We start from the raw sequence: 113276 nt of genomic DNA, 5'->3' as shown, positions 1-113276 counted from the left end.
CCGCACGGCCCAGGCAGGCCCGGTCGACGGCGCCGCCGGCGAACTGGCCACCACCCTGGGCGCGTTCCCGGACATGGCCAGCCTGGAGTTCCGACAGGGCATCCTCGCCGACATGGGGGCGCTCCTGGGGCTGGGCCGGCCCTTCCTGGCCGCAGAGCGGGCCGTGGCCCGCGACCACCAGCGGGAGATCGCCCGCCGCGTCCGCGCCTACCGCGACCCGGACGCGGCCCTCCAGGCGCTCTACGCGGCACTGGCCGACGCCCGCCCGGACGACGCGGCCCTGGAGCGGCTCCGCCGCCTGCTGGGATGAGCGGCCGTGGCGGGCGAGGTGTTCACCCGACGGGCCGAGCGCTGGTGCAGGGTACGGGAGGACTGCGACCCCGCCGAGGACCTGTTCCCGCTGGACGGCGACGGATTCCTCGGCAGCGACTGGCGCCGTCTGCGGTGGACCGAGGTGGGCGACCGGGCCGGCGACGGCCCCGAGCGGACGCGCGGCGCCCTGATCGCCCCGCGGGTCGCCGCCGCGCGGGGCGCGATGGTGCTGCTGGGAGAGCCGGGCGCGGGGAAGACGACCGTCCTGCGCGGCCTGGTGGCGGGGCTGCGCCCGCTGGAGGACGGCGAGGAGTTCGGGGCCGGCGGCGAGTCCGCCGAGGCGGGCCAGGCCGGCGGAGCGGTGCCGGCGACCGGTGCGGGCCCGGCGGCCGGGGCGGGCCTGGCGACCGGTGTGGGCCTGGCAGCCGGGGCCGGGGCGTACGTCTGGGTCGAGGGGCCCGAGCTCACCGAGGCCACGTACGAGGAACTCCTGGGCCGCCACCTCGTGGCGCGCCCCGCCGGGCTCACCGTGGTGATCGACCAGGCCGACGAGAGCGAGATGCTGCGGCTGCTGCCGGGGCGGCTGAAGCGCTCCCTCGGGCGCGGGGGCCCCGGCGGTCGGCCGCGGCTGCTGCTGGCCTGCCGCACGGGCGACTACCCACAGGCGCTGACCGAGGTGCTCCGCGACCGCTTCACGGGCGGATGCGCACTGGTCGACCTGGCACCGCTCTCCCGCGCGGACGCCGTCGCGCTGGCGGACAGCGCCGGTGTCCCCGGCGAGGAGCTGATCGCCAAGGCGGTGGAGGTGCGGGCGGGCGCGCTGGCGAGCGTGCCGCTCACCCTGGAACTCCTCGTCCGCAGCTACCGCGACAGCGGCGACCTGACGGGCGGCGCCGAGCGGCTCTTCGCGGACGGCATCCGGCTGTCGCTCAACGAGCACGACCCGAACCGCATGGACGTGACCGCGCGGGTCACCGGTTGGCAGCAGCGGCTGGTGGCGGCCGGGCGTATCGCCGCCCGTATGGTCCTCTCCGGCCGCCGCACCCTGTGGCGCGGCAACCACCGCACCGGCGCCCCGCACCGCTTCGACCTCGACACGGACGACCTGGTGGGCGGCGCGGAGGAGACGGTGCCCACGCAGTCCTTCGAGATCACCCCGCGGGTCGTCGACGAAGTGCTGGCCACCGCCGTCTTCACCGCCCACGACGGTGACCGGCTCTCCTTCCGCCACTCCTCCTTCGCGGCCTACCTCGCCGCCCGCCACCTCCTCCACCACCGCGTGGGCGCGGCGGCCCTCACCCGCCTCTTCCTCGTGCGCGCTCCCGACCAGGACACCGCCTCCATCCCCGCCCCGCTGCGCGAGACGGCGGCCTGGCTGGTCGCCCTCGACCCCGAGCACACCGACTGGCTGGCCGCCGCCGATCCCGAGAGCCTGGTCGCGCACAGCGCCCTCGTCCGCTCGGACGCCGTCAAGGAGCTGGTGGTGCGGAAGATGCTGGACCGCGCGGCGGAGCTGGAGCTGAGCGACCGCCGCTTCTTCAGGACGCGCTGGGCGCTCGACCACCCGGGGCTGGCCCGTCAGGTGACCGAGGCGCTCATCCCCGACCCGACGCTCCTGGCGGACGACTGGCCCGCGCGGGCGCGTGCCCGCCTGGCGCTGCGCCTGGCCCGCGACTTCCCCTCGGCGGAGCTCGCGGCGCCGGTGCTCGCGGTGGTGGCCGACGACCGCTGGCCCACCGCGGAACGTCGTCTCGCCGTCCGCGCGGCCTTCGGCTGCGACCCGGGCGCCGCCGCCCCCGTGCTGCGCCGCATGCTGGACGGCCTCGCCGACCCCGCCGCCGCCGCGCGGCTCGACCCGGACGACGACCTGCGGGGCGTGGCCCTGAGCATGCTGTGGCCGCACCACCTCGACGTGGAGGCGATGCTGGGCGCGCTGCGGCCTTCCCCGGTCCAGATGCGGTTCGGTTGGTGCGAGCGGTTTCTGTCGACCATGCCGCGCGACTGTCCCGACGCGTGGCTCGGCCGGGTACTGGAGTGGCTGCGCGCGGAGGCCGGGCGCACGTTCACGGCCGAGCAGCTCAGATCCCTGGTCGACGCCGTTGTCGATCGGGCGCTGGACGGTCGGGACGCCGCCGCCCGTCTGCCGGCGCTCGCCGCCGTCGTGGTCGGTCGCTTCAGCGCGTACCAGAAGGTGCGGTTTCCCGCCGCGCTGGACCGGCTCGACCCGACGGGGAGGGAGCCGGAACGCTCCCGGACGCTGCGGCTCGCCTTCGCCGACGCGCTGGTACGCGAAGCGGTCCGCGCCACGGCGGACCCCCGCTACCCGCTGATGATGTCCCTCCAGGCATGGCGGCGCGATCTGCCCGCGATGGCGGGGATGGCCGAGGACACCGACCGCCGCGCGGGCCGCTACAGCCTGCTGGACCACGCCGACCGCGCCTGGGCCGAGGAGCGGGGCGAACGGGCCGCGCGGGAGGGCGAGTCCGACGTCGCCGCCGCGTACGCGTGGCTCGCGGACGCCCTTCCCGCCGACGACGCCGACGCTGGCCGCAGCGCGGTCAGGGACGGGTACGGGGACGGATACGGGGACGGTCTGGGCGAGCCTCACGAGATCGAGCGGGACGAGGCGGAGCCGTGGGCCGAGGCGGCGGCGTTCGCGGCCGAGCAGCGGGACCGGCTGCGCCGAGCACGGGCGGGAAGCGCGGACGACTTCTGGCAGCTGGTCTGGTGGCTGCAGGTGGACCCGACGACCGGAGAGGGGGGTTCGCGCTGCTCGGACGACATCGCCCGCTGGCCCGGAACGTCGGTGCTCGGCCCGGGTGCCGCCGCGGAGTTGGGCGCGGCCGCCCTCGCGTACGTCACCGGGCACCACGACCACCGTGAGGAGTGGCTGGGGAGGTCGCTGGAGAACCGGCGCGCCCTGGCCGGCTATCTCGCGCTCGCCCTGCTGTACCGACAGGGCCGGATCGAGGAGGTGCCGGCCGCCGCGTGGGCCGCGTGGGACGCGGCGATCCTGGAGGTGGGCGCCTCCTTCGCGGGCGGTCCGGGAAGCGGCGTGGGATCGGCCCTGCTGGCGGCCGCCGCCCGGCGCGCGCCCGAGGATTTCGCCCGTACGGTGGACCGCGTGGCGCGCGCGGACCTCGCCGCCGGGTCGTTCACCTGGGGCCTGAGGCAGGTCGACGCGGGCTGGTCGGACGTCCTCAGGGAGGCGTTGGAACGGCTGGCCCGCGCGCTGGCCGTGGCGCTCGCTCCGACGGCTGACGAGCCTCCCAGCACCGGCGAGACCGCCGAGACCGCCAGCACCCGCGAGACCGCAGAAACCGGCGAGACAGCGGAGACCCCCGGGACTGACGACGCCGCTGGGCTCTGCTGCGATCCGCCGGTGCTCCCGGAGCCCGCCGTCGTCCCCGACGCGCGCCATGAGGCGCTCCGTCTCTTGGGCGAGCTCCTGGCGCGGCTGCTGGCGGCGGACAGCGAGGCGGCCCGGTCGCTGGCGTGGCGCACGGTGGAGCGCCGCGCGGCGTCCGGTGACCCGGAGGCGCGTGTGCTGGCCGTACGGGCGGCCGAGGCGCTGTTGGTGGCGGACGCGCCGACGGCCTGGGCGCGGATGGCGCCGCTCGTCGAGGTCGCCCCGGTGTTCAGCCGCGAACTCGCCGAGTGGTGTGCCCGCGCCGAGGGCACCCGGTCGGGCATCGAGGGGCTCATGGACGAGGCGGGCCTCGCCCGGCTCTACGACTGGCTGAACGCCCTCCGGCCCGAGGACGACATCGTCCGCCCGATCGGCGCCCATGTCGTGGGCCCCGCGGAGCGGGTGGGCGAGTGGCGCGAGTCCCTGCCCAGGGTGCTCGGCCAGCGCGGCACCCCCGAGGCGGTACGGCGCCTCAAAGAGCTCGTCGCCCGCCACCCGCGCCGGCTTCAGCTGCAGGCCGCGCTCGTCGCCGCCCGGGCGCAGTGCGCGGAGGCGACCTGGACGCCGGTCGAGCTTCCCGAGGTCGTCGCCCTGCTGGCCGGCGTCGAGGCGGGGGCGGACGTCCCGCCGCTGCCGGGCATGCCCGCCACCGAGGTGCTCGCGGCGGCGCTGGAGGCGTTCCCCGACATGGCGCGGCTGGAGTTCCGGCAGGGCGTCCTCGCGGACCTGGGGCAGGCACTGGGGCTGGGGCCCGGGCGCTCGTATCCGGTGGGGGAGCGGGACGTCGCGGGGGACCATCTGAGGGAGGTCGCGCGACGGATCAACGCCGACCGCGACCCGGTCGCCGCCCTCCGCGCGCTCTACGCGGCGCTGGCCGACGCGCGCCCGGACGACGCCGCGCTGGCGGCGCTGCGCGAGCTCGTGCCGGACCGGCCAGGAGGGTGAGCGTGCGGCGGGCGCGGCCCCGCGCGGGCGGTGCCCGAGTCGGGCTTCGCCGGTCGTGGAGGGGTGTGCCGTGGGCGCGGCCCCATGTGAGCGGGTGCCCGAGTCGGGCCTTGCGAGGTCGTGGAGGGGCCCGCCGGGCGCCGCGGGCCCGTGTGAGCGGTCTCCCGGCCAGGTCTCGCCGGTCATGGTGAGCGTGCCGTGGGCGCGGCCCCGCGCGGGTGGGTGTCCGAGTCGGCTTCGCCGGGCGTGGAGGTGCGCCGGGCGCTGATCTGCGTCTCGATGCCCGCCTTCGCGATCTCCGACGAGTACGGCGCCACCGCGCGGTGCGTGTGCGCGGCTCCGCGCGAGCGGGTGCATGGGCCAGGTCTCGCCGGTCATGGGTGAGCGTGCCGTGTGCGGGCCCCGCGCGGGCGGGTGTCCGCGTCGGGCCTCGCCGGGCGTGGAGGGGCGCGGCATGGGCGCGGACCCGCGCGGGCCGTGTGCGAGCCGGCCACGCCGACAACGGCTCAGCACGCCGCGAGCGCGGACCCGCGCGGCCGTGTCGTGCGCCGGCCACGCACACCGTCAGAGATCGAACTCCGCGGGGTCGATGCCGACGGCGAAGCACACCTCGCGGACGAGGGCCTGTTCGGTCTTGTCGAAGTCGCCGTCGGCGCCGCCGATGACGATGCCGATCTGGATCACGGCCCGGGCCTCGGTGGGCTTCTTGTGCACCTTGCCGATCGCCTGCATGAGGCTGACCTTGCCGAAGGAGAAATCGGTGGTCAGCTTCGACAGGTAGTCGTTGAAGCGCCGCTGGAGATCATCGGAGTCGAAGTTCCGCAGCACGTCGTTGGTGGCGATCAGCGAGGCCACCCGCTGCCGCTCGGACGGGTCGATCTGGCCGTCGGCGGCCGCGACCAGGGCGCACATCGCCATGCTGGCGTCCCGGAAGGCACCGCTCTTCAGCTCGTTCTTCTTCGCCTGCAGCTGGGTCTGCATCGTCTGGGCCGAATCCCTCAGCCGGTCCCACAGCGCCATGTGCTGCCTCCTCTTGAGTCAGGGTGCACACAGACAACTGTTTCCACGGTGGGGGAAGTTCCCCAAGCGGCCGCTGGGATGCGCGACGGGGCTTCGACGAGCGGTGGGTGAATGCCGGTCAGGTGGCCAAAGGCCCCAGGTCGAACGGCTGCACGTTTCCGTCCAGCATCGCGCCCAAACCCATCACGGCACAGACGTCGGGCTGCTCGGCGACCTGCACCGGCATCCCCGTCGCTCGTCGCAGTATCGAGTCGAGCCCCGGCAGCAGGGCGCTGCCGCCCGCCAGCATGATGCCGCGGTCGGCGAGGTCGGCCACCAGGTCGGGCGGGCAGCGGCGCAGCACGGCGCCGATGGAGTCGGTGATCGCGGTCAGCGGGGTGTGCATGGCGGCGCGCACGCCGTCGGGGTTGACGCGCACCGAGCGGGCGAGGCCGGTGGCCACGTCCCGGCCGTGCACCTCGGGGGCTTCGGCCGTCCCCGCGCCGCCGCTCATGACCAGGTGCAGCGGGCGCACCGCCTGGCTGGCGAGCATCAGCTCGTGCTCGTTGCGCAGATGCTGGACGACGGCGTGGTCGACGGTGTCGCCGCCCACCGGTACCTTCTCGGCGGCCACGATCGCGCCCAGCGACAACACCGCGACCTGGGTGGTGGTGGCCCCGCACACCATGATCATCGTCGCCTCGGGGCGCTCCACCGGCAGCCCGCAGCCGACCGCGGCGGCCACCAGTGTGTCCACCAGCTCCACCCGCTTGGCGCCCAGCCCGGTCAGCGTCTCGACGGCGGCGCGCTGCGCCAGCGGGTTGGCGTCGTGCGGGGTGCACACGGCCGCGCGGAGCAGCGGTTTGCGCCGCCAGGCCCGGCGCACCTTGTCGCCCACGAACTGCCGCAGCATCCGCTGCGCCATGGCGATGTCGACCACGGCGCCGCCGGAGACCGGTCGAACGACCATGATGTGGCCGGGCGTACGGCCGGTCATCCGCTCCGCGAACGAGCCGACCGCGATCAGCCCGCCGGTTCGGGTGTTCACGGCGGCGACCGTCGGTTCGTCGACGATGAGCCCCACGCGCTTGAGGTAGATGCGGGTGCGTGCCGCGCCGAGGTCCACGGCGACGGCGCATCGGCGTAGCTGCTCAAGGCTGAGGGTCATGGTCCGTGCTCCCCTTTGTCTCCTCCTGCGGTTCTTGCTCCGTAGTGGCCATCGTGCGGGCCCGGTCGGCCGGCTGCGCGTGCTGGTGCGCTGCCTGGGTGAGGGGCCGTCAGTCGATGCGCCATCAGAGGGGGGAGGCGGGCGCGGTCCGGATGTGGTCAGGGCGCCGCGGGCTCCTGGAGCTCCACGGTCGCGAACGCGCGGTCTCCGGAGAGCGACCACGCGTGCTCGATCCCGCCGTCAGCCCTTCGCGTCCGCGTAGCTCTCCACCGCCGCGATCGTGAACGGGAAGCGCACCGGTGTCGCGCCGAAGGCGATGCTCCCCGCGCGGTCGCCGGCCGCCCGGATCGCCTCCTCGACCCGCGGCACCTCCTCGGCCGGGCAGTGCACGATCACCTCGTCGTGCTGGAAGAAGACGAGCTCCGCGCGGAGCTCGGCGGCGGTGAGCGACTGGCGGAGGGCGGCCAGCATCAGCAGTGCCCAGTCCGCGGCGCTGCCCTGGACGACGAAGTTCCGGGTGAACCGTCCACGGGCCCGCGCCCCCGCGCCGCGGCGGGCCCCGCCGTACCCGCTGAAGCCCCCGTCCTCCGGCGACTCCGACACGTCCTCGCTCGGCGGCAGCCCGGCCTCCTCGGGCGGGGCGTCGTCGGAGGTCGCGGCGGCGGGCGGGCAGGTGCGGCCCAGCCAGGTGCGCACCAGCCGGCCCTCCTCGCCCGCCCGCGCCGCGTCGTCCACATAGGCGACCGCGGCCGGGAAGCGGCGCCGCAGCGCGGCCAGGTGCTTGAGCCCGTCGCCCGAGGTCTGCCCGTAGATGGCGCCCAGCAGCGCCAGCTTCGCCTGGTCGCGGTCGCCGGAGAAGGCGGACTCGGACAGCCGCGCGTACAGATCGCGCTCGCTGCCGGCGACGTTCATCAGGCCCGGGTCGCGTGAGATCGCGGCCAGCACCCGGGGCTCCAACTGGTCGGCGTCGGCGACCACCAGCCGCCAGCCGGGGTCCGCGACCACCGCCCGCCGCACCACCCGGGGGATCTGCAGCGCCCCGCCGCCGTGGGTGGTCCAGCGACCGGAGACGGTGCCGCCCGGCAGATAGGTGGGCCGGAAGCGGCCCTCGCGCACCCAGGACTGGAGCCAGGACCAGCCGTGCGCCGTGTGCAGCCGGTACAGCTTCTTGTACGCCAGGAGCGGCTCGACCGCCGGGTGGTCGATCTCCTGGAGCTCCCAGGCGCGGGTGGAGGACAGCGCGATGCCGTCCCGCGCGAACGCCCTGATCACCTCGGCCGGCAGATCGGGGCGGACCCGCACTCCGTCGCCGAAGGCGCGCGACACCTCCTCCGCCAGCTCGGCCAGCCGCTGCGGCTCCAGGCCGCCCGGATAGCGCTCGCCGAGCAGCTCGTCCAGCAGCGCCCGGTGCACATCGGCCCGCCAGGGCACCCCCGCCCGGCCCAGCTCGGCCGCGATCAGCGTGCCGGCCGACTCGGCGGCGATCAGCAGCCGCATCCGCTCGGGGTGGGCCGCCGCCTCCACGCGGGTCAGCTGGTCCGCGTACACCTCCAGCAGCGTCTCCAACGGGTCGGCGCCCGGCGGCAGCGGCGCCGGGCCCGGCTCGAAGAGCGACGGCTGGGTGTCCGCCGCGCGCACCGGCGGGTCCTCGGGGACCGGCAGCCCGCGCAGCCGGGCCCAGGCGGCGGCCAGCGAACGCGGGCGCCCCGACCGTCCCTCGTGGCCCAGCAGCAACGTTTCGGCCGTCTCGACGTCGTAGCAGCGATCCACCCGGATCCCCGCGGCCAGCAGCCGGGGATACACGGCGGCCGTCGACCGCCACACCCAACGGTCGACCTCGGGCCGGGAGCGGACGGCCCGCACGATGCCGTCGGTCGTCGCGACCACCGGCCCCGCAGGCCGCCCGGCCCCGTCGAGCGGGCAGAGACGAACACCCCCGTCGTCCGTCTCCACCACCGCCCACCTCATGGAACACAGTCTGGCAGGGGGGTCTGACAACGGCTCATAAGGCGAGTAGAAATGGGAACCATTTTCATATAGCGTGCCTCCCGTCCCCCAAGACACCTCGTCCTCACGGCGGCACGTCCCCCAGGACACCCGTCCTCCGGGACGACCCAGCGCCCGCCCCGACCGGAGAGGCCACCTCATGGCAGTCCCCAAGCGCAAGATGTCGCGCAGCAACACCCGCCACCGCCGCGCCCAGTGGAAGGCCGCCCCGCCCGCCCTGGTGACCATCACCGTCGACGGCCGCGCGGTCCGGGTCCCGCAGCACCTCGTGCGCGCCTACGAGCGCGGCCTGCTCCGCCCCGAGGACTGACGCACCCCATGGACCAGCTCCTGGACCAGCACTCGGCGCAGCACCCGGACCGGCACCCCGAGCAGCTCCCGTGCGAGCCCCGCGGCGGTGCCGCGCGCCGCCTCCCGGTCACCGTGCTCTCCGGGTTCCTCGGCGCCGGTAAGACCACGCTCCTCAACCACGTCCTCGGCAACCGCGACGGGCTGCGGGTGGCGGTGATCGTCAACGACATGAGCGAGGTCAACATCGACGCCGCGCTCGTCCGCGGCGGCTCCGCGGCCCTCTCCCGCACCGAGGAGCGGCTGGTGGAGCTGACCAACGGGTGCATCTGCTGCACCCTCCGCGACGACCTGCTGGAGGAGGTCGACCGGCTGGCCCGCGCGGGCCGCTTCGACTACCTCCTCATCGAGTCCAGCGGCATCTCCGAGCCGATGCCCGTCGCCGCGACCTTCGCCTTCCCACGCGACGACGGAGCGACCCTGGGCGACGTGGCCCGGCTGGACACCATGGTCACCGTCGTGGACGCGGCCGGCTTCGGGCGCGAACTGGCCGGTGGCGACGAGCTGGTCGAGCGCGGCCTGGACCAGTACGAGGACGACCAGCGCACCGTCAGCGACCTGCTCATGGACCAGGTCGAGTTCGCCGACGTCATCGTCCTCAACAAGCTCGACCTGGTCGACGCGGCCGAGGGCGAGCGACTCCAGGCGGTGCTGAGCCGGCTCAACCCCGCGGCCCGGATCGTGCCCGCGCGGCACGGGCGGATCGCCCCGTCCGACATCCTCGGCACCGGCCTGTTCGACCTGGAACGCGCCCAGGAGGCACCGGGCTGGGTCCGGGAGCTCAACGGCGACCAGGTCCCGGAGACCGAGGAGTACGGAGTCTCCTCCACCGTCTACCGCGCGGAGCGCCCGTTCCACCCGGTGCGCCTGTGGGACTTCGTCACCAACGGCCTGGACAGCGGCCGGTACGGCCGCATCCTGCGCTCCAAGGGCTTCTTCTGGCTCGCCTCGCGCCCGCGCGTGACCGGCCTGTGGTCGCAGGCGGGTGCCGTCGCCCGCTTCGAGCCCTCCGGGGTCCGCGCCTCCGGGGACGCCCGTGGCCAGGAGCTGGTCTTCATCGGCACCGAGCTGCGCCCCGAGGCCCTGCACGCGGCGCTCGACGCCTGCCTGCTGACCCACGGCGGCGACGCCCCGGGGCCCGACCCCTTCCCGGCCTGGGACGCATACGGGGTGGACGACGCCTGCGACCACGAGCACGGCCATGAGCACGGCCACCAGGACGGCCACCAGTACGGCCACGAGGACGTGAACGTGATGCTCGGCGCGTGACGTGGTGCCCGCCGTCCGACGACATGCCGCTTCGTGCGGGAACGTGCCGCTCAGCGCGTGAGGAACTGCGGAGCGGTACGGCCCCGCCCGCCGGCCCGCGCCGTTGACCAGCGTGACCTGCACCCGGTCGGGCCGGCTGCCGTGCAGCAGCGACTGGGCGCGGGCCAGCGTGCAGACCAGCTGCCCGGTGGCCAGGTCGGGCTGGGGCACCACCTGGTCGGACAGCCGCATGGTCACCCGGTTCCCGGGCGTCGCGGTCGCGTCGAACGTCCCCAGGGGCTCGACGAGCGTGGTCAGCCCGGCGGCGCGCTCGTCAGCGGTGGGCCCGGCGGCCAGCAGCTTGAGCGCGCCGTTCAGCGAGTCGACGCGCCGCTCCGGGCGGGAGACGCTCCGAAGCCCGTCGTCGGAGCCGAAGTACAGCCGCAGCCCGCCGAGCGCCGGCGTGGCAGCCGCAGCGTGAACAGCGCGCCCCCGCCCGGCCGGTCGGCGACCTCGATGGTGCCGCCGTGAAGCCGCGCGTTCTCCAGCGCGATCGCCATGCCGAGGCCGCTGCCCTCCGAGCGGGCACGGGCGGTGTCGGCCTTGTAGAAGCGGTCGAAGACGCGCCGAGCGGTCTCCGGCGCCAGCCCCGGCCCCCGGTCTGACACCGCGATCCGCAGCTCCTCCGAGCTCGCCTCCAGACCGACCGTCACCGGTGGGGCTCCGTGCCGCAGCGCGTTGCCGACCAGGTTGGCGACGACGACGTCCAACCGGCGCCGGTCGACCCGGGCCCGTGCGCCCTCCGGCAGCACGGCGTGCACCCGGCCGGACCAGCCGCGCGCGGCGAGCGTGCCCCGCACCACGTCGGCCACATCGGTCTCATGGAGGGTGAGGGCGGCCGCCCGGCGTCGAAGCGGGAGATGTCCCCGGACGCCTCATGGAGGGGGTGCGCGAGGTGCTCGCCCGCACGGTCAACCCGGGCGCTGAGGAGACGGTCGAGGTCAGCCGGCCCTCGGACGCCCTCGCGGCCAAGGGCGGCCACCGACAAGGGGCTGACCACCCTCACGCTGGGCGCTGGGCGCTGGGCGCTGGGCGCTGGGCGCGGTGGCGCTGCTGGTCGGCGGCGTCGGAGTCGCCAACACCATGGTCATCTCCGTGTTGGAGCGCCGCCAGGAGATGGGCTGCGCCGGGCGCTCGGCGCCACCAGGGGTGCCGTCCGTCGGCAGTTGCTCGCCGAGTCGCTGCTGCTCTCCGCCCTGGGCGGCCTCGTCGGCGCGGCCCTCGGCTCCCTGGCCACCGTCGGCTTCGCCGCGGCCCAGGGCTGGCCGTGGTGCCCGTCTGGGCGCTCGCGGGCGGCCTCGGCGCGACGCTCCTCATCGGCGTGATCGCCGGCCTCTACCCGGCGATCCGGGCCTCTCGACTCCACCCGACGGTGGCCCTGACGGCGACGTGAGGCGTCCGCGCGGGCGGGGATGGCGCGTGTGTCGACGTGGCCGCGCGAGGTCCGCTACGTCGAGGCGTCCGCGCGGGCGGGGCGGCGCGTGACCGCCCCCGGGCCCGTCCGCACCGCGCGGTGGACCGCGGTGCGGACGCCGCGCCCCGGGCCACGCCGCCGCGAGGCCCGGGGCGCGGCGTCCGGCGTTCGGTACCGCCCGCGCGGCTCACCCGGTCACCGGATCACCGCACGCTCACCAGCTGGACTTGCGCACTCCCGGCAGGTACCCGGCATGCGCCTGGGTGCGGAGGTTGACGCGGGAGAGGCCGAAGGCGCGGAGGTAGCCGCGCGGGCGGCCGTCGACGCTGTCGCGGTTGCGGACGCGGGTGGCGCTGGCATCGCGCGGCTGGCGGCTCAACTCGCGCCGCGCGGCGTCGCGTTCGGCGTCCGGTGTGCGCGGGTCGCGGATGACGGCCTTGAGGACCGCGCGGCGCGCGGCGTAGCGGGCGACGACGAGCCGCCGCTGCTCGTTCTTTGCGATCTTGCTCTTCTTCGCCATCAGACACGCTCCCCACGGGCCCGGATCCGGGCCACGGCGGCCTCGATGCCGATGGTGTCGACGGTCTTGATGCCCTTGGCGCTGAGGGTGAGCCGCACGTGTCGACCCTCGCTCGGCAGCCAGTAGCGCTTGCGCTGGATGTTGGGGTCGAAGCGGCGCGAGGTGCGCCGGTGGGAGTGCGAGATGGAGTTGCCGAAGCCGGGCTTGCGTCCGGTGAGCTGGCAGTGGGCGGACATGGGTCAGTGCCTCCCGGGGTGCCGCGAGGGCTTAATGAAAATGGAAACCATTTCTGTATAGTAGCTCGTATGGCCCGCAACGAACTACGCCCCGTGATCAAACTCCGGTCCACCGCCGGCACCGGCTACACGTACGTCACCCGCAAGAACCGCCGGAACGACCCGGACCGGATGGAGCTGCGCAAGTACGACCCGGTGGCCGGCCGCCACGTGACCTTCCGAGAGGAGCGCTGAGCAGCCCGATGAAGCCCGGCATCCACCCTCCGTACGGGCCCGTCGTCTTCCGTGACCGGGCCGCCGACTTCGCCTTCCTCACCCGCTCGACCGCCACCAGCGACAAGACGATCGAATGGGAGGACGGCAACACCTACCCGGTCATCGATGTCGAGATCTCCTCGGCGAGCCACCCCTTCTACACCGGCACCGCCCGGGTGCTGGACACCGCCGGCCGCGTCGAGCGGTTCGAGCGCCGGTACGGGAGGCGCGGGAGCCGCGGGGCCGCCCGATGAGCGGCCCGCGGCGGCTGCCCGACGCCCTGCCCGTGGTGCTGGTGGCCGGGCTGCACACCGACGCCCGACAGGCGGTCGTCGACCGACTGCTGGGCGCCGTGCCCGGCGCCGTCGCGCTCCACCACGACCTGGCCTCGGCGGCGGACGGCACGGTGCGTCGGACCGTCCGGGACCGCCGGGGCACGCTGGACGAGGGCGAGGTCCCGCTGGTCAACGACTGCGCCTGCTGCGCGCTGCGCGAGGACCTGATGCCCGAGCTGGAGCGGCTCGCCGAGGGCGGGTCGAGCGGGCTGGCCGTGGTCGAGCTGTGGGACTCGGTGGAGCCGCAGGCGATGGCCGAGGTGGTGGCAGCCTGCGCCGGTGAGCGGCTGCGGCTGAGCGGCGTGCTCACCGCGGTGGACCCGGCGCTGCTGCTGCCGTTCCTCGGCTGCGGGGACGACCTGGCCGAGGTGGGGCTGGCGGCCGCGGCCACCGATCAGCGTACGGTCGCCGACACCTTCGCCCGCCAGTTGGAGTACCCGTCGGCGCTGGCCGTCGTCGACGGCGACGAGGCCGCGGACGCCGCGGACCGCGCGCTCCTCGCGCAGCTGCACCCCACGGCCCGTCAGGTGGCCCTGGACTCCCCGGACCTCGCCCGGGAGGCGCTCGCCGGATTCGACGTGGAGGCGGCCGCGGCCCGGCAGCACCCGGCCTGCGCGCTGCTGCCGCAGGCCGCCGACGCCGACGGGGTCACCACCTTCGTCTGGCACCGCGTCCGCCCCTTCCACCCCGGTCGGCTGTACGCGGCGCTGGAGGACCTCAGCTGCGCGGCGGCGCGCAGCCGGGGCCGCTTCTGGCTCGCCGACCGCCCGGACACGCTGCTCTCCTGGGACGCGGCGGGCGGCGCGCTGTGTGTGGAGAGCGTGGGGCCGTGGCTGGCCGCGCTGCCGGAGGCGGCGTGGGAGATGGTGCCGCCGACCCGTCGGGTGGCCGCGGCCCTGGACTGGGACGCCGAGCACGGCGATCGTGCCCAGCACCTCACCTTCACCTCCCCCGGCCTGGACGCCGAGGCGCTGGCGTCGCTGCTGGAGTCCTGTCTGCTGACGGACGAGGAGTACGCGACGGGCCCCGAGGCGTGGCGCGACCTCTCCGCCGCCTTCGACCAGCTCCTCGACCCGGTCTCCTGAGGCGCTCTCCTGAATGCCCCGAGGGGCCGCGAATTCCCGGGCGGCCCCCTTATGTCCCGTAAAAACTGAGAGAAAGGACTCGCACATGCCAAGAAACGGTGCGCAGCGCGGAGCGAATCGCAAAAATCTGAAGCCGCGGCCGAACCCGTTGGACGCCGCCGGCGTCACCTATATCGACTACAAGGACACGGATCTGCTGCGGAAGTTCATATCCGACCGGGGGAAGATCCGCAGTCGGCGGGTCACACGCGTGACCGCGCGGCAGCAGCGGCAGATCGCTCGGGCCATCAAGAACGCCCGGGAGATGGCTTTGCTGCCCTACGGCTCGCGGTGATCATTCCGCCACTGCGCGTGCACGTGCATCCGCTCGCGCGTCGGCACGTGAACGAGGCTATGATCCGGGGCAGTTGGTAGCTGCACCGATACATCCGGAGAGCCCTGTGCGCGACGACCACCCCTTCAACGGCATGGCGGCGGCGGATCTCCATGGGGTCGTCTGGCAGAAGAGCCGGCACAGCAACTCCCAGGGTTCCTGCGTCGAATTCGCCAAACTCCCCGGTGGGGAGGTCGCCATGCGCAATTCCCGCTTCCCCGACGGCCCGGCCCTGATCTACACCCCGGCGGAGATCGCGGCGCTGCTGCTCGGCGCCAAGGACGGGGAGTTCGACCACCTGGTGGGGGACTGAGGGCGGACGGCGGTACGAGGCGTCGTACGGTGTTCCCCACGGCTGCCGTACGACGGCTCCCGTGACTGCTGTACCGGTGTTCCCGGCGGACCGCCGTACGGCCGCCGTGCGGCCGCGGTACGGCGATGCGGCGGGAGCGGTGCGGATGTGGCGGTGGGTGACGCGGACGCGGCGTGGCGGGTGGCGCCGACGCGGCGGAGTCAGCCGCGTCCGGTCTGGCGCGGCAGCAGGAAGAGGGCCCACACGATCTTGCCGTGCAGGGAGCCCGCCAGCGGGTGCCAGCCCCAGCCGTCGCTGTAGGACTCCACGAGGTGGAGCCCCCGCCCGGACTCCTCACCGGAGTCCGCCTCCCCGGCGGTGGGGCTCTCCTCGCTGGGGTCTCGCACCGCGCAGACCAGGCGGGAGGCCCAGCGCATCAGGTGGAGACGGACATGCGCCTCATGGCTGTCGGCGGGACCGAGGGGGCCGTCGCCGGTGGCGCGCTCGGGCCGGCCGACGGGGAGCGCGTGGCGCAGGGCGTTGGTGACGAGCTCGGAGACCACCAGCGCCACGTCGTCGAAGAGCTCCGGCAACTCCCAGCGCTCCAGCGTCGCCCCGGCGAAGTGGCGGGCGCCCCTGACCGCCTCGAAGCGGGCCGGGAGCGCGCAGGAGGCGGAGTCGGAGAGATCGGGCAGCGCCGTGGAGGGGTCGACGGGAGGCAGTCCTCGCCACAAGGGCTCCAGCGTGGCCGAGCCGTTGGTCCCCATGCGAGCACTCCTGCACCTTCGTGGCCGTGATGATCCTGGCTGGACCCCATACGAGCTTGCATGTGCGCGATCCCCATCGTTCCGAATGCGTAAGGCAGATGCAAGGGCAGATGCACGTGCACGCGCACGCTTTGGGGAAACCTGCGGGGGTTTGCTCGCGATTCTTCCTACGCTGTCCTGCGTACGTATCGCGGCTGAGTAACGACATGTGCACAGCGCGAAGCCCTAAGGTGGCAGACTTCGCCGCCGGGGGTGCCGGGGGTCGCCCCCGGAAGGGTGTGTTCCGTAGAGGGAGGGTCACGGGAATGACCGCAAGCGAGTCGAGTGGATCGGTGGTACGCCGCATTCTTCTGGGCTCCCAGCTCAGGCGGCTGCGCGAGGCACGCGGCATCACGCGTGAGGCGGCCGGCTATTCGATCCGTGCTTCCGAATCAAAGATCAGCCGCATGGAGTTGGGGCGGGTGAGCTTCAAGGCGCGGGACATCGAGGACCTGTTGACGCTCTACGGCGTCAGCGACGACGGGGAGCGGGCGGCGCTGCTCGGGCTGGCCCGCGAGGCCAATGTGGCCGGGTGGTGGCACAGTTACGGCGATGTGCTGCCGGGGTGGTTTCAGACATATGTGGGGCTGGAGGGAGCCGCCTCGCACATCGCCTGCTACGAGGTGCAGTTCGTGCACGGGCTGCTGCAGACCGAGAGCTACGCCCAGGCGGTCGTCACCAGCGGTCAGCCCACGGCCTCCGAGTCCGAGGTGGAGCGCCGCGTGGCGCTTCGGCTGGAGCGCCAGAAGCTGCTGGTCGCCGAGCAGCCGCCGGAGTTCCACGTGGTGTTGGACGAGGCGGCGTTGCACCGCCCCTACGGCGGCTCGCGAGTGATGCGGGGGCAGCTGGAGCACCTCATCGACGTCTCAGAGCAGCCGAACGTGACGCTCCAGGTGATGCCGTTCGCCTTCGGCGGGCACGCCGGGGAGAGCGGCGCGTTCACCCGGTTGCGCTTCCCCGAATCGGACCTGCCGGACGTGGTCTATCTGGAGCAACTCACCAGCGCGCTCTATCTCGACAAGCGCGAGGAAGTCGCCCATTACGAAAGGGTTCTGGGGCGTCTGGCCGCCGACAGCCTGTCACCCGAGAACAGCCGGGAATTGCTCGAACGGTTGCTTCAACTCGCGTAAGACGTATGTAGCATGACGTGCCATCAGGAGCCCCACAGACGCTTGGGTGTCAAGGGCACCCAGCCCTCCAGATAGGGACGGTCATGTCCTACTTCTCCGAGTTGGCGTACCAGTACATCGACGGCGAATGGCGACCCGGGAGCGGCTCCTGGGACATCGTCGACTTCAACCCGTACAACGGGGAGAAGCTCGCCTCGATCACCGTGGCCACGGTGGAGGAGGTGGACCTCGCCTATCGGGCCGCCGAGCGGGCGCAGCGGGAGTGGGGGAGCACCAATCCCTACACCCGACGGCTGGTCTTCGAGCGGGCGCTGCGCATCGTCGAGGACCGCGAGAAGGAGCTGAGCGAGGCGATCATCGCCGAGGTCGGCGGCACCCACTTCAAGGCCGCCTTCGAGCTGGGCCTGGCGAGAGAGTTCCTGCGCGAGTGCGTCCAGCTGGCGCTGCGCCCCGAGGGGCGGATCATCCCGTCGCCGATCGACGGCAAGGAGAACCGGCTGTACCGGCTGCCGGTCGGCGTGGTCGGGGTGGTCAGCCCCTTCAACTTCCCGTTCCTGCTCTCGCTGAAGTCGGTCGGTCCCGCGCTGGCGCTCGGCAACGGCGTGGTGCTCAAGCCGCACCAGAACACCCCGATCTGCGGCGGCAGCCTGCTGGGTAAGGTCTTCGAGGAGGCCGGACTGCCGCCCGGGCTGCTCAACGTGGTGATCACCGACATCGCGGAGATCGGCGACGCGCTCATCGAGCATCCGGTGCCCAAGGTGTTCTCCTTCACCGGCTCGGACAAGGTGGGCCGCCATGTGGCCACCGTCGCCGCCTCGCACTTCAAGCGCACGGTCCTGGAGCTCGGCGGCAACAGCGCGCTGATCGTGCTGGACGACGCCGACATCGACTACGCGGTGGACGCGGCGATCCTCAGCCGCTTCGCCCACCAGGGCCAGATCTGCATGGCGGCCAACCGGATCCTGGTGGACCGCGCGGTGGAGCGGGAGTTCACCGAGAAGTTCGTGGCGCGGGTGCGCGGTCTGAAGGTGGGCGACCCGAACGACCCCACCACGCAGATCGGCCCGCTCATCAACGAGACCCAGGCCGAGAACCTCACCTCGCTGGTCGGCCAGACCATCGCCGACGGTGCCACGGCCCTGGTGCGGGGGGAGACCCACGGCACCCTGGTCGGCCCGACCGTGCTCACCGACGTCCCCGAGGGCTCGGCCGTGCTCCACCAGGAGATGTTCGGTCCGGTGGTCGTGCTCATCCCCTTCGACGGAGACGAGGAGGCCGTCGAGATCGCCAACGCGACCGACTACGGCCTCAGCGGCGCGGTCCACACCGGCGACATCGAGCGCGGTGTCCGGCTCGCCCGACGGGTGGAGACGGGCATGATCCACATCAATGACAGCTCGGTGCACGACGAGCCGATCGTGCCGTTCGGCGGCGAGAGGCACTCGGGGCTGGGACGGCTCAACGGCGACGCGTACATCGAGGCGTTCACCACGACCAAGTGGATCTCGATCCAGCACGGGCGCACCCACTTCCCCCTCTGACCCGCGCTCTTCCGGCGCGCCCCCGCGCGGGCGCGTCGAACGCGGCGACCGCGGGTGGACTTGAGGACAGAACCTGACCGCATGGGGTCCTACTGTCGCAGATGTCGAGGACGAGCCGACGGAAGGCGGACCCCATGCCCACCCACGTGATCGAGACCAACCCGGCCGACGAGCGCGGCACCCTGCTGGCCTTTCTGGAGGCCCAGCGGGGCGGTGTGCGCCGCGCGCTGCTCGGACTCGGCGACGAGCAGGCGCGGCAGCAGCCGAGCGCCAGTCGACTCTCCCTGGCCGGCCTGCTCAAGCACGTCGCCGAGACCGAGCTGAACTGGGTGGAGACGGCCCGGCGGGTGCCGCACTCCATCCGGCGCGACGAGACCACCTGGCACCTGGGCTTCCAGTTGGAGGGCGGCGAATCGGTCGCCTCCGTGCTGGACTTCTGGGACGCGGTGGCCCGACAGACGGAGGAGTACGTCCGCTCGGTCCCCAGCCTCCAGGACACCTTCCCGCTCCCCGACGCGCCGTGGTTCCCCCAGGGCGGCCGGGTCTCGGTCCGCTGGCTGCTCCTCCACCTGATCGAGGAGGTCGGTCGCCACGCGGGACACGCGGACATCATCCGAGAGTCCCTGGACGGCAAGACCGCCTTCGAGCTGGTCGACGAGGCGGCACGGGCGGGGGCGGGGGTGTAGGGACGGCGCCGGGCGTCGGCCCGCTCGGCCCCGGGCGTCGGTCGCTCGGGCCCGGCCCCGGCCCCGGGCGCCGGTCGCTCGGACAGGGCCGGGCCCCGGGTGTCGGCCGAGGCCCGAGGCCCAAGGCCGGAGGCCCGAACGCCGCTTCTCAGTCGGGTGGTTCTAGTTCCACGGGTCGGTGAACGACCGGCCCGGGACCGGCTTGGCGATCAGGGCCAGCGGGATGAAGAAGCCGACCTGTCCGATCGCGATGGCCAGGGTGGCCAGCGCCTTGGGCTCGTAGTGCTCGGCCGCCTGGGCGTAGAGCTCGTCGGTGACCCGCTCGCCGCGCGGGGACGGCTGGAAGACCGCCTCCACGAGCGCCAGCGCGGCGCGCTCGGCGGGGGTGAAGTACGGCGCGTCCTGCCAGGAGGACACCGCGGTGATCCGCTCCTCGGACTCCCCGGCCTTGCGCAGGAATCCCGTGTGCAGGACGGTCAGGTAGGTGTTCTCCACGATCTGGCCGGCGCGCAGCTGGAGCAGGCTGATCGTGGTCCGCGGGACCGAGTGGTTGCCGGTGGCCTTGAACAGCGCCGCGGAGACCTCCGCCAGTTCGGGGACGAGCTCCTGGGGGTCCTGGGACATCCGCGGCCCCATCGGCACCTCCGCGGTGATCGCACGCGCTTCCATCTCCGTCTCCTTTCGGGCTTTCACGTTGCTGTCACCCCACTGACGGATCGCCGCGCGGAAGTGTGACCGCCGGCGGCCCCCGACTTCTGGAAGCCGGGGGCCGGGCGCTCAGGAGGACGGGTGCTCGCGCAGGTCGTCGGCCCGGCGGAGGATGTCCTGAAGGGCCAGGCGCTGCTCGGGGGTGAGGGGGACGGCGGCGGCGCGCGCCAGGCAGTCGCGGGCGTGGTCCGCGTCGCCCAGTCGGGCGGCCATCTCGGCACGCAGCACGAGCAGGGGCGCCAGTCGCGACGGCGGCGGCGCCCCCTCGGCGGAGAGCGCGCGGTCCAGGACGCGGGCGGCGGCCGCGGGGTCGCCCTTGGACTCGCCGAGCAGCGTGGCCTGGTGGAGGGCGCGGGCATAGCGCTCCGTCGGCGCCGGACGGTGCTCGAAGGTGTCCGCGACGGGCCGGCCGACGCGGAGCGTGTTGCCGCCGGGGTCGGTCAGCAGGAACTGGCGCATCCCGTACGTGGTGTCCTTCAGCGCTCCGAGGCGGGGGAGCCCCCGGGTCGGGATTCTGCCCAGCGACGCCTTCAGCCCCGACCGGAACGCCTCGTAGAGCGCGTCGACGTCGTCGGTCCGCACGTAGCAGGTGCTGTAGGAGGACGCCGGGTCGTACGACTTCATGCCGAAGAAGTGCAGTGCGAGCTCGCCGCGCGCGAGTGCGACATAGGGGTTGGGGCTGCGCTGCTGGAAGGTCACTTCGAAGCCCAGGGCGGGGTAGAAGGCGGTGATGTCGTCGATGGACCGGCAGGGAAGCATCGGAATCACGGTCTCGGCCATGGAGCGAGCCTGGCATCGGTTCCCCTGCTAGTCAAACTTGATTAGACGCGCCCACTAGTCTGGGAGCGGGGCAGGTCCGACGGAATGAGGAGACGATGTCGGCGATCCGGCTGCTGGTGCTCGGCGCGGTCCGCCAGCATGGGCGGGCACACGGGTACCAGGTCCGCAACGACCTGGAGTTCTGGGGCGCGCACGAGTGGTCCAACGCCAAGCCCGGATCGATTTACCACGCGCTGAAACAGATGGCGAAACAGGGACTGATGATCGCCCACGATGTGGCGCCGAGCACGGCGGGCGGCCCGCCCCGCACGGAGTACGAGCTCACCGAGGCGGGCCAGGTGGAGTACTTCAAGCTGCTGCGCGAGGCCCTGGTGCGCCACGACCAGAAGATCGACGAGCTGACGGCCGGGGTCGGGTTCATCGTCGACCTCCCCCGGGCGGAGGCCATCGCCCTGCTCAAGGAGCGGGTGGCGGCCCTGGAGCAGTGGCGGGCCGAGGTGACCCGGCACTGGATGCCGCCGGACGGCGGTTCCGACGAGTGGGGCCACATCGGCGAGATCATGAAGCTCTGGGTGGACTCCTCCGACAGCGGAGCCGAGTGGACCCGTGGACTCATCAAACGCCTCGAGGGCGGCGCCTACGTCATGGCGGGCGAGGGGAAGCGCTCCGTGGACGTGCTGCCCGAGGGGGCGAAGAACCCGTACGCCGCCTCGGAGTGAGGCCCGGGTGACGGACTCCGCGCGGCGCGCGGCGAGCGCGCGGCGCGTGCCGCGCGGTCGCCGCGGGAAAGTCGCCCCCCACGGTCGCCCCGCCCGCCTCGTCCACGGCCGTCCACGGCCGCCGCGGGAAACCCGACACCTCACGGCCGCAGCCGTCACCAGTCGGGCGCCAACCCCGATCGGCGCGACGGCTTTCGGGTCCGTGTGGAGCCCAACCAGGCGCCGGCGGCCGGCCCCTCGCCCTCCCCGTGGGCCGGTTCCCGTACTCCGTGGGCCGGTTGCGGCGGGGCTCGCGGAGCTCGACCGCCGCGCCCGAGTGCGACGAGCCGACCGTACGACTGGTGCTCAGGCCACAGCGCCACGGCCCGGTACCGGCTACGGTGCTGCCATGGCGATCAACCGCGCGGGAACGGCAGGCGAGCCCGGCTACGCCCTGCTCATCGCCGCCGGCCCCCGTGGCAAGAACGGCCGGCAGCGCATCATGGACGCCGGGGCGGTCCTGCCTCAACTCGCCGCCGTGGCACCGACCGTGTTGGTGGGCACCCCGGCCGGCGCCAGCGTCGTCCAGCTGGTGGACCCCGACGATCCGCAGACCGTGCTGACCCACCTGCGGACCGCGGCCGCCCACCCCGGCCCCGTGCTGGTCTATCTGGCCGGGCAGCTCACCCTCGACGCCAAGCAGCGGCTCCCGCACCTGGCGCTCGCCCGCACCACCCCCAGGACCGCCCGCTACACCGCTCTGCCCTGGCACTGGCTGGCGGCGGAGCTGGCCAAGCGGCCGCCGGGCAGCGAGACCACCGTCGTCGCCGATCTGGTGGCGGACGGGACGGTGTGGCCCCAGGGGAGCGGGGACCGGGCGGGCGGCAAGGGCGCCGGCGCGTCCCGGCTCGGGATCGACCCACGCCAACTCGCCGCCGGGCTCACCCTCTACGGGGCCCTCGCCCCCGCCCCGCCCAAGCGTGAGGTCTTCACACCGGTCTACAGCCGGGCCCTCGCCGCCGCGCTCCGCGGCGCCGCCGATCGCCCTCCCCTCGCACGCCTCCACGAACACGCCGCGGTCGAGGCCGGACTCTCCGACGGCTCCGCCCTACCGCTCCAGCCGGCGAACCACGGCGCTCCCGCCTTCCCCGCGGAGGGGCCCGCGACTCCGGAGGCTCTGGCGACCTCAACGGCGACCCCGACGGGTTCGGCGACCTCGGCGGGTCTGACGGCTCCGCAGGGCCGGCCGACTCTGGCGGGCCCGGACACCCTGGGGAGCCCGGCCGCTCTGGAGGGCCCGGTCGCGCCCCCTGTGGAGCCCGGGCCGGCGGCAGACGTGAGTTCCGCCAGTTCCGCCTCCTTTGGAGACGCCGTGTCCGCCCCAGGAGGGACTCTCGCCCCGGGAGCCGGGGTCGCGGCCGGGGTCGCGGCCGGGCCCGGGCCCGCCGCAGAGGCCGGCTTCGTGCCGGAGCCCGGCTCCGCCGCGGAGGCGATATCCGTGTCCCGCGCGGAGGCCGGTGCCACGGAGGAGCCGGCCGCCGGTCCCCGCGCGGACGCCGGTTTCGCCGAGGAGCCGGTCACCCGTCCCCGCGCGGACGGCGACGGCGGCTGGTCCGACTCCGAGGCCCTTCCACCCCCCGTCGGCCCGCCCATCCTGATCGTGCCGCCGCCCGCGGTTCCCGTGCCGCCCCTGCCGGCCGCGTTCCCGGCCGCACCCCCGGCGCCCGCCGCGCCGCCCACCGCTCCGCCCGTGCCCGTCGTGCCGCCGCGCGGGGCGAGGCCTTCCGAGCCGTATCACTCCGACCCGCACGCGGCGATCCTGGAGGCGGCCCGCGCGGGGCGGCACAGCGAGGCGGCGTCCATGGCGGCCGCCTGGGAGCAGGAGGCCATGCGGGCCTCCGGGCCCAGCTCGCCGGAGGCGGTCCACTGGCTGGAGGTCCGGGCCGACCTGGCCCGGCTCGCCGACGACCCGGCCCGCGCCTGCGAGTTGTGGATATCCGCCGCCGGCCTGCGGCTGGCCAACGAGCAGCCGCCCGGCCACCCCGATGTGGAGGGCGCCGCCGACCGGGCGCACCACCAGTGGCAGCAGATCGAGGACCCGGCCCGGGCCGGGGCGCTGGCGCCCGCCCTCATCGAGCTCCGCGGCCGGGTGCCGGGGCGCCGCCCGGGCGCGCTGGAGGCGGTGCGCCGCCGAGCCACCGTCCTGGGGGCCGGCGGGCCGGGCTGACCCGCGGGCCCCGCGCGGCCGACGGGCCCCGCGCGGCCGACGGCCGGCGGAGCGGGCGGGGCGGGGACGGCCCCGCGGCGCCTCAGTGGTGGAAAGCGGTCACCGCGGTCCCGCGCTCCAGCGACGGCTTGGACTGCCGCCGTAGTTCGGGCAGCAGCATCCGCAGGTCGTCCAGGAGCAGGTCCGCCAGATCGGCGGTGAAGCCGTTGCGGCACACCATCCGCAGCACCGACAGGTCCTCGCGGTTCGGCGGGAAGCTGTACGCGGGCACCAGCCAACCCCGTTCCCGCATCCGCCGCGAGACGTCGAAGACGTCGTAGTTCCTCACGTCGTCCGCGATGGTGAAGGCGAAGACCGGCAGCTCGTCGCCGCGGGTCAGCAACCGGAAGTCGCCCAGCTCCTCGATCCGGTCGGCGAGCCGGCAGGCCACGTCGCGGGAGTACCCCTGCACCGCGCGGAACCCGTCGATCCCCAGCCGGAGGAAGGTGTAGTACTGCGCCACCACCTGGGCGCCCGGCCGGGAGAAGTTCAGCGCGAAGGTCGGCATGTCGCCGCCCAGGTAGTTGACGCGGAAGACCAGCTCCTCGGGGAGCGCCGCCGCGTCCCGCCACAGCGCCCACCCCACCCCCGGGTAGACCAGCCCGTACTTGTGCCCCGAGGTGTTGACCGAGGCGACGCGGGGGAGGCGGAAGTCCCACACCAGCTCGGGGTCGAGGAAGGGCGCGACCATCGCCCCGGAGGCGCCGTCCACATGGACCGGCACGTCCAGCCCGGTGCGCTCCTGGAGCGCGTCGAGCGCCGCGCACACCTCGGCGACCGGCTCGTAGGACCCGTCGAAGGTGGAGCCGAGCACGGCGACGACCCCGATGGTGTTCTCGTCGCACAGCGCGGCCGCGGCCTCCGGGTCCAGATGGAAGCGCTCGCCCTCCATCGGCACCTGGCGCGCCTCCACCTCCCAGAAGGTGCAGAACTTCTCCCAGCAGACCTGGACGTTGGCGCCCATCACCAGGTTGGGCCGGGCGGTGCTCGGGTAGCGGTCCGCGTTCCGCCGCGCCCAGCGCCGCTTGAGCGCCATCCCGGCGAGCATGCACGCCTCGCTGGACCCGGTCGTGGAGCAGCCCACCGTGGTCTCCGGGTCCGGGGCGTGCCACAGGTGGGCGAGCATCGCCACGCACCGCCGCTCCAACTCGGCGGTGCGCGGGTACTCGTCCTTGTCGATCATGTTCTTGTCGCGGCACTCGGCCATCAGCCGGCCGGCCTCGGGCTCCATCCAGGTGGTGACGAAGGTGGCGAGGTTCAGTCGGGAGTTGCCGTCCAGCATCAGCTCGTCATGGACGAACTGGTACGCCGCCGAGGGCGTCATCGGGCTGCCGGGCAGCCGGTGCCGGGGCGGCTCCGACTCCAGGCCGCGCAGCGGGTCGGCCGCGAGGAAGAAGGGGTTGACGGAGAAGCCCCGCTCCTCGTCGCTGCCGCTGGTGCCCTTGTGGAGTGACATCGGATGCGCGCCCCTCAGCTCGGTCCGGCCCGGACGGCCGGGGCCGGCGCGGGTGCGGTCCGACCGGTCCGGGCCGTGGTGATCGCGACCTTACGGGCATGACTCCCGTAAGGGGCGTACCACCACGCCCCGCGGCACCTCCTTACCCCGCGCCGCTCAGCGACAGCTTCGCCGCGAAGCCCAGGAAGGCGGTGCCCGCGGCCGCGGAGAGCCCGGCGGTCAGCCGCTTGCGACGGCGGAAGGTCGCGGCCAGGAACGAGCCGCTGAAGATCAGGATGGTCAGATAGGTGAAGCTGAACAGCTGCGCCCAGGCGCCCAGCGCCACGAACGAGAGCGCCGGGTGGGCGTACTCGGGATCGACGAACTGCACGAAGAACGAGATGAAGAACAAGATGGCCTTGGGGTTCAGCAAGCTGATCACCACCGCCCGGCGGAACGGTCGCTCGACCGCCTCCCTCTCCTTCGCGGAGGCGTCCGAAGGGCCCGCCACCGAAGCCGTCCCGGAAGCCCTGGAAGCTCCGGAAGCCCTGGAAACCCCCGAAGCCCCGGGGGCCTTCGTGGCGTCGGCCCGCGCGCCCCGCTCCCGCCACAGCGTCCAGGCCCCGCGCAGCATGCCCACCGCGAGCCAGGACAGATAGCCGGCGCCCGCGAACTTCACCACCGCGAACAGCACCGGGCTCGCCTGGAGCAGCGAGGCCACCCCGCCGGCCGACAGCGCCATCAGCACGGTGTCGCCGACGAGTACCCCGCCCGCCGCCCGGTAGCCGGTGCGCGGCCCGCGCCGGGCCGCCACGGAGACCACATAGAGGGAGTTCGGCCCCGGCAGCAGGATGATCAGGGCGAGCCCCGCCAGATACGTCGAAAGATCGGTTATCCCCAGCATGGACGGCAGGATCGCACCGGCCCGCACTCCCGCCCCGGGGATTTCCGCGATGTGGACTTGCACCTCACGCGGCGTGAGGGCGGAACGTGGAGCGCGAACCGACCGAGGGAGCGGAAAGCGATGAGCTACTCCGTGGGACAGGTGGCGGGCTACGCCGGCGTCACGGTGCGCACCCTGCACCACTACGACGAGATCGGGCTGCTCAGGCCGAGCGGCCGCAGCCGCGCGGGGCACCGGCGTTACGACGACGCCGACCTCGACCGGCTGCAGCGGATCCTGTTCTACCGGGAGCTGGGCTTCCCGCTCGACGAGGTCGCGGCCCTCCTGGACGACCCGGACGCGGACCCGCGGGAGCACCTGCGGCGCCAGCACGAGCTGCTGACCGCCCGGATCGCCCGACTGCAGGAGATGGCCGCGGCCGTGGAGCACGCCATGGAGGCACGCGCGATGGGCATCAACCTCACGCCCGAGGAGAAGTTCGAGGTCTTCGGGGACCACGACCCGGACCAGTACGCCGAGGAGGTCGAGCAGCGCTGGGGCGACACCGACGCCTACCGCGAGTCGCAGCGCCGGGCCGCCGCGTACACCAAGGAGGACTGGCTGCGGATCAAGCGGGAGGGGGAGGAGCTCGTCGAACGGCTGGCGGCCCTGATGGCCTCCGGCGCCGCGCCGGACTCGCCGGCCGCGACGGACCTCGCCGAGGAGCACCGCTCCCAGATCACCCGCTACCACTACGAGTGCTCGTACGAGATGCACGGCTGCCTCGCCGAGATGTACGTCGCCGACGAGCGCTTCACCGCCTTCTACGACGCGACCGCGCCGGGGCTGGCCGCCTTCCTGCGGGAGGCGATCCTGGCCAACGTCCGCCACCGCGCGGAGGGCGCGTAGCGCCGGCGGGCTCCACGGTGTCCCGGGGCGCCCCGCGCCGCCGCGCGCGTCCGCGCGGGGCGTCACGGGGCGTCACGGTGGGGCGCCGACGGTGAGCCGACGGTGCGCCGACGGGGCGTGACGAGCGCCGGGCGGAGCGCGGCGGGAGACGGTGGGGCCACTGGAACCGGAGTCCGGGGTCTGGCGTTGATATTTTGGGCGGCACCATCCATGCACCGCGTCCGCCGTCTGCCCCACTCACCTGCGGCCGGGCCTCGCACGAGCCTGCACCACTCGACCCAGGAGCCTGTCACCCGTGACCACACTCGCGCTCGGACCCAGTTGGCTGGACGCAAACCATCTGATCGACACCTTCGGCCCGTGGGGTGTCATGGCGATCGTCTTCGCCGAGTCGGGCCTGCTCATCGGCTTCTTCCTGCCCGGTGACTCGCTGCTGTTCACCACCGGCCTGCTGATCACCACCGACCAGCTCTCCACGGAGCTGTGGCTGATGTGCCTGGGCATCGTGGCCGCCGCGATCCTCGGTGACCAGGTGGGCTATCTCTTCGGCAGAAAAGTCGGGCCCTCGCTGTTCCGGCGCCCGGACTCCAAGTTCTTCAAGCAGGAGAACGTGGAGAAGGCCCACGAGTTCTTCGAGAAGCACGGTCCCAAGTCGCTGGTCCTGGCCCGCTTCGTGCCCGTCGTCCGCACCTTCACGCCGATCATCGCCGGCGTGAGCCGGATGAACTACCGCTCCTTCCTGATCTTCAACATCATCGGCGGAGTGCTGTGGGGCGCGGGCGTCACCGTGCTGGGCGCGCTGCTGGGCAAGACCGCCGTCGTGCGCGACAACATCGAGGCGATGCTGGTCGGCATCGTGCTCATCTCGGTGATCCCGATCGTGATCGAGTACCTCAAGGCCCGCCGCCAGGGCAAGAAGGCGGCCGCCGCCGCGCCCCCCATGGGGGCCACCGGCCCGCAGCCCCCGCAGCCCCCGGTGCAGCGCGGGCGCCACGCCAAGCGCTGACCCCGTCGCGCTGACTCCGTCGCGCCGACCCGGCCGCCCCGGACCGCCCGCGGGAGCCCCGCGCCCGGCGGCCGTGGCCGGAGAAGCACCCCCAGCGGGCCCCTGGACACCTGTCCAGGGGCCCGCCGGCCGTGTGGGGGCCGGCGAAACCGGTTACCCGAGTCCGTCGCCGCGCGCTCCTAGACGCTTGTTCGGGGGCCCGCTGGGCAGGCGCACCAGCGATCGTGCATGGTTGCTGTGACAGCGGCCGGGAGGCGTATGAGGGCACGAGGAGCGAGCGGTGGCGGAACCAGACCACACCCCCGAGCGGGGCGGCGCACGGGAGTCGGGGGTGCCGGCGAGCCGGGCGGCCCAGCCACCGGTGCCGCCCGTGCCACCGGTGCCGCCCGTGCCACCCGGTCCCGAGGACCGCAAGCCCACCTCTGACGAGGCGCACAGCGCCTTCACCCCGCCGCTGGGCGTGCCGCTGCCGCCGCCGCCCGAGGACGAGCACCCCACCTCGGAGTTCGCCGTCCCCGAGGGGCTGACCACCGAGCCGCACGGCGAGCCGGAGGGCTCGGCCTTCACCCCGCCACCCGGCGTGACGACCAGCTCCTCCACCACCGGCAGCATCCCGGTGCTGACCCCGCCGCACGGCGTCCCGGTGATCCGGCTGACCAAGGACGCCCCCTGGCAGGACCGGATGCGCACCATGCTGCGCACCCCGATCGGGGAGCGCCCGACGCCCGAGCGGCCCGAGAAGCACGACGAGACCGGGCCCGCCGTGCCGCGTGTGCTCGACCTCACACTCCGCATCGGCGAACTGCTGCTGGCCGGCGGCGAGAACGCCGAGGACGTCGAGGCCGCGATGCTCGGCGTGGCGCACGCCTACAAGCTGGACCGCTGCGAACCCACCGTCACCTTCACCCTGCTCTCGGTCTCCTACCAGCCCTCGCTGGTCGACGACCCGGTGACCGCGAGCCGGACGGTGCGCCGCCGGGGCACCGACTACACCCGGCTGGCGGCCGTCTTCCGGCTCGTCCACGACATCACCGCCGAGACGGTCACCCTGGAGGAGGCGTACCGCCGGCTCGCCGAGATCCGCCGTAACCGCCACCCCTACCCCGGCTGGGCGCTCACCCTGGCCAGCGGCGTGCTCGCCGGCGCGGGCAGCGTGCTGGTCGGCGGCGGCGCCGAGGTCTTCCTCGCCGCGGCGATCGGCGCGATGCTCGGCGACCGGCTGGCCTGGCTGGCCTCCGGACGCGGGTTGCCGGAGTTCTACCAGTTCGTCGCGGCCGCCATGCCGCCCGCCGCGATGGGGGTCGCGCTGAGCCTGGCGCACGCCGGACTCCAGGCGTCCGCGGTGATCACCGGTGGGCTGTTCGCCCTGATCCCGGGGCGAGCGCTGGTCGCCGGCGTCCAGGACGGGCTGACCGGCTACTACATCACGGCCTCCGCCCGGCTGCTGGAGGTCGGCTATCTGATCGTCGGCATCGTCTGCGGCGTGCTGACCGTGCTCTACGGCGGCGTCCAGCTGAACGCCAAGCTCAACCCCGAGGCGGCGCTCAAACACGTGGAGCGGCCGGTGACGCAGACGCTCGCCGCCATGCTGCTGGTCTTCGCCTTCTGCGTGCTGCTCCAGCAGGAGCGTCACACCCTGCTGTTCGCCACCCTCAACGGGGGCGTCGCCTGGGTGATCTACGCCGCGCTGCACGACACGGCCGGCGTCCCGGCCGTCGCCGCCACCACGGTCGCCGCCGGCCTGGTCGGCCTCTTCGGCCAGTTGCTGTCCCGCTACCGCTACGCCTCCGCGCTGCCGTACGTCACCGCGGCCATCGGCCCGCTGCTGCCCGGTAGCGCCACCTACTTCGGACTGCTCTCGCTCGCCCAGGGCGAGCTGGACCCGGGCATCGCCCACCTCACCCGCGCGGCCGCGCTCGCGCTGGCCATCGCCATCGGGGTGAATCTCGGTAACGAGGTGGCGCGGCTCTTCATCCGCCCGCCGCGGCTGGAACCGCACCGCGTGGAGGCCCGCCGGGCGGCCAAGCGCACCCGCGGCTTCTGAGCCCTCCCGCCCTCGCGACGGGTTAAGCCGCCGGCCGCGACGCCCTCATGGCCGGGCTTGGGGTCTCCGTCCGGGTTCGGGGAATCCATCCCGCCGCGACGGCGCGCGACCCCGGTGGTGGAGACCGGCGGTGCGAACCGGCCGCGTCCCGCCGAGCGGCGACGGAGCCGAGGCGCGCCGCCGGTCCCCGCCGTACGGGTCCCCGCCGCGGCCGGCCTGATGGCCGTCCCTCGGTTTCCGGCCCGGCACGCCCGGGCCTCCGCGCGGCGGCACCGGGCATGAGAAGGGGCGGGCCGGGGGATCTGGTCCCCCGGCCCGCCCCTGAGCGCCGGTGCGCGCTATCGCGCGACAGCGCTATGGCTCAGTGCGCGCCGCCGGCGGCCTCAAGGCGCTTGACGGACGCCTCGACCTCGGCCTCGGCCTCGGCGCGGCCGACCCAGCTGGCGCCCTCGACGGACTTGCCCGGCTCCAGGTCCTTGTAGACCTCGAAGAAGTGCTGGATCTCCAGGCGGTCGAACTCCGAGACGTGGTGGATGTCCCGCAGGTGCTCGACGCGCGGGTCGGACGCCGGCACGCACAGCAGCTTGTCGTCGCCGCCGGCCTCGTCGGTCATCCGGAACATGCCGATGGCGCGGCACTTGATGAGGCAACCCGGGAAGGTCGGCTCGTCCAGAATGACCAGGGCGTCCAGCGGGTCGCCGTCCTCGCCCAGGGTGCCCTCGACGAACCCGTAGTCAGCCGGGTAGCTGGTCGACGTGAAGAGTCGGCGGTCCAGGCGGATCCGACCGGTCTCGTGGTCCACCTCGTACTTGTTCCGCGAACCCTTCGGGATCTCGATGGTGACGTCGAACTCCACGGGTGGCTCCTCCATGATCAACACATACGTCTGGTGATTAAGTGTCCCCCACGCAGGTGTGTGGTGGCGAAAGGGGCTGGTCCGACGTGCCTGAGGCCAGATCGTGGCAGGTCAGATGTCTTGACGGGTGGCGAGGTGCCACCCGGGCGCAGCGTGAGACCTGGCGGCTGACCGCGCTGTCGGCCGTCGTCGGACTGGCGGTCGCCACCGGAACGGTGGTGGTGGCCGGGCCCTGGGACTCGGGCCAGCGTACGGCCGAGCGCGCCCGCGCCGCCGAAGACCGCCGTACGGGTGGCGAGCGTCACGTCCGCCCCGCCTCCCCGCCCGGCGCCGCGCCGGTGCTCGCCCCGCTGGGCGCGCTCACCGGCCCCCGCGACCGGGGCGGCGAGGCCGGCGGCCAGGACGCGCTGCCGCCGCCCACCTGGCCCGGGCTCGCCGACGCTCTCGAACCGCTGCTGAAGGACCCGGCACTGGGACCGGTGCGCACCGCGTCCGTCCTCGACGCCGCCACCGGCCAGCAGGTCTACGGCGCCGAGGCGGACTCCGGCACCACCCCCGCCTCGGCCATCAAGGTGGCCACCGGCGCCGCCGCGCTCTCCGCGCTGGGCCCCGGGCACCGCCTCACCACCCGGGTCGTGGCCGACCCCGACCACCCGGATCGGGTGGTGCTCGTCGGCGGCGGCGACCCCACCCTGACCGCCCGTCGTGTCGACGGCCCCGACGCCCCCGCCAGCCTGCGCGAGCTGGCCGACGCCACCGCGCGGACGCTGAAGCGGCGGGGGATCGACGGGATCCGGCTGGACTACGACACCTCGCTCTACTCCGGCCCCGTGCTGCACCCCATCGGCCCCAACGAGAACATCTCGCCCGTCACCCCCCTCATGGTCGACGAGGGCCGGCTCGACGACAGCGCCTACGGGCCGGCCCCACGCGCCGGGGACCCGGCGGCCGACGCGGCCGGGATCTTCGCCGAGATGCTCGCCGACCGCGGCGTGGAGGTCCGCGAGGAACCGGCCCGCCACACCGCGCCGAAGAACGCCGACGAGCTGGCCGCGGTGCGCTCACAGCCGCTCTCGGCGCTCGTCGAGCGGATGCTCACCACCAGCGACAACGACATCGCCGAGGCGCTGGCCCGGCACACCGCCCACGCCTCCGGCGAGCCCGCCAGCTTCCACGGCGCCTCCCGGGCCGTCAGCGCCCGGCTCAAGCGGCTGGGAGTGCCGGTGGCGGGTGCCCGGTTCGCCGACGGCAGCGGCCTGGACCGGGCGGACCGGGTCTCCGCGCGGCTGCTCGCCCAGGTCCTGGTCCGGGCCGCCGGCCGGGAACACCCCGAGCTGCGCCCGGTCGTGACGGGGCTGCCGGTGGCGGGCTTCACCGGCACCCTCCGCGGCCGTTGGGCCGAGGACGCGGCCGGCCGGGGCGTGGTGCGTGCCAAGTCCGGCACCCTGACCGGCGTCAACACCCTCACCGGCACCGTCGTGGACGCCGACGGGCGGCTGCTGGTCTTCGCCTTCATGACCACCGGCACCACCGATCCCCAGGCCGCCCAGCGCGCCCTGGACCGCCTGGCCTCGGCGGTGGCCTCCTGCGGCTGCCGTTGACGACCACGGGTGTGAGCGCCGGCCGCCCCGTCGTGGCCGGGACGAAGCCGGCGACTCCTCCCACACGCCCCGCGTCCCACGTACCGTGAAGCCATGACGAGCCTCGGTGATGCGGAGATGGTCGACTGGAACCTCGCGGTGGCGACCGCGACCCGGCTGGTGCGGCCGGGGCCCGAGGTGAGCCGGGACGAGGCGCGGGCCGTCGTCGCCGAGCTGCGCCGGCACGCCAAGGCGTCGGAGGAGCACGTACGCGCCTTCACGCGGATGTTCCCCGACGGCGCGGGCGGCGGAGAACCGGGCGGCGGGCGGGCCGGCGCCCCGAGCGCGGCGGACACCCCCGTCCTGGTGGTCGACCGGGCGGGCTGGATCCGGGCCAACGTGGCCGGCTTCCGCGAGGTGCTGCGCCCGCTGCTGGGCAAGATGCAGGAGCGCCGCGGCGGGGTGCCGGGCGGGGCCGTGCTCGGCACGGTGGGCGGCAAGGTGACCGGCGTGGAGCTGGGCATGCTGCTGTCGTTCCTCGCCTCCCGGGTGCTCGGCCAGTACGAGACCTTCGCGCCGCCCAGCCGCGAGCTGCCCGCGGCCTCCCCCGCCGGCGGCCGGCTGCTGCTCGTCGCGCCCAACATCGTGCACGTGGAGCGCGAGCTCGACGTGGAACCGCACGACTTCCGGCTGTGGGTGTGCCTGCACGAGGAGACGCACCGCACCCAGTTCACCGCCGTGCCCTGGCTGCGCGACCACCTCGAGTCCGAGATCCAGGCGTTCCTCGGCGAGACCGAGGTGGACCCGGCCACGCTGCTGGAGCGGTTCCGGGAGGCCGTGCAGTCGCTGGGCGGCGGTCAGGACGGCGACGGGCAGCGCGGCGGGCGGTCCATCGTGGAGCTGGTGCAGACCCCGGCGCAGCGGGAGATCCTGGCCCGGCTCACCGCCGTGATGTCGCTGCTGGAGGGCCACGCGGACTACGTGATGGACGGGGTCGGCCCGGGCGTCGTCCCGTCCGTGGCGGAGATCCGCGAGAAGTTCCAGAAGCGGCGGGCGTCGGGCGCCGGCCGGCTCGACCAGGCGCTGCGCAGACTGCTGGGACTCGACGCCAAGCTGCGGCAGTACCGTGACGGTGAGCGCTTCGTGCGGGCGGTGGTGGACCAGGTCGGCATGGACGGCTTCAACCGGGTCTGGACCTCGCCGAACACGCTCCCGACCAAGACGGAGATCAGCAAACCCGCCGACTGGGTCGCGCGGGTGCACCGTACGGGAGAGCCCTAGCTCCGGCACCCCCTACGGCAGGTGAACGCTCCCGCTATCACTCGTCCGAGGGACCGTGAGTCACGGGTAGGCGTGCGATGCTCGGGGAACAGCTCGCTTCTGTCACCATCAACGTACTCAGCGTGACGAAAGCCCCGAAGTGACCCGCCCCGAGGCCCGCGAACCCCCTGAAGGGCCCCGGCCGGCGGGCACCGCGGCGGCTGGTGTGCAACCGCGCTGACACCGGCTCGTGAAACAGCTCGTGACGAAAAGCTCGTACGACCCCCGAGGCACCCCCTCGATTGACAGATGGGAAACGGACATGGGTCCCCATCCTGCGGTCGCCGCGATACGCCTGGCGGTCCGCCGCGTCCTGCATGACGTCCTCCTCGACTACCCCCCGCCGCCCCCGGCTACCCGCACGACGCACCCGGCGCGTCCGGTTCCCCCCGCCGCGCGCCCCGCGACCCCCGCCCCGCAGCGCGCCGCCCCCCGCCCCCACCAGGCCCCGCCGGCCGTACCGACCGCGCCCGCCGCTCGCTCCCCGCTCTCGGCCGCCGCCTCGGCGCCGCCCGCGGCCCGCGCCTCCGTCCCCGCCCCCGGCCGCCCGGACCCCGGACAGCGTCCGCTGGTGCTCGTCGCCTGCTCCGGCGGCGCCGACTCCATGGCGCTGGCCTCCGCTCTCGCCTTCGAGGCCCCCAAGATCGGCGTCCGCGCCGGGGCCGTCACCGTCGACCACGGGCTGCAGCCCGGCTCCGACCTGCGCGCCGCCGAGGTGGCCGAGCGGCTGCGGCTGCTGGGCCTGGACCCGGTCGAGTCCATCGCGGTGACCGTCGGCCGGGACGGCGGCCCGGAGGCCGCCGCCCGCGACGCCCGCTACGCCGCCCTCGACTCCGCCGCCGAGCGCCACGGCGCCGCCGCCGTGCTGCTCGGCCACACCCGCGACGACCAGGCGGAGACGGTCCTGCTCGGTCTCGCCCGCGGCTCCGGCACCCGCTCGCTGTCCGGCATGGCCCAGGTCTCCGGCGTCGACGGCCGCTACCGCCGCCCCTTCCTCCAGCTCGACCGGCAGACCGCGCGCCGCGCCTGTCTGGCCCAGTCCCTGCCGGTCTGGGATGACCCGCACAACGTGGATCCGGCGTACACCCGCTCCCGGGTCCGCCACGAGGCGCTGCCGGTGCTGGAGAAGGCGCTCGGCAAGGGCGTGGTCGAGGCGCTCGCCCGCACCGCCCAGCTCTCCCGCGACGACGCGGACGCCCTGGACGACTGGGCCGCCCGCGCGGAGGCCGACGTCCGGGCCGTCGCCAGCGACGAGGGTGTGGAACTCGACACCGTCCGGCTGCACGCGCTGCCCCCGGCCGTGCGGCGCCGGGTGCTGCGACGCGCGGCCATCACCGCGGGCTCCCCGGCCGGTTCGCTCTTCGCCCGGCACATCGAGGAGGTCGACCGGCTGATCACCGGATGGCGCGGTCAGCGGGCCATCAACCTGCCCGGCCGGGTCGAGGTCCGCCGGCAGGGTGGCAGACTGGTCATCCGGCAGGGCTGAGCCGCCCGTGCCGCACGGAGTCCTGCAACGAACGAGAGTGGCACGGGTGGACGACAAGGACATGGGCACCGACCTCCAGGCTGTCCTGATCACCAAGGAAGAGATCGACGCGAAGCTGGCCGAGCTGGCCGCGAAGATCGACGCGGACTACGCGGGCAAGGACCTGCTCATCGTCGGCGTCCTCAAGGGCGCCGTGATGGTCATGGCGGACCTGGCGCGGGCGCTGTCCACCCCGGTCACCATGGACTGGATGGCCGTGTCGTCCTACGGCGCGGGCACCCAGTCCTCGGGCGTGGTCCGGATCCTCAAGGACCTCGACACCGACATCAAGGGCAAGCACGTCCTGATCGTCGAGGACATCATCGACTCCGGGCTGACGCTGTCCTGGCTGCTGTCGAACCTGGGGTCGCGCGAGCCCGCCTCGCTGAACGTCTGCACCCTGCTGCGCAAGCCGGAGGCGGCCAAGGTCGCCATCGACGTGAAGTGGGTCGGGTTCGACATCCCCAACGAGTTCGTGGTCGGCTACGGCCTGGACTACGCCGAGAAGTACCGGAACCTCCCCTTCGTGGGGACGCTCGCGCCGCACGTCTACGGCGGCTGAGGCACCCTGGAGACACGGCGGGAACCTGACAGGCGTTTCCGCCGTTGGAGCATGGGAGGACGGTTTGTTAACCGTCCACAGCGGCGTCGGGTGACAATGCTGGGGTACCGTCCGAAGGTCAGTCTTTTTCAGGCCGAGTAAGACACCGCACGCACAGGCAGCCGTCGGACCGGATCAAAGAGTTCGCAGAGGCTGCCGTGCCTCACTGTGGCAGGAGGGACGGGGCGGCACCGCCCCGTATGGATGGACGTGAAGCGCTACTTCCGTGGGCCGGTCATGTGGATCGTGCTGGCCGTCCTCGCCGTGGTCGTGTTGATGCAGGTCGTCGGCTCGTCCGGCGGCTACAAGTCGGTGGACACCAGCCAGGTCGTCGAAGCGATCGACAAGAACCGGGTCAAGTCGGCCGAACTGACCACCGGCGATGACCACAAGATCAAGATCAAGCTGAAGGACAACGCCCCCAAGATCGAGGGGAGCGACAAGCTCCAGGCCACCTACATCGGCGACCAGGGGCTGGAGGTCGCCAAGACCCTCCAGGCCAACGCCGAGAAGGGCCAGATCGAGGACGGCTACAACGTCACGACGTCGAAGCAGAACCCGTTCGTCGGGATCCTGCTCTCGCTGCTGCCCTTCGTGCTCATCGTCGTCGTCTTCCTGTTCCTGATGAACCAGATGCAGGGCGGCGGCTCCCGGGTCATGAACTTCGGGAAGTCCAAGGCGAAGCTGATCACCAAGGACACCCCGAAGACGACCTTCGCCGACGTCGCGGGCGCCGACGAGGCCGTCGAGGAGCTCCAGGAGATCAAGGAGTTCCTCCAGGAGCCGGCGAAGTTCCAGGCCGTCGGCGCCAAGATCCCCAAGGGTGTGCTGCTGTACGGCCCGCCCGGCACCGGTAAGACGCTGCTGGCGCGCGCCGTGGCCGGCGAGGCCGGCGTGCCGTTCTACTCGATCTCGGGCTCCGACTTCGTCGAGATGTTCGTGGGTGTCGGTGCCTCCCGGGTCCGCGACCTGTTCGAGCAGGCCAAGGCGAACGCCCCGGCGATCGTCTTCGTCGACGAGATCGACGCCGTCGGTCGCCACCGCGGCGCCGGCATGGGCGGCGGTCACGACGAGCGCGAGCAGACCCTGAACCAGCTGCTCGTCGAGATGGACGGCTTCGACGTCAAGGGTGGCGTGATCCTGATCGCCGCCACCAACCGCCCGGACATCCTGGACCCGGCGCTGCTGCGTCCCGGCCGCTTCGACCGGCAGATCGCCGTCGACCGCCCGGACATGCAGGGTCGTCTGGAGATCCTCAAGGTTCACCAGAAGGGCAAGCCGGTCGCCCCGGACGTCGACCTGTCGGCCGTCGCGCGGCGCACCCCCGGCTTCACCGGTGCCGATCTCTCCAACGTGCTGAACGAGGCCGCCCTGCTGACGGCCCGCAGCGACAAGAAGCTGATCGACAACCACTTCCTGGACGAGGCGATCGACCGCGTCGTGGCCGGCCCGCAGAAGCGGACCCGGATCATGAGCGACAAGGAGAAGAAGATCACCGCGTACCACGAGGGCGGTCACGCCCTGGTCGCGGCGGCCTCTCCCAACAGCGATCCGGTGCACAAGGTCACGATCCTCTCCCGCGGCCGCGCCCTGGGTTACACCATGGTCCTGCCGGACGAGGACAAGTACTCGACCACCCGCAACGAGATGCTCGACCAGCTCGCCTACATGATGGGCGGCCGCGCGGCCGAGGAGCTCGTCTTCCACGACCCGACCACGGGCGCCTCCAACGACATCGAGAAGGCGACCGCGACGGCCCGCGCGATGGTCACGCAGTACGGCATGACCGAGCGGCTCGGCGCGATCAAGTTCGGCTCCGACCACTCCGAGCCCTTCCTGGGCCGTGAGATGGCGCACCAGCGCGACTACTCCGAAGAGGTCGCCGCGCTGGTCGACGAGGAGGTCAAGAAGCTCATCGAGACGGCGCACAACGAGGCCTGGGAGATCCTGGTCGAGAACCGCGACGTGCTCGACAACCTGGTGCTGGCGCTCCTGGAGAAGGAGACCCTGAACAAGGAGGAGATCGCCGAGATCTTCGCCCCGGTGGTCAAGCGTCCGGCCCGCCCGGCGTGGACCGGCTCCTCGCGGCGCACCCCGTCGACGCGGCCGCCGGTCTCCTCGCCGAAGGAGCTGGCACTCACCAACGGCGTTCAGCCGGCCTCGGCGGCCCTGGCCAAGAGCACCGCGTCGGAAGAGGGCGTGGGCGCGGGTCCGGACCGTCCCGAGGAGCCGGGCACCGAGGTCTGATCGCCACGCGATCGGCAGGCCCACGGGCCGAGAACAGACCGGGACGGATGGGGTCTACAGGCCCCATCCGCCCCGGAATGAATGCCGTGTCACCCAGGTTCTAGCCTGGTGGTGACGCGGCATTCCGCATGTGTGACGCACGAGGAACGAGGCACCCCCATGACCGACCCGGTGACGCTGGATGGCGCGGACCCCATCGGTGTGTTCGACGAGAAGCGCGCGGAGAACGCGATTCGCGAGCTGCTGATGGCGGTCGGGGAGGACCCGGACCGAGAGGGGCTGCGGGAGACCCCGGCCCGCGTGGCGCGCGCCTACAAGGAGATCTTCGCCGGTCTGTGGCAGGAGCCCGAGGACGTCCTCACCACCACCTTCGACCTGGGCCATGACGAGATGGTGCTGGTCAAGGACATCGAGGTGTACAGCACCTGCGAGCACCACCTGGTGCCGTTCCACGGCGTGGCGCACGTCGGCTACATCCCGTCCCACGACGGCAAGATCACCGGCCTGTCCAAGCTGGCCCGCCTGGTCGACGTCTACGCCCGCCGTCCCCAGGTCCAGGAGCGGCTCACCACCCAGATCGCCGAGTCGCTGGTGCGGATCCTGGAGCCGCGCGGCGTGATCGTCGTCGTGGAGTGCGAGCACATGTGCATGTCGATGCGCGGCATCCGCAAGCCCGGTGCCAAGACCATCACCTCGGCGGTCCGCGGCCAGCTGCGCGACCCCGCCTCCCGGTCCGAGGCGATGAGCCTGATCATAGGGCGCTGAGCGGGGCGCCGCCGGCGCCGGGCCGGCGGCGGCCGTGAGCCGTGTGGGCCGTGTGCCGGGCTCCACGACCACGACATACGACATGCGAGCGGGCGGTCCGGAGATCTCTCCGACCGCCCGCTCGCATGTCCTGCCAGCCGTCCCGCCCCCGCGGAAACGCTGTACGCGGAAACGTTTTACTTCGGTGTCTCGACCCGGCCGGACAGCCACTCCAGACAGCCTGCGATCTCGCGGTTCCAGGTGTTGAAGTTGTGGCCGCCGCTGTCCAGGATCATCGAGGAGATGCGGGTCGGCTCGCCCCGGGCGTTGAGCGCCTTGGCCTTGTTGATGAACCTCATCGTGGCCTTGTAGTTCTTCTCACCCTTCTTGCTGCTGGTGACCAGCAGCGACACCGGCGGGGCGGGGCGGTGGTCCAGCAGCCAGTGCAGGTTGTTCTCCTTCTCCAGCCGCTCGTCGCCGCCGAAGAGGTCGCCGGTGGTGGCGTCCTTCGGAGCCTTGTAGTGGGGCGAGAGCCCGGCGGCCGCGGAGAAGGCGTCCGGGTGGCGCATGGCCATCTTCAGGGCGCAGTAGCCGCCGGAGGAGTTGCCGATGACCCCCCAGTTACGGGCCTCGGCGCCCACCCGGTAGTAGCCGCTGATGGCGCTGGGCACGTCCTCGGTGAAGAAGGTCTCGGTCTGCGGGCCCTCGGGCACGTCCATGCACTCGGTGTCGCGCGGCGGGGCGACCGTCGGCCGCATCATCACCAGCACCATCGGCTGCATCTTGTCCTGTCTGGCCAGCCTGTGCGCGGTCTGCGGGTACTTCAGGCCGTTGATCAGCGCCTCGGTGGTGCCCGGGTAGCCGGTCAGCACCAGCGCGGCGGGGAAACGCTTCTTCGCGTACTCGGGCTGGAAGTACTCCGGCGGCAGGTAGACGTACCCCGGGCTGGCGATGTCGGCCTTGGGGCCCTGCAGGGTGATCTTCTCGATCCGGCCCGCGACCCTCGGGTTGTTGGCGTTGGCCACGCTCATCCGCTTGGTGCCCACCACCTGCACCCGCTTGCTGGCGGGGGAGTCGTGGTCCACCACCACGCCCGGGGTGGTCTCGGTGCCGAAGAGGTCGGCCCAGGAGCCGTAGAAACCGAAGGACTGGTTGGCGTAGAGTCCGATCGCCGCGAAGATCGACAGCTGACATATCAGCAGGGTTCCTATGCGGCCGAGTACAGCGCGTATGCTGCCGCCCGCTAGTCGCGGCCAAAGCCACACGGTGGCGGCGAACAGCAGCACCGCCACGAGGACGGAAAGCATCACGACCTTGGTGGCGGTGAGACCCATCACAATCTTTCTGGTCGGGCGGCTCGGACGTCCCCTCTGCCGCGCGATGGAACCCTAGCTGCCCCGGCGCCGTCTTGCAGGGCGCACATTGCCTAGGTACCGCGCCAAGGGGCGCGGATCCTCTCGACGGAGGCGGCGGGAAAGTACATGTCTGAGAAGCAAGATGGCGAAAAGTCCGATGTGGTTCCGGGGCGGGCGCGGCGCCTGCTACGTGGACCACGTCCGGAGGCCATCCCCACGGTCATCGGCACCGCGTGCACGCTCATCGGACTGCTGAACCTTGCCTCCGGCGTCTTTCCCGGCTTCCGACACAGCCGGTTCCGCGCCCTGGCGGAGGTTCTGCCGGGGGCGGTCAACCCGCTGGCCGCCGCCGGATCGATCGTTGTCGGACTGTTGCTGTTGATGCTGGCGCACGGCCTCAAGCGGCGGAAGCGGCGGGCCTGGGTGGCCGCGGTGGCACTGCTGCCGGTCGGCGTGGCCGGGCAGCTGCTGTACCGGCACTCGGTCTGCGGCGCGGTCCTCTCGCTGGCCCTGCTGGCGCTGATGGTCTGGCACCGCAAGGAGTTCGCCGCGCTGCCGGATCCGCGCAGCCGCTGGCGGGCGCTGGCCAACTTCGTGCTGCTCGGCGGGGCCGGCCTGGGGCTGGGCTTCCTGATCGTCGACGCCCACCCGAGCAAGATCGTCGGCGACCCGTCCTTCCGCGACCAGCTTGAGCACGTGCTCTGGGGCCTGTTCGGCTTCGAGGGCCCGATCCGCTACACCGACGGGGCCGACTACACCGTCGGCTACTCCCTCGGCGCGCTCGGCCTGCTGACCGTCGCCACCACCGCGTACCTGGCCTTCCGGCCCGAGCACCCGGCCGCCCGGCTCACCCCGCAGGACGAGGAGCGGCTGCGCGCCCTGCTCGCCCAGCACGGCGGACGCGACTCCCTCGGCTACTTCGCGCTCCGCCACGACAAGGGCGTGGTCTTCTCGCCCAGCGGCAAGGCCGCCGTCTGCTACCGCGTGGTGTCCGGTGTGATGCTCGCCAGCGGCGACCCGATCGGCGACGTGGAGGCGTGGCCCGGCGCCATCGAGCGCTTCATGGAGGAGGCCCGCGCCCACTCCTGGACCCCGGCCGTGGTCGGCTGCAGCGAGACCGGCGGCCATGTGTGGACCCGCGAGACCGGCCTGGACGCGCTGGAGCTGGGCGACGAGGCCATCGTCGACGTGCCGGACTTCACCCTCTCCGGGCGCTCCATGCGCAACGTGCGGCAGATGGTCAAGCGCATCGAGCGCAACGGCTACGAGACCCGGGTGCGCCGGGTGCGCGACCTGGAGCCGGAGGAGCTGGAGCGCGTCCAGCGGGCCGCGGACGCCTGGCGCGACACCGAGACCGAGCGCGGCTTCTCCATGGCGCTGGGCCGGATCGACGCCGAGCGCGACGGCGACGCCGTCATCGCCACCGCGCACAAGGCCCCGGAGGAGGGCGAGGAGCCCACCCCGTACGGCGACCTGAAGGCGATGCAGCACTTCGTGCCCTGGGGCGACGACGGCATCTCGCTGGAGCTCATGCGCCGCGACCGCTCCGCCGACCCGGGCATGAACGAGCTGCTCATCGTCGCCACCCTGCAAGCCGGCAACGGGCTCGGGATCAAGCAGGTCTCGCTCAACTTCGCGATGTTCCGCTCCGCCCTGGCACGCGGCGAGAAGCTGGGCGCCGGCCCGGTGCTGCGCGGCTGGCGCGGTCTGCTGATCTTCCTCTCCCGCTGGTTCCAGATCGAGTCGCTGTACAAGTTCAACGCCAAGTTCCAGCCACGCTGGGAGCCGCGCTTCGTGGTCTTCCGCAAGAGCCGCGACCTGCCCCGCATCGGCTTCGCCATGATGCAGGCCGAGGGCTTCGTCTCGCTCGCCCTGCCCCGCCCGCTGCGCCGCGGCGAGGCCGCCGAGCCCAAGCCGTGCGCGCACCTCGACGCGGGGCGGGTACGGCAGCACGAGGTGGAGCGCGTGGCCTGACCGCCTCCCGGCGAGGGGCCGTCGACTCGGGGGTGGCCCACCGCGGGGGCCTGGCGGGGCCGTCAACCCCACGGGTCTCCGCCGGTTCGGCACCGCCGGGCCGCGGCGTTCGTTGCGGTTGCTCGCCGTGGCGGCGGGATGGGGGTCGGGCTGATCGTGCCGCGGCCGGGGGCTCGTGGGCCCGGAGGCACCTCCTGTGACAGCTCTCCGCGCAGGCCGCGACGCCGGGGTCACACGGGGTAGGCCACCCCGTCACCACGACCCCCCGCCGGGAGGCGCCTAGGCTGGGGGCATGAGTACGTTGCGTGGTCGGACCGGACCGGCGGGGCTGCCCCAGTGGGATCGGTGCGCGGTGATGGGCGTCGTCAATGTGACCCCCGATTCGTTCTCCGACGGCGGCCAGTGGTTCGACACCGAGCTCGCCGTCAAGCACGGCCTGGAGCTCATGCGGGCCGGGGCCGACCTGGTGGACGTGGGCGGTGAGTCGACCCGGCCGGGCGCCCCGCGCGTGGACGAGGCCGAGGAGCTGCGCCGCGTCATCCCCGTGGTGCGGGAGCTGGCGGCGGCCGGGGCCGTGGTCAGCGTCGACACCATGCGCGCCGCGGTCGCCGAGCGGGCCGTGGAGGCCGGCGCCGCGCTGGTCAACGACGTCAGCGGGGGCCGCGCCGACCCGGCGATGGTGCCGCTGGTGGCGGCCGCACGGGTGCCGTTCGTGGTCATGCACTGGCGCGGCCAGTCCATCGACATGAACAACCGTGCCGTCTACGCGGACGTGGTCGCCGAGGTCCTCGCGGAGCTGCGCACCAGCCTGGACGCGGCGGTCGCCGGCGGTATCGAGCCGGACCGGATCATCGTCGACCCGGGCCTGGGCTTCGCCAAGAACGCCGAGCACGACCTGGCGCTGGTCGCGCACCTGGCCCGGCTGCGTGCTCTGGGGCACCCGCTGCTGGTCGCGGCCTCCCGCAAGCGGTTCCTGGGGCGGGTGCTGGCCGACGGCGAGAACGCCCTGCCGCCCGCGCGGGAGCGGGACGCGGCCACCGCCGCCGTCTCCGCCATAGCCGCCCGGGAGGGCGCCTGGGCGGTGCGGGTGCACGAGGTGCGGGCGAGTGCGGACGCGGTGCGGGTGGCCCGTGCCGTCGAGGGAGCGGTGTGACTTCCGTAACCGACAGCGAGCGGGTGGAGCAGGCGAACACCGCGCTCTACGAGGCGATGGAGCGCGGCGACCACGCCGCGATGGAGCGGCTCTGGCTGCACGGGGACGTCTCCTGCGTACACCCGGGGTGGCCGGTGCTGCGCGGCCGTGGCGAGGTGCTCCGTTCCTACGCGCTGATCATGGCGAACACGGAGTACATCCAGTTCTTCCTCACCGACGTCGAGGTGTCGGTCTCCGCCGACACCGCCCTGGTCACCTGCACCGAGAACATCCTCAGCGGCGCCCCGGCGGAGGAGGAGGGCGAGCTGGGGCCGCTGGTGGGTCAGCTGGTGGTGGCCACGAATGTGTTCCAACGCACACCGGAGGGGTGGAAGCTGTGGTCGCACCACGGCTCGCCGGTGCTGACGGAGAACGAGGAGGAGTGAGCCGGGGCGGTGGCGAGGGACCGTCAGCGGGGTGACGACGTCCACTCGTTCGAGTCGGTTGGCGCCGGGGTAGGGAGTGGTTCACAAGGGCGTGGGCAAGCGCGGCGAGGATGCTCCCACCCACCCGCCGGGGCGGCTCCGCGCGCCCCCGTGCGTGAGGTTTGTCGGCGCTCGCAGGTAGATTCGATTGGTGGGTGGTGCGTCGGCGCCGTTCGGTGCGCGCCCGCAACCGACGATCAGCAGGGACGACCGGCAGGAGTGATTCGGGTGGATCGTGTCGCGCTGCGCGGCCTCAGGGCCCGCGGTCACCACGGTGTCTTCGCGCAGGAGCGCGAGCAGGGCCAGACCTTCGTCGTGGACCTGGTGCTGGGCCTGGACACCCGCCCCGCCGCCGCCGGTGACGACCTCACCAAGACCGTGCACTACGGGATCGTCGCGGAGGAGGTCGTGGGCCTGGTGCGCGGGGAGCCGGTCGACCTCATCGAGACGCTCGCCGAGCGGATCGCCGCCCTGTGTCTCAAGTACGACGTGGTACGGGAAGTGGAGGTGACCGTGCACAAGCCGGACGCACCGATCACCGTGCCCTTCGACGACGTGTCCATCACCATCACCCGGAGCCGAGTATGAGCAGCAGCGACCCGACCGTGCAGCCCGTCCCCTCCTCCGTGGTGGAACAGGTGGACGCGGCGGATGTGACCCTGAGCAACCCCAAGCGGGCCGTGATCTCCATCGGCAGCAACCTCGGCAACCGGCTGGAGACCCTCCAGGGCGCCGTGGACGCGCTGGAGGACACCCCCGGCCTGCGGGTCAAAGCGGTCTCCCCGGTGTACGAGACGGAGCCGTGGGGCGTGGAGCCCGGCGCGCAGCCGTCGTACTTCAACGCCGTGGTCCTGATCAAGACGACGCTGCCGCCGTCCTCGCTGCTGGAGCGCGGCCACGCGATCGAGGAGGCGTTCGAGCGGGTGCGGGACGAGCGCTGGGGGCCGCGCACCCTGGATGTCGACATCGTCGCCTACCAGGACGTCGTCCTCGAGGACCCCGAGCTCACCCTGCCGCACCCGCGCGCCCACGAGCGCGCCTTCGTGCTGGTGCCGTGGCACGACGTCGACCCGGAGGCCGAGGTGCCGGGCCGCGGCGCGGTCACCGAGCTGCTGGCGTCCGTCGGCAGCGAGGGCGTGGTGGCACGGGCCGACCTGGAGCTCCGGCTGCCGGAGTAGGCGGTAGTTTCGGGGGCAGTGGCACGAAGGGAACGCCGCGCGCCTCGCGGCGGGCGGCGTCGGACGCCGTGCCGTGCACGCGGGTGAGTACGCGCAGGCGTACGACGGGAATGTGAGGGGCGACTGCTCGGTGAGCCAACTTCGGATCAGGGTGCTGCTCGGGCTGTTCATCGTGGCCGGTGTCATCTCCTGGGCGGGCGCCCGGCTGTGGGACTCGGTCGGCACACTGCCCGGCGTGCCGGTGGCCGCGCCCATCGTGCTGGCGCTCATCGCCGTGGTCCTCTTCGCCACCGCCCTCTCCCTGCGCTCCCGGCTGAAGGCCCAGCGTGAGCGGCGCCCCGGCGCCAAGGGCGTCGACCCGCTGGTCGCCGCCCGGGCCGTGGTCTTCGGCCATGCCAGCGCCCTCGTCTCCGCCCTCGTGGCCGGTCTCTACGGCGGCGTCGGCGTCTTCCTCCTCACCGACCAGCTCGACGTCCCGGCCCGCCGCGACCAGGCCATCTACGCCGGTGTCTCGGTCGTCGCCGCCGCCGCGGTGATCGCCGCGGCGTTCTTCCTGGAGCGGGTGTGCAAGCTTCCGGAGGACGAGGACGACGGCGGCCCCGGAGCGGCGGCCACCTCCCGGTGAGGGCCCGTCGACCGGGGGTGGCCCACCCCTGAGGACCCCGGCCGACATCGCTGTCGCCGCCGCGAGGGGCCTGGCCGGTGGGCGGGTCGCGCGGCTTCTTCCGTCGCCGTGGTGCGGGGCCGCGACGGCGGTGTCCGGCGGTGCCGTGTCGTCGCGGGCCGTGGATGAGTTCTGCCGCCTCCGCCAGGGCCGGAGTGGGCCGTGCACTCTCTTCCGCCGCCGTGGTGCGGGGCCGCGACGGCGGTGTCCGGCGGTGCCGGGTCGTCGCGGGCCGTGGAGGTGTGTGCTCCGGGGGCGGCACCGCCGGTCCCGCCGGCTGGGCTGCGGGTCGAAACGGCGGTGCCGAGGCGGAGCGGGGCGCTCCGCCGGGGCGATGGCCTCAGACCCGGGAGACGGTCACCACGTCCACATCCCCGCGCGGGAGCGCGTTGGCGTCGGCGTCGATCGAGCGCCGCAGCGCCTCGTGCAGTCGGGCCGGGGTGAGGACGCCGAGGAAGCGGTCGCCGTCGGTGACGGCTATCCAGCCGGCGTCGTGCTGGAGCATGGTGCTGAACGCCTGCTTGAGCGAGGAGCCGACGGGCAGCCATGCCTCCATGCGGCGGGCGTGCTCCCGTACCGTCCCGGCGCCCGCAGCGGCGGCCTCGGCGGAGATCCAGCCGTGCAGGCCGTCCGCGTCGTCCAGCACCACGGCCCAGCGGGCGGAGTCGTCGGCGAGCCGGGCGGCGGCCTTCGGGAGCGGGTCGTCGAGGTGGACGACCGGCGGCTGCTCCAGGTCGCCGGGTTCGATGGGGGTGACGGACAGCCGCTTGAGCCCGCGGTCCGCGCCGACGAAGTCGGCGACGTAGGGGGTGGCGGGGGCGCCCAGCACCGTCGCGGGCGGGTCGAACTGCTCGATCCGCCCCGCGCCGTAGACCGCGATCCGGTCGCCCAGCCGCACCGCCTCCTCGATGTCGTGCGTGACGAAGAGCACCGTCTTGCGGACCTGGGACTGGAGCCGCAGGAACTCGGTCTGCAGATGCTCGCGGACCACCGGGTCGACCGCGCCGAAGGGCTCGTCCATCAGCAGCACCGGCGGGTCGGCGGCCAGCGCGCGGGCCACCCCGACCCGCTGCCGCTGGCCGCCGGAGAGCTGGTCCGGGTAGCGGTCCCCGTAGACGGAGGGGTCCAGCCCCACTAGGTCCAGAAGCTCGGCGGCGCGCTCACGGCCCTTGCGGCGCTGCCAACCCAGCAGGTGCGGGACGGTCGCGGTGTTCTCCAGCACCGTCTTGTGCGGGAAGAGGCCGACCTGCTGGATGACGTAGCCGATGCGGCGCCGCAGGGCGACCGGGTCGACCGTGGCGATGTCCTCGCCGTCCAGGAAGATCTGTCCGCTGGTCGGCTCGATCAGCCGGTTGACCATCTTCATGGTGGTGGTCTTGCCGCAGCCGGACGGTCCGACGAGCGTGACCAGCTCGCCCTCCGCGACCTCGAAGGACAGGTCGTCCACCGCGGTCGTTCCGTCGGCGTAGCGCTTGGTGACGTGCTCGAATCGGATCATGACTCCCCATTGTGGCCCCATGGGCGGCCGGAAATGTTGCCGTTGTGTGGCGGGCGACGGTCATTGTCGGCGCCCGGGGTTAGGGTCGATCGGAATTGACGGGGAGGTGAGCCGGTGGCGGACCAGAACTGCCTGATCGCCAACGACTGGGTCTGTGGCGAGTATGTGCGCACGCGCAGTGAGGAGTTGACCGACGCGACGCTCCAACACGTGGGCATCACCCTCGCGTCGGTGTCGATCGGCCTGCTGGTGGCCTTTCCGCTGGCCCTGTTGGCCCGCCGCTGGCGGGTGGTGGCCGGCCCGCTGCTGAGTCTGACGACGATTCTCTATACGGTGCCGTCGCTGGCGATGTTCTCGCTGCTGCTGCCGGTCTTCGGGATTTCGGCGGCCGTCGTGGTGACCGGCCTGGTGCTGTATTCGCTCACCATCCTGGTGCGGAACATCCTGGCGGGCCTGGCGGCGGTGCCCGAAGAGGCGCGCGAGGCCGCGCGCGGTATGGGGTACGGGCCGCTGCGGCTGCTCTTCGGCGTGGAACTCCCGCTGGCGCTTCCCGCCCTGATGGCCGGTCTGCGGATCACCACCGTCTCCACCATCTCGCTCACCACGGTCGGCGCGATCGTCGGTTACGGCGGCCTCGGCAATCTCATCTACGAGGGTATGCGCAGCTTCTTCAAGGCGCAGGTGCTCACCGCCTCCGTGCTGTGCGTGGCGCTCGCCGTGGTGGCGGATCTGCTGCTGCTCGGCGCCCAGCGGTTGTTGACGCCCTGGACGCGCGGGAACCGGCGCGCGGCGAAGCGTGGCGCGGCACGGGTGCGGGTGCGAGAAGCGGGGAAGGCGGCGGTCTGATGGGCGTCATCGGCGAGGCATGGACATGGCTGACCACCGCGGCCCACTGGTCCGGTGGCGACGGTGTGTGGCACCGGCTCGGCCAGCACCTGTATCTGACGGTGGTCTCCCTGGCGATCTCCTGCGGCGTCGCGCTGCCCGTCGCGGTGCTGCTCGGCCACCTCGGCAAGGGCGGCACGGTCGCGATCAACATCTCCAACGCGGGCCGCGCGGTGCCCACCTTCGCCGTGCTGGTCCTGCTGCTGCTCAGCCCGCTGGGACGGCACGGGGACTGGCCGGTGATCCTGGCGCTGGTGCTGTTCGCCGTCCCGCCGCTGCTGACCAACGCGTACGTCGGCATGCGCGAGGTGGACCGCCAGGTCGTCGAGGCGGCGCGCGGCATGGGGATGACGGGGGCTCAGCTGGTCGGCCGGGTCGAGCTGCCGCTCGCCTTCCCGCTGATCATGACCGGGGTGCGCACGGCGGCGGTGCAGGTCGTGGCGACCGCGACGCTCGCCGCGCTGCCCGGCGGCGGCGGTCTCGGCCGCATCATCACCGCCGGCTTCCGGCTCACCGACACCCCGCAGGTGGTCGCCGGGGCGGTGCTGGTCGCCGCGCTCGCGCTGCTGGTCGAGGGCGCGCTGGTGGTCCTGGAGTGGGTGCTGGACCCCATGCGGCGGCGCGGTCGGCGGCAGGCCCGCGCGCTGCGCGCCCGACCGGGCGGCGGGGACGGACCCTCGCCCGCCGATGTCGTCAAGCCGGTGGGCGTGGGCGTCGGCTGAGCCCCCTACCCGGCCGTCCACCCGCCGCGGCCCCTCCGCGTCCGCGCGTCGAGCCCCCGCGTCCGCGCGTCGAGCCCCCGCGTCCGCCCGTCGAGCCCCCGCGTCCGTCCCCCGCCGCCCGCCCACCCGTCGCGCCCCGCCGCCGTGCCTCGCCGGCCGGGCGCAAAACCCCACCGATGTGACCGATGTGATGGAGATGGAGACCCATGACCACGACCCCGCGTAGAACGCGCATCCCTCGCACGGCCACTCGCACCGTGCTCGCCGCGGCCGGTGCCGCGGTGCTCGCCGTCGGGCTGACGGCGTGCGGTGGAGAGAGCCTGGAGGAGTCCGGCGGCGGCTCGGGCGACTCCGGTGAGAAGGGCTCGCTGGTGGTGGGCTCCGCCTCCTTCACCGAGTCCAAGATCCTCGCCGAGATGTACGCGGCGGCTTTGGAGGACGCCGGGTACGCGGTCTCCATCAAGACCGTCGACGCCCGCGAGCTGTATGCGCCGGCCCTGGAGAAGGGGCAGATCGACGTCGTTCCGGAGTACGCGGCCACGCTCGCGGAATTCCTCAACCAGAAGGAGAACGGGCCGGACGCCAAGCCCGTCGCCTCCTCCGATCCCGAGGCCACCGTGAAGGCGCTCCGCAAGCTCGCCGGGGAGCGCGGGCTCAAGGTCCTGGAGCCGGGCAAGGCGGTCGATCAGAACGCCTTCGCGGTGAGCGAGGACTTCGCCGCGGAGCACAACCTCAAAACCCTCTCCGACTTGGGGAAATCCAAGCAGAAGATCAGGCTCGCGGCGGGCGACGAATGCCCGAGGCGGCCGTTCTGCCAGCCGGGCCTGGAGAAGACCTACGGCATCGACATCACCGGCATCGACCCGCTGGACGTCAACAGCACCCAGGCCAAGCAGGCGGTCAAGGACGGAAAGGACCAGATGCTGTTGACGATCACCACCGACGCCACGCTGGCCCAGTTCGGCCTCGTCGTACTCGAAGACGACAAACACCTGCAGAACGCGGACAACGTGCTGCCGGTGGTGAATGCGAAGTCCGCCGGGGCGAAGGACATCGAGGACGCGCTGGACAAGATCACGAGAACCCTGACCACCGCGGATCTCGCCGAACTCAACAAGAAGGTGGACTCCGAGCGGCTCAAGCCGGACGATGTCGCGGAGGAGTACCTCAAGGACAAGGGGCTGTTGCAGAACTAGCCCAACGCTAATCGCCGGGAGAATCGCGAATTTCACCGAGGAGTTTGGCGGGGCGAGCCCCCAAGGCGACCCTACGCACGGTAAGTTTCAGGCCATGCCACGTGGACGCCACCGCCAAGCCCCACCCCTGCACAGGCTTCTTCCCCCGACGTCGGTCGCAGCCGCTTCCATAGCCTGCGCCGCCGGTGCCTGGCTGGCCGGTGAAGTGACGGTGGTACGTGGGCTCGCCGCGGCCGCCAGTGCGGCCGCGGTCGTCGGCGCGGTCCTGCTGCGCCGGTGGGACCGCGCCGCCGGTAAGCGGGTCGCCGAGCTGACGAAGGCGCGGGCGCGCGAGGAGTGGCGGGCCGAAGAGCGCATGGCGGAGCTGGAGGCGGACGTCGAGGAGGCGCGCGAGGCGCGTGCCGCCCTCAACGGCAAGCTGCGCGCCAAACGGGCCGAGCTGGCCCGGCTGCGCAACGAGCACGCCGAGTTGCTGCGCCGCTATGCCACCGCGGAGACCGAGCGCGCCCGCGCGCTGGAGGGCCGTCGCCAGCTGGCCCTGGGCGTGACCGACGACGACCCGGACGACCTCGACGGCGGCGTGGACGTCGATGACATCGACGCTGCCGAGCGCGTCGCCGACCTCCTGTCGAGGGCTGTGCTGAGCGCGGAGCTCTATCGGCGCGCCGACGCGGCCCTGCGCCGGCTGGAGGAGCAGGAGTGGGTCGTCGAGCGGGCGGAGCAGCCCCTGCTGCCGGAGCCCGCGCGTCCGCTGGATGCGGCGGGTGCGCGGGAGCTGACCGACGCGGCGGCGTCGGCGCGGTCGGTCGACGCGGCGCAGCCGGCGGAGCAGGTCGAGTCCGCCGAGCCCGTCGAGTCGGCGGAGTGCGTCGAGCCGGCGGAGCCCGTCGAGTCGGCGGAGTCCGTCGAGTCGGTTGAGCTCGTCGAGTCCGCCGAGCCCATCGCGGCGGAGGCCCGGACCGAGCCGTCGACGGCGGCCGTCGAGCCGGCGGCGGGCGTGGAGGTCGAGGACGGTGAGTCGGCGGCGGAGCCGGCGTCCGCCGCCGCACGGCCGGCGCCCGAGTCCGACGACGCGGAGCGGCCGACGCCGGCGCACGCCCGCACGGTGGCCTCCGCGGTGGTGCCGTACGCCGCGGCCCGCCGGACGGCCTCTCGGCTCGAGGGTGGCTTCGACTTCTTCGGCAACCAGAAGCAGGGCCCGCAGCCCAAGGCGGCTGCCGAGTCCGGAGCGGGCGCCGAGCCGGCCGGGGCGGCGGCCGAGGAGGACCTGGCCGACGTGGTGGGCGCGGAGGCGCTGGCGGCGGCCGAGGCCGAGGCTGCGGCCGAGGCCGCTGCGCGGGCCGAGGACCGACGGGACGCGGACGAGATCATCGACCTGACCGCCCACGACGAGACCGAGCAGATCGACGTGGCGCAGCTGCGCAGCGCGATCTCGTAGCGCGCCCACGGCGGGCACGCCTTCGCGTCGGCGACGCCGACGACGACAGGGACTACTTGTCGATGTCGCCGACGACGAAGAACATCGAGCCGAGGATCGCCACCATGTCCGCGACCAGGGTGCCCGGCAGCATCTCGGTGAGCACCTGGATGTTGTTGTACGACGCGGAGCGCAGCTTGAGCCGGTACGGGGTCTTCTCGCCCTTCGAGACGAGGTAGTACCCGTTGAGGCCGAGCGGGTTCTCCGTCCAGGCGTAGGTGTGGCCCTCGGGTGCCTTGAGCACCTTCGGCAGCCGCTGGTTGATCGGCCCGGGCGGCAGCTCCTCCAGCCGGTCCAGGCAGGCGTCGGCCAGGTCGAGCGAGTTGTGGGTCTGCTCCAGCAGGCACTCGAAGCGGGCCAGGCAGTCGCCCTCCTCGCGCACCACCACCTTGAGGGTGTCCCGCAGCTCCCCGTACGCCAGGTACGGTTCGTCCCGCCGCAGATCGAAGTCGACCCCCGAGGCGCGGGCGATCGGCCCGCTCACCCCGTACGCGTGCACCGCCTCGCGGCTCAGGACGCCGACGCCGCGCGTGCGGCCGCGGAAGATCTCGTTGCCGAGGACCAGCCGGTCGTACACGTCGATCCGCGACCGCACCTCGGCCACCGACTGCCGCGCCCGACCCAGCCAGCCCGCGGGCAGGTCCTCCTTGAGCCCGCCGACGCGGTTGAACATGTAGTGCATGCGGCCGCCGGAGATCTCCTCCATGACGTGCTGGAGGTGCTCCCGCTCGTGGAAGGCGTGGAAGATCGGCGTGATGCCGCCCAGTTCCAGCGGGTACGAGCCGAGGAACATCAGGTGGTTCAGCATCCGGTTCAGCTCGGCGAGCAGGGTGCGGGTCCACACCGCGCGCTCGGGCACCTCCATGCCCAGCATCCGCTCCACGGCCAGCACCACGCCCAGCTCGTTGGAGAAGGCCGACAGCCAGTCGTGGCGGTTGGCGAGCATGATGATCTGCCGGTAGTCGCGCGCCTCGAACAGCTTCTCGGCGCCGCGGTGCATATAGCCGATCACCGGCTCGGCGTGCTGGATGCGCTCCCCGTCCAGCACCAGGCGGAGGCGCAGCACACCGTGGGTGGACGGGTGCTGCGGCCCGATGTTCAGCACCATGTCGGTGCTCTCCGCGGCGCCGCCGATGCCGACTGTCGTCTCCGTCATGGACACAGTCTGTCAGCTTGCTCCGGAGGCCCTTCCTCCGCACGGGGCCGCGGGGGCGGGGTCCACGTTCCGTGCCCGAGGGGGTGCGGTTCCGTGGCCGGCCCGGCGGTGCTCAGCCAGGGGTGCCCCTGGCGTTCCGGGGCCGCTCAGGCACCGCCGCCGTCCCCGATCCGGCCGTCGGACGACAGCACCCCGGCGCAGGCGCTCCCCACCGGCTGGAGCAGCCAGGTGAAGGCGCCCAGACCCGAGGGGTCGGTCAGCTCCGCGGCCTCACCGGTCGCGGACAGCGCCCGAAGGTAGGCCGCCGGGTCGCTCGACGCGAGCGTCAGCGGCGGCCGCCGGGCGCTGACGCCCAGCGCCCGCAGCGCGTCCCGCTGGCTCCACCAGGCGGCCGGCCCGGCCCCCGCCGCCTCGGCCGCCGCCGCGCAGGCGTCCAGCGCCACATGGGCGGTGAGGTCGCAGCCGCCGTCCGGCACGGGGTGGACCTCACGGCCGTCGCGGAAGCCGGTGAGGGTGCCGAAGGGCGGCCGGGCCGCGAGCTCGTGCGCGTAGTCCACGGCGACGGCGAGGCCGGCGGTCAGGGTGCCCACGGCGCCGGCCCAGGCGGCGTCGCGCGGGTGGCCGACCTCGGCGCGCAGTCCGGGTTCGGCGCCGGGCAGCGGCCACCAGCGGTCCAGCCAGCGGGCGTCCGCGCCGGCGACCGGGGCGCCCAGCCGCTCGGTCCCGTCCGGGGCGACCAGGACCTGGCGGGGCACCCCGTGCGCATCGGTCTCCACGACGTCCACCGGGACGTTGTCCAGCCACTCGTTCGCGAACAGCAGGCCGCGCACGGCGGCCGGCGGCTCGCTCCGCCATGCGATACGGGGGTCGAGCCCCGCCGGGCGGTCGGCCCGCTCCACCGCGCAGGCCCGCAGCCGCTCGGCCAGGTCCGCGCGCGCCGCACTCGGCCCCGCCGTCTCCTCCAGCGCCGCCAGGACCCCCGTCAGCAGCTCGCCGCGGCCCGCGCCGACGTCGACCAGGGCCAGCTCGTCCGGGTGGTCCAGCGCGATGTCGACCCGGACCAGCAGCTCCGCGACCGCCCGCGCGAACAGGGGCGAGGCGTGCACGGAGGTGCGGAAGTGTCCCGCCGGGCCCTCGGGCCTTCGGAAGAACCCCGCGGGTCCGTACAGCGCCTCCTCCGTCGCCGCGCGCCAGCCGCGCCACGGGCCGCCACGCTCGCCACCGCCGTCGCCACCACCACTGTCTTCACGCCACTGACTCGCCACCCGCTCACGCTATGCGTTCCGGCGTCCACCTTGGGGAGTAGGCCCCGGTAGCAGGGATCGATCGTCCGGCTGACCCATGCACCTATCCGGCGTGCCTACGCTGGGTGACGTGCAGCGCCTCTATGACTTCCTCCGCAGGCACCCGACCAGGGTGGACAGCTTCTGGGCTCTCCTCCTGCTCGGGCTGGCCGCGCTGTGGGTGGCCCAAGCCGACATCAGCTCGGCGGCCCGGATCGCGGCCGTGCCGATCACGATGGCGCTGTCCACCGCCATAGCCCTGCGCCGCCGCGCCCCCGAGAAGATGCTGGTGCTGGTCACGGCCTGCGGGCTGGCGCAGCTGGCGTGCGACGTGCCGAGCAACCCGGCCGACTTCGCCATGCTGGTGATCATCTACACCGTCGCGGCCGACGGCGCCCGCTGGGCCTCCCGCTTCGCTCTCGGCGCCGGCCTGATCGCCCCCTCCATCTCGGGCCTGCGCTGGCCGGACGAGAGGTACAGCGCCTGGCAGATGACCGTCGTCCTGGTCTTCATCACCATCCCCTTCGTGCTCGCCTGGGTGCTCGGCGACTCCATCCGCACCCGCCGCGCCTACTACGCCCAGCTGGAGGAGCGCGCCACCCGGCTGGAGAGGGAGCGCGAGGAGCGCTCGAAGATGGCCGTCCAGGCCGAGCGGGCCCGGATAGCCCGCGAGCTGCACGACGTGGTCGCGCACAACGTGTCGGTCATGGTGGTCCAGGCCGACGGCGCCGCCTACGTCCTCGACAACGCCCCCGACCAGGCCAAGCAGGCCCTGGAGACGATCTCCGGTACCGGCCGGCAGGCGCTCGCCGAGATGCGCCGGCTGCTGGGGGTGCTGCGCACCGGCGAGCCGGACGACAGCAACGACTACGTCCCGCAGCCCGATGTCGAGCAGATCGACGACCTCATCGAGCAGGTGCGCGGCGCCGGACTGCCGATCGACTTCAAGGTCGAGGGCAGTCCGCGCCCGCTGCCCAGCGGCGTGGAGCTGACCGCCTACCGCATCGTGCAGGAGGCGCTCACCAACACCCGCAAGCACGGCGGCCCGGACGTCGGAGCCAGCGTCCGCATCACGTACTTCGACGACGGCCTGGGGCTGCTGGTCGAGGACGACGGCCGGGGCGCGCGGCGCGAGATGTACGAGGAGGGCGGCGCCGACGGCCAGGGGCACGGGCTGATCGGTATGCGGGAGCGGGTCGGCATGGTCGGCGGAACCCTGGACGCGGGGCCGCGCCCCGGTGGAGGCTTCCGCATCAGCGTGCTGCTGCCGCTCAAACCGGCCCGCTGACGCCTCCCCGGCGGCGAGCCCGCGACGCAGACCCGACCGACCCCGCAGACCCAGCGAACACAGCAGACTTCCCGCAGTCCCTCAGCAGGCAACAGGCACAGGAAAGGGATCCGATGGCGATCCGTGTGATGCTCGTCGACGACCAGGTGCTTCTCCGCACCGGGTTCCGCATGGTGCTGGCCGCCCAGCCCGACATGGAGGTCGTCGCCGAGGCCGGGGACGGCGCGGAGGCCGTGGAGGTGCTGCGCGGCTCCGCCGTCGACGTGATCCTCATGGACATCCGCATGCCGCGGCTGGACGGGGTGGAGGCCACCCGCCGCATCTGCGCGGTCGAGGGCGCGCCGAAGGTGCTGATCCTCACCACCTTCGACCTCGACGAGTACGCGTTCTCCGCGCTCAAGGCCGGGGCCAGCGGCTTCATGCTCAAGGACGTGCCGCCGGGCGAGCTGCTGGCCGCGATCCGCGCGGTGCACAGCGGCGACGCGGTCGTGGCGCCCAGCACCACCCGGCGGCTGCTGGACCGCTTCGCGCCGATGCTGCCCAGCGCCGGCGGCTCCGCCGGCATCGGCGGCGGGGGGAACGCGGGCGGGACGCAGCTGGAGCGGCTGACCGCGCGGGAGCGCGAGGTGATGCTGCTGGTCGCGCAGGGCCTGTCGAACGGCGAGATCGCCACCCGGCTGGTGCTCTCCGAGGCCACCGTGAAGACCCATGTGGGCCGCATCCTCACCAAACTGGAGCTGCGCGACCGGGTGCAGGTGGTGGTGCTCGCCTACGAGACCGGACTGGTCCGGGCCGGGGGCGGCGGCCTCCCCGGCTAATCCCGGACGTCACCGACCCGCCCTTTCCCCGACGCCGGCTGACGCCGACCGCCGCCTGGAGGGCGTGCTCAGCGCAGCACGCTCTCCAGAAAGTCGCTGCCCAGCCGCGTCACCGCCGGCAGGTCCAGCTCGTGCAGCACATACCGGCCGCGCCGTCGGGCCCGCACCAGCCCCGCCTTCTTCAGCACCGCGACATGGCGCGACACCTCCGGCGCGCTGATCCCGTACGCCTCCGCGAGTTCGCCCGTGGTGTGCGCCCCGCGCGCCATCGAACGGCACAGCCGCATCCGCATCGGGTGCGCGAGCGCCTCCAGCCGCGCCTGCACCAGCCGCGCCGCGGCCGGCGCGGGCAGTTCGGGCGAGGCCACCGGGTACTGCACCACGGGGCGCCAACCGGGGGCGTGCACCACCAGCAGATGGGGCCAGCCGAAGGCCGTCGGGATGAAGGTGATGCCCTCGCCGGAGGCCGTGGTGTGCCCCGCCGCGAGCTTGTCGACCAGGATGCGCCCGTTCTCCTCGTCCAGGCTCAGCGCCGCCGAGGTCGCGGCCAGCGCCTCCGCCAGCCCCTTGTGCCGCAGCAGCTCCGCCTTGTGTCGGGCGTCGGCCGTCAGCTGCACCCGCACCCGCTGCCAGGTGTCCCCGAAGAACGCCTGCTCACAGTCCTCGAACAGGCGCCGTAGCCATACCCGCAGCCCCTCCGGGTCCTCCAGCATCCGGTCCACGAACGCCGCCTGCCGCGGCCCGCGCGCCGCGGCCTGCTCCCGGGTACGGGCCCGCTGTTCGGCGTCCACCAGCGGCGACGGCGTACAGCGGGTGTACGACGCCGAACAGCTGATCTCGAACGCCGCGGCCACGAACACCTCGTCCTCGATCCGGTCCAGGGCGTCCAGGTCCTCCGCCAACGTCGCGCCCGGCGTCGCGGGCAGCAGCAGGTCCGAACGCGTGGACCGCCACAGGAAGTCCGCCTCGTGTAGCCGGTCGGCCAGATCCGGCTTCAGACACGCCGTCGTCGCCGTGACCCACGCGTGCAGCCCCGGGTGGTGCCCCGGCTCCGCCAGCACATGCAGGGCGGCGCCCAGCTCGGCGAGCGGCGAGGGGCTGAACACGATCCGCTCCGGAGGCAGCCCGGCGATCTCTATGACGTTGGCCATGACCTCATCGTGCCTGCGTACGCCGGGTTTCGGTGATCATTTGACGGTCCTCGTCAACTGACGTGCCAGCCCCAGGCCGGCGGCCGCACGGTGATCCACATGTCCATCACCCAGCAGCACATCCTCGACGTCTACCGCTCCACCCAGCGCGGCGAGCCCGCCCCGCCCGCCCCCGGCACCGCCGACCGGCGCCTGGTGCGCCCCCGTTCCCCCCTCGCCCGAACCCTCACCGCCTGGCGCGCCGCCCTCACCCGCCGCCCCCGGACGGTCGCGGGCCACGAGACCTGCTCCTGACGCCCTGGGCGACGGCCATCCGCGGCCGGCCCGGCCCGCGATCCTGTGGGGGACCGGGGGCGTCTGGTGGCGGGGTTTTGCAGTGGTTTTCCTCGTGGGGCGGCATGGTGCTCGGTTGGCCGCGGCTTTCGTCTCGCGCCTTCGGCGCACAGCGGCGGCAGCGGATGGGGGAGGGCCGGCCTGGGCGCCATGGCCGGCTGCCCGCCGGTGGTCCGATGCCTTCGTGAGCGGAAGCACCGGTCTGTTGCCGGGCCCGGCGCCGACCCGGTCATGCCTCTCAGACTCCCTTGACCTGGTACTTGCTCAGCATCAAGCAATTCCGCGAAGGCATTTCCGTCTCCGGGGGGGAAGGCGCCCCGCAGTCCGCCGCCACGCGGAGTCTCACCGTTCCGACGCGGTCCCCACGGCCCGCCCCACTCGCCGGCAGCCGGCGATGGCGATCAGGCCGCCCCTCCCTCCCGCAGTTGCGTTCTTTGCGCCGAAGGCGCGAGACGAAGGCCGCACCCGGCAGAGCACCATGCCGCCCCGCGGCGCGTCGCCGCCCGACCATGGGGCGTCCGTACGCCCCCACCCGGCCGCCCGCCAGGGCAGAAGGGCATCGGGCGGCACTCGCGTAGCATGGCGAGGAATCGTCCGGTACCCGCCGCGGACTGGAACGGAAGGCCCCCGCCGCGTGAACGCACACCCCATGAACGAGCCGCAAGACCGCCCGGCCCGGCTGACCGTCGGCGTGGTCGGCGCGGGCCGCGTCGGCCCGGCGCTGGCGGCCGCGCTGCGGATGGCCGGACACCGCCCGGTGGCCGCCTCGGGCGTCTCGGACGCCTCGGTCCGTAGGGCGGCCGCGCTGCTGCCCGAGGTGCCGCTGGTGGAGCCGGCCGAGGTGCTGGCGCGGGCGGAGCTGGTGCTCCTCACGGTCCCCGACGACGCGCTGCCGGGGCTGGTCTCGGGGCTCGCCGAGACCGGGGCGGTACGCCCGGGACAACTGATCGTGCACGCCTCGGGCCGGTACGGCACGGCCGTGCTCGACCCCGCGCGGCGCGCGGGCGCGCTGCCGTTGGCGCTGCACCCCGCGATGACGTTCACCGGCTCCCCGGTGGACGTGCAGCGACTGGCGGGCTGCCCCTTCGGGGTGACCGCGCCGGAGGAGCTGCGACTCGCCGCGGAGGCGCTGGTCATCGAGATGGGCGGCGAGCCGGAGTGGATCGAGGAGGAGGCGCGCCCGCTCTACCACGCGGCGCTCACCGTCGGCGCCAACCACCTGGTCACCCTGGTCGCCCAGTCGATGGAGCTGCTGCGTACCGCCGGAGTCGAGGCCCCCGGCCGCATGCTCGGCCCCCTGCTGGGCGCCGCCCTCGACAACGCGCTGCGCAGCGGCGACGCGGCGCTGACCGGACCGGTCGCCCGCGGTGACGCGGGCACGGTGGCCGCGCACGTCGCCGAGCTGCGCGCGCACGCGCCGCAGAGCGTGGCGGCGTACCTGGCGATGGCCCGGGCCACCGCGGACCGGGCGCTCGCCAATGGACTGCTGAAGCCGGAGTTGGCGGAGGACCTCCTGGGCGTCCTCTCGGACCCTGGAGTGGGAGGGGCGGCATGAGCCCGAAGCTGTGGAACAAGGCCCGACCGGGAGAGCCCGACGTGGAGCTGTTCACCGACCGTACGGACTTCGACGCGGCCCTCGCGCACTTCGCGATGCCGGGGCGCACCGCCGTCGTGATGACCATGGGTGCGCTGCACGAGGGACACGCCTCCCTGATCCGCGCCGCCCGCGCCCGCGTCGGCGCCAAGGGCCTGGTGACGGTCACCGTCTTCGTCAACCCGCTGCAGTTCGGGGCGGGCGAGGACCTCGACCGCTACCCGCGCACCCTCGACGCCGACCTCACCGTCGCCGCCGCGGCCGGCGCGGACATCGTCTTCGCGCCCTCGGTGGAGGAGGTCTACCCCGGCGGCGAGCCGCACGTGCGGCTCACCGCCGGGCCGATGGGGGAGCGCTACGAGGGCGCCTCCCGTCCTGGTCACTTCGACGGGATGCTCACCGTCGTCGCCAAGCTGCTCCACCTCACCCGCCCCGACGTGGCCTTCTTCGGGGAGAAGGACGCCCAGCAACTGGCGCTGATCCACCGCATGGTCCGCGACCTCAACTTCCCCGTCGAGGTGGTCGGGGTGCCGACCGTGCGGGAGGGCGACGGGCTGGCGCTCTCCAGCCGCAACCGCTACCTGTCCGGACCGGAGCGCGGCACCGCCCTGGCGCTGTCCCGAGCCCTGTTCGCCGGCCGCGACGCGGGACTTCTCGCCGCCCGGAACGCGTCCGGCACCGCGTCCGGCGACGACCCCGACTTCACGGACTTCGCGGAAGGGAACACCGAGCCGGGCGCGGCCGCGCGGGTCGCGTCGCCGCGGGCCGTACGGGACGCGGCGGCCGCCGTGCTCGCCGAGGCGGCGGCGGCCGAACCGCCGCTGACCCTGGACTACGTCGGGCTCATCGATCCGTCGGACTTCACCGAGGCACCCGACGACCACCGCGGTGAGGCCGTGCTCGCCGTCGCCGCCAAGGTGGGCACCACCCGCCTGATCGACAACATCCGACTGGACTTCGGACCCCGACCCGGCTCGGGCGCCGCGCCCGGAACGACCCTGTGAGGCGACGCCCGTGACCTCCCCCACCCCCGCGATACCGTCCCAGGACAGCCGCCTTCCGCACCACCGGGCCCCCTACGGACCGGCCCTGCACGCCCCCGCACCCGGCTGGGCCGTCGACGCCGATGTGGTGGTCGTGGGTTCCGGCGTGGCCGGTCTGACCGTCGCGCTGCGCTGCGCGGCCGCCGGACGGAAGGTCGCGGTCGTCACCAAGGCCCGCCTCGACGACGGCTCCACCCGCTGGGCGCAGGGCGGCATAGCGGCCGCGCTCGGCGACGGCGACACCCCCGAGCAGCACCTCGACGACACGCTGGTGGCCGGCGCGGGGCTGTGCGACGAGGAGGCCGTACGACTGCTGGTCACCGAGGGCCCCGACGCCGTACGCCGGCTGATCGCCACCGGCGCGCGGTTCGACACCGACGCGGAGAGCGGCGAGATCCTGCTGACCCGTGAGGGCGGCCACCACCGCAACCGCATCGCGCACGCGGGCGGCGACGCCACCGGCGCGGAGATCTCCCGCGCGCTGGTCGCGGCGGTCCGCGACGCCGGCATCGAAACCGTGGAGAACGCACTCGTCCTGGACCTGATCAAGGACGCGGAGGGCCGGGCGGCGGGCGTCACCCTGCACGTCATGGGCGAGGGCCAGCGGGACGGCGTGGGCGCCGTGCACGCCCCGGCGGTGGTGCTGGCCACCGGCGGCATGGGGCAGGTCTTCTCCGCCACCACCAACCCCGCCGTCTCCACCGGCGACGGGGTGGCGCTGGCGCTGCGCGCCGGAGCCGAGGTGAGCGACCTGGAGTTCGTCCAGTTCCACCCGACGGTGCTGTGGCTGGGGCCGGATGCCGAGGGGCAGCAGCCGCTGGTCTCCGAGGCGGTGCGCGGCGAGGGCGCCCACCTCGTGGACGCCGACGGCGTGCGCTTCATGCAGGGCCGGCACGAACTGGCCGAGCTGGCGCCGCGCGACATCGTGGCCAAGGGCATCATGCGGCGGATGCAGGAGCAGGGCGCCGAGCACATGTACCTGGACGCCCGGCACTTCGGCGCCGAGATGTGGGAGCACCGTTTCCCCACCATCCTCGCCGCCTGCCGCGCGCACGGCATCGACCCGGTCACCCAGCCCATCCCCGTGGCCCCGGCCGCCCACTACGCCAGCGGCGGGGTCCGCACCGACCTGCGCGGCCGCACCACGGTCCGCGGCCTCTACGCCTGCGGCGAGGTCGCCTGCACCGGCGTCCACGGCGCCAACCGCCTGGCCTCCAACTCGCTGCTGGAGGGCCTGGTCTTCGCCGAGCGCATCGCCGCCGACATCACCACCGAGTCGGCCCCCTGGACGCCTCCCACCGACGGCTTCCCCGTCCCCGAAGGGGGCGCGGGGGCGGGGGGCACCACCCCGGCGGGGGCCCCGCTCCTCGCCTCCGAGGCCCGCTACACCATCCAGCGCATCATGACGACCGGCGCCGGAGTCCTCCGCTCCGCGGAGTCCCTGGCCCGAGCCGCGGAGCGGCTGAACGCCGTCCACCAGGAAGCCGCAGCGCAGCTGTGGCGAGACGGCAAGACCGCCGAGCCCGGCGTGGAGACCTGGGAGGCCACCAACCTGCTGCTCGTCGCGCGGGTGCTGGTCGCGGCCGCCCGCCGTCGTGAGGAGACGCGCGGCTGCCACTGGCGGGAGGACCGTCCGGAGCGCGACGACCTCGCGTGGCGCCGCCACCTGCTCGTGACCCTGCTCCCGGACGGCACGCTCGACGTCCGTACGACAGACTCTTCGGACTTCCCCCGAAGCACCGCCCCCCGAGCCGAGACGGAGCCGCAGCCGTGAGCAGTACCCCTGGCACCCCCCACCACGACGAGCCGGCAGAGCTGCCGCTGCTGTCCGACGGCGACACCGGCGGCGGCTGCGGTGACGCGTGCGCCTGCGGCGACGCCGACGGCGCGTACGAACTGGACCCGATGGAGTGCGGCCTCGACCCCGACCTGGCGGCGCTGCTCGCCGACGCCGGGCTCGACCCGGTCCAGGTCGAGGACATCGCCCACATGGCCATCGAGGAGGACCTGGACCAGGGTGTGGACGTGACGACCGTCGCGACCGTGCCCGAGGACGCCTTCGCCACCGGTGACTTCACCGCGCGGGAGGCCGGTACGGTCGCCGGGCTCCGGATCGCCGAGGCGATCCTGTCCGTGGTGTGCACGGAGGAGTTCGAGGTCGAGCGGCACGTGGAGGACGGCGACCGGGTGGTACCGGGCCAGAAGCTGCTGTCCGTCCGCAGCCGCACCCGCGACCTGCTCACCGGCGAGCGCAGCGCGCTCAACCTGCTGTGCCGGCTGTCGGGCATCGCCACCGCGACCCGCGCGTGGGCCGACGAGCTGGCGGGCACCGCGGCGAGCGTCCGCGACACCCGTAAGACCACGCCGGGGCTGCGGGCGCTGGAGAAGTACGCGGTGCGCTGCGGCGGCGGCGTCAACCACCGGATGTCGCTGTCGGACGCGGCGCTGGTCAAGGACAACCACGTGGTCGCGGCGGGCGGCGTGGCGGAGGCGTTCACGGCGGTGCGCGAGCGCTTTCCCGAGCTGCCGATCGAGGTCGAGGTCGACACCCTCGACCAGATCCCCCCGGTGCTCGACGCGGGCGCCGACCTGATCCTGCTGGACAACTTCACCCCGGAGCAGACCCGGGAGGCGGTGGAGCTGGTGGCCGGGCGCGCCAAGCTGGAGTCCTCGGGCCGGCTCACCCTCGCCAACGCCCGTACGTACGCCGAGACCGGAGTCGACTACCTCGCCGTGGGCGCGCTCACCCACTCCTCGCCGATCCTCGACATCGGCCTGGACCTGCGCGACGACGCGACGCCCCGGCAGACAGCGGAGGAGCACGGCTGATGCTGCTCACCATCGACGTCGGCAACACCCACACCACCCTCGGGCTGTTCGACGGCGACGAGATCGTCGAGCACTGGCGGATCTCGACCGACGCCCGTCGCACCGCCGATGAACTGGCCGTCCTGCTGCACGGGCTGATGGGTACCCACCCGCTGCTCGGCGAGGAGCTGGGCGACGGCATCGAGGGCATCGCGATCTGCTCCACCGTCCCCTCCGTCCTGCACGAGCTGCGCGAGGTCACCCGCCGCTACTACGGCGACGTGCCCTCGGTCCTCGTGGAGCCGGGGGTGAAGACCGGGGTGCCGATCCTGATGGACAACCCCAAGGAGGTCGGCGCCGACCGGATCATCAACGCGCTGGCCGCGATAGAGCTCTACGACGGCCCCTGCGTGGTGGTCGACTTCGGCACGGCGACGACCTTCGACGCGGTGAGCGCGCGCGGCGAGTACGTGGGCGGCGTGATCGCGCCCGGCATCGAGATCTCCGTCGAGGCGCTGGGGGTGCGCGGGGCGCAGCTCCGCAAGATCGAGCTGGCCCGGCCGCGCGCGGTCATCGGCAAGAACACCGTCGAGGCCATGCAGTCCGGCATCCTCTACGGCTTCGCGGGCCAGGTCGACGGCGTCGTCCGGCGCATGGCGCGGGAGCTCGCCGACGACCCGGACGAGGTGACCGTGATCGCCACCGGCGGACTGGCGCCGATGGTGCTGGGCGAGGCGACGGTGATCGACGAGCACGAGCCGTGGCTGACGCTGATCGGGCTGCGCCTGGTCTACGAGCGCAACGTCTCGCGCTCCTGACCGACTCCACCCCTCCGGGCATGCGCCCCTCCGGGGCGGGGCGCCTCCCTCCGGGGCGGACGCTCCCCCCCGGGGCACCGCACACCTCCGGAGCCACGGGGCCGACCACCCCTTCGGCCCTCCCCGGAGGGGCCACGCCGCGCCCGAAATTTCACGCTAAGCCGATTTTGTCCGCTTAGCACTTAAAGTCGGCCCATGCCCACGCCATACGGATCCCATGGCGGAATGGCGTTCAGCGCGGACGAGCTGCGTGTGCTCCGACGCGCCCTCGCCATCGCCCTCCAGCCCACCGCCGTCCCCGCCCGCCCCGGCCCGGAACGGGCCGCGGAGGTGCGGGACTGCCTCCGCCTCGCCCAAGCCGTGGACGAGGCGGTCCGCGAGGGCGGACGGCTGCGTGCCTTCCTCCTCGACGAGCTGGCCCGCTACCGCTCCGCGCTCCCCGGCGCCGCCACCGGCTACCTGGACCAGCTCCAGGGCGCCCTGACGGCCGGGTACCGACCGCGGCCGGAGGACCTGGCCGCCCTGCGCGCACTCTGCGCCACGCTCTCCGGCCCCGCCGAGGGGCTGCGCCGGCGCAGGCTGCTGGGGCGCTGTGAGCGGCTCGCCGAGCGCTTCGGCGCCGGAGGGGACACGGAGCGCGGCGGACGGCCGCTGGTGCCCCGTTCCCGGCCCTCGGAGGCCGGCGGTGGGGAGGACGGCGGATGGGCCGAAGCGGCGGGACGGGCCGGAGGCGCCGACCCTGCCGAGAACCCGGAGAAGGCGAGGGCGGAGATGGCCGAGCGGTTCGAGAACGCGGAGAACGCCGTGCGTGCCGCGGATACGGAGAAGAGCGGTAAGCCCGCCAAGCCGGCGCAGGGCGAACCCAAGCCCGCGCCCCGGAAAAGGCCCGAGGGGCCCGCCGGGCCTTCCCGGGCCGAGCCGGGTCCGTCCTCGCCCAAGCCGGGGCGCCCGGTCCCCACCCCGGCTGAGGTCTTCCCGCCCAAACGCCGCCAGGCCCCGCCGGCCGAGGGATTCCTCGCGGCCCGTCCGGCCTGAACGTCCCGGAACTGCGGGACGCGCCCGCGGCGCCCTCTCGCGGCCGCGAACCGGGGCCCTCGCTCTTCCGGGTCCGATAGTCGGTCGTTTCCACGGGCGGGCCCGAGAGGCATTTCTCGCCAGGCGCGGGCCTCGGCGTCTCGATTCCGTCGGACACCGTCCGGCACCGGCCCTTTCCGGTCGGTGCCGGACCCATTGCGGCGGATGCCGGCGGATGGGGCGCCCGGCGCGGTCGGGGGCGGCATTTCCGGTAGGAGATCGGATCTGAACCGCTCCGATCTAAACCGCTCAGATTCCGCCGGGACCGCGGCCCAAGGGCCCCTCCTCGGAGTGGTCACCGTCCCATTGCCGAGGGTGGCCGCCGGGTTTCTCGCCGCTCACCTGGTCTGAACCTCTCGATTCCGCGGAACCGTCCCCGAGCGGTTCGCCCACCGGTTTGAGCGCGCACCGTACGGTCGCCGGTTCGGGCTTCCCGTCCGCGGCCCGCCCCGCACACTCCGATTCCGTCGACCCACGCCGCGCCCGGCTCTCCCCCGGCCGGGTCTCGACCCTTTGTCCCGGGCTGGTCCAGGGCGGTTCCGGGGCTTGGGCGCAGGTGGTCGTCGTGAGGGCGGGCTTTCTCGCCACGGTGCGGATCCGCGCGATCTCGAAGCGTCGGCGGACGGTCCGGGCGGGTTCTCCGCGGTCGCTTCCCGGCTCTTTGCGGCGGACGGTTCCGGGGCCGGTTCCCGGGCCCGTACGCACCGTCCCGCCCGGAGAGCGATTTCCCGTGGGCCGTCCGGTCCGACCCGGCTCCGCCACGCGGCCCCAGGGGCGGGGGACCCCTCGGCGCCCCGTACTCTGGAAGCCTCATGTACTAGGAGGCCGACGGATATGGATTACGTCTCCGCGCTGCTCCCGCCGATTGTGATGGCGGCGGCGTTCATCGCGCTGATCCGCACCATCGTGAAGACCCAGGGCGGCGCCAACAAGGCCAAGGAAGACGCGGCGGTCGACGCCGCGCTGGCCCGGACCGAGGGCGCCCAGCCCGTGGCGGCCGGCGACTCTTCCTGAGCCGCCCCTTCCTGGATCTTTACGGGCGTACGCCGCGTGATGCACCGCGCATCACGCCGCGTACGCCCTTTTTGTTCCTGAATTAACCGGGCATTTCCGGCATTCGGCACTATTATTCTGGTGTGCCTAGGCCATTGGGTGAACTCGAAGACGCGGTCATGACGCGGGTGTGGAACTGGAACCGTCCTGTCACGGTGCGAGAAGTACTGGAAGACCTGCAGCAGGAACGCTCCATCGCCTACACCACGGTCATGACGGTAATGGACAACCTCCATCAGAAGGGCTGGCTGCGCAGGGAGGCCGAAGGCCGCGCCTATCGATATGAGGCGGTCTCCACGCGCGCGGCCTACTCGGCCGCACTGATGAACGAGGCGTGGTCCGCCAGTGACAACCCGGCCGCCGCGCTCGTCGCGTTCTTCGGGATGATGTCCGAGTCGCAGCGGGAAGCGCTCCGCGATGCGATGCGGGTGGTGCAACTCGACGAGCCCGGTGGGCGCCCCGGTGAAGAGCGACGCTGAGCCGGGGCGATAGCGTCCGGCTATGTCCGCTCAATCAAAAGTAGTCACCGTCCGCCGGGCCCGCACCGGCGATGTGCGCGCCGTGCGCCGCCTCCTGGACGCGTACGTGGACGACGGGATCCTGCTCGACAAAGCGACCGTGACTCTTTACGAGGACATCCAGGAGTTCTGGGTCGCGGAGCGGGACACGGATGGCGAGGTCATTGGCTGTGGCGCGCTCCATGTGATGTGGGAAGACCTGGCCGAGGTTCGCACTCTCGCGGTCGATCCCGCGGCGAAGGGGAGCGGTGTAGGCCACGCGGTCCTCGACAAGCTGTTGCAGACGGCGCGCTGGCTCGGGGTGCGGCGCATTTTCTGCCTCACCTTCGAGGTCGACTTCTTCAGCAAGCACGGCTTCGTGGAGATCGGTGAGACGCCGGTCGACGGGGACGTCTACAGCGAGCTGCTCCGTTCCTATGACGAGGGCGTCGCGGAGTTCCTCGGACTCGAACGGGTGAAGCCGAACACCCTTGGCAACAGCCGGATGCTTCTGCAACTGTGATCGTGCCCCTATGTCCGAATCGCTCCCCTATCACGGGCTCCGGAACAGAGGCTTCCCACGCCAACGAGGGATCGAACCTTCCCAGGGGGTTTGTGTTTTTCCGAGAAAAGCGGTTTGCTAATGCCCCGTAGTGTATTTTCCGGGGGGTTCTCCAGGACCCCCAGGTATCCATGAAAGGAAACCGCCGTGGCACAGAAGGTTCAGGTCCTTCTTGTCGATGACCTCGACGGTGGCGAGGCCGACGAGACCGTGACGTTCGCTCTCGATGGCAAGACCTACGAGATCGACCTCAACGCCGACAACGCCGACAAGCTGCGTTCGTCGCTGGAGGACTTCGTCAAGAACGGCCGTCGCACCGGTGGTCGCACCGCCGCCGCCCGCGGCCGCACCCGGACCGCCGCCACCGCCGGCGCCGGCCAGGACACCGCGAAGATCCGCGCCTGGGCGAAGGAGAACGGTTACGAGGTCAACGACCGTGGCCGTGTTCCCGCGACCGTTCGTGAGGCGTACGAGAAGGCGAACGGCTGATCGCTTCGCGCGTTCAGCAACCGGACGCGGTGGCACTCCGTCGCGGCCGCTCCGACCAGCCGTACGAGATCGGGGGCGCCCCCATCGCCCCCGAAGCCCGTCATCGGCAGCATCGGCTCCACCCCGCACCCCGGCTGGGGAGGTCGCAGCCAGACAGCGGCCTCCTGCGGCTCTCGCCCTTCGAGGGCGCCGAGAGCCCCGGGGCCCCCGAGCCCGGCAGGGACGCCCGCCGGCGCCGGCGACGGTGCGGTGATCCGGGGCACCGGTGAGGGTGCGGTGATCCGGCTGCCCTCCCCGAGCGCGGTCAGGTCCAGCTGGACCCCACCCCACTCCAGCCAGTCGAGCAGCCCCGGCAGCTCCTCCGCGCCGCCGGCGGCCACCAGCAGCCACATCCTGGCGCCTCGTGCCGCGACCGGGCCGGTCCGCGCCACCCGGCGCAGCACCGCGCGGCCCGCCGCCAGCGGCAGCTCCAGGGCGTCGAAGCGGACCCCGGTGAGCAGCTCGACCGGATCGTCGCCGACCGCCGGCCAGCCCAGCTCGCGCTCGTACCACCGCCGCACGACCTCGCCGCGGGGCGCCCTGGGGCGCGGAATGGCGGGGCGAGTGCAAGAGTGGAGATGAATGACGCGACGGTCGGGGATGTCCGGAGTCGGAGTCATGTCCGGATGAACTCCGGAAATCATCCCGAGGTTACGTTTGGTGCCCGCTTGCGTGCGCCCGGTGTCCGTTCCGGGGGTGGCAGGGGGCAGTGAAGGGGCGCAAGGTTGTTCGCCCGTAGCTGAGGGAACCGGCCCACGCCGCATGGAGTGTCACTCCTTGCGGGTAAGACAGTGCTAGTGGGAGGGACGGCTCCGCGTGTCGGGCAGCGCGCGTTCGCCATCGGCGTAGTGATGGCGGGCCCAGATGCCTGGCCTGCGGGAACAACGTCTCGCACCATCGGGTTGGAGCAGTTGTCGGCTGTTCCGGGCAGGAGATTTCCTCGCGGAAGCGGGGGTGATCCGGACGGGTGTCGGCAGATGGAATGAGCTGTCCCCGTAGCGGGACTAGCATGCGGAAGGACAGGGAGGGGATCGTCCCCGATCTTTCTGACCGCTCTGAGGAGCGATTAACGATGTTCGAGAGGTTCACCGACCGCGCGCGGCGGGTTGTCGTCCTGGCTCAGGAAGAAGCCCGGATGCTCAACCACAACTACATCGGCACTGAGCACATCCTCCTGGGCCTGATCCACGAGGGTGAGGGTGTCGCCGCTAAGGCCCTGGAGAGCCTCGGGATTTCGCTCGAGGCGGTCCGCCAGCAGGTGGAGGAGATCATCGGCCAGGGGCAGCAGGCTCCGTCCGGTCACATCCCCTTCACTCCTCGTGCCAAGAAGGTCCTGGAGCTGTCGCTCCGCGAGGCCCTCCAGCTCGGCCACAACTACATCGGTACGGAGCACATCCTGCTCGGCCTGATCCGCGAGGGCGAGGGCGTCGCCGCCCAGGTCCTGGTGAAGCTGGGCGCCGATCTGAACCGGGTGCGGCAGCAGGTCATCCAGCTGCTCTCCGGCTACCAGGGCAAGGAGGCCGCCACCGCCGGCGGACCGGCCGAGGGCACCCCTTCGACCTCCCTGGTCCTGGACCAGTTCGGCCGCAACCTCACCCAGGCCGCCCGCGAATCCAAGCTCGACCCGGTCATCGGGCGCGAGAAGGAGATCGAGCGGGTCATGCAGGTGCTGTCCCGCCGTACCAAGAACAACCCGGTCCTCATCGGCGAGCCCGGCGTCGGCAAGACGGCGGTCGTCGAGGGCCTGGCCCAGGCCATCGTCAAGGGCGAGGTGCCCGAGACCCTCAAGGACAAGCACCTCTACACCCTGGACCTGGGCGCCCTGGTCGCCGGCTCCCGCTACCGCGGTGACTTCGAGGAGCGCCTGAAGAAGGTGCTCAAGGAGATCCGCACCCGCGGCGACATCATCCTGTTCATCGACGAGCTGCACACCCTGGTCGGCGCGGGCGCCGCCGAGGGCGCCATCGACGCCGCCAGCATCCTCAAGCCGATGCTGGCCCGCGGCGAGCTGCAGACCATCGGTGCCACCACGCTCGACGAGTACCGCAAGCACCTGGAGAAGGACGCGGCCCTGGAGCGCCGCTTCCAGCCGATCCAGGTCGCCGAGCCGTCGCTGCCGCACACCATCGAGATCCTCAAGGGTCTGCGCGACCGCTACGAGGCGCACCACCGCGTCTCCATCACGGACGAGGCCCTGGTCCAGGCCGCGACCCTGGCCGACCGCTACATCTCCGACCGCTTCCTGCCGGACAAGGCGATCGACCTGATCGACGAGGCCGGCTCCCGGATGCGCATCCGTCGGATGACCGCGCCGCCGGACCTGCGCGAGTTCGACGAGAAGATCGCCGACGTGCGCCGGGAGAAGGAGTCCGCGATCGACTCGCAGGACTTCGAGATGGCCGCCGGCCTGCGCGACAAGGAGAAGCAGCTCCTGGCCGCCAAGGCCAAGCGGGAGAAGGAGTGGAAGGCCGGCGACATGGACGTCGTCGCCGAGGTCGACGGCGACCTGATCGCCGAGGTCCTGGCCACCGCCACCGGCATCCCGGTCTTCAAGCTCACCGAGGAGGAGTCCTCCCGGCTGCTGCGCATGGAGGACGAGCTCCACAAGCGCGTCATCGGTCAGAAGGACGCCATCAAGGCCCTGTCGCAGGCCATCCGCCGTACGCGGGCGGGCCTCAAGGACCCGAAGCGCCCCGGTGGCTCGTTCATCTTCGCCGGCCCGTCCGGTGTCGGTAAGACCGAGCTGAGCAAGACCCTCGCCGAGTTCCTCTTCGGCGACGAGGACGCGCTCATCTCGCTCGACATGTCGGAGTTCAGCGAGAAGCACACCGTCTCGCGACTCTTCGGCTCCCCGCCCGGATACGTGGGTTACGAAGAGGGCGGCCAGCTCACCGAGAAGGTGCGCCGCAAGCCGTTCTCCGTGGTTCTCTTCGACGAGGTCGAGAAGGCCCACCCGGATATCTTCAACTCGCTGCTGCAGATCCTGGAGGACGGTCGCCTGACCGATTCCCAGGGCCGGGTCGTGGACTTCAAGAACACGGTCATCATCATGACGACCAACCTCGGCACCCGGGACATCTCCAAGGGCTTCAACCTGGGCTTCGCCGCCCAGGGCGATGTGAAGACCGGCTACGAGCGGATGAAGGCCAAGGTCAACGAGGAGCTCAAGCAGCACTTCCGGCCGGAGTTCCTGAACCGTGTCGACGACACCGTGGTGTTCCACCAGCTGTCGCAGGAAGACATCATCCAGATCGTCGACCTGATGATCGCCAAGGTGGACGAGCGGCTGAAGGACCGCGATATGGGCATCGAGCTCAGCGGCGAGGCCAAGAAGCTGCTCGCCAAGCGCGGCTACGACCCGGTGCTGGGCGCCCGCCCGCTGCGCCGGACCATTCAGCGCGAGATCGAGGACACGCTCTCCGAGAAGATTCTCTTCGGCGAGCTGCGTCCGGGCCACATCGTGGTCGTCGACACCGAGGGCGAAGGCGAAGCCGCCAAGTTCACCTTCCGTGGCGAGGAGAAGTCGGCGCTGCCCGACACCCCGCCGATCGAGTCGGCCACCGGTGGTGCCGGCCCGAACCTGAGCAAGGACGCGTAGCGGCTGCCCGCTAGCGGCTCATAGCGCACAGGGGTTGCCCCGGACCGTTTCGAACGGTCCGGGGCAACCCCCTTTTTTCGTCATGGACACGGGGCAGGCCGCCCCTGCGCCCCCGCCGGCCGCCTGCCGCCAGCTGAGAACCCCTGTAGCCGCTCAACGGCCTCCTCAGCCGGGGCCGCGTCGTACAGCCTCTCCTTCCCAGTACCGCCGACGAGGGGGGTCTTTGGTCCCGAAACGGACATCCGAAAGTCCCGCCGAAATAGCCGTTGATCTTGCCCTTCGGTGATGTGTGGCACAGGCTTTTTCGCTCTACTAAGCGCAATAGGACGCTCGTGATGTCCGGTAAAGGACCAAGGTCCCGGCGCGCTTGGGACTTTTGCTAGGGGGAGGGTCGGGACTTCCGGATGCCTCCGGATATGCGCAGGTCAGAACGGGTGTCATGGCGAGGTGAGGGCCTTCTCGGGGCCCGCGAGGCGGTTTTTCCCGGCCCCCTCCTACCACGGCAAGGGGCCTTATTTCCCTTGTATTCACTACGGCTCTGCCTAGTAATAGCGCCCCTTGGCCTGGCGGGGTGCGCGGGTTACCAATGAATAGTCGTTCCGGTGCGCAGCCGGAACGCATTCATGACCGAGACACCCGAGAGGCAGTTTCCGTATGCAGAAGCTCATCACGACCCGCTTCGCGAGCACGTCGATCCGCACCCGTGCCGCCGTCATGGCCGCGGGCCTGGGAGCGACGGCCGCGCTGGGGGCCGGGGTGGCGCTTGCCACGGACCACTCCCCGGAGCCGAAGTCGGAGGCGAGCAAGGTCGCCACGTCGGTCCAGGCCCAGGCCGACAACCAGCGCAAGGGCGCGGAGGCCGAGAAGAAGGCCGCCGCCGACCGCGCCAAGGGCGACGAGGCCGCCAAGAAGGCGTCGCGTAGCGAGGCCCGCACCGAGGTGAAGGCCGCCCCGGCGCCCGCCCCGGCCCCGGCCGCGCCCGCGCCGGCCCCGGCCCCCGCTCCGGACTGGGTCAAGCCGGTGGACAACTACGTCGTCGGCGCCACGTACGGCAAGGCCGGCAGCATGTGGACCAGCACCCACAGCGGCCAGGACCTGGTCGTGCCGACCGGCACCCCGGTCAAGGCCGTGCACACCGGTACGGTCGTCAAGGCCGGCCCGAACGGCGGCGGCGACGGCCCCGCGTACGGCAACGCCGTCGTCATCCGGCACGACAACGGCACCTACACCCAGTACGCGCACAACTCCGTGCTGAAGGTCAGCGTCGGCCAGACCGTGGCGACCGGCCAGGTGATCGCCCTGTCCGGCTCCACCGGCAACTCCTCCGGTCCGCACCTGCACTTCGAGGTGCGCACCACCCCGAACTACGGCTCCTCCGTCGAGCCGCTGGGCTTCCTGCGGGGCCACGGCGTGGGCATCTGACCCTGCCGGAACCGCATCACGGCGTGGGGTCCTCCATGACCCCGGACGCCTGATCCAGCAGATCGAAGGCGACCCCCAGGACGGCTCCGCGCCTGTCCTGGGGGTCGCCTTCGGCGTTCCGCCTCGCCCCGTGGACGCCGCGGTCAGCGTGATCGGGCCGGTCAGTCCGGTACGTCGATGACGGGGAAGCTGCCCGTGTTGGTCGGCGCGGACTCCGGCAGCCACAGCACGGCGACCGCACCCTCGCGGCCCTCGGCCAGCGGCTCCGCGTTGCGGAAGGTGAGTCGCGCGCCGAGGACGCGGGCCTGGCCGGCGGCGATGGTCAGGCCGAGGCCGTGACCCTTGCCCGCCCGGTCCTTGCTGCCGGTCCGGAAGCGGCTCGGGCCGTCCTTGAGCAGCGCCTCCGGGAAGCCCGGCCCGTGGTCGCGGATGCGCAGCACCCGGCCCTCGACCGTGACCTCGAACGGCGGCTTGCCGTGCCGGGCGGCGTTGGCGAGCAGATTGCCGATGATGCGCTCCAGGCGGCGCGGATCGGTGCTGACGTGGGCGTCCCGGATCACCGCGATCTTCGCGTCCGGAGCCACCCCCCGCACCCGGCGGCTGACGAACTCGGCCAGGGCGATCTCCTGGAGCTCGGCCCGCTCGGCGAAGCCGTCCAGCCGGGCGACCTCCAGCACGTCCTCCACCAGCTGGCGCATCGCCTGGGCCCGGTCCCGCACCAGCTCGGTGGGTCGGCCCGGCGGCAGCAGCTCGGCGGCGGTGAGCAGGCCGGTCACCGGCGTGCGCAGCTCGTGCGCGATATCGGCGGTCACCCGCCGCTCGGCCTCCAGCCGCTGCTGGAGCGCCTCGGCCATGCCGTCTATGGCGCGTGCCAGGTCGTCGGTCTCGTCCCGGACCCGGCCGCCGATCGCCTCCCGGACCCGGACCTCCGAGTCGCCCTCGGCGAGCTTGCGGGCGGCCATCGCGGCCTTCCGCAGTCGCCGGGAGAGCTGGTCGCCGATGAGCACGCCCAGCGCGATGCCGCCGAGCACCACCGACACCGAGCCGATCACCAGCGCCCGGTCGAGGTCGCGCAGCACCTCGAAGCGATCCTTGAAGCGGCTGTGGATCGACAGCACCCGGCCGTCGTTGAGCGGCACCGAGGCCCACACCTCGGGCGCGCCGGAGCCGGAGTCCTGGAGGTAGCTGGCGCTCTCGCCGCGCGCGGCCACCTTCCGCAGGTCCTCGGGCAGCTCCGGGTCGTCCAGCTTGGCGCTGAACTGCAGGGTGCCGGTCTTCTCGTACCAGCGCTTGGCCGCCAGCACCCGGTCGTTCATCACATCGCGGCTGCTGTCGAGCATGGAGACACGGGCCGCGTTGTGGACGACCAGGCTCAGCGCGATCGCCACCAGCGCGCCCACGGCGGCGATGGCGATGCTGACCTTCCACCGCAGGCCGGAACGGAACGCGAGCTTCTTCATGGAGCCGGGCCTCGTCAGGGCCGGAGCTTGTAGCCGAAGCCACGGACCGTCTCGATGCGGTCCGTGCCGATCTTGCCGCGCAGCCGCTGCACATGGACGTCGACCACCCGGGTGTCGCCGCCCCAGCCGTAGTCCCACACCCGCTCCAGCAGCCGGTCGCGGGAGAGCACGGTGCCCGGCGCCGCGGAGAACTCCAGCAGCAGCCGCATCTCGGTGGGGGTCAGCGCCACCGGGTTGCCGGCCTTCCGCACCTCCATGCCCTCGGTGTCGACCTCCAGGTCGCCGAAGCGCAGCACCCCGCAGTCGGCGGGGTCGTTGGCCTGGTCCCTCGGCGTGCCGCCGGGCCCGCTGGCGTGCCCGAAGCGGCGCAGCACCGCCCGGATCCGGGCGACCAGCACCGCCCCGTCGAACGGCTTGGTCACATAGTCGTCGGCCCCGGCCTCCAGGCCGAGGACCACGTCGATGGAGTCGGCCCGCGCCGACAGCATGATCACCGGCACGGTGGACTCGTCGCGGATGCGGCGGCACAGGCTCACCCCGTCCAGCCCCGGCACCATCACGTCCAGCAGCGCGATGTCGGGCCGGTTGGCCCGGAACTGCTCCAGACCGGCCAGCCCGTCCGGCACGGCCGTCACCACGAAGCCGTCACGCTCCAGGGCGAGCTGCGTCGCCTCGCGGATGACGTCGTCGTCCTCGACGAAGAGCACATGGGTCTCGGCCACCGCCGCTGTCAGCCTTCCGTTCCGTCGTCCGTCGCCGTCGGCGCGACCGCCTGCTTCTTCCGCTGCTCGTCGAGGGAGTCCTTCTCCTGCTCGTCGAGCTTCTCCTGCTCTTCCGCGCCGTTGCTGTAGTCCACCCGCGCACGGCGGTCGTAGACGAACGCCGTGCGCTTCCCGTCCCAGCGGTACCAGAGGTCGTCCTGGGCGGACGGGCAGCACACGGCGTCGGCCGACGCGTACACGTACTTGGTGACCTGCAGCTCGTCCCCGTCGGCGGTCGCGAACAGCGGCGCCTTCTCGTCCACGAAGACGTTCCGGTACGACCCGGCGGACTTCCGGTAGACATACGCGCCGATGCCGTAACCGTCGCCGCAGGTCAGCACGTTGACGACCATGTCATCGGCGGCGGTGCCGGTGAGCGCCCCGAAGGAGACCTCGACAGGGTAGCCGTCATCGCCGCAGGGTCGCAGATTGGCCTTCAGCTCGCTGCTGACCTTGGGATCGCCCTTGACCAGCCGGACCGCGTCCGCCTTGAGCGTGGCCGGGGTGCCGGGGGACGGCGTGGGAGAGGCCGACACGTTCGGGGGCAGGCTCTCGACCGCCTTGTCGTAGGCGGGGGCCGACTCCGCCCGGGCCACCGGGGCCCGGCCTTCGTTGCGCACGCCCTCGGCGCTCGTGCCGCAGCCGGCGAGCAATAGCCCGCCGGCTGCCGCGAGCGCGACGACCGCACCGCCCGTCACCAGGGCGGTCTTGCTGGAGTTGAGAGAGGGCCTGGTCAGGCCGCGCACCGTTCCTGCCCCCGATCCGACACCCGACGGCCCAGCGCACGGGCGTCCAGGCCACGGCTTTCGAGCTCCTGCCGCAGCCGGGCGAGTGCCCGGTGCAGCGTGCTCTTCACCGTACCGGTGGACATTCCCAGCGCCTCCGCCGTCTCCTCCGTGCTCATCTGCTCCCAGTGTCGCAGCACCACGACGCTGCGCTGCTTCGGAGCCAGCACCTTCAGGATGTCCATCAGCAGCGCGCGGTCCGCGTGCTGCTCGGTGCTGTCCTCGACGCGGGCGTCCGGCAGCTGCTCGGTCGGCACCTCGTCCAGCTTCCGGGCGCGCCACCACTCGGTGCGCGTGTTGATCATGACACGGCGCAGGTACGCGTCGGCGAGCGACTTGTCGGCTATGCCGTCCCAACGGCCGTAGGTGCGCACGAGTGCGGTCTGGAGGAGGTCCTGGGCCTCGATCGGGTCCGGAACCAGGCGGCGCGCGCTGCGCAGCAGGGCGTCCTGCCGGTTCCGCACGTACTCTTCGAAGTCAAGAACCTTGCCGCTGCTGGCCATCTTCCCAGCCCTCCGTTCCGCTGCGTTCCCCACGTTGCGCGCCCCCGTCGAGCGACGCGAGAGAGAACCTACGGAGGGGCTGTTGCGGCTTTCCGTACGGAAGCACGTCGAGGGCCACACGGAAAGCCATAGGTTGTGTAACAACGGAGGGTGATGAGGGCGAGTGTCCGAGCCGGGTCCTCGGACTGTCACAGCCCTGTCACAAAGCCGGTGTGGGGCGGCGTTCGTACGCAACGTCGCGCGGGGGTCGGGGAGTTGGTCGCGGCGGGTTCCGCCTCGCGGGGCTGGACGGCAGGTGTCGCCGGGTAACGGATCGGCGGGCCGCGCCGGTAACGGGCCGCTGTAACGGAGCTTTGTAACGGGCCGCTGTAACGGGCCGTCGTAACGAAGCTCTGTAACGGGCCGTCGTAACGCGTCGCTGTAACGGACCGCCGTAAAGGACCGTCGCCAAGGGCCGCCGTAAAGGATCGTCGTCAGGGGCCGTCGTTACGGAGCTCCGTAACGGATCGTCGTCACAGGCCGGTGCCCCGCCGGGGCGGGGCACCGGGGTCAGCTGAGGTGGGGCACCGGGGTCAGGTCGCCGGCAGCCGGTAGCGGCCACCGGCGAGCGGCTCCACCAGGCCGTCGGCCACCAGTCCGTCCAGCGCGCGGGCGCGCTGCACCGGCTCGTCCCACACCCGGTCCAACACCGCCTGCGGCACCGGCTCGATCGCCTCCCGCAACACCGCCAGCAGCTTGCCCCGCACCTGACGGTCGGTCCCCGCGTAGGTCTGGCCGCGGCGCGGCGGACCTTCGTGTGCCGGAGAGCCGGCCAGCCGCCAGGCGCAGCGCTGGGCGATGGGGCAGCGCCCACAGTCGGGCGTCCGGGCCGTGCAGACCAGCGCGCCCAGCTCCATGGTGGCGGCGGCCCAGCGGGCGGCCGTCGGCTCGTCCTCCGGCAGCAGTGCCCGGGCCAGGGTGCGCTCGGCGGCCGTGGTGGCGTTCGGCGGGTACTGCACGCCGGTCACCGCGCGCGCGAAGACCCGGCGGACGTTGGTGTCGAGCACCGCGTGCCGCTGCCCGTACGCGAACGAGGCGACGGCCGCCGCCGTGTACTCGCCGATCCCCGGCAGCGCCAGCAGCCGCGCGTGGTCGGTCGGCACCTCGCCGCGATGCCGCTCCTGTATGGCGCTGGCGGCGGCGTGCAGGCGCAGCGCGCGCCGCGGATAGCCGAGCCGGCCCCAGGCGCGGACCGCCTCGCCGGGCGGCTCGGCGGCCAGGTCGGCCGGGCGCGGCCAGCGGGCCAGCCACTGCTCGTAGACGGGCAGCACCCGGTTGACCGGCGTCTGCTGGAGCATGAACTCGCTGACCATCACCCCCCACGGCCCGGCCTCCGGGCGGCGCCACGGCAGATCGCGGGCGTGGGCCTGGAACCAGGTGATGACGGGGCCGTGCAGCTCGGCGGGCGCGGCGGCGCCGGCGGAGACGGTGGGTTCGGAGGTCGTCTTGGCGGCATCAGTCTTGGCAGTCATCGCGCCTCCGATCCTGGCACGAAAGCGGGCGTGGCCGCCGGACCCGGCCGTGCGCGGGGCGGGGCGGGTCCGGTGCGCGCGGTCCCGCCGGGCCGGCGGGGCCGGCCTGGCGGGCCGGGTGGATCGTGATGTGTGGCCGTGCCGCGTGTCTCGCGACGCGCGGTTGGGTGGGCCGATGGGTTGGTCCGACCCGTGGGTGGGCCAGGGTGCCGCGACTGCGCGTTTCGGCTCCTCACCGCTTCGGGGCCGCGGGCCTTTGGGGGCCTGCGTCGGTACGGTCCTGGGGCGCCTGGCGGCGCGGCCGGGGATGCCTCCTGGCGGCACGGCCGGGAGGCTGGGGGCGCCCGCGAGGGAGCAGTCCCGGTCCGGCGCACCCGCGGTCCCGTGTTCGACCACCCTGACTTTCGACAGGGGCGCGGTGGCCGGGCGGCTGGGTAACGTCGAGCGGATGAGGAGCCGACGTCACCGGGTCTTGAGCGGGCTGTTCCTGTGGGCGACGCTCGCCGTGCCCTCGCTGGTCGCCGACCGGCTGGGGCTGAACGAGCCCCTGCCCGGCTGGCAGACCGCCGCCGGGCTGGTGGTGCTGGCGCTGGCCGTCGCGGTGGCGCGGGCCCGCCCGGCGGCGGCGCTGCTGCTGGCCGGGGCGGTCTCGCTGGCGGTCGCCACATCCCTCTTCACCCTCTCCTACGGACCCGCGCTGTCCGCGTTCGGCTATCTGCTCGGGCGCCGGGGAGAGCGCGCCCGGGGCGCGGCGGCGGTCTTCGGCGCGATCGCCGCGGTGGGCACGGCCGTGGCCCTGATCCGGGGCGACGACCCGGTGATCCAGTGGCTGGTGATGGTCGCGACGCTGCTCTTCGGCGTGGTCTTCCCGTGGCTGATCGGCCGCTACCGGCGGCAGGACCGGGCGCTGGTCGCGGCGGGCTGGACCCGGGCCGAGCAGTTGGCGCGCGAGCAGCACATCGCCGCCGACCGCGCCCGGCTGCGCGAGCGGGCGCGGATCGCCCAGGACATGCACGACTCCCTCGGCCATGAGCTGAGCCTGATCGCCCTCCGCGCGGGCGCGCTCCAGGTCGCCCCCGACCTGGCCGAGCGACACCGGGCGGCGGCGGGCGAGCTGCGGGCGGCGGCGGCCGAGGCGACGGAGCGGCTGCGCGAGATCATCGGCGTGCTCCGGGACGCGGAGGACCTGTCGGCCGCCGTCTCCGGCCCGCTCACCCCGGCGGGCGAGACCATCGACGCCCTGGTCGAGCGCGCCGCCGACTCCGGCCTTCCGGTGCGGTTGGCACGGACGACGCGGGCGGGTGGGGCGGCGCCGGTGTCCGGGGACGCGGCGGGCGTGGCCGCGCCGCTGCCCGGGGGTGGTGGGGAACGGCCGGGCGGCGGCCTCCCGCGGTCCGCCCCCGTGCTGCCGCTGATCGCCGAGCGCGCCGCGCACCGCGTGGTCCAGGAGTCGCTCACCAACGCCGCCAAGCACGCTCCGGGCGCACCGGTGACGGTGACCGTCGCCGAGACGGCCACGGAGACGACGGTGGCGGTGTTCAGCGGTCCGGGGTCGGACGGCGCGTCGGGCGCGACCGCCCCCGACGCGGGGAGGCGCGGGACGGACGACGGCGCGAGCGGCCCTAGGGGAACGGAACGGGGCGCCGGGACCGGGCTGCTGGCGCTGCGCGAGCGGGTCAGGCTGGCGGGCGGCGCGTTCACGGCGGGCCCACGGGGTGACGGCTTCGCGGTGGTGGCGCGGCTTCCGCACACCACGCTCGCCGCATCCGCATCCGCATCCGCATCCGCATCCGCATCCGCATCCGCATCCGCACCCGCCTCCGCGCCCGCCGCCTCCGCGCCCGCCGGCCCCGCGCCCGGCGCCGCCGCCCACGGGGAGGCGTCGGCGGGTTCGTCGGCCGGTTTGTCGGCCGGTTTGTCGGCCGGTTGGGCGGCGGGGGCGTACGACACCGAGCCCGCGGGCGAGTTCGCCCGTGCGCGGCGTGCCACCCGGCGCGGGCTGTTGCCGTTGTCCGCCTTGGTGGGCGGGGCCGCGCTGGTCGTCGTGGCGGGCGCCCTCGGCTGGTACGCGTACGTCAGCACCCACACCGTCCTCACGCCCGCCGACTACGCGAGCCTGCGCGTCGGCCAGCGCGAGGCGGACATCGAGCCGCTGCTGCCCGCGCGGGCGGTCGCCGACCCGCCCGTCGACCGGGCGTCCACGCCGCCGTCGGGTGCGCGCTGTCGCTACTACCGTGCCAGTGGGGAGCTGTTCGTGGGCGTGGACCACTTCCGGCTGTGCTTCCGTGACGGGCGGCTGGTGGCCAAGGAGCGGGTGCCGAAGGCGGGCACGGAGCCGGGGGCGAACCCAGGAACAGGGCCGGGGACGGAACCGGGGGACGCCCGGCAGGGCCCCGTACGGTGACAGGAAGGGGAACAGGCGACATGTCGATCCGTCTGCTGCTGGCCGACGACGAGGCGATGATCCGGGCCGGGGTCCGGGCCATCCTCGCCGCCGACCCCGGCATCGAGGTGGTCGCGGAGGCCGCCGACGGCCGGGCCGCGGTCGAGGCGGCTCGCGCCCACCGCCCCGACGTCGCCCTGCTCGACATCCGGATGCCCGGACTCGACGGGCTCGGCGCCTGCGAGCAGATCGCGCGGGTGGCGCCGGACACCGCCGTCGCCATGCTCACCACCTTCTCCGAGGACGCCTACATCGCCCGCGCCCTCAGCGGCGGCGCCACCGGCTTCCTGCTCAAGTCCGGGGACCCGTACGAACTCCTGGCGGGAGTGCGGGCGGTGGCGGCCGGCGGCGCCTTCCTCTCGCCCCGCGTCGCCCGGCACGTCATCGCCGAACTGGGCGGGGAGCGCCTGTCCCGGGCGGCGGCGGCCCGCGCCCGTACCGACGTGCTGACGCCCCGTGAACGCGACGTTCTCGCCCTCCTCGGCGCCGGTCTGTCCAACGCCGAGATCGCCCGCCGCCTCCACCTCGTCGAGGGCACCGTGAAGGGGCACGTCAGCGCGGTCCTCGACCGCCTCGGGGTCGGCAACCGCGTCCAGGCCGCCATCGTCGCCTACGAGGCAGGACTGGTCGCGGCCAAGGCCCCGACACCGCCCGCCCGGCGCGGCGGCGCGTAGCGGGCCCGATCCACGCGGGACGAATCCACGTGTGCCCGGTCCGCACCGGGCCGGTCCGCACGGGGCCGGTCCGCACGGGCCGGTCGGCGCGGCCCCGGCCCGCGCGGGCGCCGTCTGGAGCGGGACGCGTTCCGGCGTGCGTGCGCGGCAGCGGCCCGGGCGGCGCCGCGAAGGGAGCGGTCGGGCGGCTCAGCGTCGGTGTCGGGCCGGCGTCCCGACCGGTTGGCCACCCGGGAAGGCGGCGCGTGGTCCCGGCCCCGCGACCCAGCCGAGGGGGCCGCCGCGCCCGGCCGCCCGTATCGCGGTGACCCGCGTGGACACCGGACCGGTCAGCAGCCGGGCGCAGACCAGCGCGAAGACCGCGCCCAACACGCAGCCGGCGGCGACGTCATGCGGGTAGTGGACGCCGACGAAGACACGGGAGAAGGCGAGGAGCGCGGCGACCGGGAGCAGCACCACGGCCGCACGACGCCAGGCGATCACGGTCCCCACGGCGAGGGCCGCGGCGAGCGTGGCGTGGTTGCTGGGGAACGACCAGTCGCCGGTGGGCGGGCAGTCGGCGATCGAGGGGGCGGCGCCGGAGACCGCGCGGCAGGGCCGTTCCTCGTCGACGAGGGTCTTGGCGATCTCACTGCACGCGTAGGCCACCACGGTCGCCACGGGAACGAGCAGAGCGAGGGCGAGCTGTCGTGCGGTGTCGTGGCGGGCCCGCCACCACACCAGCGCGGCGGCCGCGGCGAGCAGCAGCAGCCCGCCGTCCGTGCCGATTTCCGCCAGAGTATGGATCCAGCCAGGAGAGTCGTGAGCGAGGTCGGTGATGTCGCGGTAGAGGTCGGTACTCGTCATGGTCCGGGACGGTATGGACCACTACGGGGTCGTCGCATCGAGCGATCGGCAGGACCCGTGTCTGACGAAAGTCAGGGGTCGCGCCCCCCGCTCCGGTCAGATGATGAGAAAAGTGGGGGCCTGGAGCGGCGGGTACGTGCGAGGCGCGGGACTGATCTCTCGTAGAGTTTCCGCGTGGGATCTCTGCGCAATCCGATCGGGCCGCTTCCCTCCTCCATCTACTGGCGCCGGAGGGGAGTTGCGCTGCTCCTGTTCGTGCTCCTCCTCATTCTCGTCATCTGGGCCTTCAGCCTGGGTGGTTCGGGCGGCGGCGGCAAGGGCGACGACGCCAAGGGACCCGGCGGCAAGGGGATCGAGAGCACCATCACCCCCGGCCCCTCCGCCACCAGCTCGGTCAACAGTCAACGGCCGGGCGGCCGCGACGAGTCGGGCGAGGACGGCGGCTCGGGCGGCTCCGGCTCCGGCGGCGGCGATGCCAGCGGTGGCGGCAGCGGCGGCAGCGGCGGAGACGACTCCGGCACGGGGGGCGGCGGCGGTTCGGGCGGTGGCGGCGGTGGCGCCGACGCCCTCGGCGTGGGTAATGGCGTGGCGTTGGCGGACGATTCGAGCCTGCCCGACTGCTCACGGGACGACATCGAGTTGACGCTGCGCAGCGTCCTGGACTCCCGCGAGAAGAACACCTACGCGCCCGACGAGAAGCCCACCTTCGAGGTCATCGTGAAGAACACCTCGGACAGCGCCTGCAAGGTCGACTTCGGACGGGCGTCGGCCTCGCTGACGATCACGGACAAGGAGAACGAGCACGTCTGGGCGTCCAACGACTGCTCGCGGGGCAGCGCCCTCGCGCTGATCGAGGTGCCCGCGGACGGCGAGACCACCCGGACCGTGCAGTGGGACCGCACGCTCAGCTCCGAGGAGTGCGCCACCCCGTCCGGCGGTGGCACCGCGAAGTCGGGCACCTATCTGGTCGAGGCACGGGTGGACGGACTGGGCAGCGCCCAGGTGTCGTTCGTCCTGGAACAGGACTGAGGACCGCCGACCGCGCGCGGCGCCCCCCGCGTGGGAGCCCGGACACCCGTCGAGCCCTCACGCGTCGAGCTCTCACACGTCGAGCCCTCCGCGGCGACCGCGGAGGGCTCGACGTACGTCCGCCGTACGGCCGTTACACGTACCGCTCCAGGATCGAGGACTCGGCCAGCCGGGAGAGACCCTCGCGCACCGAACGGGCCCGCGCCTCGCCCACGCCGTCGACCGTCTGCAGGTCGTCCACGCTGGCGGCGAGCAGCTTCTGGAGCCCGCCGAAGTGCTCGACGAGCCGCTCGATGATGGCGCCGGGGAGCCGCGGCACCTTGGCCAGCAGGCGGTAACCACGCGGCGAGACCGCCCCGTCGAGCGTCTCGGGCGAGCCGCTGTAGCCCAGCGCCCGCGCCACGATGGGCATTTCGAGCAGCTCGGCGTGGCTGAGCCGGTCCAGCTCGGCGAGGGCCTCGGGCACCGTGCGGGTGCGCTTGGCGGTCGGCTCCGGGACGTAGTCGCGGACGACCAGCTCCCGCTCCGGCTCCACGCCCGCGATCAACTCGTCGAGCTGGAGGGAGAGCAGCCGGCCGTCGGTGCCCAGCTCCACCACGTACTCGGCGATCTCGGTGGCGATGCGGCGCACCATCTCCAGGCGCTGCGCGACCGCCGAGACATCCCGGACGGTCACCAGGTCCTCGATCTCCAGGGCGGAGAGGGTGCCGGCGACCTCGTCCAGCCGGAGCTTGTAGCGCTCCAGGGTGGCCAGCGCCTGGTTGGCGCGGGAGAGGATCGCGGCCGACTCCTCCAGGACCCGCCGCTCCCCGTCCACGTAGAGCGCGATCAGCCGCATCGACTGGCTCACCGAGACCACCGGGAAGCCGCTCTGGATGGAGACGCGCTGCGCGGTGCGGTGCCGGGTGCCGGTCTCCTCGGTCGGAATCGACGCGTCCGGGACCAGCTGGACCCCCGCCCGCACGATCTTGGTGATGTCCTTGTCCAGGATCATCGCGCCGTCCAGCTTGCACAGCTCGCGCAGCCGCGTCGCGGAGAACTCGACGTCCAGCACGAAGCCGCCGCTACAGATGGACTCGACGGTCTTGTCCATGCCGAGCACGATGAGGCCGCCCGTGTTGCCCCGCAGGACGCGCTCCAGACCGTCGCGCAGTGCCGTGCCGGGCGCGACGGCGCTCAGCGAGGCGCGCATCAGACCATCGGCCCTGCCGGGAGATGCTGCCCGGTCGCCTGCTGCCACTGCACTCCTCCGTCGCAAGGTCTGTCGGTGCCGCGGGCGGCGCCGCCCGCGGCTGTCCGGGCCCGGTCCGGGCCGGTCCGGCCGGCGGGGGTGCCCGGCGCGGCCGAGGTGGCCGTCCCAGCCGTCCTGTCTGTCCTGCCGTCCTGTTTCCCACCGCCCACGGGCGCCGGTCGCACGCTCCTGGCGCACACCGTCCGCACGTACGGGCGAGACCAGGGCAAAGTCTACCGGCGCTCGGCGTCCTCCCGTGGGGGCTCCCGGCGCACGCGCCTGGGCAGAACCCGGAGCGCGTCCCCTATGTCCGCCACTTCCTGTACGCGCATGCCCGGCGGGACCTTGCCGGGATCGGTGGGCACCAGCGCGTGGGTGAAGCCCAGCCGGGCCGCCTCGGCCAGCCGCCGCTGCACCCCGGTGACCCGCCTGACCTCGCCCGCCAGCCCGACCTCACCGATGGCGACCAGGTTCTTCGGGAGCGGGGTGTCGCTGGCGGCGCTGGCCAGGGCGAGCGCCACGGCCAGGTCGGCGGCGGGCTCGGAGAGCTTCACCCCGCCGACCGTGGCGCTGTAGATGTCCCGCTTGCCCAGCGCGCTGATCCGGCCGCGCTGCTCCAGCACCGCCAGCATCATCGAGACGCGGGAGGTCTCCAGGCCCGAGGTGGTGCGGCGGGGGGACGGGATCTGCGAGTCGACGGTCAGCGCCTGCACCTCGGCCACCAGTGGCCGGCGGCCCTCCAGCGTCACCGTCAGACAGGTGCCCGGCACCGGCTCGGTGCGCCGGGTGAGGAACAGCCCGGAGGGGTCGGCGAGGCCGGTGATGCCCTCGTCGTGCAGCTCGAAGCAGCCCACCTCGTCGGTCGCCCCGTAGCGGTTCTTCACCCCGCGCACCAGGCGCAGCCGCGCGTGCCGGTCGCCCTCGAAGTGCAGCACCACGTCGACCAGGTGCTCCAGCAGCCGGGGGCCGGCGATGGCGCCGTCCTTGGTGACGTGGCCGACCAGCAGCGTGGCCATGCCGCGCTCCTTGGAGGCACGGATCAACGCCCCGGCCACCTCCCGCACCTGGGCCATGCCGCCGGGCGCGCCGTCGATCTCCGGGGAGGCGATGGTCTGCACCGAGTCGAGGATCAGCAGCGAGGGCTTGACCGAGTCCAGATGGCCGAGGACGGCGGACAGGTCGGTCTCGGCGGCGAGGTAGAGGTGGTCGTCGAGCGCGCCGATGCGGTCCGCGCGCAGCCGCACCTGACTCGCCGACTCCTCGCCCGTGACGTAGAGCGTGCGGTGCTCCGCGCTCGCCGCCTTCGCGGCCACGTCCAGCAGCAGCGTGGACTTGCCGACGCCGGGCTCGCCGGCCAGCAGCACCACCGCGCCGGGGATCAGCCCGCCGCCCAGCACCCGGTCGAGCTCGTCGACCCCGGTGGAGCGCGCCGTGGCCTGGCGGCCGTCGACCTGGCCGATGGGGAGCGCGGAGGTGGTGACGCGACCGGGCGCGGTGGTGCGGACGGCGGGCGCGCCGAGCTCCTCGACGGTGCCCCAGGCGTGGCACTCGGGGCAGCGGCCGAGCCACTTGGCGGTGGTCCAGCCGCATTCGGTGCAGCGGTAGCCGGGGCGGTCTTTGCGGGCAGCCATGCCGCAACGCTAGCGGGCGCCACCGACAACGGAAGCCGCGGCGGTCGCGGGGGCGGGCGGCCGCCGTCGGCGACCGGCCCGCGCGGGGGTCTGATATGTCCGGCGCATTATCAGGTTACGTATAGGACGATGAGACGCCTGTCCTCTTTTGAGGGAGATGATCACCCGTAAGGGTTAAAAGTGGCCTGGGTGGACGAGGACATCTGCATCATCCGCCTACCGTCACCAAGGTGAGCAGAACGCCCGAGCAATCGACGCAGGTCACCGGCGCACACCGGGCGCAGAACCGCCCCCCTCGCGCCGCCTCCGCGCGCCCTTCGCACCCCCCGACGCGCTACGAGCCCTATCTGGACGGACTGTTCACGTACTGCCTGTCCGTGCTCTGCGACCACGACGCCGCCACCGCCGCCCTCGGCGAGGCCCTCGCCGTCGCGGAGCGGCGGCGGGAGCGGGGCCGGCCGGGCCGGGCTCGATCGGCCGGCCGCGGGGCCCGAGCCGCTCGCGACGACCGTGGCGGGCCGGTTGTGCGGACGGGGGTGCGGGTCGACGCGCTCGCCGGCAGCGAGCTGCACCGGTCCTGGCTCTACGCCCTCGCCCGCTGGTCCTGTCTGCGCGTGCTCGCCGACCTGCGGACCGCCCAGCCGTCCGCCGACGGTGCTCCGGGAGGTACGTCGGCTGCCGGAATCGGCCTGTACGGGCCATATGGGCTGTACGGGGCACATGAGTCTTGCGGGGCGCATGAGTCTTACGGGGTGTTCGGTGCGCGCGCGTCCGAGGCGGCCGCGCCCAGCGCCCGGCACGGGCGCCGCCCGGCCGACGACGCGTCGGCCGGCCCCGGGGGCGTGTCGCGGGGCGCCGACACGACCTCACGGCCCGCCGCGAGCGACGCCACCGACCGCGCCACCGACCGCGCCACCGACCGGGCCGCCGGCCGGGCCGCCGACTGGGCCCCCGACTCGATCACCGGGCCGTACGCGACCGGCTTCCCCCCGCCTTTCGGCGGTGAGCGTCCACGCGCGGGCGGCGCGGGCGTCGGGTGGGAGCTGGATGACCACGGCGGCCCGTGCGAGGCCGGCCCGACGTCGCGCGAGGCCGGAGCGCCGCCCCGCGAGGCCGGCGGGCCTCCGCGCCACGACGTCGTCGAGCGGCGTGGGCGTGAGTTGGCCGCGCTGGCCTGGCCGGAGGCCGCGGGCACCACGGCCGAGCAGCGCGAGGCCCTGGAGCTCGCGGTGCGCCACCAGCTCTCTCCCCAGGAGGTCGCGGCCGTCCTCGGCCGCGAGCCGGACGACACCCGGACACTGCTGTCCAGCGCGGCGTGCGAGGTGGAGCGCACCCGCGCGGCGCTCGCCGTGGTGGAGCTGGGGCAGTGCCCCGTCGTCGCCCGGCTCGCCGGCGACAGCCAGGTGCTGCTCTCCGCCGCGCTCCGCCGCGAGCTCGTGCGCCATGTCGACGACTGCCGCACCTGTCGCCACCGCGCGGAGCGGGCCACCGCGCGGGGCCCCTGGCCCGGCACGGCGGCGGCGCCGGCCGCCCTGCCCGTGCTGGAGGCGCCCCGGGCCGCCGTGCACGCGGCGATGCTGGGCGCCCAGCGCACGCGTCCGGCGCGCGCCGGAGCATGGCCGCGGTTCGACCGGCTCGGCTTCCCCCTCGACCCCAAGGACCGCGTCGCGCGGCGCAGCCGCCTGCGCAGCCGCGCGGTCACCACGACCATCGTCGCCACCGTCATCGCGGCCCCGGTGCTCGCCCTGTGGGCGGCCTATCGCGAGGCACCGTTGACCGGCGCGGACCGCGACCCCGAGTCGATCTCCGCCCACGACGGGGACGCCTTCGCCGGGGAGGGCCTGGACGGCCCCTATGACCCGTACGAGCACGCGGGCAGCGCGCGCGAGGGCGAGGGTCAGCGGCTCCGTGCCAGCCGGCGCGACTCGGATGTGTCGGTGGAGGTGATCAGCGTCAACGGTCGGCGGTACGCCTTCGCTCAGGACGCGGCGGTCGGGCCGGACGGCGGCCCGGACCACCGCGACGGCTCCGAGCCGGGCGGCCGCGCCCCCGCCCCGCCGCGCGCCCCCGGCTCCGAGGGCGCCCCCGCCCCCGGTGGGCCGGACGGCGGGCCGGGCCGGGAGCCGGGCCCCTCCGAGCCCGACCGGCCGATCCCCGGCCCGGGGCGGCTGACGGTGGACGCCCAGCCCAGCGGCGACACGACCCTGATCACGCTGACCGCCTCCGGCGGCTCCGCCGTGCGCTGGTCGGCCTCCGCCAACGCCCCCTGGCTGCGGCTGAGCCAGAGCGCGGGGGAGCTGCGGCCCGGCGAATCCACGACGATCACCGTCTCGGTGGACCACGCACACGAGCCGGTGGGCCCCTGGAGCGCCCGGATCTCGGTGGCGCCGGCCGGCGCGGTGGTCGTGATCGAGGGCCGTGGCACCGCCCCCGAACCGGAGCCCGAGCCCACTCCGGTGCCCGGCACCCCGGACCCCACGCCCACGCCCACCCCGGGCACCCCGTCCACGGGCGACCCGGGCCAGCCGGTGTCGACGTCGGGGTGAAGCCCGCCCGCGGGGATGGCCGGGGTCGACCCTGGCCGTCTCCGCCGGCAGAACCGGGCCCAGGCCCGCCCCACCACAGGCACGGACGGGAGAAGGGGCCGCTCTCCGGCCTCGGTCGGCCGCTCCGGCCGCGTACGGGCCCGGAATCGGCCGAATCGGCCAGGGAACAGCCCGCTCGCAACGGCCGTGGAGTCGGCCGGGAACACCCGGAAGGCCCCGGTCGTGGCGCCGGCGCCGCCCGGCCACGGCGCCCGCCGACCACGGTCCTGGCACCGGCCACGGCGTAGCAAGGGTCGCTACCGGCCCGGTGGCAACGGGCGGGCGACCCCACACAGCGGGCGACCCCACACAGCCGGTGACCTCATACAGCGGGTGACCCCACACAGCGGGTGACCCCACCAGCGGGCGGCTGTCGGCTCAGCGCGCGGGGGCCGGGACAGGGTCGGGGTCAGCGGCGGGCGTCGGGGGAGGGCAGGTCAGTCGCGGGGCGGGTCCGCCGGGTGCGGGGCGACCAGCGGCAGCTGAGAGGCCAGCCGGGCCTCGCACAGCTCGACCAGCTTGGCGTACCCCTCCTTGCCCATCAGCTCGGTCAGCTCCGGCCGGTACGAGACGTACACCGGTTCCCCGGCGCCGTGCGCCGAGGTCGCCGAGGTGCACCACCAGTGCAGATCGTGACCGCCCGGGCCCCAGCCCCGCCGGTCGTACTCGCCGATGGTGACCTGGAGGACCTGCGTGTCGTCGGGGCGGTCGATCCAGTCGTAGGTGCGCCGGATCGGCAGCTGCCAGCAGACGTCCGGCTTGGTCTCCAGCGGCTCGCGGCCCTCGCGCAGCGCCAGGATGTGCAGCGAGCAGCCCGCGCCGCCCTCGAAGCCGGGCCGGTTCTGGAAGATGCAGGAGCCCTCCCAGCGGCGGGTCTGCCGGTCGCCGTCCTCATCGGTCTGGGTCCAGCCCGAGGCGTGGCCGACATCGTGGAACTGCCAGATCTCCGGCGTCAGCCGCGCCACATGGGTGGCGACCCGCTGCTCGTCCTCCTCGTCGGAGAAGTGCGCCCCGAGCGTGCAGCAGCCGTCGTCGGCCCGGCCGGCCTGGATGCCCTGGCAGCCCTGCCCGAAGATGCAGGTCCAGCGGGACGTCAGCCAGGTCAGGTCGCAGCGGAAGACCTGCTCGTCGTCGGCCGGGTCGGGAAACTCGACCCAGGCGCGGGTGAAGTCAAGCCCGACCTCGTCCGGCACCGCGCCGGCGGCTCCGGCCGCGCCCTTCGGCAGCTTCCTCACGGCCTTGGCGGCCTTCGAGCCCTTGGTCTCCCTGGCGTCCTCGCGGGCCTTGGCGCCCTTCACGGACGTCGAGAGCTCCGAGCTCTTCGGGACTTTGTCCTGCTTGGCCTTTTTCGTCTTTGCCACCCCTCCAGCGTATGCGCGCCGGGGCGCGGGCATGACCGCGTGCGTGGCCGGGCCGCGGGGGCAGTAGCGTTCTGGGCATGAGACTCGGTGTCCTTGATGTGGGTTCGAACACGGTTCACTTCCTGGTGGTGGACGCGCACCCGGGCGCGCGCCCGCTGCCGGCCCACTCCCACAAGGTGCCGCTGCGGCTGGCGGAGCTGCTGGACGACGCCGGCGCCATCAGCCCGGACGGCGTCGAGCGGCTGATCTCCGCCGTGCGCGACGCGCTCCAGGCGGCCGAGGACAAGGGCGTCGAGGACCTGCTGCCGTTCGCGACCTCCGCCGTGCGCGAGGCCACCAACGCCGATGAGGTGCTCGCCCGGGTGACGGCGGAGACCGGCGTCGAGCTGACCGTGCTCTCCGGCGAGGAGGAGGCCCGGCTCACCTTCCTGGCCGCCCGCCGCTGGTTCGGCTGGTCGGCCGGGCGGCTGCTGGTCCTGGACATCGGCGGCGGCTCGCTGGAGATCGCCTACGGACTGGACGAGGAGCCCGACGCGGCCGCCTCGCTGCCGCTGGGCGCGGGCCGGCTGACCGCCGGCTGGCTGCCCGCCGACCCGCCGGAGCCGACCGACGTGCGCGCCCTGCGGCGGCACGTCCGGGCGCAGATCGCCCGGATCGTCGGCGACTTCAACCGGCTCGGCACCCCGGACCACGTCGTCGCCACCTCCAAGACCTTCAAGCAGCTCGCCCGCATCGCGGGCGCCGCGCGCTCCACCGAGGGGCTGTACACGCCGCGCAGGCTGAGCCGCAAGGCGCTGGAGGAGTGGGTGCCCAAGCTGGCCGTCATGCCGACGATCCAGCGCGGCGAGCTGCCCGGGGTCTCCGAGGGCCGGGCGCACCAGCTGCTCGCCGGGGCGCTGGTGGCCGAGGGCGCGATGGACCTCTTCGGGGTCGAGGAGCTGGAGATCTGCCCCTGGGCGCTGCGCGAGGGCGTGATCCTGCGGCGCCTGGACCACCTGCCGACGGCGACGGAACCGGCGTAGGCGGCCGGGCCCGCGGATCACGCGGGGACCGCGTGGAGCCCGTACGCCGCGCGGAGCCCGTACGGAGGCCGTACGCATGTCGTGCGGACGTCGTACGGAGCCCAGCCCCGACGTAGCGACCGGAACCGAGCGGCGTAGCGCGCGGAACCGGCGTGGCGGCCGGCGTCGACACCCGACCGAAGCCGTCCGGACACCCGGCGCTGCCGGCATCCGGCCGTCACCCGGTGGCGGTGGGCCTTGTCGAAAATCGACACCGGTGCCCTCTTGGGCCGCTGTGCCAAGCCGTACGCTGTCCCTCGTGACAGAGCCAGTGGTGCGCATCCCGGATGCGAAGGTCGCGCTGTCCACAGCCTCGGTCTACCCCGAGTCGACGGCGACGGCCTTCGAGATCGCCGCCCGCCTGGGCTACGACGGCGTCGAGGTGATGGTGTGGACCGATCCGGTCAGCCAGGACATCGAGTCGCTGCGCCGGCTCTCCGACTACCACGGGGTGCCGATCCTGGCCGTGCACGCCCCCTGCCTGCTGATCACCCAGCGGGTGTGGTCCACCGACCCCTGGGTGAAGCTCCAGCGGGCCCGCGCGGCCGCCGAGAAGCTGGGCGCCTCCACGGTCGTGGTGCACCCGCCGTTCCGCTGGCAGCGCTCGTACGCCCGGGACTTCGTGCGCGGCATCTGGCGGATGGGCGATGAGACCGATGTGCGCTTCGCGGTCGAGAACATGTACCCCTGGCGCTACCGCGACCGCGAGATGCTGGCGTACGCGCCCGACTGGGACGTCACCAAGGAGGACTACCGCCACTTCACGGTCGACCTCTCGCACACCGCGACCGCCCGCACCGACCCGCTGGCCATGGTCGACCGGATGGGCGACCGGCTCGCCCACATCCACCTCGCTGACGGCGCCGGCTCCAACAAGGACGAGCACCTGGTGCCCGGGCGCGGCACCATGCCCTGCGCGGAGTTGCTGGAGCGGCTGGCGGTCACCGGCTTCGACGGCCATGTGGTGATCGAGGTCAACACCCGGCGGGCGATGTCGAGCGCCGAGCGCGAGGCCGATCTGGCGGAGGCGCTGGCCTTCACCCGGCTACACCTGGCCTCCCCGACGCGCGTATCGGGGGGATCATGAGCGCCGCCGCCCTGTCCCGGCAGAAGGCCGGGGAGGACCCCGAGGCCGGGGCGGAGCCGCCCACCGGTGGCGAGCCACAGAGCGAGGGCGAGTCCCGGACCGGGAAGGAGCCGCAGACCGGGGAAGGGCCCGCGCCCGCCCGGCGCCGCCGTGGCCGTCCGGCTCGTACGGAGTCGGCGGACGGGCCCGCCACTCGGGACCGGATCCTGGGAGCGGCCCGCGCGGAGTTCGCGGAGCGAGGCTACGACAAGACGTCGGTGCGGGGCATCGCGAAGGCGGCGGGGGTCGACCCGGCGCTGGTCCACCACTACTTCGGCACCAAGGAGCAGGTCTTCGGCGCGGCCGTCGAGCTGAGCCTCGCGGCGGCGCTGTCGATGCCGGACACGCTGGCGGACGGCGCCGAGGAGAGCATGGGCGAGCGGATGGCGCGCACCATGCTGGGGATCTGGGAGCGCCCGGACACCCGTGCCCCGATGCTGGCGGTGCTGCGCTCGGCGCTGACCAACGAGACCGCTGCCGCGGTGCTGCGCAGCCTGATCGAGCGGCGGCTGCTGGAGCGGATGGCCAGCGAGGTGCTCCATGTGGAGCGGCCGAAGTTCCGGGCGCAGCTGGCCGCCGCGCAGCTGGTCGGGATCGCCCTGCTGCGGCACGTGATCGAGATGGATCCGATGGCGTCGGCGGAGGTCGACGAGATCGTGGCGATGGTCGGCCCGACGATCCAGCGGTATCTGACCGAGGACTGACGGCGGCCGGGTCGCGGACTGACGGCGGCCGGGGCCGCGGGCTCCGACGGTCCTGGCCGCGGAGGCGGCCGGTGGCTGCTCGAAGACTGATCCTTCGATCCCGCTATCCGGACAGCCAGTCCAGATCTTGGATTTAGGCGTAGGCTCGGAGGTTACAAGACCCTTGTCCTAGAGGTCTCAGAGGTCCCAGAGGGAGTGGACACCGTGCCCGAGCTGAGGTCCCGCACCGTCACCCATGGTCGCAACATGGCGGGAGCCCGAGCGCTCCTCCGCGCGGCCGGCGTAGAGCGCGAGGACTTCGGCAAGCCCATCATCGCGGTGGCGAACAGCTTCACGGAGTTCGTGCCGGGCCACACCCACCTCCAGCCGGTCGGCCGGATCGTCTCCGACGCGATCAAGGCGGCGGGGGGCATCCCGCGCGAGTTCAACACCATCGCGGTCGACGACGGCATCGCCATGGGCCACGGCGGAATGCTCTACTCGCTGCCCTCCCGCGACCTGATCGCCGACTCGGTCGAGTACATGGTCGAGGCGCACTGCGCGGACGCGCTGATCTGCATCTCCAACTGCGACAAGATCACCCCGGGGATGCTGATGGCCGCGATGCGGCTGAACATCCCGGCGGTCTTCGTCTCCGGCGGCCCGATGGAGGCCGGCCAGGCGACGCTGGTGGACGGCACCGTCCGCAAGCTGGACCTGATCAACGCGATCGTGGACGCGGTCAACGAGAACGTCTCGGACGAGGACGTGCTGCGCATCGAGGAGAACGCCTGTCCGACCTGCGGGTCGTGTTCCGGGATGTTCACCGCCAACTCGATGAACTGCCTCACCGAGGCGATCGGCCTGTCGCTGCCGGGGAACGGCTCGACGCTGGCGACGCACACGGCCCGCAGGGCGCTGTACGAGAACGCCGGCCGGACGGTCGTGGAGATCACCAAGCGGTACTACGAGCAGGGCGACGAGTCCGTGCTGCCGCGCAACATCGCCACCCGCGCGGCCTTCGACAACGCCATGGCGCTGGACATCGCCATGGGCGGCTCGACCAACACGATCCTGCACCTGCTCGCGGCGGCGCAGGAGGCCGAGCTGGACTACGACCTGAAGGACATCGACGCGGTCTCGCGCCGGGTCCCGTGTCTGGCGAAGGTGGCCCCGAACGTGGCGCCGGGCGGCACGTACTACATGGAGGACGTGCACCGCGCGGGCGGCATCCCGGCCATCCTCGGCGAGCTCTACCGGGGCGGGCTGCTCAACGAGGACGTGCACACGGTCCACTCCGCCTCGCTCGCCGAGTGGCTCAAGACCTGGGACGTCCGCGGCGGCTCGCCGTCCGCCGAGGCCGTGGAGCTGTGGCACGCCGCCCCCGGCTGCGTCCGCTCCGCCACCGCCTTCTCCCAGTCCGAGCGCTGGGAGTCGCTCGACGTCGACGCCGAGAACGGCTGCATCCGCTCCGTCGAGCACGCCTACTCCAAGGACGGCGGCCTCGCGGTCCTCAAGGGCAACATCGCCGTCGACGGCTGCGTGGTGAAGACGGCGGGCGTGGACGAGTCCATCTGGACCTTCGAAGGCCCGGCCGTGGTCTGCGAGTCGCAGGAGGAGGCCGTCGACAAGATCCTCTCGAAGGTGGTCAAGGAGGGCGACGTGGTCGTCATCCGCTACGAGGGCCCGCGCGGCGGCCCCGGCATGCAGGAGATGCTCTACCCGACCTCCTTCCTCAAGGGTCGTGGCCTCGGCAAGGCCTGCGCCCTCATCACCGACGGCCGCTTCTCCGGCGGCACCTCCGGCCTCTCCATCGGCCACGCCTCCCCCGAGGCCGCCTCCGGCGGCGCCATCGCCCTCGTCCAGGACGGCGACCGCATCCGCATCGACATCCCCAACCGCTCCATCGACCTCCTCGTCTCCGACGAGGAACTGGCCGCCCGCAGCGAGGCGCTGAACGGCGTCTACGCGCCGAAGGCGCGCGAGCGCAAGGTCTCGGCGGCCCTCCGCGCCTACGCGGCGATGGCGACCAGCGCCGACAAGGGCGCGGTCCGGGACGTCTCGAAGCTGGGCTGACCCCCACGATGTCGAAGGGGCCGGGCCATGGGGTGGCCCGGCCCCTTCTGCATCCCCGCGTGTGCGGGGAGCCTCCGGCTCGGGCTCCCACCAGGCCGCTACTGAGGTCGCGCGCATGCGGTGGCCCCCGTCATGGGGACGCTACGGGACCACAGCTCCTCGCCGTGCTCGACGAAGCGGGAGAAGAGGCCGCCTCCGCCGTGGTGTCGTAGGTGCATCAGAGGGGAGTCATGTCCCACGAGGCGCGCCAGGTGGGGAGTGACCAGAGCTTCGTCATCGAAGCGGAAGACGGACAGTGAGATGTGGTTGATGGCGTCGGCGGGGGTGGAGAAGCGGGCCTCTACGTCGTCGACGTCCTCGATCCTGGCCAGATGCTCCAGCGTTGTCCTGATGCGTGTGGAGACCGCCAGGGCGCCCCCCTCGATCTCTTCCCGCTGTCGTGTCACCGTGCCGTCTGGATCGCCGAGTAGGAAACGGACTCGGCAGCCGCTGGCCGCCTTGCGGCGCAGGGTCTCGGTGAGGGCCGGCACCTGGGTCCACAGGAAGTAGGACGTGTAGCCGCCGAAGTACAGCTCACGTGTGGCGTTGCCGATGAGCTCGGCCCAGACCGTGGACGGGCATGCGGACCTGAAGGGGTAGCTTTGCACGATCTCGCGGTCGCCCCCGGTCTTCAGCCGGTCTCTCACTGCCTTCGGCCACAACATGTCTGCTTCAACTCCCAGTGCCCGTGAGGCGTCATTTCGGGGGTCGCCCCCGCGTGCGCGGGGACCGCATGGTCGGTTGGCCGTTCTCCAGGTACTGGGGTTGTCGCGCTTCCAGGACGCGCAACGCTTCGGCCGCGCGCCGCCGGGTGCGGGAGCGCAGCCGGCGCAGCGCCTCGTCAGGTGAGAAGAACTCGCAGGCGGAAAGCTCATGATCACGTGGTCGCAGGTCGGCGCTCTCGTCCTCCGCAAGTGTGCCGCCGTCGAAGATGAACGCAAGCTGGTCGTCCCAAGGGCCGTGTGGTGCGACCCAGTCGACGCAGAGCAGGCCCCGCAGATGCACGAGGAGGTTCAGCTCCTCGTGGAGTTCGCGCTTCGCCGCGTCCTCCGGCGACTCATTCGCTTCTGCCATTCCGCCCGGCAGGTCCCACCCGTCCTTGTACGTCGGGTTGACGAGCAGGACCCGTCCCGCCGCATCCCGGAGAAGCACGTCCGCAGCCACGCGCTTGCGCGCTTGCCTGGCGTTGCCCTCTGTGAGGTACGCGATCCACTCGTCCGTGCCCGGCTCGGGTCGCGTGGTCATGCGATCGCACCTTCGCCGTACGATGCGCCGATCCCCGACAGGAGGAGTTTGCGCCGCTGCGTGACCACCGTCAGCTGGCTGAGGAGTTCGGCCACCATGGTCTCCCCGCGGTAGGGCATGAGCGTGTGGGCCAGCTCTTCGAGCTGGTGCGTGATCCGGACCGAGCCGAGCGGCTCGCAGGTCCTCATGAGCTCGTGACACACGGCGCAAGCGCCTTCGATGTCTCCTTGCCGGATGCGAACCAGTGCCAAGGTGATCTGACCGAACACACGGCTGCGCGCCCGGTCTCCGGCGCGGAGCGTGACGGCCATTTCGGCGGCCTCCTGGGCCGGTGCCAGTCGACCGATGTCCATGAGTGAGAGAGCCGCCTCACTGGCGAGAGCGGCGGAGTCGAACGAGCTGAGCCAGGGAGAAGCCGGTACCGAATCGGCGTCCAGTTCTGTCTGGGCAAGCTCCAGCGCCTCCCTGGTCGCCTTTTCCTCGCCGGCCTGCGCCAAGGCCCTCGCCTCCATGGCGTACAGCCGGGCAGACAACGTGGGGACCGAGAGCCCGGCCGGGATACGGCGTCGCCCATCTCGCGCCAGTGCGGCGGCCTCGTCACGGCGGCCGATGTGTAATGCCAGATGACTCATGCTCGCCATGATTCCTGCGTCGAGGGATCGGTCCTCGCCAGCCTGGGCCAGTGACAGGGCACGGGCAAAGTGCTCGTGTGCGCGCTCATCGAACCCGGAATCGTGTGCCATCCAGCCCGCCATCTCCGTGAGCGCGGCAGCGGCCCGGAAGGTTTCCTGAGCATCCCGCGCGGATTGGCTGCCGAAGATGCGCGGCGCCATCTTGTGGTGCAGGTAGTGCAGGACCGACCGGTACAGGTGGCCGCCTCCCGACTGCCTGTCTGCCATGCGGAAGGAGTCCATAGCCGCCATGTCAGGTGGCGCCCCGAGGTGGGGGCGGTGCGGGTCCGGACGCGTGATTGACCGCGCGGGTGAAGCGGACTCACTGTGCTCGACACGTACTTCCCAAGAACGCCGGGCCAGCCCGAGCATGCGCCCCGGGATGCGGAGCCCATCGGCGATGCGCTCGATGACGGCGATGTCCTTGACCATGCGCCGTCCTGCGATGATCTCGCCGACTCGGCTGGGCGTCAGGTCACATCGCCGTGCGATGAGAGCCGGATACACACCGGCGTGGCGCCTGACGAGACGGAACACCGAGGCGAAGTCGCGCGCCGCGCATGCCCGGACCATCTCGGGGTGTTCCAGCAGGCGGTCGGGGAGAGCAAGCGGTGCTTCGTAAGTGGACATGAGCGACGCTCCGGAAGGCGGCGAGGCGTTGGTCGCTGTGGCTCCGTGTCAGTCATGTTACCCACGGTGGGTATTCATGCTGGGCTACTTCGGAGGTCATCCAGCCGCAAGGCTGAACCCAAGAACCCCGGCGACCGCTCCACACGGCCCCGGGGCATGGCCCACCTGAAAGTGCAGGTCGACATGGACCAAAGTAGCGTCAGGCTTCCGGAGTCTCAGCGGACAGCGGTAAATCCGGCGGGAGCCGTCACCCCCCTCCGGCTCCTCCCCTGGGCAGGGCCCGACGGGCGGCCCTGTTATCTCGACTCGGACGGGGCCGGGTTCCTCAGCAAGGTCGCGGACGAGATGGAGGCCGCGCAGCTCGCCATGGGGCTCGGGCTGCTCGGGCACGCTCGTGCGTTGGTGGGCGATCGCAGGGCGGACGTCGGGGAGTTGCGCTTTCTGACCGCGCGGCTCATCGAGGCGTTGGAGATGGTCTTGCGGGTCGCGGAGAGTCGGGGCGGGCGGCTGGGGTCGCCCGGGTATGGGGGCGCCACGCCGGGTGGCGCTGAGGCCGGTGCCGGGGCCGGGGCCCGGGGCGGGGTCTCGGTTACGGGGAAGGGCGGGACAGGGGAGTAGCGGGGCCCGGCCGGGGTGGGAGCTTTCGTACACCCTCGGTGGGGGTGGTGGCGGCCGGCGCGTCCGGTCTCGGCGGCGGCGTCGGTGTCGGCTGGGCCACCGCGACCAGGAACAGCGCCGCCACCGTCGTCAGCCGGGCCCGGCACGGGCGGTGGCGGCGGGTGCGCGGCGGGCCCGGTGGGCGGGGCGTCGCCCGCGCCACCCGGCCCGCCGGTCGGGGCACTGCCGCCCACGGCGAACCCGCCTCCTCCTCGTCCGGCAGGGCGCGTAGCCGGGCCAGCAGTTCGGGCAGCGCGGGTCGCGAGGCCGGGCGTTTGGCCAGGCAGTCGGCGGTGATGCGGCGCAGCGGGCCCGCCAGCCCGCTCAGCTCGGGTGGGTCGCACATGACGTGGTAGGCCGACAGGTACGGGGTGTCGGCGGTGAAGGGGCTGTGGCCGGTGGCCGCGTAGACCAGGACCGCCGCCAGCGCGAAGACGTCCGACTCGGGGCCGACCTCGCGCGGGGTGCGCAGCTGCTCGGGGGACATGAAGGGCGGGGTGCCCATGACCCGGCCGGTCATGGTGAGCGTCTGGTGGTCGGTGGCGCGCGAGATGCCGAAGTCGATGACCTTGGGCCCGTCCGCCGCGAGCAGCACATTGCCCGGTTTGAGGTCGCGGTGCACCACCCCCGCGCGGTGGATGTCGCGCAGCGCCTCCGCCAGCCCGATGGCCAGCCGTCGCAGCTCGGCGCCGCGCAGCGGGCCCTGGTGGCTGATGCGTTCGGCGAGGGTGGGGCCCGGCACGTACGAGGTCGCCATCCAGGGGCGGGCGGCGTCCGCGTCGGCGTCCACCACCGGCGCGGTGAACGCCCCGCTGACCCTTCGCGCCGCCGCGATCTCCTGCCGGAACCGGGTGCGGAACTCCTCGTCCTCCGCGAACTGCTGGTGCACGACCTTCACCGCCAGCCGGCGCCCGGAGTCCGACCGGGCCAGATACACCGTGCCCATGCCGCCGGAGCCGAGCCGGCGCTCCAGCGCGTAGCCGCCGATGGACTCTGGATCCCCTGCGCGCAGCACCATCCGGTCATCCCCCGTACGACTCGTTACGACACGAGACGTGGCGTCACTTTAGGGGCGTTCTGCGGCGCTCTCGGAGGAATGCGGAATTGTCCACCCGGAATGGGTACTCGACGAGGCCGCCGAGCGGCGCGTCCCGCGGCTACCACTGCGACGGGGCCCGCTCGTCGACGGCGAAGACCGTGCCGTCGGGCGCGGAGCCGAAGACCTTGCCGTCCGCGACCACCGGCGCGGGCAGCGTGTCGAGATAGCCGCTGTCGGCCTTGCCGGTGCGGGTCGGGGTCTCGCCCATCAGCTCGCCGCGGTCGGTGTCCACGGCCAGCAGTCGCCCGTCCGCGGCGGAGAAGTACAGCCGGTCGTCCCCGGCCGCGACCAGCGGGGACGCGTTGCCCACCGAGGTCTCCAGGCGCCACAGCTGCTTGCCCGAGCCGCCCGTGGCGCCGGTGTCCAGGGCCACCAGGCCGCCGTCGGCGCCCAGCAGGAAGACCGTGTCGCCGCGGCTGGTGGCGCTGACCGTGGTCACCGGGGTCGGCAGCGGCACCCGACGGGCCTCGGTCGGCGCGGGGTCGAAGCGGACCACGGCCGTGGTGCGGGTCTGGGCGTCGACCTCGGTGAACAGCACCACGCCCTCGGGGCCGGTGCCCACCGGGGTCAGATTGCCGGGCAGCCCGTGCTGCCAGTGGACGGTGCCGAGCACCGGATCCAGCGCGGTGACCAGGGTGCGCGAGCCGTCGGCGGTCGCGGTGACGGCATACGCGACGCGGCCCCGCGCGTCCGTGAAGAAGCCGGGCAGCGTGTGGCCGGCGATCCGGTGCCGCCAACGCCGGCTGTTGTCCGCCGCGTCGATCGCGGTGACCGTGCCGTCGGCCGAGACCAGCAGCGTGGTGTCGCCCGCGCGGTAGACACGGCCGGCGTACGCGGACACGTTCCGGCTCCAGCGGGAGCGGTGCGCCGCGCGGGCCTCGGGGTCGAACGCCTCCAGCCGGGTGCCGTCCGGAGACAGCACCTGGACCAGCCCGCCGGAGAACACCGGCGGTGTGGGCGCGCCGTCGTCCCGGTCGCGCCGGGCGCCGGGCAGCGACCACACCAGGTCGCCATCGGCCGGGTTCAGCCGCGCGGCCCGTACGCCGGGGCCCGCGCAGTACAGCGCGCCCCGCGCGTAGCCGCAGTAGGCGGCCCGGCCACTCGCCGCGGTGCCCGCCCCCCGCGGCGAGTGGCCGCCGGCCGCCGACTGACCGCCGCCTTCCCGTCCCGGCTGCGGGTCGGCGCCGAGGGTGGTCTCCCAGGGGTGCCACGCCTTGGCGGTCTTGGCCGGCGGCCGGTGCGGGTCGGAGCGCAGCTCGTCGAGCCGGTGCAGCGACCAGAGGGTGCCGGCGCCGAAGACGACGGTGACCGCGAGACCGGCCGCGATCCAGCCGCGCCGGCCCCCCAGACGGAACGGCGGCGTACGCCGCCCGCCACCGGAGCCCTGAGAGCGCTCGGGGTCCTCAGGCCCCTGACCGCCGTCGCCGGAGTTCCGGCTGCCGGATCCGGGCAGCCCGGCCCGTATGTGGGTGTCGGCGGAGCCCGCGTCGCCGCCCGTCCGGCCCGTCTCGCTCGTCCCGCCGGCGTCGCCGACGCCGCCCGTGAACGGCTCGTCCGCCCCGGCCTCGCCGTCCCGCGCGGGGCCGCGTTGCGCCGGGACGCGGGGCGCCGGACCGCGCGGGGCGGGCGCGTACGGACCGCGGACCGCGCGCAGGGCCGCCATCAGGGCGTCGGGCGTGGGTCGTTCGTCGGGGTCCTTGGCCAGGCAGCGGCGGACCAGCGGCACCAACGCGGCCGGCACCCCGGCCAGGTCCGCCTCGTCGTGCACCACCTGGTAGGCCACGATGTACGGGCTTTCGGAGTCGAACGGGCCGCTTCCGGTGGCCGCGTGCACCAGCACCGAGCCGAGTGCGAACACGTCCGCCGCCGGCCCCACCTGACGCGGCCGCTGGAACTGCTCGGGCGCCATGAAGGGGGGCGTGCCGATCAACTTGCCGGTCTCGGTCCGCAGATCGCTGTCGGCGGGCCGTGAGATGCCGAAGTCGATGACCTTGGGGCCGTCCGCGGCGAGCAACACGTTGCTGGGCTTCAAGTCGCGGTGCACCACGCCGGCGCGATGAATGTCGCGCAGCGCCTCCGCGAGCCCGGCCGCCAACTGGAGCACCTCGTCCGACTCCAGCGGACCGTTCCGCTTGACGTGCTCGGAGAGGGTGGGGCCGGGGATGTAGAGGGTCGCCATCCAGGGCCGCTCGCCGTCCGGGTCGGCGTCCACCACGGGTGCCGTGAAAGCGCCGCTGACCCGCCGCGCGGCCGCCACCTCCTGTCGGAAGCGCGCCCTGAACTCGGGGTCGGCGGCGTACTCCGCGTGCACCACCTTCACCGCGAGCCGCAGTCCGGAGGTGGAGCGGGCCAGGTGTACGACGCCCATGCCGCCCGAGCCCAGGCGCGCCTCCAGGCGGTACTGCCCGGCATACCCCGGGTCCTCCGCTTCCGGGCCGGTCCCGGTACTGCGCAGCGGCGGCATTCCCCCCACCCCCGTGAATTCGGCCGCAGTCGCGACGCTGGGAGCCTAGTCGATGACGCGTACGAGCCAGGTCAACCTTGCTAGCCTGCGCATGTTCCACACAACTGACGTTCCAACGGGGGAGGGGCCGACATGGCCATGGAAGAAGCCGTCGAGGAGTCCGTAGCGGCCGAGGCGGGGGTGGAGTCCGTCGAGACGATGGCCGCCGCCGAGTCCGTCACCTACCCGGTGGCGCCCGGCCACCGGGTCAACGTCCGCCGCGGGCCCAGCACCACCAGCCCGCTGGTCAAGGTGCTGCCGTACGACGCGCGGGTGCCCATCCGCTGCCAGCGTCGCGGCGAGCGGGTCAGCGGTCCGTACGGCACGACCGACGTCTGGGACAACATCGCGCCCGGGCAGTTCGTCTCGGACGCGTTCGTGAAGACCGGGAGCGACGGTTTCGTCGCCCCGCAGTGCGGCTGACGACGCCTCACCGCGCGGTCACGGGCGCGGACGTCGCCGGCGGCCGGAACGGGCTGCCGGCGGCGGGGCGGTCAGGGCCCCGTCTCCGCGGCTACGGCCTCGGCTTCGCGTTCGGGTGCTCCGGGTCGATGGAGAACACCGTCCCGTCCACCGCCGTTCCGACCAGCGCGCCGCCCAGCGGCAGCACCTCGGAGGTCGGTCCGAAGCCGCTGGTGCTGCTGCGCGCCGCGGACTGCCACAGCGGCCGGCCGTCGGACATCCGTATCGCCTGGAACCGGCCGCTGGAGCTGCACAGGTAGATGGTGCGGCCGTCCTTGGACACCAGCGGCTTACCGAGTCGCTCCACCGGTGTCGCCCGCGACCACACCTCGGCCCCGGTGTCGGGGTCGACGAGGGTGACGCGCCCGCTCTCCTGCACGAAGAAGAGCCGGCCGTCGACGAGCGCCCCGGTGCCCGAGGCGCCCGCGGGCAGCCTGAAGCTGCGCTCCTTCCCGGTCTTCTCATCGATCCGGATGAGCTTCTCGTACCTGGCGAACGTCGACGCGTCGGCCCGCAGGGCAAGGAGCGCCCCGTTCCGCCGCCCCAGCGGCTCGTCGGTGTCCCGGAGCCGGCCCAGCTGCTTCATGGTGCCGTCGCGCGGGTCGAACCGCATCATGGTGGACCGGTTCTCCGACAGCCAGCAGTAGGCGTAGGGCGGCCCGCTCGTGGAGGGCATCGGGTTGCAGGAGGCCCCCTTCGGCAGCGGGGCCGTCCAGCGGGTCTGGCCGGTCACCGCGTGCCGGGCCACGATCGCGCCGTCGCCCGGGGTGTTGGACAGCAGCAGATCGCCCACCAGCTGGGTGTCGGCGGTGGAGCTCACCTGGTGTGACCACGCGGCTGTGCCGGTGTCGGTGCGCAGGGCCACCAGCCGGCTGGTGGTGTCGTTCACGGCGTCGTGGAGGTAGACCAGGTCGCCGTGCACGTTCAGCGGTGAGGTGTTGGTGCTGGTCGTGTCCACGTTGAGGACGAGGCCCCTGGCGCGCCACTCGACCTCGCCGTTGAGGCCGTTGATCCGGACCACCGGGGCGTCCATGCCGCCGCAGTAGAGCGTGGTGCCCTGGGCCACGCAGCCGGGGTCGGACTCGTCGCCCTGCACATGGTCGACGCCGGCCGCGACCGGTTGGCTCATCCGCCACGGCCGCCAGCCCGCGGGGAGCGGCACCGCCCGGGTGCTCGGGGTCGCGGTCTCGGACGGGCCCGGGTCGGAGCTGGTGCGGACCCCGCTGCCGCCCGAGGCGTACAGCGCCACTCCGCCGCCGCCGAGGCCGAGCGCCGCCACGGCGGCCACGATGGCCAGCACGGTGCGTCGGCGCCGCCGGCCGGGGCTGGTGGGGCCGTAGTCCCGAGGGGGCCGGTCGGGGCCGGAGTCCCGGGCGGACGCCGTGCCGCTCCCCGCCTCCGGTCGCCCCGCCGGGGCGTCGGCGCCGGTCTCGCCGGCCTGGGCGAGCAGCGAACCGCGCGTCGGCAGGTCGCGCAGCCGTGCCATCAGCTCGGGCAGCGCGGGCCGCTCGGCGGGGTCCTTGGCGAGACAGTCGGCCACGATGTCGCGCAGCGGGCGGGCCAGCTCCTCCAGCGCGGGCGGCTCGTGCACCACCTGATACGCCGTCATGTACGGGCTGTCCGAGTCGAACGGCCCGCGTCCGGTCACCGCGTACACCAGCAGCGCGCCCAGCGAGAAGATGTCCGAGGCCGCGGTCACCTCGCGCGGCCGGCTGAGCTGCTCGGGCGACATGAAGGGCGGGGTGCCCATGACCCGGCCGGTGACCGTCAGCGTCTGGTTGTCCGCCGCCCGGGAGATCCCGAAGTCGATGACGCGCGGCCCGTCCTCCGACATCAGGACGTTGGCCGGCTTCAGATCGCGGTGCACGACGCCGACCCGGTGGATGTCGCCCAGCGCCTCGGCCATGCCCAGCGCCAGCCGGCGCAGCTCCGCGGCGTCCAGCGGCCCGGTGTCGGCGAGGCGCTGGGCGAGCGTCTGCCCGGGGACGTACAGGGTGGCCATCCAGGGCCGCTCGGCGTCCGGGTCGGCGTCCACGACCGGGGCGGTGTAGGCGCCGCTCACCCGCCGCGCCGCGGCCACCTCCTGGCGGAACCGGGTGCGGAACTCGTCGTCGAGTGCGAACTGCGCGTGCACGAGCTTGACGGCGACCTGCCGGCCGGAGGCCGAGCAGGCCCGGTACACCACCCCCATGCCGCCGGACCCGAGTCGTTCCAGCAGCTGGTAGTCGCCAATCGATTCCGGATCCCCGGCGCTCAGCGGCACCCTCGCCCCTCCCGTATCCCGGCACGCCCGAGGCTGCTCAGCCTAAACGGCGCGTCCGGAGACCGGCAGCCCGGTACGCGCCCCTCGCGCGGGCGGGCGGGACGCGGCCGCGCGAGGGCGGCCGGGGTCCACCCCGCCCGGGCGGCCGGGTGCGTCCCCGCGCGGGCGGCCGGTAGGGATCCCGGGCCGTCGATAGATAATCGATGGCATGAGCGAAGCGAAGCGGCCGGACGGCACGGAGGAGGACCAGGGCGGGCCCCGGCCCGAACCCCTGCGGTTCTTCGGGACGACCTGGCTCCGCCACGACGGCGGATACGCGGCGCGGCGCGCCGGTGTCGCCCTCGGCTCCCTGGCCGCCGCCGCGGCCGGCGCCTTCGTGCTGCGCTTCGCCTACCAGGGCGTGGCCCTCTCCGAGGCAGGCGGGCTGGTCAACGTGATGCTCGTCGCGGCCTTCGCGATCTGCAGCGCCATCGGCTTCCGCCGCACCTGGGAGGGGTTCACCCGGCGCCCCGAGACACCCCGCGACGAGGCCGTCGAGCGCTCGATGCGCAGCATCAAGAGCATCGGCTTCGTCGGCGTCCTGCTCGCCTACTTCGTCCGCAGCCTCGCGGAGGCCCCCGGCGAGAAGCTGGTCCGCGCCGAGTACGAGGCCGACCGTGCCGCCTACGAGCGCCGCCGTACCTCCCGCACCGGCAACCCGGCCAAGGCCGGAAAGAAGCCCCGCAAGCGCCGCTGACGCCCTCGCCGCGGCGCCGCGGCCGCTGGTGCCGACGCCGCTGTACCGCCGTTGACGCCGCTGCCCTCGCCGCTGTCGCCTCTGTACCGCCGCTGACGCCCCCGGGTTCCGACGTCGAGCGTCGGCGCGGGGCGCGAGAGGATGACGATCATGGCTGAGCTGACGGAGTTCGAGACGCACCGCCGACGGCTGTGGGCCGTCGCCTACCGCATCACGGGATCGGTCGCGGACGCCGACGACGCGGTGCAGGAGACCTGGCTGCGCTGGCAGGCGCTGCCGGAGGGAGAGGCGACCGACCCGCGCGCGTACCTCACCACCGTCGTCAGCCGGATCTGCTACGACCAGCTGGGCTCCGCCCGGTCCCGCCGTGAGACCTACGTCGGCCCCTGGCTGCCGGAGCCGGTCGTGGCGCGGAGCCCCGCCCCCGGCTCCCCGGAGGACCGGGTCACCCTGGACGAGTCGGTGGGCATGGCGATGCTCACCGTGCTGGAGCGGCTGACCCCGGCCGAGCGCACCGCGTTCATCCTGCACGACGTGTTCGCGGTGCCGTTCCCGGAGATCGCCGAGGTGGTGGGCCGCACCCCCGACTCCGTACGGCAGCTCGCCTCGCGCGGCCGCAGGCGGGTGCGGGAGCAGGCGCCGCGACGCTCGGTGGATCGAGGCGAGCACCGTCGCGCGGTGGACGCCTTCCTGGCCGCCGTCATGGGCGGGGACCTCGACGGGCTGCTGGAGATCCTCGACCCCGAGGTGGTCTACCGCGCGGACAGCGGCGGCAAGGTCAAGGGCGCGGCGCGGCTGCCGGTCGTCGGCGGCGAGAAGGTGGCGCGCTTCGCGCTGCGCCTGATGCGCGGCTTCGACCCGCGGACCATGAGCCTGACCGTACGGGACGTCAACGGCGCCCCCGGGCTCCTCTTCCGCGACCCGGCCGGCGGGCTGGCCGGCGTCTTCGCCTTCACCCTCGACGGGGACGACGGCCGGATCGTCGGCATCGACGTCGTCCTCAACCCCGACAAGCTCCGCCATCTGGACCTCGACACGGTGTGACGCGGCTCACCGTCACACCCGGGGTTGCCACGTCGTCCCCTTGGCGAACAACCCGCCAAGGAGGCGACATGAACCGAGGCAACGCGCGCCACGGCGACGCGCGGCGACTGCAGATCGTGGTGCTGGGCGCCGGCTACGCCGGCCTGATGGCCGCGCTGCGGCTGGCCCCGCACCACGACGTCACCCTCGTCGACCCCAGCGACCGCTTCACCGAGCGGGTCCGACTGCACGAGCTGGCCGCCGCCGGTACGGACGTCACCCGTCCGCTCTCCGGGTTCCTGGCCGGCACGTCCGTCACCCACAGCGCCGCCCGCGCGGTCGGCATCGACACCGCCGCCCGCGCGGTGCGCACCGACGACGGCCGGACCCTGCCCTACGACCGGCTGGTGTACGCGCTCGGCAGCCGCACCGGCACCGAGGGCGGCGTCCTGGGCGCCGGGGACCGCGCGTACACGGTGGAGACCGGCGCCGAGCTGCGCAAGCGGCTGCTGGACGGGCCGGGCTCGGTGGCGGTGGTCGGCGGCGGCCTCACCGGCATCGAGCTCGCCGGCGAGATCGCCGAGTCCGCCCCCGGCTGGCGGGTGCGGCTGCTGACCGCCGGCGAGGTCGGCACCGGGCTCTCCGAGAAGGGCCGGGCCCATGTCCGCGCCGGCCTCGGCGGGCTGGGGGTACGCGTCGAGGAGGGCCGGCGGGTGGCCGGCGCCGACGACGTCGACGCGGACGTGGTCGTGTGGGCCGCCGCCATGACGGCCAACAGCGCGCTCGCCGCCTCCGCCGGCCTGGCCCTGGACCCGACGGGCCGGATCCGGGTCGATGACGCGCTGCGCTCGGTCTCGCACCCCGAGATCTCGGTGGCCGGCGACGCGGCCGCCGCCGGCTCGCCCCTCGCGGGCCCGTTGCGCATGGGCTGCGCCACCGCGCTGCCCACCGGTTCGCACGTCGCCTCCGTGCTGCTGGCCGAGGCGCGTGGCGAGGCCCCCAGGCCCCTGGGGTTCCGCTACATCATCCAGTGTCTGAGCCTGGGTCGGCGCGACGGTCTGATCCAGTTCGTCCGCGCCGACGACTCGCCGCGCGAGCGGACGCTGACCGGCCGCGCCGCCGCGTTCGCCAAGGAGCGCGTCGTACGCCAGACCGTCGCCAACCTCCGGCTGGCGGCCAACCGGCCCTCCCTGGTGCCGCTGCTCCCGGCCATGTCCTGAACGGGCCGGGCGCCGAGGCGGGGAGGGGGCGGCCCCGCCTCGGCGTTCGGTTCAGCTCACGGTGTTCGGTTCAGCTCACGGTCCGCTCGGCGCCGCCGCCGTCCGCACCGGGTCCACCACCGCGTTGTGCCGCTCCGCCCAGATCGCCAGGGCCATCGCACAGGCGTGGTCGACGTGGCGCAGCCCGCTCAGGTCCAGCTCCACCGACCGCTCGCGCGGCAGCGCCTCCAGCACGTCCAGCAGCTTCGGCAGCCGCAGGAAGGTCGCGTTGCCGAGCACGCGCACCCGGATCACGCCGGCGCCGTCGGTGCCGGTCCCGGCGCCGACCCCGATACCGGGACCGGTGTCATCGCCGGCGTCTCGGGCCCCGTCGCCGCGCCCCTGCTCCGCGGGGTCGTCCAGCCCGGTGACCTCGACATGCACATGCGAGGTCTCCCAGGCGGACTTGGCCACCGCCGTCAGCAGGCCGATCAGCACGCCCTCGAACATGTTGGTCACCACGATGGCGCCGGCGGTGACGGCCAGCACCACGGCCTCGCCCCGGTGTTCCCGCCACAGGGGGGCCAGCTCCTTGACCGGCAGCAGCTTCCAGCCCGCGTGGATGAGCACGCCCGCGAGCGCCGACACCGGGATCACGCCCAGCGCCGAGGGGAAGAGCACCGCGAAGACCAACAGCCAGGCGCCGTGGAGCACGCGTGACGTCCTGGTCCTGGCGCCGGCCTGGACGTTGGCGGCGCTGCGGACGATCACCGCGGTCATCGGCAGCGCGCCCAGCACACCGCACACCGCGTTGCCGGTGCCCTGGGCGATCAGCTCCTTGTCGTAGTCGGTCCGCGGGCCGTCGTGCAGCCGGTCCACGGCGGCCGCGCTGAACAGGCTCTCCGCCGAGGCGATCAGCGCGAAGGCCAGCACGGTGCCCAGCACGCCGAACTCCGCCAGCCGCGCCAGGTCCCCGCCGTTCGGCGGCCGCACGGCGTCCACCAGGCCCTGGACCTCCACCCGCGCCACCGACAGGTCCAGCAGCGCGGTCGCGGCCGTGGCCAGCGCCACCGCCGCCAGCGGGGCCGGCAGCAGCCGTGCCCCGCGCCGCCACCGCGGCCACAGCACCAGCACCAGCACGGTGCCGGCGCCCACTCCGACGGCCTGGAGGGCGTCGGCGGAGCCGGCCACGTCGGTCACCAGACCGGGCAGCCGGCCGAGCTTGCCGAGCCCGCTACTGGGCGCCGGCGCGTCGGCCAGCGCGTACAGCTGCCCGGCGATCAGCACCAGGCCGATGCCGGCGAGCATGCCCTGCACCACGGCCACGGAGATCGCGCGGAACCAGCGGCCGAGCCGCAGCAGGCCCATCGCCAGCTGCAGCGCGCCGGCGGCCAGTACCAGGACGCCCAGCGTCCCGAGGCCGTACTCGTCCACCGCCTCGTAGACCAGCACGGTCAGCCCGGCGGCGGGGCCGCTCACCTGGAGGCTGCTGCCCGGCATCAGGCCGGTTATCAGGCCGCCCACGATGCCGGTTATCAGGCCGAGTTCGGCCGGTACGCCGGAGGCGACGGCGACGCCCACGCAGAGCGGGACGGCGACCAGGAAGACGACGAGGGAAGCGGTGAAGTCGGCGCGGAAGACGGTTCGGTCGGGGAGATGTTTCGTCATGGCTCCTCCAACACGCCCCGCGCGCTCGGCGGCGGGACGTGACGCATCGCTGCATGAACTTCGTCAACGGATGAACTGCGGGGCGGGCCGCTCATCGGGCGCCCGGGGGAGGGAGTTCGCGCCGCGCGCCGGGGCGGCGGCGGCCGTGACGGTCAGCAGCGGAATATCTGGAGGGCGATGGGAAGGTCGCTCGATCTCGACACCGGGACGGTGTGGTGTCCGGTACGGCGGACCCCGTGCCCGGCGGGCGGCCGGGCCGGGTCGGCGTCGGCGTCGCCCACACAGAGCGGCGTGCCGCGGGGGACGGGGGCGGTGACCGGTGATCCGCCGGGGCGGCGGCCCTCGCAGTCCTCGGAGGCGGGGTGCGGCAGCCGGCGGGTGTCGGTGACGACGGTCCGCCGCTCGAAGAGCTGAACGGGCTCGACCGCCGGTCCGGCGGCGGAACGGCCCGCGCCGGGGGTGGACTTCGTGGTGGGGGCGAAGCCGCAGTCGGTGACGAGGAGCACGGCGAGCAGGAGTAACGACAGGGCGGCTATCAGCCCGCGACCGGCTCGCCCGATCGTCGTCATCCTCGCCCCCTCCGCCGCGCGTCTCCGTCGCGTCGACACCCAACTTCATTTTGTCCAAGGGGTGGTGGCGATGCGCGGACCTTACGTAATCAACCTGTGAACACGGAGTCAGCAAAGCGGAGGAAGCAGCTCCAATGGTCTCGGCGCACGCCCGCGCGGCGCGCGGCGTCGCATACGCCGCGGCCGCGCCCCTGGCGCCGCCACCACGCGGAGCGCACCTCCCGCCCCACGACACACGCCCCCGTACCGAGGGATGGACGCCGCCTCGCGCCACCCGCCCGGGGTGCGAGGATGACGGCAGAGGGTGACGACGGGCGGGCCCGCGGCATGAGCCGGCCCCCGCGCACCGGACCGTATGGACCGTATGGGGTGAACGACACCATGACGCAGAAGGTCGCCGTGCTCGGCACGGGGAAGATCGGCGAGGCACTGCTGAGCGGCATGATCCGCGGCGGCTGGGCCCCGTCCGACCTGCTGGTCACCGCGCGCCGCGCGGAGCGCGCCGAGGAGCTGCGCTCCCGCTACGGCGTGGAGGCCGTCTCCAACGCCGAGGCGGCCAAGACCGCCGACACCCTCATCCTCACCGTGAAGCCGCAGGACATGGCCGCGCTGCTGGACGAGCTGGCCCCGCACGTCCCGGCCGACCGGCTGGTCGTCAGCGGCGCGGCCGGCATCCCCACCGCCTTCCTCGAAGCGCGGCTCGCCGCGGGCACCCCGGTGGTCCGCGTCATGACCAACACCCCCGCCCTGGTGGACGAGGCCATGTCGGTCATCTCGCCGGGGAGTCACGCCACCGCGGAGCACCTCGCCCATGCCGAGGAGATCTTCGGCGGTGTCGGCAAGACGCTGCGGGTGCCGGAGTCCCAGCAGGACGCCGCCACCGCCCTTTCCGGCTCCGGCCCCGCCTACTTCTACTTCCTGGTCGAGGCGATGACCGACGCGGGCATCCTCCTCGGGCTGCCCCGCGACAAGGCCCACGATCTGATCGTGCAGGCCGCGATCGGCGCCGCCGTGATGCTCCGCGACAGCGGCGAGCACCCGGTCAAGCTCCGAGAGGCGGTCACCTCCCCGGCCGGCACCACCATCAGCGCCATCCGCGAACTGGAGCGCCACGGGGTGCGCGCCGCCCTGATCGCGGCCCTGGAGGCGGCCCGCGACCGCAGCCAGGAGCTGGCCACGGGCAACGGCTGAGCGCGGCGGACCTAGCTGCTCGCCGCGGCGACGAGCTCCTCGGTCGTCACCACCTTCGCGAACCCGCCGCCGTGCAGCGACACCGCGGTGGCCCGCGCCAGCTCCTGGGCCGTCAGCTTCCAGCCCTCGGGACCCTCGAGGTCGAAGGTGTGGGTGGCGTCCAGCGCGAAGAACACCTCGTAGCCCAGGTTGCCGCCCATGCGGGCCGTCGTCTCGCAGCACAGGTTGGTCTGGATGCCGGTCACCACGAGCTGCCGACCCTGGCCCTCGGCGGCGTCGCCGTGGGCCACCGCGTCCAGCCACTCCTTCAGGTCCGGCGTGCCGTAGAAGGCCGAGTTCACGGTCTTGGTGATGAGGACCTCCGGCCCGCTCCCCTTCCCGCGCCGGGAGGCCACGACGTCCTTGAGGTCGTTGCCCTCCTGCCCCGGCCGCAGCGGCGAGTTCGGCTTGGGCGAGTCGTGCCGGACGAAGACGACCGGCCGGCCGGTCGACTGCCAGGCGTCGATCAGGGCCGCGATGTTCTCCTCGGCGGCCGGGTTGTCCCGCGGCCCCCAGTGCACGGGGTCGTCGAAGCCCTTCTGTACGTCGATGACCACCAGTGCTGCGTTCTGTGCGATATCCATGCCCCTGAGCCTGCCGGGCCGTGGGCGCCCCGCACAGTGGCGGCAACGCCGGGCATCGATGGATTTCTGCCAGCCGTTCTGACAGCATGGCCGACATGCAGCAGCCGGACCCCCGGCCGCGGACGCGACCGCAGCGCATCGCCCTGGTCGCCATCCCCGGCATCCGCGCCTTCGACGTCTCCGTCATCACCGAGGTCTGGGGCGTCGACCGCACCGACCGGGGCGTCCCGCCCTTCGAGCTGCGCCGGTGCGCCGTCGACCACACCCCCGTGGCCATCCCCGGCGGGCTCACCCTCACCCCCGACCGCACCCTCGACTGGATGCTCCGCGCGGACCTCGTCGTCGTCCCCGGCCTCGACGACCGCATCACCCCGGCCCCGGCCCCCGTGCTGGAGGCCCTGCGCCGCGCCCATGCCGCCGGCATCCCGGTGGCCGCGCTCTGCGGCGGCGCCTTCACCCTCGCCCAGGCCGGGCTGCTCGACGGGCGCCGCGCGATCACCCACTGGCGCTTCACCGACCTGCTGCGCGAGCGCCACCCCGAGATCACCGTCGAGCCCGACGCGCTGTTCATCGAGGACGACAACATCTGGACCTCGGCCGGCACGGCCGCCGGCATCGACCTCTGTCTGCACCTGGTGCGCACGGCCCACGGCGCGGAGGCCGCCGCCGCGATCGCCCGCTCGATGGTCACCGCGCCCTTCCGCGCCGGCGGCCAGGCACAGTTCATCGAGCGCCCCACCCCGGCCGTCGACCGGGACGACGACGCGCTGGCGTCCGTACGAGAGCGCGCCCTGCGACACCTCCACGAACCGCTCACCGTGGCGGAGCTGGCCCGCTGGGCCGGGATGTCCCCGCGCTCCTTCGCCCGCCACTTCGCCGCCACCACCGGCACCACCCCGCTGCGCTGGCTGCTGGAGCAGCGGCTGGCGGCGGCCCAGAAGCTGCTGGAACGCACCGACCTGCCCATCCCCGAGGTGGCCCGCCGCGCGGGCTTCGGCAGCGAGATCACCATGCGGCAGCACTTCGCCAGCCGACTCGCCACCAGCCCGCGCGACTACCGCGCCGCCTTCTCCAGCAGCCGGCCGACCGCCGGGGCCCACGGCCGCTCGGGCGGCACGCGGACCGCGCCGCCCGAGCCCGCGGCGGGTCATCCGGGCGGCAGCAGCCCGACCGCCGCGTAGGCGGCGTCCACGCGCGGCCGCGCCAGCGCCCGGGCCCGCTCCGCCCCCTCCCGCAGCACCCCCTCCATAGAGGAGGGATCGGCGCACAGCTCCGCGTGCCGTCGCCGCAGCGGCCGCAGCAGCTCCACCACGGCCTCGGCGGTGTCCTTCTTCAGGGCGCCGTACGAGGTGTACTCCTCGGACAGCTCCTGGGGCTTGCCCCCGGTGCACGCGGCCAGCACGTCCAGCAGGTTCGCCACCCCCGGCCGCTCCTGCGGGTCGTACTCCATCCCGCCCTCGGCCCCGCTGTCCGTGACCGCCCGCATCACCTTCCGGCGTACCGCGTCCGGCTCGTCCAGCAGATAGACGATCCCACTGGTCTCGGCGTGCGACTTGCCCATCTTCGCCGTGGGGTCCCGCAGATCCATGACACGGGCGGCCACCTGCGGGTAGGAGGCCCGAGGGACCCGGAAGACCGGCCCGTACCGCTGGTTGAAGCGCAGCGCCAGATCACGGCAGAGCTCGACGTGCTGCGTCTGGTCGTCGCCCACGGGCACCTCGTCCGTCCCGTACGCCAGGATGTCCGCCGCCATCAGCGCCGGATAGGTGAGCAGCGACAGCCGTACGCTGCGACCCCGCGCGGTCTCCCGCGCGGCCTTCTCCTTGTACTGGATCATGCGCCGCATCTCGCCGTCGGTCGCGGTGCACTCCATCAGATACGACAGCCGTGCGTGCTCGTCCACATGGCTCTGGACGAAGACGGTGCACAGCTCCGGGTCGAGCCCGGCCGCCAGCAGCAGCGTCGCGGTCTGCCGGGTGAGGCGCCGCACCCGCGCGGGGTCGTGCTCCACGGTGAGCGCGTGCAGGTCCACCACGCAGAACAGCGCGTCCGCGCGGTGCTGCTCCTCTTCCACCCAGCGGCGCATGGCCCCCAGATAGTTCCCCAGCGTCAGATGTCCGCTGGGCTTGATCCCGCTGAAGATGCGTCGTCCCGGCCGTCCCGCCAGCTCTGCCATCGCGGTGTTCCTCATCCCCTGTATCGGGGCCGCCGCTCCGGATCGGCCGGCCCCGCGGGGCTGCGGAGATGCGAACGGCCGCCGAGGCGGCGGCCGTGTTCGTGCATGCGCGTCTGCGGCCGCCGGTCAGGCGGCCCACCAACGTCGGGTCAGCGCACGCGTTCGCATGCGAGCGACCATACGCGCCCGACGCTCCCTCGGCCACAGGTTTGAAGCCGCTCGGGGTGTCATGTAGTGTTCTCCGAGTTGTCACGGAGTCCCACGGGGACGACGGGGCAGCGCTTCGAGCCGCACCGGCGGCAAATCACCACTGCACGGCCCCTGATCGGGAACGACTTCGGCATGCCGAAATTCGAACCGAAAAGCTCGATTATGAGCTTCCAGGGAAATCCG

The 113276-nt window shown here is 73.3% G+C and carries 99 protein-coding genes and 1 pseudogene (1 of these 100 running past the window's edge); 63 read left to right on the top strand and 37 right to left on the bottom strand.

The genetic code is table 11. The features are described from left to right. Positions 1-310 carry the final stretch of a 5'-methylthioadenosine/S-adenosylhomocysteine nucleosidase gene (locus CD790_RS10625; protein WP_144382943.1) on the top strand. Its footprint begins 1154 nt before the window's first position, so the window shows 310 of its 1464 coding nt (coding positions 1155-1464); its start codon lies off the left edge, out of view; its stop codon occupies positions 308-310. A gap of 6 nt (positions 311-316) precedes the next feature. After that, entirely contained in the window at positions 317-4666 is a 4350-nt protein-coding gene (locus CD790_RS34510; RefSeq protein WP_186318968.1) for a hypothetical protein, read from the top strand. A gap of 564 nt (positions 4667-5230) precedes the next feature. Here CD790_RS34510 and CD790_RS10615 read toward each other — a convergent pair. The 3 genes from CD790_RS10615 to CD790_RS10605 all read right to left on the bottom strand — a co-directional run bounded on the left by CD790_RS10615 (position 5231) and on the right by CD790_RS10605 (position 8801). Next, positions 5231-5686, bottom strand: a complete 456-nt coding sequence (locus CD790_RS10615) for a tellurite resistance TerB family protein (RefSeq protein WP_144382942.1) — start codon at positions 5684-5686, stop codon at positions 5231-5233. 118 nt (positions 5687-5804) lie between these two features. Beyond that, on the bottom strand, positions 5805-6833 hold the full coding sequence (locus CD790_RS10610) for a rod shape-determining protein (RefSeq protein WP_144382941.1): 1029 nt from the start codon (positions 6831-6833) through the stop codon (positions 5805-5807). 240 nt (positions 6834-7073) lie between these two features. Further along, entirely contained in the window at positions 7074-8801 is a 1728-nt protein-coding gene (locus CD790_RS10605; RefSeq protein WP_144382940.1) for a bifunctional 3'-5' exonuclease/DNA polymerase, read from the bottom strand. A 178-nt stretch (positions 8802-8979) separates the two neighbouring features. Between CD790_RS10605 and rpmF the strand changes: the two genes are divergently transcribed. Together rpmF and CD790_RS10595 are read left to right on the top strand one after the other, a co-directional pair. Next, on the top strand, positions 8980-9150 hold the full coding sequence (rpmF, locus tag CD790_RS10600) for a 50S ribosomal protein L32 (RefSeq protein WP_144382939.1): 171 nt from the start codon (positions 8980-8982) through the stop codon (positions 9148-9150). Between the two features lie 8 nt (positions 9151-9158). Next, a complete protein-coding gene (locus tag CD790_RS10595; RefSeq protein ID WP_144382938.1) occupies positions 9159-10457 on the top strand; it encodes a GTP-binding protein in 1299 nt (432 codons plus the stop codon). Positions 10458-10810: 353 nt separating this feature from the next. Here CD790_RS10595 and CD790_RS10590 read toward each other — a convergent pair whose 3' ends face one another. Beyond that, on the bottom strand, positions 10811-11308 hold the full coding sequence (locus tag CD790_RS10590) for a sensor histidine kinase (protein WP_399217288.1): 498 nt from the start codon (positions 11306-11308) through the stop codon (positions 10811-10813). Positions 11309-11353: 45 nt separating this feature from the next. Between CD790_RS10590 and CD790_RS35660 the strand changes: the two are divergent. Beyond that, positions 11354-11889: pseudogene (locus tag CD790_RS35660) on the top strand (ABC transporter permease); the annotation flags it as partial. Between the two features lie 235 nt (positions 11890-12124). Here CD790_RS35660 and rpsN read toward each other — a convergent pair. Continuing rightward, a complete protein-coding gene (gene rpsN / locus CD790_RS10580) occupies positions 12125-12430 on the bottom strand; it encodes a 30S ribosomal protein S14 (RefSeq protein WP_144382936.1) in 306 nt (101 codons plus the stop codon). Continuing rightward, on the bottom strand, positions 12430-12666 hold the full coding sequence (gene rpmB / locus CD790_RS10575; RefSeq protein ID WP_144382935.1) for a 50S ribosomal protein L28: 237 nt from the start codon (positions 12664-12666) through the stop codon (positions 12430-12432). Before rpmB ends, rpsN begins: the two co-directional genes overlap by 1 nt. A 69-nt stretch (positions 12667-12735) precedes the next feature. On the opposite strand from rpmB, the gene rpmG reads away from it, so the two are divergent. The 5 genes from rpmG to CD790_RS10550 all read left to right on the top strand — a co-directional run bounded on the left by rpmG (position 12736) and on the right by CD790_RS10550 (position 15027). After that, positions 12736-12900, top strand: coding sequence for a 50S ribosomal protein L33 (gene rpmG / locus CD790_RS10570; RefSeq protein WP_087926956.1), 165 nt, complete (start codon positions 12736-12738; stop codon positions 12898-12900). A gap of 8 nt (positions 12901-12908) precedes the next feature. Further along, complete coding sequence (locus CD790_RS10565; protein WP_144382934.1) at positions 12909-13175, top strand: type B 50S ribosomal protein L31; 267 nt, start codon at positions 12909-12911, stop codon at positions 13173-13175. Further along, positions 13172-14341, top strand: coding sequence for a GTP-binding protein (locus CD790_RS10560; RefSeq protein WP_144382933.1), 1170 nt, complete (start codon positions 13172-13174; stop codon positions 14339-14341). The genes CD790_RS10565 and CD790_RS10560 overlap by 4 nt, the downstream gene beginning before the upstream one ends. 85 nt (positions 14342-14426) lie before the next feature. Further along, the gene (rpsR, locus tag CD790_RS10555; RefSeq protein ID WP_144382932.1) at positions 14427-14675 is read left to right on the top strand and encodes a 30S ribosomal protein S18; all 249 of its coding nucleotides are present in this window, start codon (positions 14427-14429) and stop codon (positions 14673-14675) included. 133 nt (positions 14676-14808) lie between these two features. After that, positions 14809-15027: a DUF397 domain-containing protein gene (locus CD790_RS10550; protein WP_144383349.1), complete on the top strand. Its 219-nt coding sequence runs from the start codon at positions 14809-14811 to the stop codon at positions 15025-15027. Between the two features lie 200 nt (positions 15028-15227). On the opposite strand, the gene CD790_RS10545 is transcribed toward CD790_RS10550, so the two are convergent. After that, entirely contained in the window at positions 15228-15773 is a 546-nt protein-coding gene (locus CD790_RS10545; protein WP_144382931.1) for an ATP-binding protein, read from the bottom strand. Positions 15774-16078: 305 nt separating this feature from the next. Here CD790_RS10545 and CD790_RS10540 point away from each other — a divergent pair, with 305 nt between their 5' ends. The 3 genes from CD790_RS10540 to CD790_RS10530 all read left to right on the top strand — a co-directional run bounded on the left by CD790_RS10540 (position 16079) and on the right by CD790_RS10530 (position 19169). Further along, positions 16079-16942 carry a helix-turn-helix transcriptional regulator gene (locus CD790_RS10540; RefSeq protein WP_144382930.1) on the top strand — a complete coding sequence of 288 codons (864 nt, stop codon included), beginning with the start codon at positions 16079-16081 and terminating at the stop codon, positions 16940-16942. A gap of 83 nt (positions 16943-17025) precedes the next feature. Beyond that, positions 17026-18483, top strand: coding sequence for an aldehyde dehydrogenase family protein (locus CD790_RS10535; protein WP_144382929.1), 1458 nt, complete (start codon positions 17026-17028; stop codon positions 18481-18483). A gap of 134 nt (positions 18484-18617) precedes the next feature. After that, a complete protein-coding gene (locus CD790_RS10530; protein ID WP_144382928.1) occupies positions 18618-19169 on the top strand; it encodes a DinB family protein in 552 nt (183 codons plus the stop codon). Positions 19170-19331: 162 nt separating this feature from the next. Here the strand turns inward: CD790_RS10530 and CD790_RS10520 are convergent, their stop codons facing one another. Both CD790_RS10520 and CD790_RS10515 read right to left on the bottom strand, forming a co-directional pair. Further along, positions 19332-19838, bottom strand: coding sequence for a carboxymuconolactone decarboxylase family protein (locus CD790_RS10520; RefSeq protein WP_186318966.1), 507 nt, complete (start codon positions 19836-19838; stop codon positions 19332-19334). 108 nt (positions 19839-19946) lie between these two features. Then, a complete protein-coding gene (locus CD790_RS10515; RefSeq protein WP_144382926.1) occupies positions 19947-20657 on the bottom strand; it encodes a VOC family protein in 711 nt (236 codons plus the stop codon). Positions 20658-20752: 95 nt separating this feature from the next. Between CD790_RS10515 and CD790_RS10510 the strand changes: the two genes are divergently transcribed. Together CD790_RS10510 and CD790_RS10505 are read left to right on the top strand one after the other, a co-directional pair. Beyond that, positions 20753-21376: a PadR family transcriptional regulator gene (locus CD790_RS10510; protein WP_144382925.1), complete on the top strand. Its 624-nt coding sequence runs from the start codon at positions 20753-20755 to the stop codon at positions 21374-21376. Positions 21377-21764: 388 nt separating this feature from the next. Next, the gene (locus tag CD790_RS10505) at positions 21765-23582 is read left to right on the top strand and encodes a hypothetical protein (RefSeq protein WP_144382924.1); all 1818 of its coding nucleotides are present in this window, start codon (positions 21765-21767) and stop codon (positions 23580-23582) included. A gap of 82 nt (positions 23583-23664) precedes the next feature. Here the strand turns inward: CD790_RS10505 and CD790_RS10500 are convergent, their stop codons facing one another. Together CD790_RS10500 and leuE are read right to left on the bottom strand one after the other, a co-directional pair. Beyond that, entirely contained in the window at positions 23665-25077 is a 1413-nt protein-coding gene (locus CD790_RS10500) for a glutamate decarboxylase (protein ID WP_144382923.1), read from the bottom strand. 142 nt (positions 25078-25219) lie between these two features. Beyond that, positions 25220-25960, bottom strand: a complete 741-nt coding sequence (leuE, locus tag CD790_RS10495; protein ID WP_144382922.1) for a leucine efflux protein LeuE — start codon at positions 25958-25960, stop codon at positions 25220-25222. A 120-nt stretch (positions 25961-26080) separates the two neighbouring features. Here leuE and CD790_RS10490 point away from each other — a divergent pair, with 120 nt between their 5' ends. The 3 genes from CD790_RS10490 (at position 26081) to CD790_RS10480 (ending at position 29898) form a co-directional block, all read left to right on the top strand. Beyond that, entirely contained in the window at positions 26081-26848 is a 768-nt protein-coding gene (locus CD790_RS10490) for a MerR family transcriptional regulator (protein ID WP_144382921.1), read from the top strand. 295 nt (positions 26849-27143) lie between these two features. Continuing rightward, positions 27144-27854 carry a DedA family protein gene (locus tag CD790_RS10485; RefSeq protein WP_144382920.1) on the top strand — a complete coding sequence of 237 codons (711 nt, stop codon included), beginning with the start codon at positions 27144-27146 and terminating at the stop codon, positions 27852-27854. A gap of 361 nt (positions 27855-28215) precedes the next feature. Continuing rightward, a complete protein-coding gene (locus CD790_RS10480) occupies positions 28216-29898 on the top strand; it encodes a threonine/serine exporter ThrE family protein (protein ID WP_399217434.1) in 1683 nt (560 codons plus the stop codon). A 361-nt stretch (positions 29899-30259) separates the two neighbouring features. Here CD790_RS10480 and CD790_RS10475 read toward each other — a convergent pair whose 3' ends face one another. After that, a complete protein-coding gene (locus tag CD790_RS10475) occupies positions 30260-30754 on the bottom strand; it encodes an inorganic diphosphatase (RefSeq protein ID WP_144383347.1) in 495 nt (164 codons plus the stop codon). A gap of 86 nt (positions 30755-30840) precedes the next feature. On the opposite strand from CD790_RS10475, the gene dacB reads away from it, so the two are divergent. From dacB to folE, 6 genes are all read left to right on the top strand, one after another. Continuing rightward, positions 30841-32355, top strand: a complete 1515-nt coding sequence (dacB, locus tag CD790_RS10470) for a D-alanyl-D-alanine carboxypeptidase/D-alanyl-D-alanine-endopeptidase (RefSeq protein WP_399217279.1) — start codon at positions 30841-30843, stop codon at positions 32353-32355. 93 nt (positions 32356-32448) lie between these two features. Then, positions 32449-33615 carry a zinc-dependent metalloprotease gene (locus tag CD790_RS10465; RefSeq protein WP_144382918.1) on the top strand — a complete coding sequence of 389 codons (1167 nt, stop codon included), beginning with the start codon at positions 32449-32451 and terminating at the stop codon, positions 33613-33615. 301 nt (positions 33616-33916) lie between these two features. Next, positions 33917-35140, top strand: a complete 1224-nt coding sequence (tilS, locus tag CD790_RS10460; protein ID WP_144382917.1) for a tRNA lysidine(34) synthetase TilS — start codon at positions 33917-33919, stop codon at positions 35138-35140. Positions 35141-35201: 61 nt separating this feature from the next. Continuing rightward, positions 35202-35741, top strand: coding sequence for a hypoxanthine phosphoribosyltransferase (gene hpt, locus CD790_RS10455; RefSeq protein WP_144383346.1), 540 nt, complete (start codon positions 35202-35204; stop codon positions 35739-35741). 243 nt (positions 35742-35984) lie between these two features. After that, positions 35985-38027: an ATP-dependent zinc metalloprotease FtsH gene (gene ftsH / locus CD790_RS10450; RefSeq protein WP_144382916.1), complete on the top strand. Its 2043-nt coding sequence runs from the start codon at positions 35985-35987 to the stop codon at positions 38025-38027. A gap of 159 nt (positions 38028-38186) precedes the next feature. Continuing rightward, on the top strand, positions 38187-38792 hold the full coding sequence (gene folE, locus CD790_RS10445; protein WP_144382915.1) for a GTP cyclohydrolase I FolE: 606 nt from the start codon (positions 38187-38189) through the stop codon (positions 38790-38792). Positions 38793-38968: 176 nt separating this feature from the next. On the opposite strand, the gene CD790_RS10440 is transcribed toward folE, so the two are convergent. Next, positions 38969-40105: an esterase family protein gene (locus CD790_RS10440; protein WP_144382914.1), complete on the bottom strand. Its 1137-nt coding sequence runs from the start codon at positions 40103-40105 to the stop codon at positions 38969-38971. Between the two features lie 147 nt (positions 40106-40252). On the opposite strand from CD790_RS10440, the gene CD790_RS10435 reads away from it, so the two are divergent. The 6 genes from CD790_RS10435 to CD790_RS10410 all read left to right on the top strand — a co-directional run bounded on the left by CD790_RS10435 (position 40253) and on the right by CD790_RS10410 (position 45520). Continuing rightward, the gene (locus CD790_RS10435) at positions 40253-42100 is read left to right on the top strand and encodes a phosphatidylglycerol lysyltransferase domain-containing protein (protein ID WP_186318965.1); all 1848 of its coding nucleotides are present in this window, start codon (positions 40253-40255) and stop codon (positions 42098-42100) included. A gap of 292 nt (positions 42101-42392) precedes the next feature. After that, positions 42393-43253, top strand: coding sequence for a dihydropteroate synthase (gene folP / locus CD790_RS10430; RefSeq protein ID WP_144382913.1), 861 nt, complete (start codon positions 42393-42395; stop codon positions 43251-43253). Continuing rightward, complete coding sequence (locus CD790_RS10425) at positions 43250-43678, top strand: nuclear transport factor 2 family protein (protein ID WP_144382912.1); 429 nt, start codon at positions 43250-43252, stop codon at positions 43676-43678. Before folP ends, CD790_RS10425 begins: the two co-directional genes overlap by 4 nt. A 267-nt stretch (positions 43679-43945) precedes the next feature. Next, a complete protein-coding gene (folB, locus tag CD790_RS10420; RefSeq protein ID WP_260867485.1) occupies positions 43946-44305 on the top strand; it encodes a dihydroneopterin aldolase in 360 nt (119 codons plus the stop codon). Then, positions 44302-44895, top strand: a complete 594-nt coding sequence (gene folK / locus CD790_RS10415) for a 2-amino-4-hydroxy-6-hydroxymethyldihydropteridine diphosphokinase (RefSeq protein WP_144382910.1) — start codon at positions 44302-44304, stop codon at positions 44893-44895. Before folB ends, folK begins: the two co-directional genes overlap by 4 nt. A 130-nt stretch (positions 44896-45025) precedes the next feature. Continuing rightward, a complete protein-coding gene (locus tag CD790_RS10410) occupies positions 45026-45520 on the top strand; it encodes a DUF3180 domain-containing protein (protein WP_144382909.1) in 495 nt (164 codons plus the stop codon). Positions 45521-45899: 379 nt separating this feature from the next. Here CD790_RS10410 and CD790_RS10405 read toward each other — a convergent pair whose 3' ends face one another. Next, entirely contained in the window at positions 45900-47057 is a 1158-nt protein-coding gene (locus CD790_RS10405; RefSeq protein ID WP_144382908.1) for an ABC transporter ATP-binding protein, read from the bottom strand. Positions 47058-47171: 114 nt separating this feature from the next. On the opposite strand from CD790_RS10405, the gene CD790_RS10400 reads away from it, so the two are divergent. The 4 genes from CD790_RS10400 to CD790_RS10385 all read left to right on the top strand — a co-directional run bounded on the left by CD790_RS10400 (position 47172) and on the right by CD790_RS10385 (position 51298). Then, a complete protein-coding gene (locus tag CD790_RS10400) occupies positions 47172-47903 on the top strand; it encodes an ABC transporter permease (protein ID WP_144382907.1) in 732 nt (243 codons plus the stop codon). Beyond that, entirely contained in the window at positions 47903-48664 is a 762-nt protein-coding gene (locus tag CD790_RS10395) for an ABC transporter permease (protein WP_144382906.1), read from the top strand. The genes CD790_RS10400 and CD790_RS10395 overlap by 1 nt, the downstream gene beginning before the upstream one ends. 206 nt (positions 48665-48870) lie before the next feature. Then, entirely contained in the window at positions 48871-49860 is a 990-nt protein-coding gene (locus CD790_RS10390; protein ID WP_144382905.1) for an ABC transporter substrate-binding protein, read from the top strand. A gap of 205 nt (positions 49861-50065) precedes the next feature. Then, on the top strand, positions 50066-51298 hold the full coding sequence (locus CD790_RS10385) for a hypothetical protein (protein WP_260867484.1): 1233 nt from the start codon (positions 50066-50068) through the stop codon (positions 51296-51298). Between the two features lie 52 nt (positions 51299-51350). On the opposite strand, the gene CD790_RS10380 is transcribed toward CD790_RS10385, so the two are convergent. Together CD790_RS10380 and CD790_RS10375 are read right to left on the bottom strand one after the other, a co-directional pair. Further along, entirely contained in the window at positions 51351-52493 is a 1143-nt protein-coding gene (locus CD790_RS10380; RefSeq protein WP_144382903.1) for an NADH-quinone oxidoreductase subunit D, read from the bottom strand. 146 nt (positions 52494-52639) lie between these two features. Beyond that, on the bottom strand, positions 52640-53758 hold the full coding sequence (locus tag CD790_RS10375; RefSeq protein WP_144382902.1) for an SAM-dependent methyltransferase: 1119 nt from the start codon (positions 53756-53758) through the stop codon (positions 52640-52642). A gap of 109 nt (positions 53759-53867) precedes the next feature. On the opposite strand from CD790_RS10375, the gene CD790_RS10370 reads away from it, so the two are divergent. Continuing rightward, on the top strand, positions 53868-55064 hold the full coding sequence (locus tag CD790_RS10370; protein ID WP_144382901.1) for a sensor histidine kinase: 1197 nt from the start codon (positions 53868-53870) through the stop codon (positions 55062-55064). Between the two features lie 113 nt (positions 55065-55177). After that, on the top strand, positions 55178-55882 hold the full coding sequence (locus CD790_RS10365) for a response regulator transcription factor (protein WP_144382899.1): 705 nt from the start codon (positions 55178-55180) through the stop codon (positions 55880-55882). 68 nt (positions 55883-55950) lie between these two features. Here CD790_RS10365 and CD790_RS10360 read toward each other — a convergent pair whose 3' ends face one another. Beyond that, a complete protein-coding gene (locus CD790_RS10360) occupies positions 55951-57033 on the bottom strand; it encodes a DUF5937 family protein (RefSeq protein ID WP_144382897.1) in 1083 nt (360 codons plus the stop codon). A 99-nt stretch (positions 57034-57132) separates the two neighbouring features. On the opposite strand from CD790_RS10360, the gene CD790_RS10355 reads away from it, so the two are divergent. The 11 genes from CD790_RS10355 to CD790_RS10305 all read left to right on the top strand — a co-directional run bounded on the left by CD790_RS10355 (position 57133) and on the right by CD790_RS10305 (position 67304). Then, positions 57133-57327, top strand: coding sequence for a hypothetical protein (locus tag CD790_RS10355; RefSeq protein ID WP_144382895.1), 195 nt, complete (start codon positions 57133-57135; stop codon positions 57325-57327). A gap of 688 nt (positions 57328-58015) precedes the next feature. Continuing rightward, on the top strand, positions 58016-58921 hold the full coding sequence (locus CD790_RS10350; protein WP_144382893.1) for a Rossmann-like and DUF2520 domain-containing protein: 906 nt from the start codon (positions 58016-58018) through the stop codon (positions 58919-58921). Beyond that, the gene (gene panC, locus CD790_RS10345; protein ID WP_144382891.1) at positions 58918-59964 is read left to right on the top strand and encodes a pantoate--beta-alanine ligase; all 1047 of its coding nucleotides are present in this window, start codon (positions 58918-58920) and stop codon (positions 59962-59964) included. The genes CD790_RS10350 and panC overlap by 4 nt, the downstream gene beginning before the upstream one ends. A gap of 31 nt (positions 59965-59995) precedes the next feature. Beyond that, positions 59996-61777: an L-aspartate oxidase gene (locus CD790_RS10340; protein WP_186318995.1), complete on the top strand. Its 1782-nt coding sequence runs from the start codon at positions 59996-59998 to the stop codon at positions 61775-61777. Continuing rightward, positions 61774-62832 (top strand): carboxylating nicotinate-nucleotide diphosphorylase, encoded by a 1059-nt coding sequence (gene nadC, locus CD790_RS10335; protein WP_144382889.1) that lies wholly within the window; start codon positions 61774-61776, stop codon positions 62830-62832. The genes CD790_RS10340 and nadC overlap by 4 nt, the downstream gene beginning before the upstream one ends. Continuing rightward, complete coding sequence (locus tag CD790_RS10330; protein ID WP_144382887.1) at positions 62832-63629, top strand: type III pantothenate kinase; 798 nt, start codon at positions 62832-62834, stop codon at positions 63627-63629. The genes nadC and CD790_RS10330 overlap by 1 nt, the downstream gene beginning before the upstream one ends. Before the next feature lie 195 nt (positions 63630-63824). After that, positions 63825-64664 carry a hypothetical protein gene (locus CD790_RS10325; RefSeq protein WP_144382885.1) on the top strand — a complete coding sequence of 280 codons (840 nt, stop codon included), beginning with the start codon at positions 63825-63827 and terminating at the stop codon, positions 64662-64664. An 873-nt stretch (positions 64665-65537) separates the two neighbouring features. Next, positions 65538-65717, top strand: a complete 180-nt coding sequence (locus tag CD790_RS10320) for a hypothetical protein (RefSeq protein ID WP_144382884.1) — start codon at positions 65538-65540, stop codon at positions 65715-65717. Between the two features lie 122 nt (positions 65718-65839). Then, positions 65840-66235: a BlaI/MecI/CopY family transcriptional regulator gene (locus CD790_RS10315; RefSeq protein ID WP_144382882.1), complete on the top strand. Its 396-nt coding sequence runs from the start codon at positions 65840-65842 to the stop codon at positions 66233-66235. Positions 66236-66257: 22 nt separating this feature from the next. After that, complete coding sequence (locus tag CD790_RS10310; RefSeq protein ID WP_144382880.1) at positions 66258-66776, top strand: amino-acid N-acetyltransferase; 519 nt, start codon at positions 66258-66260, stop codon at positions 66774-66776. A 186-nt stretch (positions 66777-66962) separates the two neighbouring features. Continuing rightward, entirely contained in the window at positions 66963-67304 is a 342-nt protein-coding gene (locus CD790_RS10305; RefSeq protein WP_144382878.1) for an Lsr2 family protein, read from the top strand. Here the strand turns inward: CD790_RS10305 and CD790_RS10300 are convergent. Next, positions 67235-67963, bottom strand: a complete 729-nt coding sequence (locus CD790_RS10300; RefSeq protein ID WP_222108237.1) for an SCO3374 family protein — start codon at positions 67961-67963, stop codon at positions 67235-67237. The two genes, CD790_RS10305 and CD790_RS10300, sit on opposite strands and share 70 nt — an antisense overlap. Positions 67964-68415: 452 nt before the next feature. Here CD790_RS10300 and CD790_RS10290 point away from each other — a divergent pair, with 452 nt between their 5' ends. Both CD790_RS10290 and CD790_RS10285 read left to right on the top strand, forming a co-directional pair. Further along, complete coding sequence (locus tag CD790_RS10290; protein WP_144382875.1) at positions 68416-70941, top strand: ATP-dependent Clp protease ATP-binding subunit; 2526 nt, start codon at positions 68416-68418, stop codon at positions 70939-70941. 654 nt (positions 70942-71595) lie between these two features. Then, positions 71596-72363 (top strand): M23 family metallopeptidase, encoded by a 768-nt coding sequence (locus CD790_RS10285; protein ID WP_144382874.1) that lies wholly within the window; start codon positions 71596-71598, stop codon positions 72361-72363. Positions 72364-72524: 161 nt separating this feature from the next. Here the strand turns inward: CD790_RS10285 and cseC are convergent, their stop codons facing one another. The 5 genes from cseC to CD790_RS10260 form a co-directional block, all read right to left on the bottom strand. Next, positions 72525-73823, bottom strand: coding sequence for a two-component system sensor histidine kinase CseC (gene cseC / locus CD790_RS10280; RefSeq protein WP_144382872.1), 1299 nt, complete (start codon positions 73821-73823; stop codon positions 72525-72527). Between the two features lie 14 nt (positions 73824-73837). After that, on the bottom strand, positions 73838-74545 hold the full coding sequence (gene cseB / locus CD790_RS10275) for a two-component system response regulator CseB (protein WP_144382870.1): 708 nt from the start codon (positions 74543-74545) through the stop codon (positions 73838-73840). An 8-nt stretch (positions 74546-74553) separates the two neighbouring features. After that, positions 74554-75330: a hypothetical protein gene (locus CD790_RS10270; RefSeq protein WP_144382868.1), complete on the bottom strand. Its 777-nt coding sequence runs from the start codon at positions 75328-75330 to the stop codon at positions 74554-74556. After that, entirely contained in the window at positions 75318-75872 is a 555-nt protein-coding gene (locus CD790_RS10265) for a SigE family RNA polymerase sigma factor (protein WP_144382866.1), read from the bottom strand. The genes CD790_RS10270 and CD790_RS10265 overlap by 13 nt, the downstream gene beginning before the upstream one ends. A 572-nt stretch (positions 75873-76444) precedes the next feature. Then, on the bottom strand, positions 76445-77383 hold the full coding sequence (locus tag CD790_RS10260) for an A/G-specific adenine glycosylase (RefSeq protein WP_144382864.1): 939 nt from the start codon (positions 77381-77383) through the stop codon (positions 76445-76447). A gap of 448 nt (positions 77384-77831) precedes the next feature. Between CD790_RS10260 and CD790_RS10255 the strand changes: the two genes are divergently transcribed. After that, positions 77832-79787 (top strand): sensor histidine kinase, encoded by a 1956-nt coding sequence (locus CD790_RS10255; RefSeq protein ID WP_144382862.1) that lies wholly within the window; start codon positions 77832-77834, stop codon positions 79785-79787. A 20-nt stretch (positions 79788-79807) separates the two neighbouring features. Further along, positions 79808-80500: a response regulator transcription factor gene (locus CD790_RS10250; RefSeq protein ID WP_144382860.1), complete on the top strand. Its 693-nt coding sequence runs from the start codon at positions 79808-79810 to the stop codon at positions 80498-80500. A 189-nt stretch (positions 80501-80689) separates the two neighbouring features. Here CD790_RS10250 and CD790_RS10245 read toward each other — a convergent pair whose 3' ends face one another. Further along, on the bottom strand, positions 80690-81346 hold the full coding sequence (locus tag CD790_RS10245) for a phosphatase PAP2 family protein (protein ID WP_144382858.1): 657 nt from the start codon (positions 81344-81346) through the stop codon (positions 80690-80692). Positions 81347-81520: 174 nt separating this feature from the next. Between CD790_RS10245 and CD790_RS10240 the strand changes: the two genes are divergently transcribed. Continuing rightward, on the top strand, positions 81521-82375 hold the full coding sequence (locus CD790_RS10240; RefSeq protein WP_144382856.1) for a hypothetical protein: 855 nt from the start codon (positions 81521-81523) through the stop codon (positions 82373-82375). A gap of 133 nt (positions 82376-82508) precedes the next feature. On the opposite strand, the gene disA is transcribed toward CD790_RS10240, so the two are convergent. Beyond that, positions 82509-83567 carry a DNA integrity scanning diadenylate cyclase DisA gene (disA, locus tag CD790_RS10235; RefSeq protein WP_186318964.1) on the bottom strand — a complete coding sequence of 353 codons (1059 nt, stop codon included), beginning with the start codon at positions 83565-83567 and terminating at the stop codon, positions 82509-82511. A gap of 272 nt (positions 83568-83839) precedes the next feature. Further along, entirely contained in the window at positions 83840-85237 is a 1398-nt protein-coding gene (gene radA / locus CD790_RS10230) for a DNA repair protein RadA (RefSeq protein ID WP_144382852.1), read from the bottom strand. Positions 85238-85467: 230 nt separating this feature from the next. Between radA and CD790_RS10220 the strand changes: the two genes are divergently transcribed. Then, positions 85468-87783: a BACON domain-containing protein gene (locus tag CD790_RS10220; RefSeq protein ID WP_260867483.1), complete on the top strand. Its 2316-nt coding sequence runs from the start codon at positions 85468-85470 to the stop codon at positions 87781-87783. 476 nt (positions 87784-88259) lie between these two features. On the opposite strand, the gene CD790_RS10215 is transcribed toward CD790_RS10220, so the two are convergent. Further along, a complete protein-coding gene (locus tag CD790_RS10215) occupies positions 88260-89183 on the bottom strand; it encodes a hypothetical protein (protein ID WP_144382850.1) in 924 nt (307 codons plus the stop codon). Positions 89184-89260: 77 nt separating this feature from the next. Between CD790_RS10215 and CD790_RS10210 the strand changes: the two genes are divergently transcribed. The 4 genes from CD790_RS10210 (at position 89261) to ilvD (ending at position 94129) form a co-directional block, all read left to right on the top strand. Then, the gene (locus CD790_RS10210; RefSeq protein WP_144382848.1) at positions 89261-90205 is read left to right on the top strand and encodes a Ppx/GppA phosphatase family protein; all 945 of its coding nucleotides are present in this window, start codon (positions 89261-89263) and stop codon (positions 90203-90205) included. A gap of 298 nt (positions 90206-90503) precedes the next feature. Then, positions 90504-91331 (top strand): sugar phosphate isomerase/epimerase, encoded by an 828-nt coding sequence (locus CD790_RS10205; protein WP_144382846.1) that lies wholly within the window; start codon positions 90504-90506, stop codon positions 91329-91331. Continuing rightward, complete coding sequence (locus CD790_RS10200; RefSeq protein ID WP_144382844.1) at positions 91328-92074, top strand: TetR family transcriptional regulator; 747 nt, start codon at positions 91328-91330, stop codon at positions 92072-92074. The genes CD790_RS10205 and CD790_RS10200 overlap by 4 nt, the downstream gene beginning before the upstream one ends. Before the next feature lie 204 nt (positions 92075-92278). Next, complete coding sequence (gene ilvD / locus CD790_RS10195) at positions 92279-94129, top strand: dihydroxy-acid dehydratase (protein ID WP_144382842.1); 1851 nt, start codon at positions 92279-92281, stop codon at positions 94127-94129. A gap of 98 nt (positions 94130-94227) precedes the next feature. Here ilvD and CD790_RS10190 read toward each other — a convergent pair whose 3' ends face one another. The 5 genes from CD790_RS10190 to CD790_RS10160 form a co-directional block, all read right to left on the bottom strand. After that, entirely contained in the window at positions 94228-94833 is a 606-nt protein-coding gene (locus CD790_RS10190) for a DUF5919 domain-containing protein (protein ID WP_144382840.1), read from the bottom strand. Positions 94834-94864: 31 nt separating this feature from the next. Beyond that, positions 94865-95413, bottom strand: coding sequence for an NUDIX hydrolase (locus CD790_RS10185; RefSeq protein ID WP_144382838.1), 549 nt, complete (start codon positions 95411-95413; stop codon positions 94865-94867). After that, entirely contained in the window at positions 95410-96714 is a 1305-nt protein-coding gene (locus CD790_RS10180; protein ID WP_186318963.1) for an XRE family transcriptional regulator, read from the bottom strand. The genes CD790_RS10185 and CD790_RS10180 overlap by 4 nt, the downstream gene beginning before the upstream one ends. 589 nt (positions 96715-97303) lie before the next feature. Next, positions 97304-98389 carry a serine/threonine-protein kinase gene (locus CD790_RS10165; protein ID WP_144382832.1) on the bottom strand — a complete coding sequence of 362 codons (1086 nt, stop codon included), beginning with the start codon at positions 98387-98389 and terminating at the stop codon, positions 97304-97306. A 139-nt stretch (positions 98390-98528) separates the two neighbouring features. After that, the gene (locus tag CD790_RS10160) at positions 98529-100934 is read right to left on the bottom strand and encodes a protein kinase domain-containing protein (protein ID WP_144382830.1); all 2406 of its coding nucleotides are present in this window, start codon (positions 100932-100934) and stop codon (positions 98529-98531) included. A gap of 132 nt (positions 100935-101066) precedes the next feature. Here CD790_RS10160 and CD790_RS10155 point away from each other — a divergent pair, with 132 nt between their 5' ends. Further along, positions 101067-101396 (top strand): SH3 domain-containing protein, encoded by a 330-nt coding sequence (locus CD790_RS10155; protein WP_144382828.1) that lies wholly within the window; start codon positions 101067-101069, stop codon positions 101394-101396. A gap of 91 nt (positions 101397-101487) precedes the next feature. On the opposite strand, the gene CD790_RS10150 is transcribed toward CD790_RS10155, so the two are convergent. Then, positions 101488-103698: a protein kinase domain-containing protein gene (locus tag CD790_RS10150; RefSeq protein ID WP_144382826.1), complete on the bottom strand. Its 2211-nt coding sequence runs from the start codon at positions 103696-103698 to the stop codon at positions 101488-101490. A 208-nt stretch (positions 103699-103906) separates the two neighbouring features. On the opposite strand from CD790_RS10150, the gene CD790_RS10145 reads away from it, so the two are divergent. The 3 genes from CD790_RS10145 (at position 103907) to CD790_RS10135 (ending at position 106677) form a co-directional block, all read left to right on the top strand. Then, positions 103907-104434 carry a hypothetical protein gene (locus tag CD790_RS10145; protein ID WP_144382824.1) on the top strand — a complete coding sequence of 176 codons (528 nt, stop codon included), beginning with the start codon at positions 103907-103909 and terminating at the stop codon, positions 104432-104434. A 150-nt stretch (positions 104435-104584) separates the two neighbouring features. Then, on the top strand, positions 104585-105478 hold the full coding sequence (sigJ, locus tag CD790_RS10140) for an RNA polymerase sigma factor SigJ (RefSeq protein ID WP_144382822.1): 894 nt from the start codon (positions 104585-104587) through the stop codon (positions 105476-105478). Between the two features lie 68 nt (positions 105479-105546). Beyond that, entirely contained in the window at positions 105547-106677 is a 1131-nt protein-coding gene (locus CD790_RS10135; protein WP_144382821.1) for an NAD(P)/FAD-dependent oxidoreductase, read from the top strand. A 75-nt stretch (positions 106678-106752) separates the two neighbouring features. Here the strand turns inward: CD790_RS10135 and CD790_RS10130 are convergent, their stop codons facing one another. Beyond that, complete coding sequence (locus tag CD790_RS10130; protein WP_144382820.1) at positions 106753-108324, bottom strand: SulP family inorganic anion transporter; 1572 nt, start codon at positions 108322-108324, stop codon at positions 106753-106755. 152 nt (positions 108325-108476) lie between these two features. Then, positions 108477-108893 (bottom strand): hypothetical protein, encoded by a 417-nt coding sequence (locus CD790_RS10125; protein ID WP_144382819.1) that lies wholly within the window; start codon positions 108891-108893, stop codon positions 108477-108479. A 381-nt stretch (positions 108894-109274) separates the two neighbouring features. On the opposite strand from CD790_RS10125, the gene proC reads away from it, so the two are divergent. Then, a complete protein-coding gene (proC, locus tag CD790_RS10120) occupies positions 109275-110084 on the top strand; it encodes a pyrroline-5-carboxylate reductase (RefSeq protein WP_144383342.1) in 810 nt (269 codons plus the stop codon). A gap of 11 nt (positions 110085-110095) precedes the next feature. On the opposite strand, the gene CD790_RS10115 is transcribed toward proC, so the two are convergent. Then, entirely contained in the window at positions 110096-110707 is a 612-nt protein-coding gene (locus CD790_RS10115; RefSeq protein WP_144382818.1) for a cysteine hydrolase family protein, read from the bottom strand. A gap of 95 nt (positions 110708-110802) precedes the next feature. Here CD790_RS10115 and CD790_RS10110 point away from each other — a divergent pair, with 95 nt between their 5' ends. After that, complete coding sequence (locus tag CD790_RS10110) at positions 110803-111888, top strand: GlxA family transcriptional regulator (protein ID WP_144382816.1); 1086 nt, start codon at positions 110803-110805, stop codon at positions 111886-111888. Here the strand turns inward: CD790_RS10110 and trpS are convergent. After that, positions 111855-112883, bottom strand: a complete 1029-nt coding sequence (gene trpS / locus CD790_RS10105; RefSeq protein WP_144382814.1) for a tryptophan--tRNA ligase — start codon at positions 112881-112883, stop codon at positions 111855-111857. The two genes, CD790_RS10110 and trpS, sit on opposite strands and share 34 nt — an antisense overlap. Positions 112884-113276: the final 393 nt, after the last annotated feature.

The organism is Streptomyces sp. SAJ15 (genome assembly GCF_007595705.1).
GTDB lineage: Bacteria > Actinomycetota > Actinomycetes > Streptomycetales > Streptomycetaceae > Streptomyces.
The sequence above is the reverse complement of the archived record's forward strand: the minus strand, read 5'-3'. Positions and strand labels throughout refer to the sequence as shown.

What these genes read in the sequence shown, in the direction of transcription:
- CD790_RS10255 (WP_144382862.1), top strand. Translation starts at nt 77,832, where the DNA reads ATGAGGAGCCGACGTCACCGGGTCTTGAGCGGGCTGTTCCTGTGGGCG.
- CD790_RS10500 (WP_144382923.1), bottom strand. Translation starts at nt 25,077, where the DNA reads ATGTCACTCCACAAGGGCACCAGCGGCAGCGACGAGGAGCGGGGCTTC.
- panC (WP_144382891.1), top strand. Translation starts at nt 58,918, where the DNA reads ATGAGCCCGAAGCTGTGGAACAAGGCCCGACCGGGAGAGCCCGACGTG.
- CD790_RS10210 (WP_144382848.1), top strand. Translation starts at nt 89,261, where the DNA reads ATGAGACTCGGTGTCCTTGATGTGGGTTCGAACACGGTTCACTTCCTG.
- CD790_RS10355 (WP_144382895.1), top strand. Translation starts at nt 57,133, where the DNA reads ATGTCCATCACCCAGCAGCACATCCTCGACGTCTACCGCTCCACCCAG.
- CD790_RS10125 (WP_144382819.1), bottom strand. Translation starts at nt 108,893, where the DNA reads ATGACGACGATCGGGCGAGCCGGTCGCGGGCTGATAGCCGCCCTGTCG.
- CD790_RS10435 (WP_186318965.1), top strand. Translation starts at nt 40,253, where the DNA reads ATGTCTGAGAAGCAAGATGGCGAAAAGTCCGATGTGGTTCCGGGGCGG.
- CD790_RS10535 (WP_144382929.1), top strand. Translation starts at nt 17,026, where the DNA reads ATGTCCTACTTCTCCGAGTTGGCGTACCAGTACATCGACGGCGAATGG.
- CD790_RS10265 (WP_144382866.1), bottom strand. Translation starts at nt 75,872, where the DNA reads ATGGCCAGCAGCGGCAAGGTTCTTGACTTCGAAGAGTACGTGCGGAAC.
- CD790_RS10440 (WP_144382914.1), bottom strand. Translation starts at nt 40,105, where the DNA reads ATGGGTCTCACCGCCACCAAGGTCGTGATGCTTTCCGTCCTCGTGGCG.
- CD790_RS10300 (WP_222108237.1), bottom strand. Translation starts at nt 67,963, where the DNA reads ATGACTCCGACTCCGGACATCCCCGACCGTCGCGTCATTCATCTCCAC.
- CD790_RS10490 (WP_144382921.1), top strand. Translation starts at nt 26,081, where the DNA reads ATGAGCTACTCCGTGGGACAGGTGGCGGGCTACGCCGGCGTCACGGTG.
- CD790_RS10360 (WP_144382897.1), bottom strand. Translation starts at nt 57,033, where the DNA reads ATGGCCAACGTCATAGAGATCGCCGGGCTGCCTCCGGAGCGGATCGTG.
- rpmF (WP_144382939.1), top strand. Translation starts at nt 8,980, where the DNA reads ATGGCAGTCCCCAAGCGCAAGATGTCGCGCAGCAACACCCGCCACCGC.
- CD790_RS10145 (WP_144382824.1), top strand. Translation starts at nt 103,907, where the DNA reads ATGAGCGAAGCGAAGCGGCCGGACGGCACGGAGGAGGACCAGGGCGGG.
- CD790_RS10190 (WP_144382840.1), bottom strand. Translation starts at nt 94,833, where the DNA reads ATGTTGTGGCCGAAGGCAGTGAGAGACCGGCTGAAGACCGGGGGCGAC.
- CD790_RS10615 (WP_144382942.1), bottom strand. Translation starts at nt 5,686, where the DNA reads ATGGCGCTGTGGGACCGGCTGAGGGATTCGGCCCAGACGATGCAGACC.
- CD790_RS10185 (WP_144382838.1), bottom strand. Translation starts at nt 95,413, where the DNA reads ATGACCACGCGACCCGAGCCGGGCACGGACGAGTGGATCGCGTACCTC.
- CD790_RS10545 (WP_144382931.1), bottom strand. Translation starts at nt 15,773, where the DNA reads ATGGGGACCAACGGCTCGGCCACGCTGGAGCCCTTGTGGCGAGGACTG.
- tilS (WP_144382917.1), top strand. Translation starts at nt 33,917, where the DNA reads ATGGGTCCCCATCCTGCGGTCGCCGCGATACGCCTGGCGGTCCGCCGC.
- radA (WP_144382852.1), bottom strand. Translation starts at nt 85,237, where the DNA reads ATGGCTGCCCGCAAAGACCGCCCCGGCTACCGCTGCACCGAATGCGGC.
- CD790_RS10530 (WP_144382928.1), top strand. Translation starts at nt 18,618, where the DNA reads ATGCCCACCCACGTGATCGAGACCAACCCGGCCGACGAGCGCGGCACC.
- CD790_RS10365 (WP_144382899.1), top strand. Translation starts at nt 55,178, where the DNA reads ATGGCGATCCGTGTGATGCTCGTCGACGACCAGGTGCTTCTCCGCACC.
- CD790_RS10115 (WP_144382818.1), bottom strand. Translation starts at nt 110,707, where the DNA reads ATGGATATCGCACAGAACGCAGCACTGGTGGTCATCGACGTACAGAAG.
- rpsN (WP_144382936.1), bottom strand. Translation starts at nt 12,430, where the DNA reads ATGGCGAAGAAGAGCAAGATCGCAAAGAACGAGCAGCGGCGGCTCGTC.
- CD790_RS10250 (WP_144382860.1), top strand. Translation starts at nt 79,808, where the DNA reads ATGTCGATCCGTCTGCTGCTGGCCGACGACGAGGCGATGATCCGGGCC.
- CD790_RS10560 (WP_144382933.1), top strand. Translation starts at nt 13,172, where the DNA reads ATGAGCGGCCCGCGGCGGCTGCCCGACGCCCTGCCCGTGGTGCTGGTG.
- CD790_RS10510 (WP_144382925.1), top strand. Translation starts at nt 20,753, where the DNA reads ATGTCGGCGATCCGGCTGCTGGTGCTCGGCGCGGTCCGCCAGCATGGG.
- CD790_RS10515 (WP_144382926.1), bottom strand. Translation starts at nt 20,657, where the DNA reads ATGGCCGAGACCGTGATTCCGATGCTTCCCTGCCGGTCCATCGACGAC.
- rpmB (WP_144382935.1), bottom strand. Translation starts at nt 12,666, where the DNA reads ATGTCCGCCCACTGCCAGCTCACCGGACGCAAGCCCGGCTTCGGCAAC.
- CD790_RS10520 (WP_186318966.1), bottom strand. Translation starts at nt 19,838, where the DNA reads ATGGAAGCGCGTGCGATCACCGCGGAGGTGCCGATGGGGCCGCGGATG.
- CD790_RS10260 (WP_144382864.1), bottom strand. Translation starts at nt 77,383, where the DNA reads ATGACTGCCAAGACTGATGCCGCCAAGACGACCTCCGAACCCACCGTC.
- CD790_RS10595 (WP_144382938.1), top strand. Translation starts at nt 9,159, where the DNA reads ATGGACCAGCTCCTGGACCAGCACTCGGCGCAGCACCCGGACCGGCAC.
- hpt (WP_144383346.1), top strand. Translation starts at nt 35,202, where the DNA reads ATGGGCACCGACCTCCAGGCTGTCCTGATCACCAAGGAAGAGATCGAC.
- CD790_RS10290 (WP_144382875.1), top strand. Translation starts at nt 68,416, where the DNA reads ATGTTCGAGAGGTTCACCGACCGCGCGCGGCGGGTTGTCGTCCTGGCT.
- CD790_RS10610 (WP_144382941.1), bottom strand. Translation starts at nt 6,833, where the DNA reads ATGACCCTCAGCCTTGAGCAGCTACGCCGATGCGCCGTCGCCGTGGAC.
- CD790_RS10350 (WP_144382893.1), top strand. Translation starts at nt 58,016, where the DNA reads ATGAACGAGCCGCAAGACCGCCCGGCCCGGCTGACCGTCGGCGTGGTC.
- leuE (WP_144382922.1), bottom strand. Translation starts at nt 25,960, where the DNA reads ATGCTGGGGATAACCGATCTTTCGACGTATCTGGCGGGGCTCGCCCTG.
- CD790_RS10330 (WP_144382887.1), top strand. Translation starts at nt 62,832, where the DNA reads ATGCTGCTCACCATCGACGTCGGCAACACCCACACCACCCTCGGGCTG.
- CD790_RS10310 (WP_144382880.1), top strand. Translation starts at nt 66,258, where the DNA reads ATGTCCGCTCAATCAAAAGTAGTCACCGTCCGCCGGGCCCGCACCGGC.
- CD790_RS10565 (WP_144382934.1), top strand. Translation starts at nt 12,909, where the DNA reads ATGAAGCCCGGCATCCACCCTCCGTACGGGCCCGTCGTCTTCCGTGAC.
- ftsH (WP_144382916.1), top strand. Translation starts at nt 35,985, where the DNA reads ATGGACGTGAAGCGCTACTTCCGTGGGCCGGTCATGTGGATCGTGCTG.
- CD790_RS10395 (WP_144382906.1), top strand. Translation starts at nt 47,903, where the DNA reads ATGGGCGTCATCGGCGAGGCATGGACATGGCTGACCACCGCGGCCCAC.
- CD790_RS10390 (WP_144382905.1), top strand. Translation starts at nt 48,871, where the DNA reads ATGACCACGACCCCGCGTAGAACGCGCATCCCTCGCACGGCCACTCGC.
- folK (WP_144382910.1), top strand. Translation starts at nt 44,302, where the DNA reads ATGAGCAGCAGCGACCCGACCGTGCAGCCCGTCCCCTCCTCCGTGGTG.
- sigJ (WP_144382822.1), top strand. Translation starts at nt 104,585, where the DNA reads ATGGCTGAGCTGACGGAGTTCGAGACGCACCGCCGACGGCTGTGGGCC.
- CD790_RS10165 (WP_144382832.1), bottom strand. Translation starts at nt 98,389, where the DNA reads ATGGTGCTGCGCGCAGGGGATCCAGAGTCCATCGGCGGCTACGCGCTG.
- CD790_RS10200 (WP_144382844.1), top strand. Translation starts at nt 91,328, where the DNA reads ATGAGCGCCGCCGCCCTGTCCCGGCAGAAGGCCGGGGAGGACCCCGAG.
- cseC (WP_144382872.1), bottom strand. Translation starts at nt 73,823, where the DNA reads ATGAAGAAGCTCGCGTTCCGTTCCGGCCTGCGGTGGAAGGTCAGCATC.
- CD790_RS10180 (WP_186318963.1), bottom strand. Translation starts at nt 96,714, where the DNA reads ATGTCCACTTACGAAGCACCGCTTGCTCTCCCCGACCGCCTGCTGGAA.
- proC (WP_144383342.1), top strand. Translation starts at nt 109,275, where the DNA reads ATGACGCAGAAGGTCGCCGTGCTCGGCACGGGGAAGATCGGCGAGGCA.
- CD790_RS10320 (WP_144382884.1), top strand. Translation starts at nt 65,538, where the DNA reads ATGGATTACGTCTCCGCGCTGCTCCCGCCGATTGTGATGGCGGCGGCG.
- CD790_RS10155 (WP_144382828.1), top strand. Translation starts at nt 101,067, where the DNA reads ATGGCCATGGAAGAAGCCGTCGAGGAGTCCGTAGCGGCCGAGGCGGGG.
- CD790_RS10380 (WP_144382903.1), bottom strand. Translation starts at nt 52,493, where the DNA reads ATGACGGAGACGACAGTCGGCATCGGCGGCGCCGCGGAGAGCACCGAC.
- CD790_RS10505 (WP_144382924.1), top strand. Translation starts at nt 21,765, where the DNA reads ATGGCGATCAACCGCGCGGGAACGGCAGGCGAGCCCGGCTACGCCCTG.
- trpS (WP_144382814.1), bottom strand. Translation starts at nt 112,883, where the DNA reads ATGGCAGAGCTGGCGGGACGGCCGGGACGACGCATCTTCAGCGGGATC.
- CD790_RS10465 (WP_144382918.1), top strand. Translation starts at nt 32,449, where the DNA reads ATGACGAGCCTCGGTGATGCGGAGATGGTCGACTGGAACCTCGCGGTG.
- CD790_RS10405 (WP_144382908.1), bottom strand. Translation starts at nt 47,057, where the DNA reads ATGATCCGATTCGAGCACGTCACCAAGCGCTACGCCGACGGAACGACC.
- folE (WP_144382915.1), top strand. Translation starts at nt 38,187, where the DNA reads ATGACCGACCCGGTGACGCTGGATGGCGCGGACCCCATCGGTGTGTTC.
- CD790_RS10605 (WP_144382940.1), bottom strand. Translation starts at nt 8,801, where the DNA reads ATGAGGTGGGCGGTGGTGGAGACGGACGACGGGGGTGTTCGTCTCTGC.
- folP (WP_144382913.1), top strand. Translation starts at nt 42,393, where the DNA reads ATGAGTACGTTGCGTGGTCGGACCGGACCGGCGGGGCTGCCCCAGTGG.
- rpmG (WP_087926956.1), top strand. Translation starts at nt 12,736, where the DNA reads ATGGCCCGCAACGAACTACGCCCCGTGATCAAACTCCGGTCCACCGCC.
- CD790_RS10550 (WP_144383349.1), top strand. Translation starts at nt 14,809, where the DNA reads ATGGCGGCGGCGGATCTCCATGGGGTCGTCTGGCAGAAGAGCCGGCAC.
- CD790_RS10325 (WP_144382885.1), top strand. Translation starts at nt 63,825, where the DNA reads ATGCCCACGCCATACGGATCCCATGGCGGAATGGCGTTCAGCGCGGAC.
- CD790_RS10160 (WP_144382830.1), bottom strand. Translation starts at nt 100,934, where the DNA reads ATGCCGCCGCTGCGCAGTACCGGGACCGGCCCGGAAGCGGAGGACCCG.
- CD790_RS10110 (WP_144382816.1), top strand. Translation starts at nt 110,803, where the DNA reads ATGCAGCAGCCGGACCCCCGGCCGCGGACGCGACCGCAGCGCATCGCC.
- CD790_RS10285 (WP_144382874.1), top strand. Translation starts at nt 71,596, where the DNA reads ATGCAGAAGCTCATCACGACCCGCTTCGCGAGCACGTCGATCCGCACC.
- CD790_RS10135 (WP_144382821.1), top strand. Translation starts at nt 105,547, where the DNA reads ATGAACCGAGGCAACGCGCGCCACGGCGACGCGCGGCGACTGCAGATC.
- CD790_RS10130 (WP_144382820.1), bottom strand. Translation starts at nt 108,324, where the DNA reads ATGACGAAACATCTCCCCGACCGAACCGTCTTCCGCGCCGACTTCACC.
- CD790_RS10540 (WP_144382930.1), top strand. Translation starts at nt 16,079, where the DNA reads ATGACCGCAAGCGAGTCGAGTGGATCGGTGGTACGCCGCATTCTTCTG.
- rpsR (WP_144382932.1), top strand. Translation starts at nt 14,427, where the DNA reads ATGCCAAGAAACGGTGCGCAGCGCGGAGCGAATCGCAAAAATCTGAAG.
- disA (WP_186318964.1), bottom strand. Translation starts at nt 83,567, where the DNA reads ATGCGCGCCTCGCTGAGCGCCGTCGCGCCCGGCACGGCACTGCGCGAC.
- CD790_RS10245 (WP_144382858.1), bottom strand. Translation starts at nt 81,346, where the DNA reads ATGACGAGTACCGACCTCTACCGCGACATCACCGACCTCGCTCACGAC.